Below are 115,343 nucleotides of genomic sequence, written 5' to 3' on the forward strand. Positions count from 1 at the left end.
CATAGCAGCACATTGTGGCGCCGGGCCAATGCAATCGCCAGCGCGGTACCCCAGGCGCCGGCGCCGAGTACGGTGACACTCATGGATGGATGCATGGAAGGGATGGTAGATTCAGAGGACACGGGCGGCTATCAATCGGGTAAAACTAAAATCGGCGAAGCAAAATTCAGTCGCCCCATACCTCGGCCGCCTTCACATAGCCGGTCTGGCCATCGCGATGACGTACCTTGGCCCAGCCGGACGCCACCGGATCAAGCAGTTCCAGCAGCACACCCTTGTCGGCAGTAAATGCGACGGCTGCTGCATCGTCCGGATTAGTCCTGATCTTGGCGTTGGCGACGCTGACCTGCAGATTGCGCTTGGCGACCAGGCCCTTGGACTGCAACCACGACAAATCGCCGCTGGCGTCGCGCACCTTGGTCCATTCGCCGTAAGTCAACACTACTTCGACCGGCATGCCGCGCGGGGCAAGCGCTACCCGCCGGCCTTTTTCAGATGGCGCATCGTAGAGCACCACCGGCGCCGCACCGACCGACTTGAAGTCAAGTGCTTGGGCGGAACCGGCGACACCGAGCAAGCTTGCCAGCAACAAAGCGGTGGATCCCGCTACGCGTGCAAAATTCATCTATTGCTCTCCAGTTGCGGTAAAACTTCCAGGGTGGAGCGCGCCGCTCGTGTCCGCCGCCATCCATGTGGCGCCAGGCAAGGCAAAACACCGCCGATCCACCCTGCTTGCGGTGCGAAATTAATTAATCGCTGTAGTACCGTCAACCGCGATGCTGTCGCCGCTGCCCTTTTGCTGTTGCTCGGCCAGTGCTTGCAGACGTTGTTGGTAGAACACTTCAAAGTTGATTTCGGCCAGGTGGATAGGCGGGAAACCAGCGCGGGTGATAGCGTCCGCCAGATTGGCGCGCAAATAAGGATAAACGATGTTCGGGCAGCCGATGCCGAGCAATGGATCCAGTTGTTCGGTCGGGATGTTGCGCAACTCGAAAATACCGGCTTGCTTGCCTTCAACCAGGAACGCTACCTTGTCTTTCACCTTGGCGGTGACGGTAACCGTAACGGTCGACTCGAAAATGCCTTCGGCCAGCGCTTCAGCGCCGACATCTACCGCTACTTCGATTTGCGGCGCATCTTGCTCGAGGAAAATGGCCGGCGAATTCGGTTGTTCAAGCGACAAATCTTTCAGGTAAACGCGTTGAATCTGGAACACCGGTTGTGGTTGTTCAACTTGTTGATTCTCTTCAGCCATGACACTCTTTCAGTTAATTTAAATTAGCCAGATAACAAACACTGCCATCTGGCCGGTTTTTAGGGTCGCTAGGTCTGCAACAATACCTGAATCGTCGGCGAACTGACGAAAATTAGTTGCTGAAGCCCGGCGGCCGAAAATCAGGCGCTTTGCAGCAGGGGCTCAAGCTTGCCATCGCGATCGAGCGCATGCAAGTCGTCAAAGCCGCCGACATGGGTTTCGCCGATATAAATTTGCGGCACCGTGCGGCGTCCGGTCTTTTGCATCATCGTGTCGCGCTGCGCCGGATCGAGATCAATCCGGATCTTTTCTATATTTGCCACGCCTTTGGCCTTCAGCAATTGCTCGGCGCGAACGCAATACGGGCACACGGCGGTGCTATACATTACTACATGGGCAGTCATGATTGTTCCTTGTACCAGCCGGATCCTGCCATGGATCCCGGCTTTATTATTTGACGGTAGGCAAACCCTGGGTCTGCCAGGCGGCGATACCGCCTTCCAGGTTATAGGCCTGAGTGAAACCGGCCTGCCCCAGTAGCGCAACGGCTTTGGCCGACTGGTTGCCGGTCTGACACACTACCAACACGTTCTTTGCTTTAAACTTGTCCAATTCAGCCATGCGTTGCGGCAAGTCCTTCAAGGGAATATTTTTGGCATCGATCAGGTGAGCGGCGGCAAAAGCGACGCTGTCACGGACATCCAGCACCAGCGTTTTACCCTGGTTCATCAGCTGGGTAGCCTGCAAGGCCGAGACCCGGTTGCCGCGTTTTTGCAACAAAGGCAACAATAGCGCGCCACCCGACAAAATTGCTACTGCAAACAGAAAAATGTTATCAATCAAGAATTTCACAGTGATCCAATGGTATTAGTTAATCCCGCCATTATAAAATAGAAGCTGACGCGCCATTCAATTCGTATCAGGTCCCGCGAAAAAACCTTTGCGCCCTGCGTTTGCTTTACAGTCGCACTTCTGGCCGCGTACTCCTAGTCGCGTAAATGGGGGGCTCTTGGCCGAATTCCAATGGCGGGCAATAGATTCATAGATTTCTCACTCTTAGCAAACTGCAAACTTACCATGTACAAAATCGTACTCATGCGCCACGGCGAATCCACCTGGAACCTGGCGAACCGCTTCACCGGCTGGGTCGATGTCGACCTCACCGAAAAAGGCGTGGCCGAAGCCCGCCAGGCCGGCCAGATCCTGCAACAGGCCGGTTTCACTTTCGACCTGGCTTACACTTCCGTATTGAAGCGCGCCATCCGCACCCTGTGGGGCACGCTCGACGAAATGGACCTGATGTGGCTGCCGATCCGGCATCACTGGCGCCTCAACGAACGTCATTATGGCGCTCTGCAAGGCTTGAACAAGGCGGAAACCGCTGCCAAATACGGCGATGAACAGGTCATGGTGTGGCGCCGCAGCTACGACACGCCGCCGATGCCGCTGGATGCAGACGATCCACGCACTTCCTATAACGATCCGCGCTATGCCGGCTTGAAGCGCGAAGAAATCCCGCTGACTGAATGCCTGAAAGACACGGTAGCGCGTGTATTGCCATTTTGGAACGATGAAATCGCACCGGCCATCCGCAGCGGCAAGCGCATCATCATCTCGGCCCACGGCAATAGCTTGCGCGCCCTGATCAAAATGCTGGACGGCATCAGCGACCAGGATATCGTCGGTCTCAACATCCCCAACGGCCAGCCGCTGGTCTATGAACTGGACGCTGATCTGAAGCCGATCAAGAGCTATTACCTTGGCGACCAGGCAGCGATTGCAGCGGCAATGAACGCCGTCGCCAGCCAGGGGAAAGCGAAATAAATATCTCGCCGGCTAGGCTCCTGAAGCTCCTGACCTGCAGTAAATCCAGTCACGCCATTGGCCGAGCGCCATTAGCGTGGCTGTTGGCGCTGGCGGTGCTTTTTTTGTCGGCGGCGCTGCCGGCGGCAGCCAATGCCGTCCCCAAGACCACGGAGCGCAGCAAGCAAAAGCAAGCGGCAGAAGCACAGCGCGCCGACTTACGCCAAAAACTGGATCAGCTCAAGCACGACATCAGCCAGACTGAAACCGAGAAAGACAGCGCCAGCGACGCCCTGGCGGACTCCGAAGCGGCGGTTTCCAAGGCCACCCGGTCTTTGCGCGATCTCGGCGCAGAACAACAGCAGACCGAAGCCAAACTGGCCAAGCTGGCGAAGCAGCACGATGAGCTGAGCAAAACCGTGGCTATGCAGCAAACGCAGCTAGCCAACTTGCTGCGCCAGCAATACGTTGCCGGCAATGAAGACCGCATCAAACTGCTGTTATCGGGCGACAACCCGAACCGCATCAATCGCGATCTGCAATACATGGGTTATGTATCGCAGGCGCAAGTCAAGCTGCTGGAGGCGCTACGCGCCAATCTTGCCGCAGTGGAAGCCAACCAGACCGAAGCGCAGGATGCCAAGGATGATCTGGACGAAATTGCCCAGGAGCAGCGCGATCAAAAGAATCTGCTGGAAAAAGAAAAGGCCAAGCGCGCTGCCTTGCTGACCCAGCTCTCCAGTAAACTGGCCAGCCAACGCAAGGAAGCCGGCAATATCGAACGCGACGATCAACGCTTGTCAGGCCTGGTCGACAAGCTGGCGCAGCTGATCGAAACGCAAAAGAAAGCCGATGCCGCAGCGGCTGCAGCCCGCGAGAAATTGCGTCAGGAACAGCTGGCGCAAGCTGCCGCCAAGGCCCAGGCAGCGCTTGAACGCCGGCGCCTGCTTGAGCAACAGCGCCAGCTGGCCGACCAGGCCAGGAAGCCGCCCGCCGCCGATAATCAGGCCAAGCCTGGCCCGGCCGGACCTAGCCAGGCCGGACCTATCCCGGCCGGGCCGAAAGTGGCGAATCCGGATGCGATCGACGACGATCAGCCGCCGCCGGCCCGTAACGAACTGACCCCGGAAGCCGGCAGCGCCTACGGCAAGCCGTTCGACTCCCTGCGCGGCCAGCTCAGGCTGCCGGTGCGCGGCGACGTCATGGCGCGCTTTGGCAGCAAGCGAGGCGACGGCCCGAGCTGGAAAGGCTTGTTTATCCGCACTCCGGAAGGCAGCGAAGTGAAAGCGGTTGCCGCCGGCCGGGTAGTCTTTGCCGACTGGCTGCGCGGCTTCGGCAATCTGATCATTGTTGATCATGGCAATCAGTACATGACGATTTACGGTAATAATCAGGCACTATTGAAACGTCCCGGAGATGCGGTCAAAACCGGCGACGTGATTGCCAGCGCCGGCAACAGCGGCGGTAATGAACAATCAGGTTTATACTTTGAAATTCGGCATCAAGGCCGTGCGTTTGACCCACTCGGATGGGTAACTACTAGGTGAAACATGGGCAGTAAACTCAAGAATATCGGTCTGATCAGCTTAGGCGTCATTGCCGGGATAGGCGCCTCCATCCAGTTCGATGCGATTGCGCAGAAAAGCGCTGCAGCGCCGTTGCCGCTGGAGGAGCTGCGGCAACTGGCCGATGTTTTCGGTCTGATCAAGTCCGATTATGTCGAACCGGCCGACGATAAAAAACTGCTGACCGAAGCCATTTCCGGCATGGTGGCCTCGCTCGACCCGCACTCCGCCTATCTGGACAAGAAGGCATACAAAGAGTTGCGCGAGAGCACCCAAGGCAAATTTGTCGGCCTGGGGATCGAGGTCGGCATGGAAGACGGCTACATCAAGGTAGTATCGCCGATCGAGGATTCGCCGGCCTACCGCGCCGGCATCAAGTCGGGTGATCTGATCACCCGCCTCGACGCCACCCCGGTCAAGGGCTTGACGCTGGATCAGGCGGTCAAGCGCATGCGCGGCGAGCCTAACACCAAGATCACCCTGACCATCACCCGCAAGGATGAAGACAAGCCGTTGATCTTCAGCATCATGCGCCAGGAAATCCGTGTCCAGAGTGTGAAGGCGAAAGTCATAGAACCAGGCTACGCCTGGTTGCGTGTGACCCAGTTCCAGGAACCGACGGTCGACGACATGGCGAAGAAAATCACCACCATCTATGCGCAAGAACCGAACCTGAAGGGTCTGGTGCTGGACCTGCGCAATGATCCGGGCGGCGTGTTGCCAGGCGCGATCGGCGTTTCTGCCGCATTCCTGCCCAAGGATTCGGTGGTGGTCACCACCAACGGCCAGTTGCCAAGCTCGAAGGCTTTGTTCTACGCCAAGCGCGAGTACTACGCCAATCCCGGCAATGACCCGCTGGCGCGTCTGCCTGAAGCGCTGAAGAAAGTACCGATGGTGGTATTGGTCAACACCGGCTCCGCCTCGGCCTCGGAAATCGTGGCCGGCGCTTTGCAAGACTATAAACGCGCCACCATCATGGGCACGCAAACCTTCGGCAAGGGCTCGGTGCAATCGGTGATCGCCTTGCCGCCGGACCGTAACACCGCGGTCAAGCTGACCACCGCCCGTTACTACACGCCGAACGGCCGCTCGATCCAGGCCAGAGGCATCGTGCCGGATGTGATGGTGGATGAATATGCCGACGGTGACGGCTTGAACGGCCTGCGCCTGCGCGAAGCCGACCTCACCAAGCATCTGAGCAACGATACCGACAAGAGCCCTGAAGTTACCGCGCCTAAGGTCGACGAACTGGAAGAAGCGCAGCGCGTTGCTGCAGCCGAAAAGAAACGCAAACCATTGGAATTCGGCAGCAAGGACGACTTCCAGCTGGCGCAGGCGCTGAACCAGTTGAAGGGCCTGCCGGTACAAGTGTCCAAGGTGAAGCCGGAAATCCGCTCGGAAACCGACAAGGACGACAAAGCAACGAAAGATGACAAGCCAGCGCCGGCCGAGGACGGCATCATCAAGAAGAACCTGATGAAGAACGAGAAAAAATAATCGTTTTTCACACTAAGGCCGCAGCGATGCGGCCTTTTTTATGCTTCCGCGTTACGCTCTCCCGCGCTTGCCTGACGTCGCGGTGAAATTTCCGGAATATAGTTTTATCTATTTGACAGCATCCTATGAACGACCAGCAATTACTCCGCTATTCGCGCCACATCCTGCTCGACGACATCGACATAGACGGCCAGGAAAAATTTCTGGCGGCGCATGCGTTGATCATCGGCGCCGGCGGCCTCGGCTCGCCGGTGGCGATGTATCTGGCTTCGGCCGGGGTCGGCCGCATCACGCTGGTGGATAACGACAACGTCGACCTCACCAATCTGCAGCGGCAAATCCTGCATACCAGCGAGCGCGTCGGCCAGCCCAAGGTCAGCTCCGGCAAAACCGCCATGACGCAAATCAATCCTGATATCCAGGTCATCGCATTAGCCGAGCGCGCTGACGAAGCACGTCTCGCGCAGCTGATCAGCGACGCCGATGTAGTCATCGACTGCAGCGACAACTTCGCAACGCGGCAGGCCATCAACCGCACCTGTGTTGCGCATCAGGTGCCATTGGTCTCCGGTGCGGCGATCCGGTTCGACGGCCAGATCAGCGTATTCGACGCCCGCGACGCCAGCTCACCCTGCTATGCCTGCCTGTTCCCGCCAGACCGGGAGTTCGAAGAAATAGCCTGCTCGACCATGGGCGTGTTCGCGCCGCTGGTCGGCATCATCGGCAGCATGCAGGCAGCGGAAGCGCTCAAGCTGATTGCGGGCATCGGCACTTCCTTGTCCGGATTCCTGCTGATGCTGGATGCGCGCAGCATGGAATGGACCCGCATCGGCGTCGCCCGCGATACCGCTTGCCTGGTATGTGGAAAACACGATCGCGCTTGAAATGGATCCACCACCTTGGCGCTCCGCCTTGGCGCTCGTGTTCGCGGGGACCGCATGCCAACTACGGTCAAGCGCTATGCAAAGCCCGTGCAGCCGGCTGCACAGCCGTCAGAACCCGCAATTTCTGGATGACGTCGGCGCAAGCGCGGGCAGCTTCCGCCCCTTTCACCAGGAAATGTTCGAAGAAGTATTTCTGGTGTTCTGCACCGGCGTGGAAATGATGCGGCGTCAATACCGCTGACAACACAGGCACCGAGGTTTCAAGTTGTACCTGCATCAGACCGTTGATCACCGCCTGCGCCACGAATTCATGGCGATAGATACCGCCGTCCACCACCAGCCCGGCAGCCACGACAGCAGCGTATCGGCCGCTGTTGGCCAGCAATTTGGCATGCAAGGGGATCTCGAAGGCGCCGGCGACTTCGAAGAAATCGATGTCTTGCTCGGCATAGCCGGCTTTGGCGATTTCGGCAATGAAACCGAGCCGGCACTGATCCACGATGTCGCGATGCCAGCCGGCCTGGATGAAAGCGATGCGCTCGCCGGCTGCGGCGCCTGGCGTTTTTGATCTATCGACTGCTTGATTGTGTTGCTGCTGCATTTGAAGACTCCTGTTTAGAAAATAAAACAGGGCGTGTCGGATCGAAAGGAAGCGAGAACTCATACGGAATCCATCGGCGTCGCCGAACAACGGCAAAGGCGCTGCCGCTGCCATGGCAGAAGACGCTTATCAATTCCTGGCATAAGCACATCGCAACCTGTTCTCTCTTTATCCGGACTATACCGTCGGCCCCGGGATCGCACCGGGTCTGCTGACCTTGCCGCGGATACCGCAACAAGCGCTCGCGGGCTATGCGCATTGCACGCAATTACCGCCGGTGGGGAATCGCACCCCGCCCTGAGAACGTTTCACTCAATTTCCTGCTTGCTTTCTTGAGCGAGCAGAGAATTTATCACAGAAGCGACGGCCCTGCAGCAGCCGCCCAAATCCCGGGAACACAGCATCAGCCGGCTTTCTTCGCCAGTCCGAGATAGGTATCGATCACTTTCGGATCGTGCGCCAACTCCGCAGCCGGCCCCTGCAGCACCATATCGCCGGTTTCCAGCACATAGCCATAGTCGGCAGCCTGCAAGGCGGCGCGCGCGTTTTGTTCGACCAGCAAGATGGCGACGCCGGTCTGTTTCAAGCGCACGATGATGTGGAATATCTCTTTCACGATCAGCGGCGCCAGGCCGAGGCTAGGTTCGTCCAGCATCAGCAATTGCGGCTTCGCCATCAACGCGCGTCCCAGCGCCAGCATTTGCCGTTCGCCGCCGGACAGGCTGCCGGCTTGCTGCTTGCGCCGTTCCTGCAAGCGCGGGAACAAGTCGTACACCACCGCCATCTGGTCGGCATAAGCGCGGTCGCCGGCCTGGTAGCGGCGGTAGCTGCCCAGCAGCAAATTGTCTTGCACCGTCATGCTGGCAAACAGTTCACGCGTTTCCGGCACCAGGCACATGCCGCGCGCAACCCGTGTTTCGATCGCGACGCCGTCGAGATCCTGGCCCAGCAGGCGGACCTTGCCGCGCATGCTGCCGGTGTTGGGCATGGCGCCGGCGATCGCGTTCAGCATGGTCGATTTGCCGGCGCCATTGGGGCCGATCACGGTCACGATCTGGCCGGCGCCAACTTGCAAGCTGGCGCCATGCAAGGCTTCAACCTTGCCGTAAGCAACATGCAGGTCAAGCACATCAAGCACCGGGACGGGATGGGCGGCAGAATTATTCATCGATGCCTCCCAGATAGGCTTCCAGCACTGCCGGGTCTTGTTGGATCGCGGCCGGCAAGCCTTGCGCGATCTTGCTGCCGAACTCCATCACCACCAGATGATCCGTCAGGTTCATGACAAAATCCATATCGTGCTCTACCAGCAAAATGCTCATTCCTTCCGCCTTCAGCTTGCGCAGCAAATCCGCCAGCGCCAGCTTCTCCTGATAACGCAAACCCGCCGCCGGTTCATCCAGCAGCAGCAGGGTCGGGTCGCAGCACAGTGCGCGGGCGATTTCCAGGATCCGCTGCTGCCCAAGCGCCAGGCTGCCGGCCTCTTCATACAGCAAATGCCCGAGGCCGACGCGCTCCAGTTGTTTTTTCGCTTCAAACAGCAAGGTTTGTTCTTCGCTGCGATTGAGCCGCAACAGGCTGCGCGCAATGCCGATCACATCGTTGCGATGACCCCGCAGATGGGCGCCGATGGCGACGTTTTCCAGCACCGTCATACTGCTCATCAGCCGCACATGCTGGAAGGTGCGGGCAATGCCGCGCGCGACGATCTGGCGCGATGGCAATCCGGAGATGCGCTGCAATTCGCTCTGCGCACGGAACTTGATCGCGCCGCTGGTCAAAGGCAAGACTCCCGTCACTAGGTTGAACATGGTCGATTTGCCGGCGCCGTTGGGACCGATCAGGCCGACGATTTCTCCCGCCCTGACGCTAAAGCTCATGTCGTTGACCGCCACCAGGCCGCCGAATTCCTTACGCGCGCGCTCGATCTCCAGCACCACGTCGGCAGCCGCATGCCTTGCTCGGACAGGCAATGCCGCAGCCGTTTGCGGCGCCAGTGCTGGCGGCTTGCTTGGCATCCATCGGCGCAGATACGGCCACAAGCCGTCGCGCGCGCGCTGCAGCAACAGCAGCATCAGGATACCGAAGACAATGGTTTCGAAATTACCGTTGGCGCCCAGCAGTTTCGGCAGCAGCGATTGCAACTGATCCTTCAGCAAGGTCAGCAACGCCGAACCGAGAATCGCGCCCCACACATAACCGGCGCCGCCCACCACCGCCATGAACAGGTATTCGATGCCGGCGTTGAGGCCGAACGGCGTCGGACTTACCGACCGTTGCAGATGCGCATACAACCAGCCGGAGACGCTGGCCAGCAATGCCGCCAGCACAAAGATCAGCACTTTTATCCAGGTCGTGTTGACGCCCATCGCTTCGGCCATCACGGCGCCGCCGTTGAGTGCGCGGATAGCGCGGCCCGAGCGCGAGTTCAACAAGTTCTGCAAGCCGGCCAGCGCCGCCAGCAGGATCGCCCAGATCAGGTAAAACATCTTGCGGCCGCTGTCGAGATCGATGCCAAACAGCTTGAGTGCAGGAATACCGTTCAAGCCATCGTATTTGCCGAGGAACTCCAGGTTGCCGAATAAAAAATACAGCGACAGCGCCCAGGCGATCGTGCCAAGCGGCAGATAGTGGCCGGACAAACGCATCGTAATCGCGCCGATCGCCAGCGCCGCCAGCGTCGTCACGCACAAGCCGGCCAGCAAGCCGAGCCACGGCGACAGTCCGAGCTGGGTGCTCAGATAAGCCGTGGAATAAGCGCCCAGCCCGACAAAAGCAGCCTGGCCGAAAGAAGTCAGCCCACCCACCCCGGTCAGCAGCACCAGGCCCAACGCCACAATCGCGTACAGCCCGATGTAGTTGGCCAGGGTGATCCAGAATTCCGGCGTCGGCAAGACCGGCAGCAAGGCCAGAATCGCCACGCAAGCAATCAATGGCAAATTATGAAAAGAGAATTTCGGCATCACTGATCCTCCTCATCCACTTGCTTGCTGGCCAGTGAACGCCATAACAACACCGGGATGATCAGCGTAAACACGATCACTTCCTTGAATGCGCTGGCCCAGAACGAGGAATACGATTCCAGCAAGCCCACCAGCACAGCGCCGGCGGCGGCAATCGGATAGCTGCCGAGGCCGCCGATGATGGCGCCGACAAAACCTTTCAAGCCGATCAGGAAGCCGCTGTCGTAATACACGGTGGTCAACGGCGCGATCAGGATGCCGCACAAGGCTCCCAAGGCGGCGGCCAGCGTGAACGCCAGGCGCCCTGCTTGCGTGGTGCCGATGCCGACCAGGCGCGCGCCGAGCCGATTGACGGCCGTGGCGCGCAGAGCCTTGCCGGACAAGGTGCGCTCGAAGTAGAGGTAGAGCGCGACAATCAATAGCAGCGAGACGACGATGATCACGCAGCTTTGCCCGGAAACGGTCAAGCCGCCGATCTCGAAACGGGCGTCGGAAAACGGTGTGGTGCGCGAACCTTCGGCGCCGAACATCAGCAGGCCGATACCGGTCAAAGCGTAATGCACCGCCACCGATACAATCAGCAAGACCAGCGTGCTGGCTTCCGCCAGCGGCTGGAACGCCAGCCGGTAAATCATCGGCCCCATCGGCACTACGATCAGCAGGGTCAACAGGACTTGCAATGGCATCGCCAGGGCCGCATGGCCATACCAGCGCGTGACCACATAGATCGCCGCAGGCAACAACACGAACTTCAGCAGCGCCACGCCGATCTGCCGGATTTTGCGGCGTTCGCCGTGATGGCCGAACGCCACAGTCGCAGCTTCCTGGATAAAACTGAGCATGCCGAGCGCCACCAGCAGTGCCGCCGACAAGGGGAATTTATCGGCCTGAATCGCCGCCAGGGTCAAGGCGCCGAAGGCAACGAATTCACCCTGGGGGATAAAGATGACGCGGGTTACCGAAAATACCAGCACCAGCGCCAGTGCCAACAGTGCGTATACGGCGCCGCTGGTGATGCCATCCTGAGCCAGGATGGCGGCGATTGAAAGATCCATAGATATCGTTGTGCTGCGTTTTACTGCGCAGCGCCTATCAGTTTCCACTTGCCGTTAACGATCTCCACCATCACGCGCGAACGCTGGTCGAAACCGACGTGATCGGTCGGGCTCATGTTCACGATGCCTTGCGATACCGGCAGATTCTTGATCGCTTCGATAGCGTCGCGCAGCCCGGCGCGGAATTCCGGGGTTCCCGGATGTCCCTTCTTCAGCGCTTGCGGCGTGGCGGCAGCGAGCAACATGCCTGCATCCCAGGCGTGTCCGCCGAAGGTTGAAATACTGCCGACGCCGTAGGCTTTTTCGTAGGCGCTGCGATAAGCCATGGCCGATTTCTTGACGGGATTGCTGTCCGGCAGCTGCTCGGCTACCAGCAACGGTCCCGCCGGCAGGAAGGTGCCTTCGCAATCTTTGCCGCAGACGCGCAGGAAGTCGTTGTTGGCGACGCCGTGGGTCTGATAAATCTTGCCTTTGTAACCGCGCTCTTTCAATGTCTTTTGCGGCAGGGCGGCTGGGGTGCCGGCGCCGGCGATCAGGATTGCGTCAGGATTGGCGCTGACCATCTTCAGCACTTGCCCGGTGACCGAGGTGTCGTTACGGGCGAAGCGCTCGTTGGCGACAATCTTGATCTTGCGCAGCTCGGCCAGCTTGGAAAATTCACGATACCAACCTTCGCCGTAAGCATCCGAAAAACCGATAAAGGCTACGCTCTTGATACCTGCATCAGCCATGTGGGCGATGATCGCGGTCGCCATGTGCGTATCGTTTTGCGGCGTCTTGAAAATCCAGCGGCGCTTGGCGTCTACCGGCTCGATCAGCGCAGCCGAAGCCGCCATCGAAATCATCGGCGTGCCTGACTCTGCGGCGACATCGCTCATCGCCAGCGAACCTGGCACCGCGGTCGAGCCGATCAGCAGGTCGACCTTTTCTTCACTGATCAGCTTGCGCGCATTCTTGACGGCGGTAGTGCTGTCAGTGGCATCGTCGAGCACGATGTATTGCACCTTCTGGCCAGCGATTTCCTTCGGCAACAGAGCAAAGGTATTTTTTTCCGGGATACCCAGCGAGGCTGCGGGCCCGGTAGCGGAGACGCTAACGCCGACCTTGATCTGGGCGATGGCGCTGCTGTAGGCGGTCGCCAGCGCGACAGTCATTACTGCGGAAAGGGTAGTTCCCAGCCAATTTTTTTTCATTGAATCTGCTCCATTTTTTGTAAAGATATCGATCGCTATCGATTCGGTGCCGGTTATTCCGGCGTCAGCTACGTAGTGAATTCATCAAACCAGCATCAACGCAATTTGCTGCGCGGCGTCGGCGCCCGGCTTGTGCTGGAAACGGCTTTTGGCAAAGCGCTGCCAGCGTCCCAGCACGAAGCTGGTCAGTATATTGGCGCGTAACGCCGCTTCCGCTTCATTCGCGTCCCCTTGCGACGCCGCGATCCGCAGAGCCTGCTTCAACGCCAGCTCGATGCGGTCGACGAATTGATTCATGCGCAATTGCAAACGCTCATCCTCATTCACCAGCGCATCGCCGATCATGACCCGGGTCATGCCCGGATTGCGCTCGGCAAAATTGAGCAGCATCAGTGCGATCGCCTGCGCCTGATGCAAGCCTTTTTCCTGTTGTTCGGTAATCTGGTTGACCAGGCCGAAGACGCTGCTCTCGATAAAATCGATCAGGCCTTCGAACATCTGCGCCTTGCTGGCGAAGTGCCGATACAGCGCCGCCTCCGACACCTCGATCTTGCCCGCCAGCGCGGCGGTGGTAATCTTTTCGCCCTTGGGCTGTTCCAGCATGGTGGCCAAGGTCTGCAGAATCTGGAGTTTGCGCTCGCCGGGTTTGGTAGTTGCCATGATTTTTATTTTATTTTAGTAATGATGGAAAAAAACTGCGCTTGCTCCCTGCGCAAGCGGCTTCAGTTGTTTCGCTTGCTTCAGTCGCGTCATTCAGTTACTGCAACGCGGCTTCCCCGCCGCTTTCTACTCTGCCCTGCTCTACGTGAGCAAATCGCCTCAACGCAAGCGGTGCAGATTCCGGCTTAGCTGCCGCACCGATTTTACTTTGACATCGACGTATTTGGGGCGCTTTATCACATTTGACTGGTCGGCCAGGTATTGCGTGACCCAGGCCGTGCGCATACCGACCCGTTTGGCCGCCTTGAGCGTAGCAATCGTGTCTTCCACCAAAATGCAGCGCCGCGCCGGGATTTTTTCCCTGGCGAGCAGCTGGCGCAGCAGGTGGCGCGACGGTTTCGGCCGCAGCTGCCGGTGGACATGCATGGATTCGATTGAAATATGTTTACCGAAATGGCGCTGCAGGCGCAGGTGGCGCATGACGTCGCCCGAGTAGCGCAGCGGCGCATTGGTCAGCAGTATCTTGCGCCCCGGCAGGCGCTTGAGCAGATTGATCAGGCCGCGCTCGGCCCGTATCATGCTCTGCAGATCGTCAAAGCGGTGCGCTTCGCGCAGGAAATCCTCGGGCCGCACCTGATGATGTCTGACCAGGCCCAGCAAGGTCGCGCCGTAGCGCCGCCAATAGGCCTCGCGAGCGGCATCGACCGTGGCGGCATCGGCATCGACGCCGCCGCTGCCCAGGGTGCGCGCCATGAAGGCGTTCATATTGTCGTGAATCGCGGGGAAAATTGCATGCGACGCGTCGTGCAGGGTATTGTCCAGATCGAACAGCCAGAGCGCTGTAGTATTCGTTACCATTGTGTCGGGATGTGCATTCGCATTCGTTATATCGAGGATTATCAAGGAGAAAATGTGCTTCGTCAGATTATAGTGACATTGTGCTGGTTGCCGCTCAGCCTGCTTGCCCTGAGCAGCCAGGCCGGCGCCGTCGAGCCGGCGGCAACGCCAGCCCAAGTTGCGCCCGCGCGCCAGGGCGGCGCCTTGTTCAAGGTACAGCGCGCCGGTCAAAGCGCCTACGTATTCGGCACCATCCATGTCGGCCGCGCCGACTTTTACCCCTTCGACGACAAAATCTTGCAAGCGCTGCAACACTCCTCGTCCGTAGCATTGGAAATCGATCCCGGCAATACGCAGGGATTGTCCGCTCTGGTGAGCAAATACGGTATCTATGCCGATGGCACGTCACTGCCTCCGGAATTGCCGCAAGCTTTGCAACAGCAGCTCAATCCGCTGCTGGAAAGATACGGCCTGACGCCAGCCGCCGTGGCCAACATGAAACCGTGGCTGCTGGCGACCCTGCTGGGCATCAGCGAATACAGCTATCAAGGTTATCTGCCGCAGTATGGCGTCGACGGCAGCTTGGCCGCTTTTGCGAAAAGCCACGGCAAACCCCTGATTGAGCTGGAAACCGCCGAACAGCAATTGTCCTTGCTGGGCAAGCTGACTGCAGCTGAACAGATCCAGTTCCTGCAAGACAGCATCGATGAAATACAAGATCCGGAAAAAGCGCAACGTTCATTGCAATTGATCACGCTGTGGCGCAACGGCGATGTCGAGGGTTTGACCGCCATGCTGGCGGACATGACCAGCGACGATACTTTCACCGGGAAATTCGTGCAGCGCGCCTTGCTGGATGAGCGCAATCCTGGCCTGGCAGACGGCATCGCCAGACTGGCGGGCACGACGCCGCGCGCTTTCGTCGGCATCGGCATGCTGCACCTGGTGGGTCAGCACAGCGTGCTGGCGCTATTGGAGCAGCGCGGCTATACGGTAACCCGGATTTATTGACGCCTATCTTGATCCCGCATCCAGTTACCTTGCCGACCGATCACGCGCGCCATTGGCGCGAGCGGAACAGCTTCGTGCTGCTAGAGTGCGAATTCGGCAGCGGCGAACATTTTTTCGCGACCTGGCAGGCATGGCGCGACGATCCGCAACGTCCCCGGCAATTGCATTATCTGGCGCTGCTGCCGCAACTTGTAGCACTCCACGATCTGCAACAAGCCTCGGAGAAATTTCCGGAGTGGCAAACCTTGTACGCCGAACTGTGCCTCGCATGGCCACCAGCGGTAGCGGGTTTCCATCGGATTTTCCTGGAACATGAACAACTGGTCCTGACGCTGATGATCGGCGATGGCGCCGCCTGTCTGCGTCAGATCGTCGCCAAAGTGGACGCCTTCCGAGTGCTCGGGCGCGGCTGGCAAACATGGCCTGCCGCTGTGCTAGGCGGCCTCGGAAAATTAGCTGCACAGCATGCCAGCCTGGATATCTGCGGATTGGAAGCGGCGGCGCGCAAGCAGCTGCAGCAAGCCGGATTTGTGTTTGAAGATGACGCCGATAGAGGGCCTGAATCAGACCCTGAATTAAAAATTTCGTGCGCACGTTTTGCACCACGTTTTAGCGCACGGTCGGCAGCGGCAATGATTCATGGCGACCGCCGCGCGATTGTCATCGGCGCCGGCCTGGCCGGCAGCGCCGCTTGCCAGCGCCTGGTGCAGCGCGGCTGGAGCGTCGATCTGATCGAAAGCCATGCAAGGCCGGCGCAACAAGCCTCCGGCAATAGCGCCGGCATTTTCATGCCGTTGCTGTCGCGCGACGACAACCCCGGCTCGCGTCTCAGCCGCAGCGCCTATCTGTTTGCCCTGCAGGCCTGGCGCCGGCTGGGCGGCATCGGCACCGCCTTTACCGGCGCTGCCTGCGGTGTCCTGCAAATCGCCCGCGACGCCGAACATGCAGACGGCCAGCAGCAACTGGCAGATTTTTGGCGCTACCCCGCCGACTATGCACAGTGGCTGGATCAGGCCGCCGCGAGCCGCCTCGCCGGCTGCCCGGTCAGCGGCGGCGGCTGGTACTTCCCCGCCGCCGGCTGGGTACGGCCGCGCAGTCTTTGCCAGGCGCTGCTGGATGACTGCAGCAGTCGTCTGCAAACCCATTTTGGACGGCACGCGGCCCTGCTCGAACGCGGGCAGGATAGCTGGAGCGTCCGCGACCGGCAAGGCGCGGAGATAGCCAACGCACCAGTGGTGATTCTGGCAAATGCCTGCGACGCCCTGCATTTCCGCCAGGCAGAAGATCTGCCCTTGAACGCCATCCGCGGCCAGATCACTTACATCGAAGCCGGGCAAGTTCCCGCCATCGCGCCGGTGATATGCGGCGAAGCCTACCTGACGCCGGCTTACCAAGGGTGGTGCAGCGCCGGGGCTTCGTATGACGAGGATCAGCAGCAGACGCTGCGCCAGGACAGCCAGGACGACAATCTGGCGCGCCTGGCCAACATCTTGCCGGGCTGGCAGGCAGGCGCATTGCCGCTGGCCGGACGTGTCGGTTTTCGCTGCGTCGCCAGCGATCGCCTGCCGTTGGTCGGCGCCTTGCCGGATAAAACCGGCGCATGTGCAGTGCGCGAAGCGAAATTGAAAGATCTGGCCCGTTTTCCGGGCTTGTACAGCCTGCTTGGCTATGCTTCGCGCGGCTTGATATGGGCGCCGCTGGCGGCGGAATTCCTGGCGTCGCAACTGAACGGAGAACCGCTGCCGATTGAAGCCGATCTGGCGGCAGCACTCGATCCGGCACGGTTTTTATTAAAAAAACAACGCCGCAACATGCCCCCGCACCAATAAACAGGGCGCCCCAAAGGCGCCCTGCAGCTGGTTAACGATCCCAGCGGTATGGCCGCATTCGCCAGTCGCCGCGCGGGCCTTGTTCCCAGCCGGGCTGCCATTACGCCATCGCTAAGGTAAAATGGCGGCCTGCCACGCGGCATTGTCGTTTTATAAAAATAATTGCGGGATAGTGCAGCCGCAATGCGACCACACACTGTCCCCACCTGATTTCCCGGAATACCCATGTTGCGATTGAATGAAATACAGCTTCCCCTCGACCATCCTGAAGACGCGCTGCAAGCCGCGATTCTGGCGCGGCTGGGAATCGCCGCCGAAGAAATGCTCGGCTACACAATTTTCCGCCGCAGTTACGACGCCCGCAAAAAGACTGCGGTGATCCTGACTTACAGCGTAGATGTCGATCTCAAGGACGAGAGCGCTATCCTCAAGCGCATGAAGGGCGATCGCAGCGTAGCGCCGACGCCTGATACCAACTACCGTTTTGTAGCGCAAGCGCCCGGCCAGCTGACAACGCGGCCGGTGGTCATCGGCACCGGGCCATGCGGCCTGTTTGCCGGCTTGATCCTGGCGCAGATGGGATTCAATCCGATCATCCTGGAACGCGGCAAGGCGGTGCGTGAACGCACCAAGGATACTTGGGGACTGTGGCGCAAACGCGAGCTGCAGCCGGAGTCCAACGTCCAGTTCGGCGAAGGCGGCGCCGGGACGTTTTCCGACGGCAAGCTGTGGACCCAGATCAAAGACCCGAAGCACTACGGCCGCAAGGTGCTGACCGAATTCGTCAAGGCCGATGCGCCGGACGAGATCATGTACGTCAGCAAGCCGCATATCGGCACTTTCCGGCTGGTCAAGATGGTGGAGCAAATGCGCGCCAGCATCGAAGCGCTGGGCGGCGAGTTCCGCTTCCAGCAAAAAGTCGAGGACATCGACATCAAATGGGAAAACGGCCAGGGCCAGGTGCGCGCCGTAATACTTGCCAGCGGTGCTTCGATCGTTACCGACCATGTCGTATTGGCGATCGGCCACAGCGCCCGCGATACCTTCCAGATGCTGTACGACCGCGGCGTGTATATCGAAGCCAAACCGTTCTCTCTCGGCTTCCGCATCGAGCATCCGCAATCCTTGATCGACCGCTGCCGCTTCGGCCCCAGCGCCGGTAATCCGATACTGGGCGCCGCCGACTATAAATTGGTACATCACTGCGAATCTGGTCAAGCCCGCGGTCGCGCGGTCTACAGCTTCTGCATGTGCCCGGGCGGCACCGTGGTGGCCGCCACCTCGGAACCTGGGCGCGTGGTCACCAACGGCATGAGCCAATATTCGCGTAACGAACGCAATGCCAACAGCGGCATCGTGGTCGGCATTACACCAGACGATTACCCCGGCCATCCGCTGGCCGGGATCGCCTTCCAGCGCCAGTGGGAATCGCGCGCCTTCGAGCTGGGCGGCGGCGCCTACGATGCACCCGGTCAACTGGTTGGCGACTTTCTCGCCGGCCGGCCATCGACCACGCTCGGTTCCGTGATTCCTTCCTACAAACCCGGCGTCCACCTGGGCGATCTGAGCGCCGCCCTGCCGGATTACGCGATTGCCGCCATCCGTGAAGCGTTGCCGGTGTTCGACAAGCAGATCCGCGGTTTCGCCATGAACGACGCGGTGCTGACCGGCGTCGAGACCCGCACTTCATCGCCGGTGCGCATCAAGCGCCACGACGACAACCTGCAAAGCTTGAATACGACCGGCTTGTTTCCGGCCGGGGAAGGCGCCGGGTATGCCGGCGGCATCATGTCGGCGGCGATTGACGGGATCCGGGTAGCGGAGGCGGTCGCATTGAGCATGCTGAACAAAAAGTAAACCTGCTCGATGGGGGACAATGCGGGACTGCAGGCTTAACGTTTTTCTGCTGTCTTGTACACGGCGTTCCGCTCGCGCTTACCCACGGCCACGATCACTACGATCAATTCTTTGTCGCGCACTTCGTAGACTAGCCGATAGCCCGCCTGGCGCAACTTGATTTTATATCGGTTTTTAGAGCCTGACAGCTGTGCTGACGGGACGCGGGGATTCAGCAACCGTTCTGCCAGTTTCTTTTTGAACTGCTCCCGCATGTCCTGATCCAGCTTGCGCCATTCCCCCAATGCTTCCTCAAGGAAGGCTAGTTCAAAGCTCATCCAGCTTGACCTTGACCACAGCCTGACCTTTCCGAGCATCTGCAACTGCATTCAACTCCATGTCTTCCAGCTTGTTCATCAGCACTTCATAGGCTTTTGCTGGAACGCAATAAAAAACCGGCTGGTTCCGGTTTAATATCGCCACAGGAAATCCTTCGCCGGCAGATACGGTTCCCATAGGGTCTTTTTTTAACTCGGAAACGCTTGCTGTCGTTTCGGCAAGAATCAGGTGCGCCATAGGAATACTTTTAAAAGTATTGTTAACAGCACCAATAATAGCATCTTTCATAGTACTTCCATGCATATCGTCCACCTAGCGAAAAAGCCCAGTATGGACTAACTTTTGCAGCCAATTTATAAGCATGCCGTAAGTCTTGGCTGAATTTCCGTCTCGTGTTCGCGAAGTGAATGGTTTAGCCAATTTCGGTGAAGATTCTTTATTTGTTTGCGGATTCAGCCTGCTGCTTGATATACGCGGCGTCAGTCAGCGTTTGCAGAAAAGCCACCAGATCATCCACATCGCTATCGCTTAGTGCAGGCTTGCTGCCTTCACGCCGGTTGTATGGCACCGAATTGATGTTGACGTTTTCCCGATAGGCAGGCGGCACGTCATCGAATTTAACGCCGTTTTTATACCAGTCGCCCGGTTTGGTCGCGCGTGTTGCATAAAACGCGACGGCGTCGCGCAGCTCGCTAAATACGCCGTTATGCATGTAACTTTCGCGTACGGCGACATTGCGCAGGCTAGGGGTTTTGAAATAGCCGCACCATTGGCTGCTGTCGGGCCATTGCAATTGGGCTGCGGTTTTGCATAAGCCGACATCATAGAATTCGGGATTGCGATTTTCTGCAATCCTGCGGTTACGCGGCACCGCTACCGCATCGTAGCCAAAATCGGTGAACATCGAACGCGCCGGATTGCCGGAGCTGTCATTGAATTTATGACAGGATGCGCAGTTGCCTTTATCCGGGTCCTTGAACAAACGCAGGCCGCGCATTTCTGCCGCGCTCAATTTAAGGCACCCGCGGATATAGTCGTCGTATCTGGAGCTGAACGGCGTCATTTCGTCACTGCGTAAAAAGGCTTGCAACGCGCGGCTGGCGGCCTGGGTCGCTGGTGCCGGCCGCTGAAATATGGCAGCGCCGAACTGGGTTCGCATCTCGGGCGCATACGCTTGTTGCAGCTTGCGCGCCAGTTGGCTGGGGTTGCGGTTATTCATTTCCAGAGGATTAAACAAAGGACCCAGAACCTGCTCTGCCAAGGTATTGGCGCGGCCATCCCAAAAGAAGCCGCCGAACGGAATCGGCGCCAGCGCATCGTCATCCCGATAGAAAAAACGCGGCGGCGTATAGCGCAGATACAAAACCGAGGGCGTGTTGCGCGTACCCAGGCTGGTCGGACGGCTACCTAGCGCGACACCGGTCCGTGACCCGTGATTGCCGGAAAAAGCCTGTGCCGGAGCGTGGCAACTGGCGCAACTGGTGCCGCGCGGTTCCGACAGCCGGGTATCGAAAAACAATTGCCGGCCGAGCGCCACAAGTCCCGGAGGATCTGCGGGCGCCGCTGCCGGCGCCGGCATTTCCGGATAGAGCGGCGTGTTCACTGGCGCGGCATGCAGCGTGAACGGCGCCAGGCCGGCCAGCAGCACGTTGGCTAACAGCAGGGCCTGCCGCAGACTACGCATCAGTTTGGCGCCAGATAGCCACTCTTATCGCAACTGATGTTGTTGCCGTTTTGCAGGCAGGTGGTTAGCAGCAGTCCCTTGCGCGTATAGGCTTTGTATGCCCACGCGCCATTGCTTTGGCGATCCATCACCATGAAACCGAAGCTGCTCGTATGCGCAATCTTGTCGACAATGACGCCAGCAGCGGGACTGACGTTGGCTGGAAACGGATCGGCAAAATTCACGTCCAGATTATCGCCGCCGTTGCCGGAGACGAAAGTGGCGGGATGGTTGGATGAAAAATTGATGGCCTGGAAATCATGAACGTGGCCATGAATCGCGGTCTTCACCCCGGCCGGATAGAAGGCGGTCGGATTGACGCTTTGCATCACCGATAGCAGAGCAGCGTTACCCGGCGCCGGCGCGGCGCCGGCCAATGGCGCGAAACCCAGAATCGGATGGTGGTTGGTGAAAATGCTGTTGACGCCGGCCTTCGCCGCCAGGCGGTTGACTGTCTGGAACTGCACCTGATATTTGATGAATTGCGGATCGCTGGTGGGCAACGCTGTCCGGCCCGCTTTCGATGAATCGAACACAATCACTTGCGTATCGAGACCGAGCGCCACCGCGTAAGGCTCGGAGAAATTCCCCAAGCCGTCATTGGCCGGATCGTCGCAAGACCGCCTGGCGTCGAACGGTTGCGTATCCAGGAAACGGAACCAGCCCTGGCCGGCGCGGGCGCATTCCTCGTGATTGCCGCGCACCATGATCCACGGCGCGGCAGCCATCAGCGGCGCAGCGGGCTTGAACAGATCTGCTTGCCATGCATCCCAGCCATAACCCCATGGACTGTCTTTACAACCGGCGATATCTGCAGGACAGGCGTTTTCGCGATAGTGATAATCGCCTATGTGCAATACCAAATCCGGTTGCATGGCGGCGGCGGCGCTGGCGATCTCGGGGAATGGCCAGGCATCGCCATCGGCGCAGGCTTGCCAGGCGTTATCGGCTTTTTTCATGCGGCAACCGGTATCGGCCAGCACCACCACGCGCTGCGGCTCCTTCTTGGGTAAAGGCAAAGAACGAGAGCCCACTGTGACACCGCTGCTGTCGGCAGGCACGCTGTATTCACAAGCGGCGACGGGAAAGACTGAAGGCTTGGAGTCGGCGGCCGCGCTGGCGGTTGGGCGCAGCGCCGCCGTGGCCGGCGCTGCGCGCAAAGTCATCGCAACATAGTCGGCGCCGTCACGGATTTCGGGACAGCTGGCGTCGCTAGTGATGACCCTGACGATAGCCTGGTTGTTACTGCCGACAGTGACCCAGGCCGCCTTTACGCCAGCGTCAACGCTGTTGCTGTCGCTACCGCCGCAACCTGCGGCTGCCAGCCCTATGCTCATGGTTGCAGCCAATGAAAATGTGCTGCGCCACAGTTGCTTGGTCACGTCCATATAGCTCACCAGGGTCAAAGTTCATGCTGTCGAATGATCAAGAATCATAAGAAAAAAATATGACGTAGTCATTACATCGAGTGGACAAAAAAAATACGCAGGGATGCGTATTTTTTATGACGTGGCTCCGAGCTTCGATCTACGGCCGGAACGGCTATTTGCCGACATCCCGCGTTGCCTGCAGCAAGCACTTCGACAATTTATCGAAATGCAGCCACGCCGCCTGGCTCAACTCTACCTGCTTGCGGCGCGTATCGTCGGTATCCGTCAAGACTATCCAGCCCTTTTCCCGCATCGACTTCAGGCGCGCATGCAGCATGGCCGGCGAACCGAGTTCGCTTTGCGCCATCATGTCGCGTACCGACAAGCGCTCCTTGGCTTGTCCTGCGCGTGCGACAAAAGCCAAAATGCGATCTTCCAACGGGTCTAGCGACGGCAGCGACGGCAAGCCGCGCAGCGCATTCGCCAGTTGCAAAAACCGCACATAGATATTTGCAGGTCGATTATTTTTTTCCATAGCACTATTGTAAGCCGTTGCCAGAAATGCTCTGCTAACGTTGTTAGATCGTTGTTGATACGCTGTTAAATCGCTGTTAATTTTATATCGATAATACCCGTCATTTCACCGCAGTCGCAAGTATCTTCCAGCACCCGCGCAGATACTTCGGTAATATACGCGCGTCATGACCACTACCCCGTCCCCTGTCGAGAAATTGCGCCTCAACCTGCTGACCACCACCACCACGGTGATCGTCTACATACTGGTGTACATGACCAACGACTGGCTATTCAAGCACATCGAGTTTACCCAGGGAATTGCCTGGATCTATCTGCCGGCGGGGATACGGCTTATCTGTACTTTGCTATTTGCCGAGGCAGGCGTGCTCGGCATCTTGATCGGCTCGCTGCTGACGTCCAGCCTCTACGCCCTCTTTCCCGGCGATCCGGTCACCACCATCGGTTACAGCGTCATCTCGGCGCTGGCGCCTTATCTTGCCTATAGATTCACATTGCAGGAGATGCGTCTGCAGCCATCGCTGAGCAATCTGACCCCGGCCAGCCTGCTGGCCTGCATCCTGTTGTACGGGCTCGCCAATCCGCTGCTGCAGCTGGTGTGGTTTGTATTGCGCGGTATCTCCTATCATTTCTGGTCGGGCCTGATCGTGATGTCTATCGGCGACCTGAGCGGCTCTCTGATCGTGGTCTATGCGATCAAGCTCCTGCTGTCTTTCGTTCCGTTGCCGCGCCGTTAAGCAAGCAAAGCACGCACAGCGCGCCCATCTCCGCAGCCCTGGCCGATCGCCTGCCTAACTTGCGTAGCGTCATCGCCACATCGCCACATCGCCACCGATTGTAATACTGCCGAAATAATTCCTCGCTATTCTGCCGACAGTTATAGAAATTATAGCGGTTAGCGAATTCACGCTATCACCGCGCATCTTTTATCGGGGTAGTGCAATGCGTAGTTGGGACGAACCAAAGAAGCGGAAAGCCCGCGTCGAAATCATTCCCATGATCGACGTGATGATGTTCCTGCTGGTGTTTTTCGTGCTGATCAGCCTCAACGTAATTCCTGCGCTCGGCATGAAAACGCATTTGCCGACAGCCAGCAGTTCACAGGATCTGAAGCCGCAAAACAAGGCGGTCGTCACGCTCGGTCTCAATGACGCATTGCAGGTCGACGGCGTCGACACCAAAATCGGCGAGCTGCCGACGCGCCTGAATCAGGCCAAGAAGAACGGTGAAAAACTCAACGTCATCGTCAACAGCGATCGCGGAGTCGAGGTGCAGCGGCTGGTGGAAGTGATGGACACGCTGAAACAGAACGGTTTCGAATCGATCTCCATCGCCACCCGCATGCCGTGATGCGAGCAATGACGACCATGCCGTTCTTCTACCGATTTCGCGATGCGCTGGCAACCTTGCCTTCGATACTCATACTCGCCATCCTGCTCTTTGCCGGCATCCAGAAAGCGGTGAAGATTGAAACGCATACCGACGATACGCTGGTGCAGATCGCGTTGATGGAAGCGGAACCTCCGGCGCCGCCCGTCACCATACCCACGCCGCAGCCAAGCCCGACGCCGCCGCAAGTGGTCAAGCCGCTGCCGGTACCGCTGATGCAGCCGGTCCGGCAGCCGCAGCAACAGACAGTGAGCGCCACACCAGTCAGCAACACCCCCAGCGCAGAGATGGCAGCCGCGCCGACGCCTCCGAAAACCGTCGCGGCGCCTGCCGCGCCGCCAGCGCCAGATCCTGCGCCCCCCGTAGCCAAACCGAACAGCGCCAGTGCCGAGGCCGGCTATATCTCCAAGGTGCGAGCACATCTGAACAGCATCAAGCGCTATCCGACAGGCCGCGAGGCCAGCCTGCAACGGCCGCAAGGCAAGGTCAAGGTCTGGTTCGTGCTGAATCGCGACGGCACCCTGGCCGAACAAGGCATCGAAGAATCATCGAATTCCATGCTGCTCGACGAAGCTGCCCGCAAAACCATCAACCGAGCCGCCTTTTCTGCGTTTCCCGAATCCAGCTGGGTTGGAGAAGCGACACATAGATTCAGCGCCGAGCTGGAATTCATCCCGGGCGCGGGGTAGAGCGACAGCCGGCGGCGGTTGGAACACTCAGCTGCTTGAATACTTAGTTTTTACATTTCATAAAAAAACGTACAGGGAGTAATGCCATGCAATTCAAAGTCACCCGGCTGTCACTGCTGATCTCCGGGTTATTCATCGCCGCCAGTCCATTGGTCCACGCTGCGGACACATCTGAAGTCGGCAAGGTCACCGTGCAAGGCGATGCCGGCGGCGGCCAGAGCACCGGCCTGATCCAGCCGGAAGAATCGGCGAAAGCGCGCAGTTCGGTCAATCGCGATTACATGGACAAGCAAAGCACCACCAGCAATCCGTTCCAGATGATCAACCTGCTGCCGGGCGTGAACAGCTACGATACCGACGGCACCGGCCTGTTCGGCGGCAACATCCGGGTGCGCGGTTTCAACAGCGACCAGCTCGGCTTCACCATCAACGGCGCGCCGGTCAACGATTCCGGCAATTTCGCCGTCTATCCGCAGGAGTACACCGATGCGGAAAACCTGTGCGACATCTTCGTCACCCAGGGTTCCACCGACACCGAAGCGCCGCACGTCGGCGCCACCGGCGGCAATATCGGCATGACCATGTGCACCCCCGAGGACCAGCGGCGTTTCCGTACCGAGTACACGTTTGGCTCGAATGACCTGTGGAAAGGCTATGTGCGTCTCGATTCCGGCAAGCTGTTCAACGACCGCTTCAAGTTCTTCGTTTCCTATTCCAAGACACAGGCAGACAAATTCAAGGGCACCGGCCGCGCCGACAAGGAACACGTCGACTTCAACAGCAAGCTCGACCTGGGCGGCGGCAGCTTTGTCGATACCGGCTTCATGTACAACTCGGCCCTGAACAACAACTATCGTTCGCTGACCAAGGCGCAGATCGCCCAGTTCGGACGCAACCTGGATTTCGGCACGGTCGCGCCGATACACCAGCCAGGCGGCCCTGGCGCGCAAAATGATTCAAGCTACGGACCGAACGCCGGCATCAATACCGGCAATAAAAATCTGTATTACGGCTACAACCTGAATCCGTTCAAGAACTGGCTTGCCACCATGAATGCCCACTTCCAGCTGGCGCCGCAATCCAGCGTCGATGTCAGCCCTTACATGTGGTACGGCTTCGGCACCGGCGGCAATCAATTGCAGACCGTCAGCGAAGGCAATTCCGGCACCTTGCTGGGCGGCGGCGTGCGCGACGTCAACGGCGACGGCGATACCAAGGACACTGTGTTCGCTTATGAAGGCAGCCGTACCCGCACCTATCGGCCGGGTGTCACGCTCAAGTACAACCAGCAGATCGACAACCACAAGCTGATGGTCGGCTACTGGTACGAACGCGCGCGTCATCAGCAAACCGGTCCATTTGCGCCGATCGACAACAACGGCAATTCCGCCGACGTCTGGCAAAACAATCCCGATGTCTGGCTGCGCAACCAGGACGGCTCTTTCGCGCAATACCGCGACACGCTCACCATCAGCACCGGGAAATCCGCTTTTGCGCAAGACAGCATCAGTCTGATGCAGGACAAGCTGAACCTGCAACTCGGCGCGCGTTACTCGAGCATAGACCGCAACTTCACCAACAACCCGAGCCAGAGCGCGCCTGGTTTTTACACCTTGCAGAAATCGTATTCCGACCTGCTCCCTAGCGTCGGCATCCGCTATCAGCTTGATCCGGCACAATCGGTATTTTTCAACGCAGCGAAGAACTTCAAGGCGCCGGGCAATTTCTCTTATTTCGGCTTGATCTCGGGCGGCAAATTCGTCAACGGCGTATATACCGGCGGCACCGTGCGGAATGTGCCGGTGGATAAGGAAACCTCTTGGAACTACGATCTCGGTTACCGTTACACGACCGACAAATGGACGTTTTCCGGATCGGTCTTCTATGTCGATTACAAAAATCGCATAGCCACCTCGTTCAACCCGGATACCGGCAATCGTACCGATTACAACGTCGGCGATTCGACCTCCAAAGGCCTGGAGCTGGAATCCGGCTACTCGCTCACCAAGAACCTGAGCGTGTACGGTTCGCTGTCCTATATCAAGAGCAAAATGGAAAAGGACATGCCATGGGCGGTCAACTTCAATCTGCCGACCGGCGGCAAGGAGTTTCCGGACACCCCGAACTGGTTAAGCGGCTTGAGCCTGCAGTACGCGCAAGATAGCTGGTATGTCTTCGGCCAAGCCAAATACACCGGCAAGCGTTACACCACGCTGGTCAACGACGACAGCCTGGGCGGCTATACGGTATTCAACGCTGGCGCCGGTTATACCTTCCCGTCTACCGCCTGGCTGAAAAAGCCGACGCTGCGCTTCAACCTCAACAATATCTTTGACAAGCAATACCTGAACCTGAATGCCGGCAGCGGCAGCCAGTTCACCAGCAATGCGGTCGCGATCGGCAGCAGCGCGCCGGCAACCCCGCCAACCTTCTACGTCAGCGCGCCGCGTACCTTTAGCGTCACCCTGATGGCGGATTTCTAATCCAGCTGCAGCAATCCCTGGCGGCGGACCCTGAGCTGGATCCGCCGCTGCAACAAACGTGCATTCGTGCGCAGAGAGGTCACCATGAACATGCAATTATTCCACGAGCTCGCTTTCTATCTGATGTACGCCTGTGCCGCCCTGGCGATATTCGTGATTGTCGAACGCGGACTGTTTTTCAACTACACGCTACGCCAGGCAATCGGCCTGGAAAGAGCCATGACGCACGCCGTGCAGCACGTGCAAGAACTGCCGGCCGCACTGACATCCCGTGCCAGCTTGCCGCTGACGCTGGTGTCCGACATCCTGGCGGAAAAACATCAGCTGGCCAGTGAAAAGGACCTGGAAGATTTCAGCGAATCGGTGTACATCGCCAACCGCGGCGAGGTGCAGCACCGGTTGTGGATTCTGGACACCATCGTCACCGCCGCGCCCCTGCTCGGCCTGCTCGGTACGATTTTGGGTATCATCGATACTTTCAAGGCACTGGCGGTATCCGGCGTATCCGATCCGGGCCAGGTATCGCAAGGTATAGGCACCGCTTTGTATGCGACAGCGCTGGGTATCGGCATCGCGGTGGTCGGCATGTTTTTCTTTAATATGTTCCAGGAACGGATCGAGCGCATCAACGATCATTTGAAAGTATTGATGCTGCGTGCCTGCGTCGGCCGGGCGGCTGGCAACGATATGCAGCGCGATATAAATGCGGCGGCGGCAGAATCCGGTAAATTGCATCTCGCCTGATGGGAATTGAAATGCATAAGCTGATCACCACGCTGGCGATACTGCTCGGTTGCGCCGGCAGCGCCCAGGCCGAATTCAGCATTCCCGGTTATGAACTGGTGCACACCGCCCCGGTGGAAACCACCTTGGCAACGCCCGATTTGCGTGAACCGCTGCAAGTCTGGAGCGAAATGTTCGACGCCGCCAGGCAGCAAATCGTGCTGGGCCAGTTTTATGCGGCGAGCCAGCCTGGCGCGGCCTTCGAGCAGGTAATAGCACGGCTCGCCGCCGCCGGTGCGCGCGGCGTCAAGATCCGCTTCCTGATGGAAGAAAAAGGAAAATTCGCCTCCGATATGCCTACCATCGAAAGGCTCAGGCAGATTCCCAATCTGGAATTCCGCTATCTCGATTATTCCAAGCTGACCGGCAACGGCATCATCCACGCGAAATATTTGGTGGTCGATGGCAGCGCCGCCTACGTCGGCAGCCAGAATTTCGACTGGCGCTCGTTTGCCCACATCCATGAGACCGGCTTGCGCGTGACTGACGCCGCGGTCGTCAGCCAGCTGCAGAATATCTTCGAACACGACTGGCATGCGCAGGAGCTGATCGCGCAGGGCAAGCAAGTGCCGAAACTTAACCAAAGCGTGGTTGCCGCCAACGACCGGCAAGCGACATTCCTGGTGGCCAGCCCGAACGCGTTTAACCCGCCCGGCGTCGGCGACTCGGAAACGGAATTGCCGAAACTGCTGGCGGCGGCCAAATCCGAGGTCCGGATCCAGCTGCTCGACTATGCGCCGTTAAGCTACGGTCCGAATCGCACACGTCCTTATTACGCGGTGATTGATGATGCGATCCGTGCGGCGCTGGCGCGCGGCGTCAAGGTCAAGATGATGGTGTCGAACTGGAATACCGAAAAGCCGGCGATCGCTTATTTGAAAAGCCTGGCGCTGCTGCCCGGCATGGAAATCAGGATCGTCACGCTGCCGCAGGCCAGCACCGGCTTCATTCCTTTCGCCCGCGTAATCCACAGCAAGACCATGGCGATCGACGGCCAGCTGGCATGGATAGGCACCAGCAACTGGAGCGGCGGCTATCTGGATAATTCGCGCAACCTGGAAATCGTGCTGCGCAATGAACAGATGGCGCAACGGATCGCGGAATTGCACCAGCAAACCTGGGATTCGGCATATGCGCAGCCTATCGATGTGATGAAGGATTATCCCAAGCCGGTGAAAGGCCAGGAATAATCCTGCTTGCGCCTGGCCTCAGCTAACCTCAGACAGCGCCGACCACGGCGGTCAGCATGCTGATGGAACCGATATCGATGCCATCGACTGCAATCGAAATCGTTTCGTCATCCTGCTTGGCGCCGGCGACGTACAGCAAAGGCAGATAGTGCTCTGGCGTCGGCACCGACAATTGCGCATCCTGGCCCTGGTCGGCATAGTCGATCAGCGACTGCATATCGCCGCTCACCAGGCTTGCGCGGATATGGTCATTGAAGCGTTGGGCCCAGTCATATCCCGGCGCAGCCTGGCTGCGGCTCATCAAGCGCAGGTTATGCACCACATCGCCGCTGCCGATGATCAGCACACCCTGTTCGCGCAATACCGCAAGCTTGCGCCCCAGGTCAAAATGAAACTGCGCCGGCTGGGTCGCATCGATACTGAGTTGTATCACCGGTACATCGGCCTTGGGAAAGGCTTTGACCAGCACCGACCAGGTGCCGTGATCGAGTCCCCAGGATTGATCCATGGCGACCGCTACCGGCGCCAACAGATCGCGCACTTGCGCCGCCAGTTGCGGATCTCCCGGCGCCGGATAGCGGACATCGAACAGCGCTTGCGGAAAGCCGCCGAAATCGTGGATGGTCTTCGGCTGCGCCATCGCGGTGACACCGGTGCCGCGCGTGTACCAATGCGCGGATACCGACAGGATCGCCCTCGGCTGCAGCTGCGCCGCGCTGGCGCCCAGCTGCTCCCAGGCCGCGGTGTAGCGATTGTCTTCGAGTGCATTCATCGGGCTGCCGTGACCGAAAAAAAACGCCGGCATGCGGGTGGCAATGGTGCTCATCTTGATCTCTTTCAATCAGCTTATTTGTCAGGTTGCTTGCCGGCCTTGGCCGAGCCCAGCGCAAACGCGCCGTTGCCCAGCAAGGCAACTGCAATGGCGCTGACCACCATGAAGGCAGGATATTCCCAACCGCCGTTAGGGCTGGTGAAAACCCAACCGTTGCCGGCATGTACCGATAATGCCCCTAATAATACCGGCAGCGCAATCACGGCGGCAATCCGCGCCTGCAGGCCAAGCACCATGGCAATCCCGGTCAGCACTTCAACCGCCACCACCGGGTAGACCGACCAGGCCGGAAAACCCTGGCTGGCAAAGAAACCGGCAGCGCCCGGCAAAGTGAAAACGAAAACCTTGAGATAGGCATGCGCCAACAGCGCGATGCCTAAAGTAAGCCTGAGCAAGGTGGCGGCGTAGATGCCAGGATGGTTGCTGTTCATGGTAGGACTTTCGCAAGAAATGGTTAACGGCCAGGAAATTCATGGAGTTTGTGTGACTATATATTCTTGCAATAGAAAGAAAAATGACGTTTTATTGAAATACTATTTCCGAATTCCAGAATAATAAGGCCTTGCGATGAATCTGTTCGAAGCCATGAAGGTGTTTGTCAAGGTGACGGAAACCGGCAGCCTGTCGGGCGCGGCACGCAGCCTGAACCTGTCGAATCCGTCGGTGACGCGGCATATCGCCGACCTGGAGCAATACCTGGGTGCGCGCCTGTTGAACCGCAGCACGCGCCGCCTCAGCCTGACCGATACCGGCAGCGCCTATCTGGAGCGCTGCCAGCAGCTGCTGGCCGATCTGGAACAAGCGACGCTGGCGGCCGGCATGCACGCCGCCAATCCGAGCGGCGTGTTGCGTATCAATGCACCGGTGTCTTTTTCCGTCAATCATCTGGGCTTGCTTTTACCGCTCTATGCGCAACGCTACCCCAATGTCGAACTGGATGTGACTCTATCGGACCGGATTGTCGATCTGGTCGAGGAAGGTTTCGATCTGGCGATACGCATAGGCAGATTGCAAAATTCCAGCCTGGTGATGCGCAAACTGGCTCCCGCCCATGTGCTGACCTGCGCCGCGCCGGCCTATCTTGCGCAGCACGGCATACCGCAGCATCCCGCCGACCTGGCCCGCCATACTTGCCTGACCTATGCCTACACGCTGCCGGACAATGAATGGCGCCTGCAGCGCGGCGGCAAGATCCACACGGTACGCATCAGCGGCGGCTTGCATTGCAATAACGGCGACCTGCTGCTGGCGGCGGCCGTTGCCGGCATGGGCGTCATACGGCAACCGACCTTCATCATCGGCGATGCGATCCGCGACGGCCGCCTGGTGCCGATCCTGACCGACTACCATGGCGATGCGCTGGCGATTCACGCGGTGTATCCGAGCCGTCAGCATTTGTCGGCCAAGGTCCGCACCTTTGTCGATTTCCTGGTGCAGCAATTCGGCGAAGTGCCGGCCTGGGACCGCGCTCTGCCGATATGAATAAAGGCCGCATTTGCGGCCTTTACTTTATCCTGAAGCTGGAAGCGCTACCGGCCTTGCTTCCCGGCCTTACTTCTTGCTCTTGGGCGCGGCAGCCTTGGCCACTTGTTCACTGGCGTTGTTCAGGTTGGCTTCCAAGGTCGCCACGGCCTGCTTGGCGTTCTTGGTCAGCTGTTCATAACCTGCGTTGGCGTTGCTGATCACCGATTTCAAGATCGAGATCGCGTTTTCCGAACCGGCTGGCGCGCTCTTGCTGACCTCTTCTATCAAGGCATTGATGCGGCGGCTGGTTTCCGCAACTTGCGCTTCTGCTGCGCGCGTATACTCAGCCTGGGCGCCGGAAGCGATGCCGGCCAGGTGGCGGCCGTAGGCTACTGCCTTTTCGGCTCGCGGCTTGGCTTGCGCGGCCGAGATGGAGAGGAATTCCTGCGGGTCCTTGGCGCTCAGCAGTTGCTTGGTGGCGTCCCCGGATTCTCCCATTGACGCCTTGGCGGCATTGAGATTGAGTTCGATGACTTTTTCAACGCCCTCGAAGGTTTTTGCGGTCAGGGTATTGAGCAATGCCAACTGGGCTTCAAAATGTGCTTTGGTTGCTTCGGCAAACTTTTCATGAAACGAAAACATGGCCTTCTCCTGTGTGAACAAATCATCTCTCGCTATCAACATGGCAATATTGCACATTCTGTAAGCAAAATGTGCATTTGCCTCCCGCCAAACCTGACAATCCACTAACTGTCTGTTGCGGCGCAAGCCTTCCTGCCTTGCGGCTTGCCGCCATGACCGGTACGGCAAGCGCGGTAGGCGACAACCGTACTTTCGAACACCTGGCGCGCCTGCGGCGCCGGCAGTTTCGCCATCCGCTCAGCCAGCTTGCGGCTGACCTGGAAATGCTGGTAATCGACAGGTTTTTTCCAGTCGCCACCCCAAATCAGAAAGCCATGCTGCGCGAATAGTTCCACGATTTGTTCACTGCTTCCCGGCCGGCTTGCTTGCCGTTTGCCGTACGCCTGGCCAGCCGGCGGACTGTAAGCCAGCCGCCCCTGGGCATCACGCTGCACATACGGATTTTGCAAAGGATTAATATCGATCGCCAAACCGTAGGCATGCAGGGACACTGAGCTGCCGCCGGTAATCGGCCGGTCGTTAAAGGCCGAGCTATTATTTTCCGCCATCGATGCGTCGTCGTTGCCTTGATAATGCTCCATCAGGCGGGCCTGCGCAAGCGGGAAACGGCGCTTGAGAAGTTCGTCAAACAGCGCCTTCACCTGCGGCGCAACTGCAGCCATCACCATGATCTCGCCGTCGTCGTGACGTGCCCGGTCAAAGTCGACATACGAGAAACGCACTATTTGCAGCTGCCGGCAAGCGACCGGCGCGCCAGGCTGCAGCACATGCTGCTTGAGGATCGCGCATTGTTCGGCATCAAGCCCGGAAGTGCCGGATCGTGCATGCGCATGCGGCGCCAGGCCGGCCAGCAGCGGAATCACCAGCAGCATGGACAGACGCAAGCCGGCAACAGGAATGGAGAACAGCGCCATCGGCTTCAGCTCACCGGCGGCATGACCAGTTCATGCACCACCAGGCCGGCGTCGGAATTGCCGAAGGTGTCGGCGTTGGCCCGGATCCGCTCGCCGGCCTGCATGGCGTCGGCATAACCCTGCTCCCAACGCCATTCGATCGAGCCGCGCGAAAAATTGATGTCCTTGGATGGCATGTTCCAGTCGCGGCCGCTGTAACGCAGGCGCACGATATGAATCGTGCTGTCGTCGTTCAAGCCTTGGAACTCCTTGAGGTCGGCCTTGCTGCGCAACGCTGGCGGCAGCTTGTCATACAACGCTTTCGCAGCCCGCCGCAGTTGATACATGCGCAAATAATTTTCGATATGGCGCTCTGAACGTGAAGCAAAGGTCACGTCCTTCTGACGATTGGTGATCTGGTCCAGCGTCACCGGCTCGGGACCGTTGGCGCTCCACAAATCCACCATGACGCATAGCGTGTTGCCATCGACATCGGCCTTGGATTCGTCGTCCAGCACAACTTCCAGCGGCGTATTCGAATACAAGCCGCCATCCCAGTACAGCTCGCCGTCTATCCGTACCGGCGCAAAACCGGGCGGCAAGGCGCCGCTGGCCATGATGTGCTCAACTCCGATCTGCCGCTCGCGGGAATCGAAGTTGACCAGGCTGCCGCACGCCACCTTCATCGCACTCACGGTCAGGCGCATGGCGCCGGGAGCGTTCAGATGCTTGAAATCGACCAGACGTGCCAGCGTTTCGGCCAGCGGGGCAGTATCGTAAAAACTGGCTTGCTCAGGCAGGACCGGCCAGCCCAGCACAAAGGGATTCGGCGAGCGCGGCGAGAAAAATCCCGGCACGCCGCGGGTGGTGACGTCAGCCGTGGTCCACCAGGTATTGAACTGGCGCGCGCCATCGGTGACTTTACTCATATCCATCAGGTCGCCATGGCCGACCTGCTCCCAGAACTCCTTCAGTCGCGATAAGCGCAGATCGCGTTCGTTACCGGCGATGATGGCGGCGTTGATGGCGCCGATCGAGGTTCCCACCACCCAGTCCGGCGTCAGGCCGTTCTCGTGCATCGCATGATAGACCCCGGCCTGATACGCCCCCAGCGCGCCCCCGCCCTGCAGCACCAGCGCCACCCGCGGGGTGAGCGATTCGGCTTTGGTTTCAGTGCGGATGTTTGCTTTGGAGGTGGTTTTATTGCTCATTTGATACCCATCTTGTGTTGGGAAGAGCAACCATATTAACCGATCGCGCCAAGAGACGACGACGGCCGGGCATATGCCATCAATTTGTCATCCGGCCATCATAAACGGTAACGATTCTCATTTGTGTTATAGTAATCCTGCCTTAAATGTAACAATTTGTTACCGGCAATAAATCACCATTCCACCATCAAAAGAGGAGTTCCCATGCTTTTGCGCTCTATCGTCGCCGGCGCCATCCTGGCCGCCAGTTCAGCCGCTGCCTTCGCGCAGGATCAAGTGTTGAACCTGTATTCCGCACGCCACTATCAAACCGACGAAGCGCTGTATGGCAACTTCACGAAAAGCACCGGCATCAAGATCAATCGCGTCGACGGCGACGACGCCGGCACCATCGCACGCCTGAAAAGCGAAGGCGCTGCCAGTCCGGCGGATGTGATTTTGCTGGTGGATGCGGCGCGTCTGTGGCGGGCAGAAAACGACGGCCTGTTCCAGCCGGTGCAATCGGCCATCCTTGATGAACGCATCCCGCGCAACCTGCGCGGCAAGGACGACGGCAAGGGATCGCAGTGGTTTGGCTTTTCGACCCGCGCCCGCGTGATCGTCTACAACCAGCAAAACATCCGGCCGCAAGACGTCGAGACCTACGAAGCGCTGGCCGATCCGAAGAACAAGGGCAAGCTGTGCACCCGTTCCGGTTCGCATCCTTACAATGTGTCGCTGTTCGGCTCCTTGCTGGAGCATCATGGCGAAGCCAAGACCGAAGCGCTGCTGAAGGATTACGTTGCCAACCAGGCGCGCTCGCCGGTCGGTGGCGATACCGATCAGATCAAGGCGGTCGCCTCCGGCGAATGCGGCGTGGCGATTTCGAATTCCTACTACGTTGCGCGACTGATGAAGTCGAGCAAAGCGGAAGATGTCGAAGTAATGAAAAAAGTCGGCGTGGTCTGGCCTAACCAGAACACCACCGGCGCCCATGTCAATATCGCCGGCGCCGGTGTCGCCAAGCATGCGCCGCATCGTGCAGCGGCTATCAAGTTCCTGGAGTACCTGTCCAGCGACGATGCCCAGCGTTATTTCGCCGAAGGCAATAACGAAACGCCGGCAGTCAAAGGTGTCAAGAGCGGCAACCCGGCGCTGGATGCGCTCGGCCCTTATAAAGCCGAGGTGATCGATGTCTCTGCGGTTGGCCGCAACCAGCAGAAAGTGCAGCAATTGCTGGATCGCGCCGGCTACAAATAAGCAACCGGGAAAGCCCGAAAAGGGACGCTTCAAGAAGACTGGCGCGCGCTGCGCCAGCCTTTTTTCCTAGCCGCGAGCTGTCTATTTTTTCCTGATCATGTAGATCGCCAGTCCTACCAGCAGCACCACGCCAAACTCCAAGCCAACCACAATATATTGCGCCATGATGATTACTTATTCAAAAAGTCATGCAATTAATGAAGGAAAGGTCACCACGTGACTCACATCCAGTTTGATGCCGATCCACTCATCGATCGCATGATCGTGATGGGACGGCACTAATGCCAGCAACTCCTGGCCGCTCGCCAGTTGCAGCGTGTATAAGAAATCCGCGCCGCGGAAAGACTTGCGCTTGATCCGCGCCTTGAACGGGGAAGCATCGTCATGCACGATATCATCCGCGCGCAGCAATACGTCAAACGGATCGCGCCCGTGAACCTGGAGCGCCTGCAACACCGATGCGCTGATATCCTGCAAATCGCCCAATACTGTCGATACTGCCAGCCGGCCGCCGCCGTCGACCAGGCGGCCCGGCAGCAACACCCCGTGACCGATGAAATCGGCGACAAAGCGTGTCGCCGGACGATGGTACAAATCGTAAGGCGCCGCCCATTGCTGCAGATGGCCGTGCTGCATCACACCGACCACATCGCCGATAGCGAAGGCTTCCAGCTGATCGTGGGTCACCATCAGCGCCGTCATACCGGCCTGCTTCAGAATCTGCCGCACATCATGCGCCAGACGCTCGCGCAACTCGATGTCCAGGCTGGAAAAAGGCTCATCGAGCAGCAGCAAACGCGGCTCCGGCGCCAAGGCGCGCGCCAACGCCACCCGCTGTTGCTGGCCGCCCGACAATTGATGCGGATATTTTTCCTGCGCGCCTTCCAGGCCCACCAGCGCCAGCATCTCTTCAACCCGCCGCAGGCGTTGCGGGCGCGACATGCCATGCAAACCGAAACCGACGTTGGCCGCAATGTCCAGATGCGGGAACAAGGCGAAATCCTGGAACACCATGCCGATGCGGCGCTGCTCGGCGTCGATCCTGGCTTGCGGCCCATCCAGCAAGACCTGATCCAGGGCGATTTTTCCGCTCTGCGGCTGTTCCAGGCCCGCAATCGAACGCAGCAAGGTGGTCTTGCCGCTGCCCGAGGGGCCGATCAGCACTCCGAGCTGGCCGGCAGCAAGCTGCAGCGACACGGCTTGCACCGCTGGCGCTGGTGCGCCTGGATAACTGACACTGATCTGATCGAGAGTGAGGAACATGGGAAAAGAGTACATGAAGCTGGTTACAATCCGGCTGGCTCGGGATGAACGCTTGCCTGCCGCTTAAGTCGAAGTTGTCCTGCGACACTTGATACGAAGTTTTGTACGAAGTGTCGTACGAAGTTTCGTAGTTTACAGCACTCTCATTTAAATCCAGCATTTCCCTTCTTTCATACACATGTCACTGATCGCCTTAACCGCGCTGCTGATCGCTGTTCCCATACTCGGCATCGGCGCCGCCTGGCTGCAGCTGGATGCCGCGGCGCTTGATCTGCTGTCGCAGCAGATGCAGACGGTGTTGCCGGCTTATCTGGGCACATCCGCCTGGCTGGCATTGGCAGTGACTGCCGGTGTCGTGCTTGTCGGCGCCGCCACCGCGGTCACGGTCAGCCTGTTCGAATTCCGCGGCCGCCGTTTTTTCCAATGGGCGCTGCTGCTGCCCATGGCGATGCCGGCCTACGTGTCGGCCTATGCCTATACCGATTTCCTGCAATACAGCGGCTTGCTGCAGAGCAGTTTGCGCCAGCTCATCCCGGGCTTGCGCCTGCCGGAAATACGCAGCCTGCCCGGTGCGATCTTCCTGTTCATTTTTACGCTCTATCCCTACACCTACCTGCTGGCGCGCAATGCCTTGAACGAGCGCGGAGTGCATCTGCTGGAAGCCGCGCGCTTGCTGGGCACGCCTTTAGCGGCGCGCATCCGCCGCGTGGCGCTGCCGCTGGCGCGGCCGGCGCTGATGGCCGGCGCCGCGCTGGCATTGATGGAAACGCTGGCCGACTACGGCGTTGGCGCCTACTTCGGCCTGAGCACTTTCACCACCGGCATTTATAAGGCCTGGCTGGTCATGGACAGTCATATGGCGGCGGCACAACTGGCATCGGTATTGCTGGTTATGGTCGCACTGTTGTTGTGGGTCGAACGCAAGGGCCAGCAGCGGCTGCGCTTTTCCAGCGTGCGCGGACAACGCAGCGATGCACAGGAAACCCGGCTCACTCCCTTGCGCGATGGCCAGCGCATGCTGGCCTGGCTAATCTGCGGCTTGCCGATCATGCTCGGCTTTATCTTGCCGGTATTGATCCTGCTGCGCCTGATGGGGCGCGAATTCCTGCACCAGGAAAGCGATCCCTACCTGAATAGCGGTGTCGACTTGCTGCGTTATGCCGGCTGGGCCTGGAACAGTTTCCGCTTCGGCGCCATCGCCGCAGTACTGGCGGTAGCGGTAGCGTTAGCGCTTAGCTATGTGCAGCGAGCCCGCAATTTACCGCCGTTCAAACTATGGCTGCTGCGCCTGGTGACACGCATGGCTGGCATGGGTTATGCCGTTCCCGGCTCAGTGATTGCGGTGGGCATCCTGTTGCCGTTGGCATGGCTGCAAACGGCAGCGCCGCAAAACCAGGTCGGAATTCTGGTGACGGCCACCTCAATCGGTATCTTGTACGCCTACCTGGTGCGCTTTAGCGCGGTTGCCGTGCAGTCAATCGAAGCCGGCTACGCCCGCATCCCCACCACTCTGGACGAAGCGGCGCGCACCCTCGGCAGCAGCGGCTGGCGCATCGCCCGCATCTTGCACGCGCCGCTGCTGTGGCGCTCGATGGCGACCGCATTCCTGATGGTGTTCGTGGATGTCGTTAAGGAGTTGCCAGCCACCCTGTTACTGCGGCCGTTCAACACCGATACGCTGGCGGTGATCGCCCACAACCTGGCGCGCGACGAGCGGCTGGGCGAAGCGGCGCTGCCGGCGCTGACCATTGTTGCGGTAGGGCTGATTCCGGTATTGTTGGTCACACAGGCGCTCAGCAAGCGCTGAGGCGTAAAATGACGCATTCCGCAGTTTCTGCCGCCAAACTTTCCGCTAGCCAATTATGACCATCTTGCTGTCCACGCTCAACGCGCGTTATTCCCACGCCTCTCTCGGGTTGCGCTATTTGCAGGCGAACATGGGCGATCTGCGCGAAGCTACGCAATTGCACGAATTTGTGATCGGCGCCAAGACCACCGATATCGTCGAGAAACTGCTGGCGCACAAGGCCGATACCGGCACTACCATCGTCGGCTTCGGCGTGTATATCTGGAATATCGAGGAAACCACCAAGGTTGTGGCGATGCTGAAACGGGTGGCGCCGGACATGGTGATCGTCCTGGGCGGACCGGAAGTGTCCTACGAATCGGCGGAACAACAAATCGTCCAGCTCGCCGATTATCTGGTGACCGGCTGGGGCGACGTAACCTTGCCGCAGTTATGCCGGCAGATCCTGCATGGCCCGAAGCCCTTGATGAAAGTCCATGTCGGGGTGCAGCCGCCGATGGCCGATATCGTCTTGCCATATAGCTTGTACAGCGAGCATGACATCGCCCATCGCACCTTGTATGTGGAAGCCTCGCGCGGCTGTCCGTTCAAATGCGAATTCTGTTTATCGGCGCTGGACAAGACCGCATGGCCTTTCGCCCTCGATAATTTCCTGGCCGAGATGGAATCGCTGCATGCGCGCGGCGCACGGCTGTTCAAATTCGTCGACCGCACGTTTAACCTGAACGTCAAGACCAGCCTCAAGATCCTGCAATTCTTTCTCGACAAGCTGGCGGCCAATCCCGACGACCCGGTATTTGCCCACTTCGAGCTGGTGCCGGATCATTTGCCGGATGCCTTGAAGGAGTCGATCTCGCAATTCCCGCCCGGCGCGCTGCAATTCGAAATCGGCATCCAGAGCTTTAATCCGGAAGTCCAGGCGCTGGTCAGCCGCAAGCAAAACAATGAAAAAGCGGCAGAGAACATTCGCTGGCTGATACAGCAATCGCAGGCGCATCTGCATGTCGACCTGATCGCCGGCCTGCCGGGCGAAGATGTCGCCAGTTTCGCCCGTGGCTTCGATCGCCTGGTGGAGCTGCAACCGCATGAAATCCAGTTCGGCATCCTCAAGCGCTTGCGCGGCACGCCCATCATTCGCCATACCGAACCCTACGGCTTGATCTTCGACCCGCATCCGCCCTATACCATCCTGGCGACCAAGCAGATCGATTTCCCGACCATGCAGCGCCTGCAACGGTTCTCGCGCTACTGGGACCTGGTCGCCAATTCAGGCCGCTTCGCCCACACGTTGCCGATCTTGCTGGGCGCTACGCCGTTTGACAATTTCATGGCGTTTTCCGACTGGCTGTACGGCAAGACCGATGCCACCCACCGGATTGCACTGGATCGGCTGGCGGGCCTGGTCGGCCAGTGGTTGCGTTTGCAGGGAATGAGCGAGAGTGCGGTCAACGCCGTGCTCAGCACGGACTATGCGGGCAAAGCGGCCAAGCAAACGGATTTGCCGCCGCTCGCTGTCAAACCTGAGGGCCTGGTTGCCCCCAAGCGCCAGGCACGGCATCTAGCCCATTGATTGCTTGCTGCTACTGACGTCCTGCATGGTTTGGCGCCAGGCGCCGATCAGCTGCTGCGCAACGCTGCCCATGGAGGCCAGCGCGACGCTGCTGCTGTGATTGATGATCATCAAGGCATAGACGTCGGCGAGCGCGTTGACCTCGGGTGACAACGCGCACTCTTCCCCTACCGCAGGCCGCTGCAGGCGCCAGTAATTAATGGCTTGTTCCAGTTCGGGCATTGAGATATTCATGGCTTTATTGTACCTGCCGAAAGGCGCTTGTCAGCTACTCGGCCAGAGTATTGTCAAAAAACCACGCCGGCCACCAGAATGATGTTGGCGTAAGGCGTGAACTCGCCGCTGCGGATAACGGCTTTGGCGCTCTGCGTCATATGCTTGAAATCGGCATGCGACAAGGTCCGCTTGTCGGCCAGGCCGAGAGCGTCGATCTGTTGCGCCAGCTGCGGGCTGTGCAAGGGCAGTTCGTCGGCCAGCACATGATGTTCAACCTGCATTTCCGTCAATACCGTTTGCAAGGTCACCAGGAAGCCGGGCACGCCGCGCGTCAGCGCCAGATCGATCAGCGGCACGCCGGGCGGCACCGGCAAACCGGCATCGCCAATCACGATACTTTCGCCGTGGCCGAGTGATGCAATCAGTTGCGACAGAGCGATATTCAATAAGGGGCTTTTTTTCATCTCAGGCTTCCAGTTCGCGACGGTAAGGGATCGAGGTTTGCGCACCGATGCGCGCCACGCTCAAGGCTGCCGCGCGTTGGCCGAAGGCGATGGCCTCGGCTTCGCCGCGGCCTTCGGCCAGCGCCGCGACAAAGCCGCCGATGAAGGTATCGCCGGCGGCGGTAGTATCGACCGCCTTGGTCGGCTGCGCGGCAAAATGGACGGAACCGGACGTCAGCGCGGCATAGACGCCCTTCGCGCCCAGCGTGACCAGTATATTGGCGCTGCCGGCGGCGCGCAATGTTGCGACCGCTGCTTCGATTGCAGCATCATTATCCAGACTGGCAGCGCTCAGCCCGGCCAGCATGGCCGCCTCGATTTCGTTCGGGATCAAATATTCCACTTGCGCCAGCAAATCGGCAGGCAAGGCTTGCGCAGGCGCCGGATTCAACACTACCACCTTACCCAGTCCGTGCGCCAGCTTGATCGCATGGCGCACCGTGGCCAGCGGCGTTTCCAGCTGCAACACGACGATACGCGCCTGTCCGATCAAACTGCGTGCAGCGTCGATATGGGCCGGGCTCAGCGCGTCGTTGGCGCCGGCGGCCAGTACGATACTGTTCTGGCCGCTGGCATCGACCAGAATCGAGGCCACGCCGGAAGCTTCGCCTTCCATTGTGCTGACATGGCTGTCGTCGACGCCGTCGTTGCGCAATGCGGCGCGCAGCTCGACGCCGAAGGCATCGTCGCCGAGGCAGGCGATCATCGCCACCTTCACGCTATCGGCGCTGAGGCGCGCGCAAGCGACTGCCTGATTCGCGCCCTTGCCGCCGGCGATGGTCTGGAAGCGGCCGCCGGACAAGGTTTCGCCGGGATGCGGCATGCGCGGCACGCGTAGCACCAGGTCCATGTTGATACTGCCGATGATGACTATCATGTGTGTTCTTAAAAATAAGAGTTACGAGAACTTCCCGTCGTCACGACTTTACGGTCGAGTCGCGGATGTGCAATTCCGGGGCAATCGAAATACGCTGCAAAGGACGGTCGGGCGTGGCAATCCGCTGCAACAGGCATTCGGCGGTAAGTTGCCCAAGCCTGCGCGTATTCTGCGCCACGCTGGTCAAGGTCGGATGGACGAACTGCGCCAGGTCGATATCATCGAAACCCACCACCGCCAGCGCCTCAGGCACCGCGATGCCGCGCTCCGCCGCAGCGCGCAAAGCGCCGATCGCCATCAGATCGTTACAGCAGAAAATCGCATCCGGCGCTTGCGGCAATGCCAGCAGGCTGCGTGCCGCCAGATAACCGCCGGCGCTGGTGAAATCGGCGTAGGCCAGCAAGGTCTCTGGCAATTCGACACCTGCGGCCAGCAACGTCTGGCGCAAACCGCCGATCCGCTCGCGCGAAATGGCGATGTCTTGCGGGCCGCCGATACAAGCGATGCGGCGTCGCCCCAGGCTCAGCAGATGCGCCGCCGCCAGCGCACCGCCGGCGCCATTGTCGACCGCCACCAGATCGATCGCCATGTCTTTCGGCGCCCGGTCCAGCAGCACGGTCGGCACCTTCATCTTGCGCAGCAGTTCGCCATCGGTCTGGGCCAGCGTCGCCACGATCAGGCCGTCGCAGCGCTTGGTCAGCAGCACATTCAGATAGTCGCGCTGCTTGGCTGGATCGTCATCCGAATTGCACAGGATGACGCTGTAGCCGGCGGCATAGCAACTGTCTTCGATGCCGCGCGCCACTTCTGAAAAATACGGATTGGTGTTGTTCGGGATAATCAGGCCGATACTGCCGGTAGTCTTGCTTTTCAAAGAGCGCGCCAGCGCGCTCGGCACATAGGCCAGCGCTGCCGCCGCCGCCAATACCCGCGCCCGGGCATCGTCGCTGACCGGGCGGGTCTGGTTCAGGACGTGCGACACCGTGGTGTATGAGACCCCGGCCGTGCGCGCCACATCCTTGATGGTTGCCATATTATTTACTCAATTGCTGATTGCGGAGCCGTAGCTGAATGTACAGATAATGTAAAGATTAATGGCTTGAACGCTCACCGCGGCGGCGATAAGTATCCAGTACCACCGCGGCAACAATCACCAGTCCGGTGATGATGCGTTTCATCGGTTCGCTGACGCCGACTTGCGCCAAGCCCGCTTCCAGCACCGAAATAATCAAGACGCCGATGAAAGTGCTGATCACCGAGCCGCGCCCGCCCATCAGGCTGGTGCCGCCGATCACCACCGCCGCAATCACCTGCAGTTCCAGGCCGACGCCGCCGTTCGGATCGGCCGCTTCCAGCCGCGATACCTGGAACAGCGCGCCGACGCCGGCCAGCAAACCCATCAAGGCAAACACCAGCACCTTGCTAGGACGCGGATTGATGCCGGACAAGCGCACCGCCTCCTCATTGGTGCCGATGCCGATCCAGTGGCGTCCCAGCACGGTCTTGGTCAATACCAGCTGACCGACGATGACGATCAGGATGGCGGACAGGAAGGCCGGCGACATGCCGAACAAGATCGGCGAACTGATGCCGTCCACCGCGCTGCCGATATATTCAGTGCGCGAATTGGTGACCTGATAAGCCAGGCCGCGCGCCATTTCCAGCACGCCCAGCGAGACGATGAACGAAGGAATGCGCCAGCCGACCGAAATCAGGCCGGTCAGCATGCCGCACAGACTGGCCACGAACACGCCCAGCACGGCGGCCGTAAACAAAGGCCAGCCCCAGCGCACCATCGCCATCGACAGCACCGAGGCCGCCAGCGCCATCACCGAACCGACCGAAAGGTCGATGCCGCCGATGATCAGCACAAAGGTCATGCCGACTGCCATCACCACCAGCGTCGGAATGTCGTTGGATAAAGTAGTGAACGTGGCGGAGGTCAGGAAATTTTCGCTTAAGATAGAAAACAGCACGCACATCGCAAGCAGCGCGCCGATCAGGCCCAGGTAATTCTTCAGGCCGGACATGCTTCGGGTAACAGAGAGAATTGTCATGATTTTCGATTATGTTGTATGCGGCGCGCTTCAGGCGGCTTGCGCGCTTGTTGTGTCTGCAGGAATATTGCCGTTGCCATTCACGTAGCCGCTGAAGGCTGCCGCCAGAATCTTCTCCTGGCTCCATTCGCCGCGCACGAAGGTGTCGACCAGCTTGCCGGCGCTCATCACTGCGATGCGGTCGCAAATCAGCATCAGTTCGCGCAGGTCGCTGGAAACGATCAACAGCCCCTTGCCTTGCCGCGACAGTTCGGCCAGCAGCTTGTAGATATCGAATTTGGCGCCGATATCGATGCCGCGGGTCGGCTCGTCGAACAGCATGATCGGGCAATCGCGATATAGCCAGCGCGCGATAACCACCTTCTGCTGGTTGCCGCCGGAAAGTTCTCCCGCTGCCTGCAGGCCGTTGCGCGAGCGGATCCGCAAGCGCTTGATGTAGTCGCCGGCGACCTCGGCTTCTGCCTGCTTATCCAGCACCCCGAACTGGCTGACAGAAGACAGCTTGGCCAGCGTAGTGTTGAGTCCGATCGATTGCGACAGCAGCAAGCCCTGGCTCTTGCGGTCCTCGGTGATCATGGCGATGCCGGCTGCGATGGCTGCTTTCGGCGATGAAATTTTCGCCGCTTGCGCTTGATCGCCGATGAATATTTCACCCTGATCGGCGCGATCCGCACCGAAAATCAGGCGCAGCAATTCGGTGCGGCCAGAGCCGATCAAGCCGGCGACGCCGAGAATTTCGCCCGCGTGTAAATCGAATGAGGTAGGCGCAACCACCGCGCCGCGGCCAATATCGCGCACGCGCAGCAAAGCTGCGCCGATGCTGCGATGGCCTAGATCGAGTTCAGCTTCCGCAGCGCGGCCGACCATCAGCTGCACCAGCGCGTCCGTGCTGTAGCCGCCGATAGCGTCGTCGCATACCAGCCGGCCATCGCGCAATACGGCGATGCGGTCGGCAACCCGCTTCAACTCTTCCAGCCGATGCGAGATATAGATGATGGCGACGCCTTCCGACTGCAGCCGCGCAATCTGCGTGAACAGTAATTCGACCTCGCGGCTGGTCAGCATGGCGGTAGGTTCGTCCAGCACCAGCAAGCGGCAGCTGCCGATCAGGTTGCGCGCAATCTCCACCATTTGCTGATGGCCCACACCCAGCTCGCCGACCGGCGTCCAGGGATCGATATCGGCCATGCCTACCGCCGCCATCTGGACTCGCGTAGCCTGCGCCAGCGCAACCTTGTCGATCCAGCCGAAGCGGTGCGGCAGCTGGTTGAAGTACAGGTTTTCGGCAATGCTCAGGGTTGGAATCAGATTCAGTTCCTGCATCACCATACGGATGCCGAGATGCTCGGCTTCCTTGCGCGAACCCGGCCGGTAGCTATGGCCGTCGAGCAGCATGCTGCCGGTGGTCGCGTCTACCAGGCCGCAGACGATTTTCGACAGCGTGCTTTTGCCGGCGCCGTTTTCACCGGTCAGGGCAAGTATCTGACCGGGACTGATGCTGATTGAGACCTCGCTCAATACCGGTTCGACGTAGGTTTTGCCAATTCCGCTCAAGCTTAATAAAGGAACTGCGGATGCAGCGGCACGCACCTCAGACTGGTGCGCCGCGTTGAATTCATTGGACATTCTGTCCTCCACCATGACAGCTGTACTTAAGCTGATTGGGAACAGGGTAAGCCGCCGCACGCTTGGCTCGGCGGCTCCTCAACCCTGTCCCGCAATTACGTTGCGCAGTTACGTTAATTACTTGCTGTCTTTGGTCACCAGCGCAACCTTGGTTTCAACCGTGCCGCCGAGCGTGTTCTGGGCTTTTTTGTCGGTAATCGCCTTCAATACCGTCTCGATGCCGAACACCGCTTGTTGCGAAGCAAACTGATCGGCTGTCGCCAGCACGCGGCCATCTTTCAGCATCGGCTTGATGGCGTTGATGTTGTCGTAGCCAACCACCAGCACTTTGCCGGTCTTGCCGGCAGCCTTGACGGCAGCGACCGCGCCCAGGGCCATGTTGTCGTTACCAGCCAGCAATGCCTTGATGTCCGGATGCGCATTCAGCATGGCGGCGGCAATCTGGTTGCCCGGGGCCATTTCCCATTGGCCGGATTGCACCCCAACCACGTTCGCGCCAACCGCGCTCATGGCATCCTGGAAGCCCAGGGTGCGCTGCTGCGCATTGATGGTGGTGGACACGCCTTCGATGATGCCGACCTTGTCGCCGCGCTTGATCTGCTTGGCCAGGTAGTCGCCGACCAGCTTGGCGCCCTTGCGGTTGTCCGGGCCGACGAACGGCACCGTGATGCCTTTTTCCTTGAGCGCTGCGTCGTCCAGCTTGTTGTCGATATTCACCACGATGATGCCGGCGTCGATAGCTTTCTTGATGACGGGCACCAGCGCTTTCGAATCGGCGGGAGCGATTACCAGGCCGTTGACCTTGGAAACGATCATCTGCTCGACGATCTTGATCTGGTTCGAAGTGTCTTGCTCGTCCTTGATGCCGTTGGCAATCAGCTCATATTGGGCGGCGTGGGCTTTCTGATGTTCCTTGGCGCCGTTTTCCATGGTCAGGAAAAATTCATTGGCCAGCGATTTCATCACCAGCGCAACCTTTGGTTTGGCGGCGGTTTGCGCCATGGCAGGCAGAGACGGCAAGGCACAGACCAGAACAGTGGCAGCAATCAGCTTGAGGCGGATACGGGTATTCATCGAAAGTCTCCTGAAAATGTTATTGAATGCGGTTTTTGAGTGCCGCTATTAAATGCTTGCTGAACGGCATATCCGTTCGGATCGGCATGCCATCATTTGGAACGCGCAAACGTTTGCGCGAGTTGATGATAGCACCAGATCCGGGGAAAATTCAAGGTCGCCGTATTGCTTGATAAAACGACAAAAATTGCCCGGGAGGCTGATTTGGAAAGATGCTGATCTTCAAGCCGGGTCCCGATCAGGCCGACAAGTAGCGCTCCAGGCGCTGCGCGCCATCTGCCAGACGTTCCAGCGAACTGGCAAAACACCAGCGCACATAACCTTCGCCTTCGGGGCCGAAGGCATTGCCCGGCGCCAGGCCCAGTCCGGCATCGCGCACCAGCTGCTTGCACAGCGCCAGGCTATCGTCGACGCCGTCGACGCGGAAGAACAGATACATTGCGCCCTTCGGCCGCGGCGCAGTAATCCCCGGCAAGGCGTTCAAGCGCTGATACAGGAAATCACGCGCTGCACGGTAACGGGCCACCGTGTTGCCGATGATTTCGTCGCCGCGCTCGATGGCGACGACGCCGGCGCGTTGTATGAACCCCGGTGCGCAGGAAGTGTTGTACTCGATCAGCTTGCCGATATCCGTCATCAGCGCCGGCGGCGCCACCAGCCAGCCGAGCCGCCAGCCGGTCATCAGCCAGGATTTGGAAAAACTGTTGGATGAAATCAGCCGGTCGTCGGCAGCGGCGATGTCCAGGAAGGACGGCGCACACTGCGGTGCGTCGGCCTGCTCGGTGTACACCAGCCGTTCATAGACGTCGTCGGCTACGATCCAGATGCCGTGCCGGCGGCAGTGCGCCAGCACGATTTCCTGCTGCTCGCGCGGCATGACCCAGCCGGTCGGATTATTCGGCGAATTCAGCAAGACTGCGCGGGTGTCCGGCGTCAAGGCGTCCAACAACTGCTGCAGATCGAGTTCCCAGGTCTGGCCGAACTGCAAGGCCACCCGCACGACTTCGGCGCCGAGGATTTTCGGGATTTCGGCGACGTTCGGCCACAGCGGCGTTACCGCCACCACCCGGTCGCCAGGGTTGATGATCAGTTGCGACAACACCATCAGTGCCGATACGCCGGAGGAAGTGACCGCTATCCGGCCAGCGTCCAGCGGTTGGTGCAGGGCAGATAAATAAGCGGCAATCGCCGCGCGCAAAGGCGGGATGCCGTAGTTGTGGGTGTAAAACGTGTCGCCGTCATCGAGTCCGGCCTTGGCCGCATCGCGAATGAAGCCCGGGGTCACCTGATCCGGCTCGCCGAACCAGAACGGCAATACGTCGCCGCGGCCCATACCGGCGTTGGCGACCTCGCGGATACGCGAGGCTTCAAGTTGGCGCACCACGGCGCGGGCGACAGCAGGATGATCCAAAGGCATGGCAATATCCGGTGAGCGGTAATTGAGCGGAAAACAATGCCGGCGAAAGCTGGCCGGCGACAACCAAGCATGTCAGGAAGTGTAGCTGAAGCATCCCGCGTTGTGGCACGGTGGAATCACCAAGCCAATCGTCGCAGTGGTCGCCGCGGCAATAAAAAAGCCGCTCGATGAGCGGCTTCTTCTAAGCTAGACCAACGCTTATGCAGCTTTACGCTTGGCGACCACTTTTTTGGGCGCCGCTTTTTTAGCCGCCGGTTTCTTGGCTGCGGGCTTCCTGGCTGCCGGCTTCTTCGCTACCGCCGCTGCCTCGCCATCTTCGCCTTCGACCGCAGCAGCTTTTGCCTTGCCCTTGGCTGGCGCCTTGGCTTTGCGCTCTTCAAACTCGAAGCTGACCTTGCCATCCTTGCCCTTGACCAGGAAGGCTTTGAACGGCCGGCGCGTACGTTGCGAGATAAAGCCCGGCAACAAATCGGTCTTGCCATCATTGAGCAGCTTCACCATTTGCTCCGGCAATATCTCTTGCTGGAGAATGATGCGGCCGCTACGGAAATCGCAAGCTTTCGGTTTGGCTACGGATTTTTCGCAGACATAGGCCAAGCCCATTTCGTAGACGCCGCTGCCGCATTTCGGACATGGACCAAGCGCGGTCTGGCCGGTGAAATCCACACCCTCGCCATCTTCGCCTTCGCCGTCGTTCTGGCCGAAATCGAATTCCAGCTTGAAGTTCTTGATCTCTTCGTCGCGGCTGATTTTCAGGATCGCGGCAAACGGCCGGCCCATCTTCGAGCGGAACCCTTGCAGCGGACCGATGGTGCGCTTGGTCAGCAATTCTTCGACTTCAGGAATTTCAAACTGACGGCTGCCTGGTGTCTTGCTCATCGAGAATTCGCATTTGGTACAGGCGAAGCGGCGATAGTTTTCCTTGACCACGCTGCCGCAATTCGGACACGGCGCCAGCAAGGTGGCGTAGTCGCCGGGGATGGTGTCGTTATCGTATTCCTTGGCGCGCTTGACGATGATCTGGGTCAGCTGCGCGATCTCGCGCATGAACTCTTCACGGCTGATGGTGCCGCGCTCGATCTGCGACAGCTTGTGTTCCCATTCGCCGGTCAGCTCCGGTTCCGTCAATTCATCCACGCCGAGACCGTGCAACAAGGTCATCAACTGGAATGCCTTGGCGGTCGGCATCATTTCCCGGCCTTCACGCAGCAGATACTTTTCGTTCAGCAAACCTTCGATGATGGCGGCGCGCGTGGCTGGCGTACCCAAACCTTTACCTGCCATGGCTTCACGCAGATCGCCGTCGTCCAGCAATTTTCCTGCGCCTTCCATCGCCGACAGCAAGGTCGCTTCGGTGTAGCGCGCAGGCGGCTTGGTGACCAGGCCGTTGGCGGTAATCTTGTCGGTCTTGACCTTTTCATCCTTGGCCACGGCAACCAGCGTGCCGCTGTTTTCCGGATCCTTGTCATCCGCGGCTTCCTTGCCGTAGATCGCCAGCCAGCCCGGATTCGTCATGACCTTGCCTTCAGTCTTGAACTGATGGCCGGATACTTCGGTGTAGCGGGTGGTGACCTGGAACTCGGCGGCCGGAAAAAAAACCGCCATGAAACGGCGGGTAACCAGGTCGTACAGCTTCTGCTCCGGTTCCGACAGATTCTTCGGCGCCTGAGTGGTCGGGATGATCGCGAAGTGATCGCTGATCTTGGTGTTGTCGAAGATCCGCTTGTTCGGCTTGACCCAGCCCTTGTTCAGGATCTGCGCAGCGAACTGCTGATAGTTATTATTCTCCGACACCGTTTCCAGCGCTTGCTTGACGGTGCTCAGGTAATCTTCCGGCAGGTGACGCGAATCGGTACGCGGATAGGTCAGCACCTTATGCTTTTCGTACAGCGCCTGCGCCAGGCCAAGCGTGTTCTTGGCGGAGAAGCCGAAGCGCGAGTTGGCTTCGCGCTGCAGGCTGGTCAGGTCGAACAGCGCCGGCGCCATCGAGGTGGTCGGCTTCGACTCCTCGCGCACGTTGCCCAGTTTGCCGCGGCAGGCGGCAACGATGGATTCGGCGGCAGCTTTGCTCCACAGCCGCTCGGCGCGCTTTTCCGGATCGGTTTCATCCTTCTTGTGCGCGGTGTCGAGCCAGCGGCCTTCGTAGATACCGGCAGCGCAGACGAAGTCGGCGCGCACTTCCCAGAAATCGCGTGGCACGAATTTCTTGATCTTCTCTTCGCGCTCGACCACGATCGACAAGGTCGGCGTCTGCACCCGGCCGACGGTGGTCAGGTAGAAACCGCCTTCTTTCGAATTGAAGGCAGTCATTGCGCGGGTACCGTTGATGCCGATCAGCCAGTCAGCTTCGCTGCGGCAGCGGGCGGCGTCGGCCAGCGGCAGCATGTCCTTGTCTTCACGCAAGTGGGTGAAACCGTCGCGTATCGCGCCCGGCGTCATCGATTGCAGCCAGAGCCGCTTGACCGGCTGCTTGGCTTTCGTATATTGCGCGATCAGGCGGAAAATCAGCTCGCCTTCACGCCCAGCGTCGCAGGCGTTGATCAGTGCGGTGACGTCCTTGCGCTTGATCAGCTTGTTGAGCACCTTGAGTCGCGACTCGGTCTTGGCGATCGGGTTCAGCGCGAAGTGCGGCGGAATCATCGGCAGATGGGTGAAAGTCCATTTGCCGCGCTTGACGTCGTATTCTTCAGGAACGGCGATTTCCAGCAGATGGCCGACCGCCGAGGACAGGACGTATTCGTCGGATTCAAAGTACTCATCGTGCTTGGTGAAGCCGCCGAGCGTCTTCGCGATGTCGTTCGCGACAGATGGTTTCTCAGCAATGATGAGGGTCTTGCTCATAGTGTTGTCTCGAAAGTTACGCGCATCATAATAAGGATAGGGAGCGCATGTTTTTGCTTTTGCACGTAGGTGGCAGCCTGGAAATTTAGTTGCTGACGGGAAAGTCCCCGTAATATATCAGTAAACCCAGCAGCAAACTCATTGCAGTAACTCGCAACAAATTTCACAGTCTGCGCCGCATTAATGCGGCCAATGATAAGCGGGTTGTTGGAAAAATCGCAAGCGCCGTGACCCGGTCTGCGGTCTGGCCAGCCTGCGGCAGGTGTAAGCGGCGTTTAGTGCAGCTGGCGCGGTTCGGGATCGTCGTCTTCGTCGATAAACAGTTCGTCGAACATCAAGCCGTCCGGCTCCTTGCCCTGGCTCCAAAGCACCATCAACACGATCACCTTGAGTTTATCGAGCGGGACCGGGGTCTCGCTGACGGACAACGCACGTTCAATGACAATCTCGCGTTGCACCGGGTTGAGCATCTTGGCCGACTCCAGGAACTGGATGAAACCAATCGCGGCAATGCCCAGCACATCGATTTCCTGCTGAGCATAAATGCGGATGCCAAAAGAAAAAGCGGTTTGCTGCGGGTATTTATCGGCGAATTCGTGGTTGGTCTCCGCCAGATCGGTCAGCCAGCCGAGCGCCTTGGCGATTTCGTCTTCTTCAAAGCCGATGGCTGACAGCTTCTTGACCAAAGCCTCCGGTTCAGGGCAGGCGTCGGGCCGATAATAAGTTTCATACAGATAAACAAGGACTTCAAACATGGTTCTACTGTATCGCTAAGGTAAGGATATGACAAGGTAAGACAAGTAAAGTACAACGGTAACCGTGAAAACAACTGCAAACTGGCTGGCTCTGCCTACTTCGTATACGTATACAAGTATCGCAGGATTTATGCAACGCTGCCCGAAATGGCAAAATGCCATCACGCCAGAGACGGTCCGTATCAGCCGATACGGCGATAAATTCCACCCGGCAAAACCTCGATCAGTCCCGCCAGTTCCAGCTCAAGCAACTGGCCGTTCAGGCTGGCCGCATCGTTGCCGCTGCGCTCTGCCAGAACGTCGAAACTGACCGGATCATACCCGAGTACGGCAAGCAACTCCTGATTGGCGCTGCCAGCCACCGCGGCGACCGGCATCGCAGCAGCGCCAGCCTGAACCGCCGCCATCGCGTGCAAAGGGTCCAGCTCTTCCAGAATATCCTGTGCCGACTCCACCAGCTTGGCCCCCTGCTTGATCAGTTGATGGCAGCCTTTGGACAACGGCGAGTGAATCGAACCGGGGATAGCGAATACGTCACGTCCTTGCTCGGCCGCCATCCTGGCCGTGATCAGCGAGCCGGACTGCGCCGCGGCCTCAACCACCAGCACACCGCGCGCCAGGCCCGAAATGATGCGGTTGCGACGCGGAAAATTGGCCGCTATGCCGGGCATCCCCAGCGGGTACTCGCTGACGATGCAACCGGCCTCGGCAATCTGATGCGCCAGCCCGCGATTGCGCGCCGGGTACACAATATCCGCGCCGGTGCCGATGACCGCCACCGTGCTGCCGCCGTCAGGGCTGCCCGCGGCGCCGCGCAAAGCGCCTTGATGCGCAGCGGCGTCGACTCCCAAAGCCATGCCGGAGATGATGGTCAGGCCGCGCTGACTGAGGATTTCGGCGAAACGATCGGCATTGGCGATGCCCTGCGCGGTAGCGTTGCGGCTGCCGACCACGGCCATGGCCGGCCGCGCCAGCAACTCGGCGCGCCCCTTCACATACAGTATGAGCGGCGGGTCGGCGATATCCAGCAAGGCTTGCGGATAAGCGCTGTCGGCCAAGGTGAACAGCTGATTGCCCGGTTGCTGCAGCCATTCCAGCGTGCGCGCTGTCAGTGCCCGGAGCGCATCCGACGGCGCCGCCAGCAAGGCGTAGGCGATCCGTTCCGGCACGACTTTGTGCAAGGCCGAGAAGGACGAGGAAAAGATATTTTCCGGCAGACCGAAGGCCAGCAGCAGCCGGCGCGCGGTTTCGGCGCCGACGCCGGCAGTCTGCTCGAGACGCAACCAGGCTGCCAGTTCGTCGGCCTCAGTTGCTGTGCTTGCAGCAGGGCGGCTCATACCGCCGCCATCGTGATGATGATTATCTTTATTTATCGTTGTCAACAGCGGCAAGGACCTCTATTCTGGCGATCTGGCGATGTCGCCGATATCGACCGGGTGCTGGACTTCCATGATCAAGCCATACGAAATATGGTTGAACACACGGAAAATGAACAGGGTACCGTATTGTTCGTCCGGCAGCTTGACCATGTTGTTATGATCGGCAGGATCCTTAACGGTTTTACCGAAACGGTACAGCTGCAGCACCGTGCCGACATCGATATTGTCGGCCTTGCCGCGGTTGACGGTCAGGATCTGGTTCTGCGCAGCGGTCGCCACGCCGCCATAGACCGAGACCACGCGGGCTTGGACGTCGCTGGCCGGCGCGTGCGGCACATAATTCAGGATCGGCTCGACCGGCCGTGGAATGATGCGATCGCCGACCTGCATTTCTTCCTTGGTGTCGACCACGCTGAATGTCGCCGCCTCGTCAGGAGTTTTACCTCTGCGGTCCAGTTTCAGGGTACCGAGGTACAGCGCTTCATTGGCGATGACCTTGCCGGTATCCGGATCCTTGAGCGAATTGCCGGGACGGAAAACCTGGAACGCAGTAGCGTCCGTCAGGTCGCCGCGCACATAGGCTTTATCGCTCTTCCCCAGGTTCAGATGGCCGTCCTGGACTGCCACGATATGCGGCGCATTCTGCAAATCGTTGTCTTCGATGATCAGCGGTTGCGACAGGAAAGGGCCGATGGCATCGGTCGAAATGGCGGTGATCGCATCGCGTCCGATGCCTTGCACGCGCGTTTGCGGCGACAACTTCACGACGCCGGGTTCGCCGCTGGTTGTATTGCCGAGGCGCAGGCGGCCGTTGGCGCGGTCGAAATAAACGATCTGGCCTGGATAAATCCAATGCGGATTGCGAATCTGGTCCTGGTTCAAGCCCCATACTTGCGGCCAGCACCACGGATGCTGCAGGAATTTCCCGGAAATTCCCCACAGCGTATCGCCGCGCACCACGACATGCTGATCCGGAGCGTTGGCTAAAAATTCACAACGCATGGTCTTGACCGCCTGGGCGTGAGCCATGCCCGAGAGGCCAAATCCGGTGCTTAAAGCAAGAAGGAGTGCAGCTGTGCTAAACTTTTTCATATTGTTTCCGGTGGATACTGCGTTAAATTGGCGCCTACACCCTTATTGGTTCATCGCCACGGCTGATCGAGGCAAAGCAAAAAACTTGCCATAGTGAATCAAATTTTGCCCATAATCGATTGAACTAGCAAGAGAAAACCCCTTCCAAATAGCCTAAATTGTTACGCAATCTTGTATGTCCATATTAAATATCCTGCTTTACCCTGACGCCCGTTTGCACAAAATTGCCAAACCAGTGACAGTTTTTGACACTCGCCTCAAAAAATTGATCGCCGACATGGCCGAAACCATGTACGCAGCGCCGGGCGTCGGCCTGGCTGCCTCGCAAGTCGACGTCCATGAACAACTGGTCGTCATCGACACGTCCGATACCGGCAACGACCTGCACGTTTTCATCAATCCGCAGATTCTCTGGGCCAGCGAAGAAAAACAGATTTACGACGAAGGCTGCCTGTCGGTGCCTGGCGTCTACGACGGCGTCGAACGCCCGGCGCGGGTCAAGGTGCGCGCCCTGGATGCCGACGGCAATCCGTTTGAAGTCGACGCCGACGGCTTGCTGGCGGTGTGTATCCAGCACGAGATGGACCACTTGATGGGCAAGGTATTCGTTGAATACCTGTCGCCTTTGAAGCGCAACCGGATCAAGGCCAAGATGCTCAAGGAAGAACGCGAGCAGAAGCGTGACAAGCAATACGCTAGCAGATAAACATCTTTTCCATGTTGCGGGACAAAGTGCAAGAAGCGCCTAGCGTTTCTTGCACTTTGTCCCGCAATCATTTTTGGCCTCCAGCTGCTGTACTATCGCCCCATGAAAATCATCTTCGCCGGTACCCCCGAATTCGCCGCCGTGGCGCTCAAAGCCTTACACGACGCCGGTCATCAGATCACGCTGGTGCTGACCCAGCCCGACCGGCCGGCCGGCCGCGGCATGCAACTGCATGCATCGCCGGTCAAACAGTTTGCATTGGATCATCAGATGCCGGTAGCGCAACCGGTCTCGCTGCGGCTGGATGGCAAGTATCCTGAGATAGCCAGAGAAGCGCATGCATTGTTGCAGGCAACGCCGCACGATATCATGGTGGTGGCCGCCTACGGCCTGATCCTGCCGCTCAGCGTCTTGAACATCCCGCCGCGCGGCTGCCTGAACATCCACGGCTCGCTGCTGCCGCGCTGGCGTGGCGCCGCCCCTATCCACAGGGCGATTGAAGCCGGCGACAGCGAGACCGGCATCACCATCATGCAGATGGATCAGGGGCTGGATACCGGCGCCATGCTGTTGATCGAGAAAATGGCGATCGGCGCCGACGACACCACCGGCACCCTGCATGACAAAATGGCAAAACTCGGTGGCGACATGATTGTCGAAGCGCTGCGCCGCGTGGAGCAGAACGCCCTGCCGGCGACGCCGCAGCCGGAGCAAGGCGTGAGCTATGCCGCCAAGATCGGCAAGGAAGAAGCCGCTCTCGATTTCACACTGCCAGCCGATGTGCTGGAGCGCAAGATACGCGCATTCAATCCTTTCCCCGCGGCCTCAGCCGCGTTCGCAGGAGTCGCCTTGAAATTGTGGCAGGCAAAAGTTGTTGCCTCGGATGGCAGGCACGCGCCAGGAACGATCGTCAGCGCCGATCCGCACGATGGCGTGATCGTGGCTTGCGGCAGTGACGCATTGCGTATTACAGAATTACAGAAACCGGGCGGCAAGCGCCTGCCGGCGGCTGAGTTTCTGAAGGCGTTCCCGATGCAGGGCGGAAAGTTCGGCTAGGTGATCAACACGCATTCCAGATTTTGAGCCCCGCTCCAGACCGCATGCGGCGCCAATGTAATTGGATGCTCAACCGAGGCAGCCTCGACACATACGAAATGCCGATAAGAATCCAGCTTCAGATCGGCAATTTGCTCGCAGCCGTTTTCCCAGGGATTCCACACTACCGTATCGGCAAATCCGGTCTGGGTTGCGATCACGCTTTGCTTGCGGCCGCCCAGGGTAATCGGTTTATCGACCGCAAAATAAACCCGGTCGACCTCCCTGGCGATATGCAGGACCTCTTCATCCGCAATCTTGATACGGCGCTTGTCGACAGAGTCGCGATAGCGATAGCCGTCGAGTCCGTACACAGCGGCATCGGCAATATCTGCATTCAAATAGGTATGCAAGGCGCAGGTGAATTCGAAAGGCTGATCGCCATTATTCGTCACCTTCAGCTCGGTATGCAAGGCCTCGCCAGAAAATTGCACGCGCAATTCGAGCGCAAACGCGTGGGGAAATACCAGCCTGGTTTTCGCTGAATCGGCCAGGCCGAGGCGAATCGATCCGCTGCCGTCTATCTGGCGCGAAGATTCCAGCAAGGTCCAGGCGCTGGTGCGTGCAAAACCATGCTTGGGCAACGGCCCTTCGCTGGCGAATTGCGGAAAAATCACCGGAATGCCGCCACGGATGGCGCTGTCGCTAAGCCACGAATTCAACGGGCTCATGAACAAACGCTCGACGCCATCCGGCGTGCGCCAGGAACAGACATGGCCGCCATGCAGCGTCACTCCCACCTGCGCGCCGTCGGCGGCGGTTGCAATGATGAAATCGTCGGTCGCTTGCAGATTCTCTGAATTTGGCAAAATCGTGTCTCCTGTGGCTAGGTGCATATTATGCTCCCGCTTGCGGCACCCGCTTGCGGCTCCCGCTAGCGGCGCCCGCTTGTGGTTCCCGCGTGCGCTACGCCGACTTCGGAACCGGAACGGCGAGACTGATCCCGTGCTGCGTAAAACCGAAATTTTCATAGAAGCGATGCGCGTCCATGCGCTTCAGATTGGACGACAGCGCAATCTTGTAGCAACCGGCCTCGCCGGCAATCCGCACGGCATGATCCAGCATCGCGCTGCCGATACCCTGGCCGCGGCATGCGCGGCCGATGACGACGGCATCCATCACTGCCTGTAGCGTGCCTTCGTGGCTCAGGCTGCAGAAAACCAGAAGACTGAAAGTGCCCACCGCAACCTCGTCGGCAACTACCAGGAACACCCGGAAATACGGATAGGCAGCCATCCTGGCCATGATCTGGCGGACACCGGCGGCGTCCAGCCTGGCGGCGCGCGTCGGTTCATCGTCCATCTCGGCCAGCAGCGCTGCCAGGGTCTCGGCGTCGTCGGGGGTAGCCTGGCGCACAGTAACGGTAGCGCGTGGCAAAACATGATCGGAAGCGGTGGCGGTCATCGGTCTTTACTCCGTGTCGGATGCATTCGAGAAGATAAAGACTATACCGAAAATTCCGCCCATGGAAAAATGGCGCGGCCGGCTTGCGATAAATCGCAGGCGGCGCGCCAATCATTGCTGTGCAAGCAGAAACGGATTACCTGGAAGGATTGCTTAGATGAAGAGCTTGCGCAAACGTGACGACATCAGATCAATCACACTTACTGCAACCACGATCATGATCAGTACTGCACAAGTCTGGGCATATTCGAAGCTGCGGATCACTTCCCACAGAATCACGCCGATGCCGCCGGCGCCGACCATGCCGACCACCGTCGCCGAACGGACATTGGCTTCGAAACGATATAGCACATAGGAAATCCACAAAGGCATCACCTGCGGCAGCACGCCGTAGACAATTTCTTCCAGCGCATTGGCGCCGGTAGCGCGTATCCCTTCGACCGGTTGCGGATCGATGGCTTCGACCGCTTCCGAAAACAGCTTGGACAAAGTCCCGGTGGTCGCCACAAACAGCGCCAGCACGCCGGCAAACGGGCCCAGGCCAACCGCCACTACGAACAGCATCGCAAACACCATTTCATTGATCGCGCGTGCCGCATCCATCAAACGGCGCACCGGCTGGTTGACCCAGGCCGGAGCGATATTGGAAGATGCCAGCAAGCCGCACGGCACCGCGCACACTACCGCCAATGCAGTGCCCCAGACCGCGATCTGTATGGTGACCAGCAATTCTTGCAGATAGGTGCGCCAGTCATGGAAATCGGGCGGGAAGAAACTGGCGGCGTAAGTGCCCATGTTGCCGCCGTCGCGCAACAGCTCGAGCGGGCGCATGTCGGCGCCCTTCCACGATGCGATCAGGACTGCCAGCAACACGCCCCAGAACAAGGTCCGGCCAATCGCTTGCTTGGGCGGCAAAGGGAGCGTGTTTTGCATTTTCAAAGTTGCGGGACTTGTCATTGCTCAGGATTTGGCCAGGTCGGACAATTTACGGTTGATGTCGTCCAGCTTGCTTTTCCTGTCTTCGGCGCTCAGGTTGGCATCCGCTTCCAGCTTGCCTTTTTGCTTGAACAGTTCCAGTTGACGGATAGGGTTCAGCTGGGCATCGCTGGAGGCTTCAAAACCGCTGTATGTCAGCTTGGCCAGTTGCGCCTTTTCCTGTGCTGCGTTAGGACCGGTCTTGCCGTAGTTGACGAAGAAATCCTTGATCTTGGCTTTGACGTCTGCCGGCAGGTCTTTACGCCATACCAGCGGATCGGCTGCGATCAACGGCGATTTCCAGACAATCCGGACTTCCTTGGCAACCGCCGGCTGACGCTCTTCGATCCGGGCCATGGTGTCCGAGGCGAACACGGCGGCATCGATCTGCTTGTTGGCGACCGCCAGGATATTGGCTTCGTGATTGGAAGTGCGGATCACTTTAAACGCAGTCTTCGAATCGACGTTGTTTTTGGCGAAAATGTAATAGCTGGGAACCAGGAAACCGGAAGTCGAATTCGGATCGCCAATACCGAAGGTCAGTCCCTTGGCATTTTTCAAGATGTCTTCAATACTCTTGTTCGGGCTGTCTTTTTGCACGCCCACCAGGCTGTAGTAACCGGCGCTGCCATCCGGATTGAGCACGTGCGCGAACACTTCGCCGCTGGCGCGATCCACCGCTTCCATCGCCGACTTGTTGCCGAACCAGCCCATCTGTACTTTACCGAAGCGCATGCCTTCGATAATGCCGGCGTAGTCGGAAGCGAAGAAACCATTCACCTTGATGCCTGTGCGCTTGCTCAGTTCATCCAGCACCGGCTGCCAGTCTTGCTTCAGGTTCTTCGACGATTCGGTCGAAATAATGCCGAAGTTCAGTTCTTTGACGTCGTCGGCAAGGGCCACGGAAGCCGTCGCTGCCAGCAGCGCCACTGTCATTGCAGCGCCGGAAAATAATTTTGCAAGCATGATTTGAAACTCCTGATTGAAAGGGATGACGAGAGGGGCGGCGATAAGGATGAAATTCAATGACGGATTGCGCGTTCAGGCCGCGACTGCCAGCGCCGGTATGCTATCGAACGGCGTTGGCACCGCGGCGGTCGGCCGGGTCAGACTGTTGGAGCCGCCCAGGATGTCCTCTGCCTCGCTGCCGTACAGCTCGCGCAGCATCGCTTCCGTCAAGGCGCTGGACGGGCCGTCGTACACCACACGGCCTTTGTGCAGGGCCACAGTGCGCGCGCAGAAGCGCAAGGCCACATCGACCTGATGCAGCGACACGATGACCGTGCTGCGGTCACGCTGGTTGACGTCGGCCAGCGTTTGCATCACGCGCCGCGCCGATTCCGGATCCAGCGATGCGATCGGCTCGTCGGCCAGCACCACGCGCGCCTTCTGCACGATGGTGCGGGCAATCGCAGCCCGTTGCTGCTGGCCGCCGGAGAGCGCGGAAGCGCGTTTGTAGGCGTGCTCGGAAATGCCGACCCGCGCCAGCGCTTCCAGGCCCAGCGCTTTCTCTTCGGCGGTAAATATTTTGAAGCAGCTGCGCCAGAGCGGCATGCGTGACAGGCCGCCGGTTAACACATTGGTCAAGACCGGCAGGCGGCCCACCAGGTTGAATTGCTGAAAGACAAAACCGACGTTGGCGCGCACCGCGCGGATATTGCGGTCGACGACGCCATCCTTCTGCACCGCATGGCCGTCGATGGAGATTGTGCCGCCGCTGTTATCTGCGGCCATCAATCCGGAAATATGCCGTAAAAGAGTCGATTTTCCAGAGCCGGATGCGCCGATCAGCGCCACCATCTCGCCTTGCGCGAAACGCAGGCTGACGTTGTCTAGGGCGCGGAATCCGCCGCGGAAGGTCTTTGACAAACCGTTGATTTCAACCATGATATTGACCGCCATTGCGCTTTTGAATGGCCGAAGTATTGCGGTCAAATATGTCAGGCGTATGAAGTTTCTATGACCATTCGGTTACAACAAAGCAAGGCGGATATCTTCAGCAAGCGTGTTTAGTCCCGTCTTTTCCAAGCTTTACTGGTTCGGCAAAGGAAGGCGCTGTTGAGCAACGACAGGAGACGGCCGGATCGGCTGTATTGGAAACGCACCGCCATCACTGGCATGTGGTTGGATTGGCAACGCCTATGCGATCTAACGCTGGACGATGATCGGCGTAGCGCCGGAGCGTTGCCGGATCTGTTGCAAGACGCTGTCGGCGTCAATCCGGCTGGTGTACGGACCGGCATACAGACGATACAGGCCATTCACCGCGATGCTGTCGAGCGAAGCGACCAGCCCGGACAACTCCTGCATCAAGCGAGCGCGGGCGCCGTCGGCATTGGCTTGCTGCGAATATGCGCCGAACTGTAGGTAATATCCGGCGGCCAGCGAACTGCTGTTGCCGGTGGCCGCGCTTGCGCTTGGCGCCTGCGCCTGTCCTTGCACCTGAGGCTCTGGATTTATGAGCAACGGTTGCGCGCTCAACACCGGCATGTCGACCGCTTCGGTAGTCACTGCGGCGGCGGCCGTGTTGTCCCTGGCCGGCTCGCTCTTGACCGGCGCCGTCGCTGTCTGCGATGCCGGCGCGTTGCCGCGCTGTTTATTAAGAGCGTCGATATCCGCCGGCAGCAAGCGTTCCACCTCCAGCTGGCTGCTGCCGCTGCCCAGATAACCCAGTTTCAGCGCTGCGGTATAAGACAGGTCGATGATGCGGCTCGAGTGGAACGGCCCCCGGTCATTGATACGCACAATCACCTGTGCGCCGGTTTTCAGATTGGTCACCCGGGCATAGGATGGGATCGGCAAGGTTGGATGGGCGGCTGTCATCTTGTACATATCGTACAGTTCGCCGGATGATGTTTTTTGCTTATGGAATTTCTTGCCGTACCAGCTGCCGATGCCGCGCTGCTTGAACGGCTGGTCGTCTGTCAGCGGGGTGTACGTCTTGCCAAACACGACATACGGCTTGTTGCCTGTGCGCGAGTAGGGTTCAACTACGGGAATCGCATCCGGGGTATCTAACAGCCCTTCCGGCGTGGCGTCGCCCGGACCGTCATCCTTGTAGTAGCCGCCGCGCCCCGAGCCTGCCGGGGGCAGCGCGGGCCCGTTACGGCCGGCGATATTGCCGGAAGAACCGGATTTGACCGGCGCAGACGGCGTGGAAGATGTTGGCGGCGCGCTGCCGCAGCCGGCCAGAATCAGCGACAGCAGCAAGGCACTGGAATATGTAACAACGTTGCAGCGACGGAGTTTGCCGCTTTGCTTACCTATCATGCACTCTCCTGACGGCGTTTGAACACAAATAATTGCATGAATGGACCCGACTTTTGCTACACAAGTTCAACCAAGATCAAGTCTGTATCAATTTGCGGTGGCGCTGGATGCTCATCAATATGCCGGCGCCCAGCCCCAGGGTGACCAGTGCGGTGCCACCATAACTCATGAATGGCAAAGGTACGCCAACTACCGGCAAAATGCCACTGACCATGCCCATATTGACAAATGCATAAGTAAAGAAGATCAATGTGATGGACCCGGCCAGCAGGCGCGTGAACATGGTGGGTGCGTTGACCGCGATCATCATGCCGCGGCCGATCAGCAACATATACAGGAACAACAAGACGCCGTTGCCGATCATGCCGAATTCTTCGGAAAATACCGCAAAAATAAAATCGGTGGTGCGTTCCGGGATAAATTCCAGATGCGCTTGCGTGCCTTTCAGCCAGCCCTTGCCAAAAATCCCGCCGGAGCCGACCGCGATGGTCGACTGGATGATATGGAAGCCTTTGCCGAGCGGATCCGAAGTAGGATCGATCAGCATCATCACGCGTTGCCGCTGATAGTCGTGCAACACCGACCACAGCACCGGCAGGCTGGCGCCGACGGCGACTGCCAGGCCGATCAGGATGCGCCACGACAAGCCGGCCAGGAAGATCACATAGAATCCCGCCGCCAGCACCAGGGTGCCGGTCCCCAGATCCGGTTGCCTGATGATCAAGCCGACCGGCAGCACCAGCAAGATTGCCGCCACTAGGTAATCACGCCAGGTGATCATGCCTTCGCGCTTCTGGAAATACCAGGCCAGCATCAACGGCATCGCGATTTTCATGATTTCCGAAGGCTGGATCACCATGCCGATATTGATCCAGCGGCGCGAACCTTTTTTTACTATCCCGAACAGCGCCACCGCGATCAGCAGCGATACGCCCAGCGCGTAGGCCGGTATCGCAAACCGCATCAGGGTCTGCGGCGGAATATTCGCGGCGATCCACATGATGACGAACGCCACCAGGATATTGCGCAACTGGTCTTCGACTCTTCCTGGAAAATCGATCCCGGCCGAATACAAGGTGACGATGCCGACTGACAATATCAAAAACATGATCAGCGACAGGGCGCCGTCAAACACCGCAATATGCGATTTGATGTTTTGCCAGACGCTATGTTTATCGGTCAGATTCATGGTTCCAATTACTCGCGATTACCCGGGGTTTCTTCGCCCGGCTTATAGGCGTCTTCAGTATTCTCGCCAGCCTTGGCCTGACTTTCCCGCTGTGCCGGCGCGGCATCGTCTTCCGCCGACACCGGCGCCGCTGCCGGCGACGCGGCCTTGTCGCTGTCCCCCGGACGTTTGCCTAGCAAATAGAAATCCAGTGCCTTGCGCACGATCGGTGCCGCAGCAGCGGCGCCGAAGCCGCCGTTTTCGACAATCACCGCAATCGCGATGCGCGGCTTGTCGGCGGGTGCGAACGCGGTATACCAGGCATTATCCGCCAGGCGCGTGCCATTGTGCCTCTTGTCGTATTTTTCACCTTGTTTGATGCTTAAGACCTGGGCGGTTCCGGTTTTGCCGCCCGATTCATAACCGGCGCCGGCAAACGTTGCTCTCCCGGTGCCTTCGTGCGTTACACCCACCATCGCCTTCTTGATGAAATCGATATTTTCCTGCTTCAGCGGAATGCGGTAACTTTCCTTCGGCACGGTTTCCGTTCGCGTGCGCGTCGTGCCGTCTTCGATGATCTTTACCAGATGCGGTTTCATCACTACCCCATCGTTGACCAAGGTCGCTACCGCGTGCGCCATCTGCAGCGGCGTAAAAGCATTGAAGCCCTGGCCGATTCCAAGTGAAATCGTATCGCCTCCGACCCACTTCTGCGCTGCCACCCGTTTGTAGTATTTGCGCTTCCAGTCGGTCGACGGCAATATTCCGCGCTGCTCGTGCTCCAGGTCGATGCCGGTAAGCTGGCCGAAACCGAACGGCTTCATGAAATCGTGGATGGTGTCGGGGCCCAGGTCGTTGGCCAGCATGTAGTAGTAGGTATCGCAAGATTCAACGATGGACCGGTACATGTCCACCCGCCCGTGGCCGCCTACCTTGTCGTCGCGGAACTGGTGCCCGCCCAGCATGAAATAGCCGATATCGTTGATGGCGAAAGAAGTGGTGCGTTTGCCCAGCTCCAGCGCCGCCAGCGCCATGAACGGCTTGTAGGTCGACCCGGGCGCATAAGTGCCGCTCATCGGGCGATTGATCAACGGGTGATCGGGCGAATTATTCAGCTCGTCCCAGCTTTGCTGATCGATGCCTTCGACAAACAGATTGGGGTCGAACGACGGCTGCGAGACATACGCCAGCACGTCGCCGGTGGACGGCTCGATCGCCACCAGCGCGCCGCGGCGATCGCCGAACGCTTCCTCTACCACCTTCTGCAGTTCGATATCGATCGACAGGATCAGGTTGTTGCCCGGTACCGCAGAAACGTGCGACATGCTGCGCACCGCGCGTCCGCTGGCAGCGATTTCGATTTCCTCGTAGCCGGTGGTGCCGTGCAACTGCTGCTCGTAACTCTTTTCCAGGCCATCCTTGCCGATATAGCTGGTGCCCTTATAGTTGGCGGCATCGTCGCTGTCGTCGATGCGGTCGGCATCCTTCTGGTTGATGCGGCCGATGTAACCGATCACGTGCGCCGCCACTTCGCCCAGCGGATATTGACGGAACAAGCGCGCCTGCACATCGATCCCCGGGAAGCGATAACGCTGCGCGGTGAAGCGCGCCACTTCCTCGTCGCTCAGACGGGTGCGGATCGGCAGGCTGGCAAAACTCTTGGAATCTTCCAGCAACTTCTTGAAGCGACGCCGGTCTTTCGGCGTAATGCTGACCACCTGCGCCAGTTCGTCGATCACGCTGTCGAGATCGCCTTTGATTTTGGAACGGGTGACTTCCAGCGTATAGGCAGAATAATTGCGCGCCAGGATGGCGCCGTTGCGGTCCATGATCAGGCCGCGGTTCGGCACTACCGGCACCAGCGAAATCCGATTGTCCTCGGCTTGCGCGGCGTAGGCATCGTGGCGCACCATTTGCAACCAGATAAAACGCGCGCCCAGCAAGCCGAAACAGATCAGCACAAAAATCACGGCCGCCGAGATCCGCAACCGGAAATTTCGTAGTTCGCGCTCGGTGTTTTTAAATTCGGTCATGGATAAGCTAAGGCTAAAGCTGGCATCGGGCAGCAATTGGCATCATCTGCCGCAGGCGGTGAATATCAAATCGGGCGATTGTCATCGCGGTCGACCGCACGGCGTTGCGGCGCCAGCAACAGCCACACCACCAACGGCCACAACGCCACGCAGACAAAGCTTTCGGAAAAATACAGCCAGCCCGGGAACTTGCCGCTGACAGACATGCGGATGATCAGCTGTATCAACTGCGTCAGCAACATCAAGGGCAACACGTGCAAAGCTTGAATCTCCACCGAAAACCACAGTACGCGGCGATGGATCATGATCGCAAAATACGATAGCAGCGTATAAGCCAGCGCATTCTGGCCGAGTAACGTGGCTTCGTGCACATCCATCAGCAAGCCCATGCAAAAGGCAATGCCGATGCCGATCTTGCGCGGTTGGTGAATACTCCAGAACACCAGCACCAGCGCGACGAAATCCGGCACGCCCGGCCACTGCCCCCAGGGCAGCAAATTGAGCAGGAACGCCAGCAGCAATGTCATCGCAATGAACAATGGATTGGCGGGCAGCAGGATGTAATGAGGACGCATCATCGGGTACCGGCTCCCTGCGGATTCTTGCGGGCCCCTTCGGGGCTATTGTCTTTCACTGCTTCTTTCGCAGCCTCTCTGGTTTTGTCGCGCGTGCTTTCGGTCAGCCGGCGCTTGCTGAGTATGTCGGCTTTGCTGTTCGGGACTGCCGCTTCGTCGTCCGGCCGCGCGGTCGGGCTCGGATCGACCAGCAGGATCAGCAACTGGGTGTGCCTGTCGATGCCGGCGATCGGCTCACAAACGATATGGGCAAATGCATCGGCCGACTTGGATTCGACCTGCACTACCTTGGCGACCGACAAGCCGGCCGGATAAACGCCGTCGATACCGGAAGTCACCAGCACGTCGCCCTTTTTGATATCGGCATTGGACGACATGAAGCGCAAATCCAGATACCCGGACTGGCCGCGCCCGTAGGCAACGCTACGCAAGCCGTTGCGCAGCACCTGCACCGGGATCGCCTGATCCTTGTCGGTCAGCAGCGTCACCTCGGAGGTAAACGGGAAGACGCGCGTCACCTGGCCAACGATGCCGGCATCGTCAATCACCGGCTGGCCGGCGGCGACGCCATGCCGCGAACCGCGGTTCATGATCACTTTGCGAGCGAACTGATCGCGCGCGTCGTACAGGATTTCGCTCATCACGGACTTCACCGGCACACGCTGCTCGGCCCCCAGCAAATTGCGCAGTTGTGCATTTTCTGCGGCTAGCTGTTGCGCCTGCTGCAATTGCTGGGCGCGCTCGCCTTGCCGGCTGCGCAGCATCTGATTTTCTTTTTCCACCGTCGACAGCGAAGAAAAATAATCGATCACGCGATTGCTTGCATCGCGCGGCATCAGCGCCGCCATCTGCAATGGATAGAGCGCGGTGCCGACCACCTGGCGCAGCAGCTGCAAAGCATGTATGCGTGAGTCGGCGATCAGCAGCGCCAACGCGAACAGCGTGCATATCACCGCCTTGGCGCGGGCTGAAGCACCTTGCTTGAAGAGGGGTGGTGGACTGTATTCCATCAATAATGGACAGGTTCGGTGTGGTCAGTGGCTGGCGGTACGAACAGATTCATGTCGATACCGCAGATGTAACAACGGGTCGTATGCACAATGCACCGACCCGGTTGCCGCTACCCAACCTCAAGATCAAACTGAAGAAGTTGGGCAAGCGTCGCATCAGCCTGGATTACTCGTAAGAAAAGATCGAGCCCAGCTTGTCCATCCGTTCCAGCGCCATGCCGGAGCCGCGCACCACGCAAGTCAGCGGATCTTCGGCGACGATCACCGGCAAGCCGGTTTCTTCCATCAACAGGCGATCCAGGTCACGCAGCAAGGCGCCGCCGCCGGTCAGCATCATGCCCTTTTCGGCGATGTCGGCGCCCAGTTCCGGCGGCGTCTGTTCCAGCGCGTTCTTGACGGCGGAAACGATGTTGTTGAGCGGGTCGGTCAGGGCTTCCAGGATTTCGTTGCTGGAGATGGTGAACGAGCGCGGAATGCCTTCCGACAGATTGCGTCCCTTGACTTCCATTTCACGCACTTCCGAACCCGGGAAGGCGGAACCGATTTCCTTCTTGATGGCTTCAGCGGTCTGCTCGCCGATCAGCATGCCGTAGTTGCGGCGGATGTAGTTGACGATGGCTTCATCGAATTTATCGCCGCCGACGCGTACCGAACCTTTGTAGACCATGCCGCCCAGCGAGATGATGCCGACTTCGGTAGTGCCGCCGCCGATATCCACCACCATCGAACCGGTTGCATCCGACACCGGCAAACCGGCGCCGATCGCGGCCGCCATCGGTTCTTCGATCAGGAACACCTGGGATGCGCCGGCACCCAGCGCGGATTCGCGGATCGCGCGGCGCTCAACCTGGGTCGAACCGCAAGGCACGCAGATGATGATGCGCGGCGAAGGCTTGAACAGCTTGGTGTCGTGCACCATGCGGATGAATTGCTTGAGCATCTGCTCGGTGACGGTAAAGTCGGCAATCACGCCGTCTTTCATCGGTCGGATCGCTTCGATATTGCCAGGGACTTTACCCAGCATCTGTTTTGCTTCACGGCCGACAGCTTGAATAGTTTTCTTGCCGTTAGGGCCGCCTTGCTGGCGAATCGCAACAACCGACGGTTCATCCAGGACAATACCTTGATCGCGCACATAAATCAGCGTATTCGCGGTACCCAGATCAATCGCCAGGTCATTCGAAAAGTAACTGCGTAAAAATCCAAACATGAATTGTTCCAATGCGCAACAATGGTGCGCTCAAACGTTTTTTAGGGGGGTGTCTAGTATCCGGCGCATGGTAAAGATCTATTACCTGCCGCATGGACGCAACATTCTACCTTATAATTTGACTCAAATTAGGGCGTATAGCGCTCAAAACGCTTGCTTTTTACAAAAATCCGAGAAGTTATCGGCAAGCAAAGTATTTCTTTTTTAACCATAACAGCAGCAGCGCCCTTGAGCGCCATCGAAAATCATGTCACTAGCCCTTTCCGACGTTAAGCGCATTGCCAATTTGGCACGCCTCGAACTCACTGAAGACCAGGCCGCTTCCACGCTCGATAAACTGAACGGCATTTTCTCGCTGGTCGAGCAAATGCGGGCGGTGGATACCGCCGGCATCGAGCCGCTGAGCCACCCGATTGCCGCGCTGCAGCAGGATTTGTCGCTGCGCTTGCGCGACGACGTGGTGACCGAGTCGAATCATCGCGAGGAATATCAAAAGGTAGCGCCGGCAACTGAAGACGGCTTGTATCTGGTGCCGAAAGTAATCGAATAAGTCGACACATGAATGCATGCGCAATCAATTGATGCACAGCATATTGGTCGCCGCAAGACAAAGCTTGATGGCTTTCATGCGCCACCCCGCAAAGTTCATATTTAAAAATTCTCATGCATACCAAAACTCTCAAGCAACTGTCGGTGCTACTGCACGAAAAGAAGATTTCTGCCGAGGAACTGGCGCAACTGTATCTGGCGCGCATCGGGCGCAGCGATCTGAATGCATTTTTGCATGTCGATCAGGAATTGACCCTGCAACAGGCGCGCGCCGCCGACCAGCGCCTGGCGCAAAACGACAGCACGCCGCTGACCGGCGTGCCGATCGCCCACAAGGATATTTTCGTGACGCGCGGATGGCGTGCTACCGCCGGTTCGAAGATGCTGGAAAACTATACCAGTCCATTCGACGCCACCGTGGTGGAACACTTCAATGACGCCGGCATGGTGACCTTGGGTAAATTGAATTGCGATGAATTCGCGATGGGTTCATCGAATGAAAACTCGCATTTCGGCCCGGTCAGAAATCCTTGGGATAAAACCGCAATTCCGGGCGGTTCATCCGGCGGTTCAGCCGCCGCCGTAGCTGCGCGCCTGACGCCAGCCGCGACCGCCACCGATACCGGCGGCTCCATCCGTCAACCGGCTTCCTTGTGCGGCGTCACCGGCATCAAGCCGACTTACGGCAGCGTCTCGCGCTTCGGCATGATCGCTTTCGCTTCGTCGCTGGACCAGGCCGGCCCGATCGCGCAAACCGCGGAAGATTGCGCGCTGCTGCTGAACGCCATGACCGGTTTCGACCCGCGCGATTCGACCAGCCTGGAGCGCAAGAAAGAAGATTTCAGCGCCAGCCTGAACCAGGACCTGAAGGGCCTGCGCATCGGCATTCCGCGCGAATATTTCAGCAGCGGCCTGTCGGCCGATGTCGAGCAAGCCGTGCGCGCAGCGCTGCAGGAGTATGAAAAGCTGGGCGCTACGCTGATCGATATTTCGCTGCCGAAAACCGAGCTGTCGATCCCGGTCTATTACGTGATTGCGCCGGCCGAAGCGTCGTCCAACCTGAGCCGTTTCGACGGCGTCCGTTACGGCCATCGCGCCGCCAATTACAAAGACCTGGCCGACATGTACAAGAAGTCGCGCGCGGAAGGATTCGGCGAAGAAGTGAAGCGCCGGATTCTGGTCGGCGCGTACGTGTTGTCGCACGGTTATTACGATGCCTACTATTTGCAGGCGCAAAAAATCCGGCGCCTGATCGCCCAGGATTTCCAGAATGCGCTGACTGGGCCGAACCGGCTATGCGACGTCATCATGGGGCCGGTATCGCCGACCGTGGCGTGGGATCTGGGCGCCAAGGCAGACGATCCGGTCGCCAACTACCTGGCGGATATCTACACGCTGTCGACCAGCCTGGCCGGTTTGCCGGGCATGTCGATACCCTGCGGTTTCGGCCAGGGCGAGAAGAATGCAAAGCGTCCGGTCGGACTGCAAATCATCGGCAATTATTACGACGAAGCCAAGCTGCTCAACGTCGCGCATCAGTATCAGCGCGTCACCGACTGGCATTTGCGCAGCCCTGATTAAGAACGATCGGTAAATCATGCCATCGATCTTGCGCTTTTTCACTGCTCGCCACTCTAAGCTGACTGTGCCTGTCGTGCTGGCTTTGAGCGCTGCGTTGATGGCGCCGGCTGTCCAGGCCCAGCAATTGCAGACCAAATTCGGCTGTTCGCTGACGCGCGATGAAGATGGTGAAAAGGTGATTTATGGCGACACCGGCGAATTCAAGCTGGATGGCGACAAGATCGAGGCGCTACGCTGGGAATCGGCGCAGTACCGGCCGACCCACGGTTTCGATTGCAGCATCGATACCGGCGACGGCCTGCAAGCGGAATTTCGGCAAGACGGGCTGAAAGAAAACTGGCGCATCACTTTGAAAGATCCGGTCGCGGCACGCCATCAACGCGGCTACGATTCTTTCAATCACGGCATGAATTGCAGCGTCCGCTTGCAACGCGAAGGCGACAAGTTGCATGTGATACCCAGCTGTCCCGCGCTGTGCGGTTCAAGAGTAAACTTTACAGAGTTGTCGGTAGATGTAACAACCGGCGACTGCAGTTACCAAGACAAATAAGGAAATAATTATGCAGTGGGAAGTCGTGATCGGTCTGGAAACGCATACGCAACTCTCGACCAAATCAAAAATTTTCAGCGGCTCGTCGACCCAGTTTGGCGCCGCCCCCAACACCCAGGCCAGCCCGGTCGATCTGGCGCTGCCGGGCGTGCTGCCGGTGCTGAACCGTGGCGCGGTCGAGCGCGCGATCCAGTTCGGCCTGGCGGTGAACGCGACGATTGCGCCGCAATCGATCTTCGCGCGCAAGAATTATTTCTATCCCGACTTGCCGAAAGGCTATCAGATCAGCCAGTTTGAAATCCCGGTGGTACAAGGCGGCAAAGTCTCCTTCGTCCTGGAAAAAGACGGCAAGAGCGAACTCAAGACCGTGCAGCTGACGCGCGCCCATCTGGAAGAAGACGCCGGCAAATCGCTGCACGAAGACTATCAAGGCATGACCGGCATCGACCTCAATCGCGCCGGCACGCCGCTGTTGGAAATCGTCACCGAACCGGATATGCGCAGCGCGGCCGAAGCGGTCGCCTACGCCAAAGCCTTGCACTCGCTGGTGATGTGGCTGGGGATTTGCGACGGCAATATGCAGGAAGGCTCTTTCCGTTGCGACGCCAACGTCTCGGTGCGCCCGGTCGGGCAAGCCGCCTACGGCACCCGCACCGAAATCAAAAACCTCAATTCATTCAATTTCATGGAAGAGGCGATTAACTACGAAATACGCCGCCAGATCGAACTGATCGAAGATGGCGGCACTGTCGTGCAGGAAACCCGCCTGTACGACCCGGACAGGAAAGAAACCCGCTCGATGCGCAGCAAGGAAGATTCGCAAGATTATCGCTACTTCCCGGATCCTGACCTGCCGCCGCTAGTGATCAGTGCGGAATGGGTTGCGCGCGTCAAGGCGACCATGCCGGAATTGCCGGAGGCGATGCGTGAACGTTTCGTGCGCGATTTCAGTTTGTCAGCATATGATGCTGCGGCGATGACGCAATCGAAGGCGATGGCCGGCTATTTTGAAGCGGTCACCGCCGGTGGCGCGCAAGCCAAACCTGCGGTTAACTGGCTAATGGGTGATATGTCCTCTACGCTGAACCGCGAAAACGTCGACATTTCCGAAGCGCCGGTCAGCCCAAAACAATTGGCGGTATTACTGCAACGAATTGAGGATGGCACCATTTCCAACAAGATCGCCAAGGAAGTATTCGGCGCCATGTGGGAAGCCGGGTCCGCGCAGGAAAACCTGGCCGACGAGATTATCGAAAGCAAGGGCTTGAAGCAGATTTCCGATAGCGGCGCACTGGAAAAGATCATCGATGAAGTACTGGCGGCAAACGCCAAGTCGGTCGAAGAATTCCGCGCCGGCAAGGAGAAAGCCTTTAATTCCCTGATCGGGCAGGCCATGAAAGCCACCAAGGGCAAAGCCAATCCGGCGCAATTGACTGAACTGCTGAAGCAGAAACTGAGCGCTTAAAATGCATGCGGCCGGCGCTTACGCCGGCCGCATTATCATTCTCGCCACCTGACAAAATCTTAGCGTGCTTCCTGCGTCTCCGGCATGGCGCTCATCAATTCCCGATAGTGTTTTACCGTTTCATCGAACTTGCCGTTGATGCGCCCCAGCTCGGCTTGATGGTCCAGCATGTTTTTCTGGTTGTAGGCGATGTCGCGGTTGGCTTCGTCTATCTTGTTGCGCAGCGAAGCCGGCAAGGTTTTCCTGTGCTTGTAAAACTCGGCTTCGGTGTAGGCGGCTTTTAATTGATACTTCGCATCGTCGATGCCGACCTGGTCGCGCTTGATCAAATCCTGCGACAGCGACAGATAATAACGGCGTGAAGACTCGATGTCGGCTTCGCTGCGATAACGGGACAGCAACGCGCGATCTTGCTGGCGCTGCTGCTCCTCTGCTGCCGCCTCGGCCCGGCGCTTGTCTTCCAGCGCTTGCTGCTGACGCTTTTGCTCAGCGTTCAGCGGCGCCGGGATTTCCCGTTTGACCATGCCCGCCTTACTCAACTCCAGGATTTTGCGATCAGCGCATTCCGGCATCGGATGATCGGCGGTCACAGTATGCCCGGCAGCATCCTTGCAGGTATAAATCTGGCCGTGCGCAAGCAGCGGCAGCAAGCCTGCCGCGCTCAAAAACAAACCCCGTTTGAGAGTAAGAGCAATACGATTCATTCGGTCATCCAGGTGTCGACACTTTGCTTGTTGCAATCCGGCGTTCTGGCTGTGATGCAGCACTGCCGCGCGTCTGGCGGGTGCAATCACGCTACGCCATAGCGTTCCCGGTAAGCCGCTACTGCGGCTTGATATCGGTTCAGCTCGGCATCGGCGCCAGCGCCGGAAATATATTCCAGCAAGTCGTTCAGATTGCCGATCGAAATCACCGGCATACCGTACGCTTGCGTCACTTCTTCCACTGCCGAATTGGCCGACAGTGCCCCATCCTTGCCGGACCGTTCCATCCGGTCCAGCGCAATCACCACCGCACAAGGCGTGGCGCCGGCGGCGCGAATCATCTCGACCGACTCACGCACCGAGGTTCCGGCTGAAATCACGTCGTCAATGATCAGTACCCGTCCCTGCAATGGGCCGCCGACGATGTTGCCGCCCTCGCCGTGATCCTTGGCTTCCTTGCGGTTGTAGGCAAATTGCACATTGCGTCCTTGCGCCGCCAACGCCACCGCAGTCGCCGATGCCAGCGTGATGCCTTTGTAGGCAGGCCCGAACAACATGTCAAATTGCAAACCGGAATCGATCAAGGTACGTGCATAAAATTGCGCCAGCTGGCCCAGTGCGGCGCCCTCGTTAAACATGCCCGCATTGAAAAAATACGGCGAGGTACGCCCTGCCTTGGTCACAAACTCGCCGAACTTCAGCACTCCGGCCTTCACCGCAAATTCAATAAATTGTTGACGTAAATTGTTCAAAATGCACTCCAGACGGTTGAGGCTGACAAATTTTGTCGCTATTTGCAGTGCATTAGCGACACCAGACCGCCATTTTAAATGGAGTTCACCGCTTCCACAGCAGTAAGTGCAAACACCGTGCCTGCCCGCAGCCGAATTTTTAACGGCCGCCGCCGACGCCTGCCGCACGCGACCGCGGCCCTTCGGTTATCCTTAGTACTTGCCGGGTATCCCCCCATATTACTTTTTTTATCGATCAAACATGCCAAGAATCATTTCCGCCAATCTCAACGGTATCCGCTCAGCTGCCAGAAAAGGCTTCTTTGAATGGATGGGCAAACAGTCTGCCGATTTCGTCTGCGTCCAGGAGCTGAAGGCCCAGGCCGCCGACATGACGCCGGAATTCCTGGCGCCGGAGGGTTACACCGGACACTTCCATTACGCTGAAAAGAAGGGCTATTCCGGCGTCGGTCTATACAGCAAGCGCAAGCCGAACGCAGTAAGGATAGGCTTTGGCAATCCTGAATTCGACGCCGAGGGGCGCTACGTGGAATGCGATTTCGGCGATCTGACGGTGATTTCGCTGTACTGCCCGTCCGGTTCTTCCAGCGAAGAGCGGCAAATTGCCAAATTCCGCTTCATGGAAGCCTTCCTGCCGCACCTGCAACAACTCAAGGAAAGCGGCCGCGAAGTCGTCATTTGCGGCGACTGGAATATCGCGCATCAGGAACGCGACCTGAAAAACTGGAAGGGCAACAAGAAAAATTCAGGCTTCCTGCCGGAAGAACGGGCCTGGCTCACCCACCTGTTTGAACAAGTCGGCCTGGTCGACGCTTTCCGCAAGGTCGACCAGCGCGATGAGCAATACACCTGGTGGAGCAATCGCGGCCAGGCCTGGGCCAAGAACGTTGGTTGGCGCATCGATTATCACATCACCACGCCTGGCATTGCCGCCAATGCGCATGCGGTAGCGATTTACAAGGACGAACGCTTCTCGGACCACGCGCCTCTGACGATCGACTACAGCTGAGTCTGGATAAGGGCGAGCCTTACAGCGACACCGGCTGGCCGTCGACAAAGACGATCAGCTCGCCCTCGTTAAACCTGGTCCACACCTCATTGGTGGTTAGCGGTTCGGTGACAATTACCGCCACCCGGTCCTGCGGTGTCGTCACCTGCGAGAAATCGACGCTGACATCTTCATCCGACAGATGGGCCTCGGCAAACGGAAACTGGCGCACGATGTAATACAGATTGGTGGAGCAATGCGTATACAGGGCTGAGCCATCCGACAACATCATGTTGAAGGTGCCGTGGGTGGCAATCTGCTGTGTCAGTTCGCGCAAGGCGAGCGTCAGCTCAGCCTGCGGCGGCGTGTCGCCGAAGCGCTGCCGCAGCTGCTGCAACAGATAGCAAAACGCCAGTTCGCTGTCGGTATTGCCTACCGGCCGGTACGGCCCGTTCAGGTGCGGCGCAAATTCCTTGAGATCGCCGTTATGGGCGAACACCCAGTAGCGGCCCCATAATTCGCGCACAAACGGATGGCAATTTTGCAAAGCCACCTGCCCCTGCGTGGCTTTGCGGATATGCGCAATGACGTTTTTCGATTTGATCGGACAGCGCCGGATCAGCTCCGCCACCGGCGATGCAATCGCCGCCTGGTAATCGACAAAATGACGCACCCCGCTACCTTCGAAGAAAGCGATGCCCCAACCGTCGCTATGGTGACCGGTCTGGCCGCCGCGCGTGGCAAAGCCGGTAAAACTGAACACAATGTCGGTCGGCACATTGCAGTTCATTCCAAGTAACTGACACATATTCCTGAACCAAGTGAAATAGACGACAACTGCATGCAAATTGCAGCTTGAATTGCAACTTGATAACGGTATCACGCAGCAGCGCTAATCAAAAGTTAAATATGGCGGCTGCGCCGCCGCATATCGTCTCGGCGCTATACCTTCGAAGCTATACCTTATATTGCTCCCATCAAATGGCCCGGAGCCGCTTTGCCAGCAATATGTGTGAACAAATGCGCGCCGACCCCAGATTCGGCGCCTTATAAAAAGGAAGAGACAATGCCGCTGGCCCCCCATACATCCTGTGCGTACGCACGCCCCGCTATCAGCAAACTGGAATGTCAACCACATCACAAGCCGCATACGCGCTGGTGGCTCTGGTTGCTGCCATTGGCGCTGCTGCTGGCAAGCGCGAGCGCGATCACCAGCGCCGCCGACCTGCCCAAGATCATCTACGTGCGTCCGGTACCCAACAACGACGATGTACTGCTGCAACAAGGCACCAGCGGCGTCAATAACGCTGCAAAAATATACCGGATGCAAGCCAGCACCCTGGAAAGCGTGGCGACCCGCGCCGGCCGCCAGCAGCAACTGGACAATGCGGTCAGGCAAGGCGCCAAGATCGTGGTGCTGATCGGCATTGAATTCAAGGAAATCCTGGACAATACGGCGCGCCAGGCGCCGCAAACCCGATTTTTGATTCTGGAGCATTGCCTCGCCAATGCCGCGCCCAATGTCACTTGCATCACTTTCCGCGAAAACGAGGCGAGCTATCTGGCCGGCATGCAGGCTGCGCTAGCTTCGAGCGCCGGCAAGATCGGCATGATCGGCGCCGTCAACACCCCTTTGCGCCTGCAAAACAGCGAGGCGTTCATGGCCGGCGCACGCGCCGCCAAACCCGGCATCTCGATTCATGAAACGATGTGGGTGGAAGGTGCTCAACCTTTCAATGACCCGCAGCGTGCGGAAATGTTGACCAAAACCATGCTCGGCGATGGCGTCGACGTCATCTGGGCCGCCGCTGCCGCCAGCAATTCCGGCGTGTTCAAGGCATTGACGCCGCAGTCGCGCGCCAAGGCGATCGGCAGCGGCGTCAACCAATGCATACAAGCCGCGGGACGCGTGCTCGACAACGTCGAAGTGCATGCCGATACGGCAATCGTGATGGCGGTCGGCCTGCTGGTCAACGGCTCGACCGCGCCACGCTTCGATTTCGGCTTGAAAGAAGGGGCGGTTTCCTTGACCGCGCTGGGCCTGGACGCCGCTTATTCGGAGTGCGAGATCCTGCGCCAGCGGCCGCTGTTGTTAAAACTGCGGGAAGCCAATAAGGCCATCGTCAGCGGCACGCTCAAAATGGATTAAATGCTGCGATTCTGATAGCGTTGTGGTTTTATTCAGGGTGGAGCGGCATGGATCAACTGGCAACGATGCGCGCATTCCGGCGCGTAGTCGAGACCGGCAGCTTCACTGCTGCCGCCGCAGAACTCAACCAGTCGCACACCATCGTCTCGCGCCAGGTGCGCCAGCTGGAACTGCAGTTGGGCGCGCAACTGCTGAATCGCACCACGCGCCGCTTTGCGCTGACCGAAGCCGGCCAGGAATATTACGAACGCAGCCGCCAGATCATCGATCAGATAGATGACGCCGCCCAGGCCGTGTCGGCGCATCAGGCGCGCCCCTCCGGCACGTTGCGGATTAACGCCCCGATGGCGTTCGGCACGCTGGAACTGGCGCAATGGCTGCCGCAATTCATCCTGGCCAATCCGCAACTCAAGGTCGACCTGGTCTGCAACGACCGCTTGGTCGACGTGATAGAGGAAGGCTTCGATGTCGCGCTGCGCCTGACCCGCTCCCTGCCCGACTCGACCCTGGTTGCCAAACGGCTGACACGCTGCGAGATACTGCTGGCGGCCGCACCGGCATATCTGCAACGGCATGGCGTGCCGCAGCAGCCGGGCGACCTGGCGCAACATAATTGCCTGACTTATACGCTGGCGCAAAAATCCAGTGAATTCCAGTTCTACGCCGCCGACGGCAGCGAGCACATGGTGAACGTGCGCGGCAATCTGCAAGCCAACACCGGCATCGCTTTACGCTCGGCGGCATTGGCTGGCCTGGGTATCGCTGCTACCAGCTCGTTCATCGTGCATGAGGATTTACGGCGTGGCGATCTGCTGCATATCTTGTCCGACTACACGCTGAAACCGCGCGATCTATATGCGATCTATCCGCAAAACCGGCACCTGTCGCCGAAAGTCAGGGCGTTTGTCGATTTTGCGGCAGCCTGGTACAGCACTCCGCGCTGGGATTGACGACCCGCGGCTGCTCTATAAATGCAGGTGGAAATGGCCGCCGCCGAACAAGCCGATCAAACCGATCGCGATCAGATAGAAAGCGACGATATAGTTCAAGAGTTTGGGCATGACCAGGATCAAAACACCGGCGATCAGGGAAACCACCGGTACTAGCGAAAGATGAATATTCATAGGCAATCTTTTTATGATGGAAAATGGCAAACGCAACCCGCCTCGAGCCGGCAGTCGCGGCCGCGGTCAGGCGAGATTTTACAAGATCGCAGCCATCATACGATGATTTATCAGTCGCAATTTAGAGGATTACAGAATGTCACTTGCGCCGGACGAATTCACCGTTCGCATTGAGCCGAAGGGATCGACGTTTGTTACGTCCGGCGCCGTCCCTTTGCTGGAGGCTGCGCGGCACGCAGCCGTCAATTTGCCGAGCTCGTGCAGAAACGGCACATGCCGTACCTGCATGTGCCGCCTGCTGAGTGGACAGATACGTTACCGGATTGAGTGGCCAGGCCTGAGCAGCGATGAAAAGAAGGACGGCTACATTCTGCCCTGCATCGCCTATCCGCAATCAGACCTGGTGATCGAAGAACCTCGGGCCGGCGTAATCCTCGTCTCAGGCTAGCGCGCGGCTTGCAGGCGTGCGGCCACCGCCCGCTGCGTTTGCGTCAATCCGCCGTAACCATATGCTGCGCCGCGCACGTCGTGGACATGGACATAACTTTCATGATGCAGCTCCCCCAGCAATGCGCCGATTTCCTTGAACACGGCATCGATATAAGCGGCCTTTTCGTCGGCGGTATTGGTTTCATCGGTGATTCGTATCTCAAGGAAGAAACTGGTTTTTCCCTGCGCCGTCAAAGAAGGGCCGCCGACAAACCAGTGCGCCGGATCGACATGCGAAATCGCAATCGACGTCAGTTCCGGCTTCTTGTGCAAGATCGCCGCGGTCAGGCGCGACAGGGTGCTGGCGACCTTGGCGGAAACCGTAGTGTCAGGTGTGGTGGATAGCAGTACGGTAAGGATGGGCATGATGCGGACTCCATATTTAGTTAATTAAAGATACAGGCCTCAGTTGAACAGTTCGAGAATCGCGCTGGTAGTACGGATTTCTGCGACCGCATCGGATATGCCGGTCAATACCGCCCGATGCAGATCCTTGTGACTGATCACGCTGCCGTCCCAGCTTTCAATATCGCGGGTGGCGCTGGCATCGCTGGCGACGATGACTTTATGGCCGTTGGCAACGCCGTCGAAAGCCGAAGCAGCGACGCAATTGTTGGTCATCAAGCCGCTGACGATCAGTGTCTTGATACCCTTTGCCAGTAATTGCTGCTGCAAACCGGTGCCGGCAAAAGAGCTCGCGAAAAGCTTGCGGACGGTCGAATGATGCGCAGCGCGTTGCACTTCGGGATGGATTTCAGCCATCACGGTGTCTTGCGTGAACAATGGCCGCGCAGCCGGACTCCATTGTTGGATATGAAACACCGGCATGCCATGCCGGTCGGCCAGCGAAATCAGGCGATTGGCGTTGCGCAGCACCAGCATGCCGTCGGGAATCGGTAATTGGCCGTCAAAATATTCATTTTGGATATCAATCACCAGCAAGGCGGTCGACTTTGGATCGAGACTGGTGCTGGGGGCGGCGCCGACGATGGTGCGGATGGTTGGATTGCCGTGCAGTTTGCTAGCCGAGGTGGTCATGTGAGGCTCCTTGTTGTGATCTGGAGTAGACAGCTTAAGCCCGCAGCCGGGCAGGGAACAGCAGGCTGGCGACACATGATTTGTGCTGGATTAGCACAAATGCCGGAATGGTATACATCGCGTAAATTGACTCGGCAAATAGGGGGAAGACTAAATTCAGACTATAATTAGTCCACCCGGTTATAGCAAAGACACACGATCCGCCCGGCAACTGCGTAAGGAGCCCAGCAATGAAATTCTCGACTCAAGTCAAACCGATCAGCTATCTCAAGAGCCATGCAGCCGAGATCGTCAAAGAGATCACGGAGACCCGCGAGCCCATGCTTATCACTCAATACGGCGAAGCAAAACTTGTCGTGATGGATGTACGTTCATATGAGGAACATGAGGAGACCCTGTCGCTGCTGAAGATTCTGGCACTCGGCAACCGTGAGATTGAACAAGGACAAATCCGTACAGCGGCAGACGTATTTGCGGAACTGGACAAAGAAGATGCTCAATGAGCTTTCAAGTCGTTTTTCTGCGCTCGGCGGAGCTGGATTTGAAGGAATTGAAAACCTACATCACCAATAATTTTGGCCAGGAAGCGTGGCGGGTCAGTTATGGCAAACTCAAGGAATCCGTGAATAGCCTTGGAGCTTTCCCCCTCAAGGGAAACGTGCCGGAAGAAATTCAGAGCTTGAACCTCACCCAATATCGGCAAGTTATATCTGGCATGAACCGAATCATTTATGAAATCCGCCAAGAAACCATCTTTATCCACATTATTTGCGATACCCGTAAGGACATGAGATCACTGCTGACAAAGAGACTGCTGAGAGTCTAACCTCAGCTTCTCTTCCTCGTCCCTCAATCCGCCAATGGCAACGGACTGGACGGCTTGATCTCTTCCAGGCACACCATCGACCGCACGCCGGCCACTCCCGGCACCTGCATCAAACGATCGGTCAGGAACGCCGACAGCGACTTCAGGTCGCTGGCCGCCACCTTCAGCAAATAATCGAAATCCCCTGAAATCGTATAGCACTCCAGGATTTCCGGAAACAGGCGGATCGCCTTTTCCAGCTTGCGCACCTGCTTGAACTGTTCGCGCGCAATGTTCAGGTTAACAAAGGCAACCACGCCAAGGCCGATGGCAGCCGGTTCCACTTGCGCCGCATAGCCGCGGATGATGCCCTCTTTCTCCAGCCGCTGCACCCGCCGATAGCACTGCGGCGGCGACAAATTGACTTGCTCGGACAGCTCCACATTCGAAGCGCGCCCGTTAGCCTGCAAAGTCCGCAGCAAAATACGGTCATAACGATCCAGTTTTTCCATCCCACTCTCCTTCCATGCACGATTCGTGCAGATTACATCCAATTGATGATCAATTATGCAAAAATATTTCCAGTGCTTGTGATTATCATGTAGCCAGATGCAACAGCATCGCATTAAACCTTGCATTAAGCCTATAAATACAGCATTTTGCAGCCACCTCTAAGCGTCTCAGCCAGCATCCGGCAGCGGACAAGATGTCATCGGAATCTCGGCCTATCGACCGATCGTCCATTGCCTCGGCCAGGTTCTTAGAAGTGGCCTCACCAGGAGCAGACCATGAAGAATCATGCAATAACTCTCGAAGACCGCTATTGCGCGCACAACTATGAACCGTTGCCGGTAGTACTCAGCAGCGGCAAAGGGATCTGGTTGTGGGATCAGGACGGCAAACGTTACATGGACATGATGTCGGCCTATTCCGCCGTGAGTTTCGGCCATGGCCACCCTGCTCTGGTGGCGGCGTTGAGCAAACAGGCCAGCCAGCTGGCGGTCGTCTCCAGGGCGTTTTATAGCGACCAGCTGGGGCCCTTCCTGCAGCTGCTCTGCGAAATGACCGGCATGCCGAAAGCGCTGCCGATGAACAGCGGCGCGGAGGCCGTGGAAACGGCCATCAAGGCGGCCCGCAAATGGGGATACAAAGTAAAAGGCATTGCCGACCAGACTGCCGAAATCATCGTTTGCCGCGGCAATTTCGCCGGCCGCACCACCACTATCGTCGGCTTCTCGTCGGAAGCCCAGTATCGCGACGGTTTCGGACCGTTTTCCGGCGGCTTCGTCAGCGTGCCGTTCGGCGACGCCGCTGCGCTGGAAGCGGCCATTACCCCGCGCACCGCAGCCTTCCTGGTGGAGCCGATCCAGGGCGAAGCCGGCATCATCGTGCCGCCCGAAGGCTATCTAGCAAAGTGCCGCGAAATCTGCGACCGCCACAATGTGTTGCTGATTTGCGACGAAGTGCAAACCGGCCTCGGCCGCACCGGCCGCCTGCTGGCCAGCGATCACGACGGCATCAAGCCGGACGGTTTGATTCTGGGCAAAGCACTCGGCGGCGGCCTGCTGCCGGTATCGGCATTTTTGGCCAGGGAAGATCTGATGGCGGTATTCACGCCTGGCGACCACGGCAGCACCTTCGGCGGCAACCCGCTGTCGGCCGCTGTCGGCCATGCCGCATTGCGCTTGTTGCGTGACGAAAAGCTGGCAGACAACGCACAGTACATGGGTGAGCGCTTACTGACCGGGTTGCGCGCAATACAGCATCCGGCTATCCGGCAGGTTCGCGGCAAAGGCCTGTTGATCGGCATGGATCTCGATCCGAGCTTCATTTCTGCACGCGAATTTTGCGAGCGCCTGATGCTGCAAGGGATCTTGTCGAAGGATACACACGACACGGTTGTGCGCTTTGCGCCGCCGCTGATCATTACCGCCAGTGATATCGACGCAGCATTGGAAGCGATCAGACATACATTTTCAACTTTATCTTCACCACCCGCCCACCTGACCGAAAGGAGCTACGCATGACCGAGCACTTGCTGGACCATACCGCGGAGGACACATTCCTGATGTGCGCTCCAGACCATTTTGAAGTTTCCTACGTCATTAATCCGTGGATGGCAGGCAATATTGCGCATGGCAACCGTAATGTCGCCATGCATCAGTGGCTGGCGCTGGTGGAAGCTATCGGACAAGTAGCGAAAATCAAGATGATGCCGGCCATGCCTGGCGTTCCTGATCTGGTGTTTACCGCCAATGCCGGTGTGGTGCTGGGCAATAAAGTGGTGCTCTCGCGCTTCCGCCATGTCGAACGGCAAGCCGAGGAAGTCTATTTCGACGCCGCGTTCACCGCCCATGGTTTCGAGGTGCTGACCTTGCCGCCGGAACTGCCTTTCGAAGGCGCCGGCGACGCCTTGATGGATCGCAGCGAAAACCTGCTGTGGTTCGGTCACGGCCATCGTTCGGATATCGCCTGCGCCACTCGCTTGTCGGAATTGCTGGACATCGAAGTGCAGCCGTTGAAGCTGGTCGATGCGCGCTTTTATCACCTGGATACCTGCTTCTGTCCTCTCGCCGGCGGCTACGTGATGTATTTCCCGGAAGCGTTCGATGCAGCTTCGCAAGCCGAGATCACGGCCCGTGTTCCCGCTGACAAGCGGATCATCGTCAGCAGCGAAGATGCCCTGCATTTTGCTTGCAATACCGTCAACTCCGGTCGCCATATCTTCCTGAACCAGGCATCCGATGCCCTGGTCGCGCAACTGCAAGCGCACGGCTTTGTTGTGCATCAGACAGCATTGACCGAATTCCTCAAGGCTGGCGGCGCAGCAAAATGCCTCACCTTGAAGCTCAATGAACCACATCGTAGCGCTGTGCAGGCAGCTCATCAGGAAGCTGCGTAATCAGCTAAGGACCATACGCAAGCCCTTGATTTAACGTATAATTTCTGGCATTGCCCGTGCAAACAACCCGGCGCTATCGGCGACCGGGTTTTTTGCGTTCTTACCGACCAGAGTACGCCAATGACGCCTTCCGCATCCGCACCAACTTCGACCGCCGCTTCGACTACTGCCTTGAGCACCGAAGCCCGCCTGCGCCAGCTGCTGGCGCAACGCATCCTGATCCTGGACGGCGCGATGGGCACCATGATCCAGCAATACAAGCTGACGGAAGAAGGCTATCGCGGCGGCCCCAACGGCCGTTTCATCGACTTTACCGGCCCCGGCCGCGAGTTGTTCGTCAAGGGCAATAACGAGCTGCTGTCGCTGACCCAGCCGCATATCATCAGCGCCATCCACGAGGAATATCTGGCGGCCGGCGCCGATCTGATCGAAAGCAATACCTTCGGCGCCACCACCGTGGCCCAGGACGATTACCATATGGCGCATCTGGCCTATGAGATGAACGTCGCCTCGGCGCGGCTGGCGCGTGCCGCCTGCAACAAATATTCGACGCCGGACAAGCCGCGCTTCGTCGCCGGCGCACTCGGACCGACACCGAAAACCGCGTCGATCTCACCGGACGTAAATGATCCGGCGGCGCGCAATGTCACCTTCGACCAGCTGGTTGCGTCGTATCTGGAACAGACCCGCGGCCTGGTGGAAGGCGGCGCCGATGTGCTGCTGGTCGAAACCATTTTCGACACCTTGAATTGCAAGGCAGCGCTGTTCGCCATCGATACCTTCTTTGAAGAGTCTGGCCTGCGTCTGCCGATCATGATTTCCGGCACCGTGACCGACGCCTCCGGACGCATCCTGTCGGGACAGACCGTACCGGCATTCTGGAATTCGATCCGCCACGCCAAGCCGCTGACGGTCGGCCTCAACTGCGCACTCGGTGCGGCATTGATGCGGCCTTACGCCGAAGAGTTGTCGAAAATTGCCGATACCTTCGTCTGTATTTATCCCAACGCCGGCCTGCCCAATCCGATGAGCGACACCGGTTTCGATGAAACCCCGGACGTGACTTCGTCGCTGCTCAAGGATTTCGCCGAGAGCGGCTTCGTCAACATCGCCGGCGGCTGCTGCGGCACCACGCCGCCGCATATCAAGGCGATTGCCGACACCGTCGCCAACATTGCGCCGCGCATCGTTCCGGAAAGCACGCACGAGATGCGCCTGTCGGGGTTGGAGCCATTCACCATCGACGACAACTCGCTGTTCGTCAACGTCGGTGAACGCACCAACGTCACCGGTTCCAAGGCTTTCGCAAGGCTGATCCTCAACGAGCAATACGACGAAGCATTGGCGGTAGCGCGCCAGCAAGTTGAAAACGGCGCGCAAGTCATCGATATCAACATGGATGAAGCGATGCTGGATTCGGTGGCGGCGATGCAGCGCTTCCTCAACCTGATCGCCTCCGAACCGGATATCGCGCGGGTGCCGATCATGATCGACTCGTCCAAATGGTCGGTGATCGAAGCGGGCCTGAAATGCGTGCAAGGCAAGGCCGTCGTCAACTCGATTTCGATGAAAGAAGGCGAACCGGAATTCCTGCGCCAGGCCAAATTGTGCCGCCGCTACGGCGCGGCCGTGATCGTCATGGCCTTCGATGAAAAAGGCCAGGCCGACACCTACGAACGCAAGATCGAAATTTGCGAGCGCGCCTACCGCTTGCTGGTCGATCAGATCGGCTTCCCGCCGGAAGACATCATCTTCGATCCGAACATTTTCGCGATTGCGACCGGCATCGAAGAGCACAACAATTACGCAGTCGATTTCATCAACGCCACCCGCTGGATTCGCGAGAATCTCCCTTACGCCAAGATCAGCGGCGGCGTCTCCAACGTCAGTTTCAGCTTCCGCGGCAACGATCCGGCGCGTGAAGCAATCCACACGGTGTTCCTGTATCACGCGATCAAAGCCGGCATGACCATGGGCATCGTCAACGCCGGCATGATGGGTGTATACGACAATCTGTCGGCCGAGTTGCGCGAACGGGTCGAAGACGTGGTGTTGAACCGGCGTGAAGACGCGACCGAACGCATGATCGAAATCGCCTCGACCTTGAAGGCCGGCGACAAGAAGGAAGAAGCAACGCTGGAATGGCGCAGCGGCACCGTGCAGCAGCGCTTGGCGCACGCACTGGTGCAAGGCATCACGCAATGGATCGTGGAAGATACCGAGGAAGCCCGCCAGGAATTGCTGGGCAACGGCGGAAGGCCGATCCATGTGATCGAAGGGCCGCTGATGGATGGCATGAACATCGTCGGCGACCTGTTCGGCCAGGGCAAGATGTTCTTGCCGCAGGTGGTCAAATCGGCGCGCGTGATGAAGCAGGCGGTGGCCCACCTGATTCCCTATATCGAAGAAGAAAAGCGCCTGCACGAAGAGCTGACCGGCATCGCCGCCAAACCCAAAGGCAAAATCGTGATCGCCACGGTCAAGGGCGATGTGCATGACATCGGCAAGAACATCGTGTCGGTGGTCTTGCAGTGTAATAATTTCGAAGTGGTCAACATGGGCGTGATGGTGCCATGCTCGGAAATCCTGGCCATGGCGAAAGCGGAGAATGCCGACATCATCGGCTTGAGCGGCTTGATTACGCCATCGCTGGAAGAAATGGCGCACGTCGCCAAGGAAATGCAGCGCGATCCGTATTTCCGCAGCGTCAAGATGCCTCTGCTGATCGGCGGCGCGACGACCAGCCGCGCCCACACCGCAGTCAAGATTGCACCGAATTACGATGGCCCGGTGGTCTACGTACCCGATGCGTCGCGTTCGGTATCCGTGGCGCAGTCCTTGCTGACGCCCGAGCAACGCGATCAGTACATAGACGACATCGCGCTCGATTACGAACGGATACGCGAACAGCACGCTAACAAGAAGGCGGTGCCGCTGCTGACATTGGCGGCCGCCCGCGAGAATCGCGCGCGGCTGCAGTTTGCGCCGGTCAAACCTAAATTCATCGGTCGCCGCGTGTTCAAGAACGTCGACCTGGGCACACTGGCGCGTTACATCGACTGGGGTCCTTTCTTCCAGACCTGGGATCTGGCCGGTCCGTATCCCGCCATTCTCAAAGATGAAGTGGTGGGTGAAGCTGCCAGCAAGGTATTCGAAGAAGGCCAGGCGCTGCTGAAGAAACTGATCGACGGCCGCTGGCTGACTGCCAATGGCGTCATCGCGCTGATGCCGGCCAATACGGTGAATGACGACGATATCGAAATCTATACCGACGAAACCCGCAGCAAAGTCGCGTTTACTTACTACGGCATGCGCCAGCAAACCGTGAAGCCGGTGATCGACGGCGTTGCGCGTCCGAATCAATGCCTGTCCGATTTCATCGCGCCGAAATCTTCCGGCATCGCCGACTATATCGGTTTGTTCGCCGTCACCAGCGGCATCGGTATCGAGAAATACGAAAAACGCTTCGAAGACGCGCACGACGATTATTCGTCGATCATGCTGAAGTCGCTGGCGGATCGCCTGGCGGAAGCTTTCGCCGAATACCTGCACGAGCGGGTGCGCAAGGATCTGTGGGGTTACGTTCCGGACGAAAACTTGTCCAACGAAGCCTTGATCAAGGAAAGCTACAGCGGCATCCGCCCTGCTCCCGGTTATCCGGCCTGCCCGGAACACACGGTCAAGGCTGACATGTTCAAGCTCTTGCAGTGCGACGAAATCGGCATGCTGCTCACCGATTCCTTCGCCATGTTCCCGGGTGCTGCCGTGTCGGGCTTTTATTTTGCCCATCCTGAATCGAAGTATTTCGTGGTCGGCAAGGTGGGCGACGACCAGGTCAGCGATATGGCGGCCCGGCGCGATGTCAGCAAGGACGATGTCGAGCGCTGGCTGGCGCCGAATTTGTAAATCGAACTTATAAAAAAGGGAGCGTTTCGAAACGCTCCCTTTTCTTCATCTACGCATTTTCAACTATTCAATTTCAGCTTTTAAGCAAGCCGGTCTTCAGTCGCCACCCAGGTGGATGAACTTGAACAGGAAGACCGCAGCAATAATCCAGACCATCGCAGGCACTTGCTTCGCCCGGCCGGTGAACAATTTCAACGCTGCGTATGAAATGAAGCCGAAGGCAATCCCGTTGGCAATCGAATAGGTGAACGGGATCATCAGCACGGTGATTACGGCCGGCACGCTTTCGGTGCTGTCTTCCCAGTTCAGGTGCACCAGCTCGCGCAGCATCAGGCCGGCGACATAGAACAATGCCGGCGCGGTGGCGTAAGCCGGCACGGCGCCGGCCAGCGGCGAGATGAACAGGCAAGCCAGGAACAGGATGCCGACCGCCAGCGAGGTCAGGCCGGTGCGGCCGCCAGCCTGTACGCCGGCGGCGCTTTCTACATAAGCCGTGGTGCTGGATGTGCCCAGCAGGGTGCCGGCGACAATCGCCGTGCTGTCCGCCAGCAAAGCCTTGTTAAGACGCGCCATCTTGCCGTTGACCAGCAAGCCGGCACGGTTCGCCACGCCCATCATGGTGCCGGTCGCATCGAACATCTCGACCAGGAAAAACACCAGCACGATGTTCAGTATCCCCATGGACAAGGCGCCCATGATGTCGAGCTTGAACAGGGTCGGCGCTATCGATGGCGGCATCGCCACCACGCCGGTGAAGGTATTGCCGCCGACCAGAAAGCTGAGTACGGTAACGGTAAGGATGCCGATCAGGATCGCGCCCTTGACCTTGAGGTGATCCAGCACCACGATCAGCAGGAAACCGACAATCGACAGTATCACCGGGATTTGGTGGAGATCGCCGATTTGCACGAAAGTGGCCGGATTGGCGACCACCAGGCCCGAGCTCTTGAGCGCGATGAAACCGAGGAACAGGCCGATGCCGGAAGTAATCGCCATCCGTATCGTGGGCGGAATGCCGTTGACGATCATGCCGCGGATGCCGACCAGGCTGACGATGATGAACAGGCAGCCGGAAATGAAGACGGCGCCCAGCGCCACTTCCCAGGAAACCCCCATGCCCTTCACCACCGCGTAGGCAAAGTAGGCGTTGAGGCCCATGCCGGGCGCCAGGGCGATCGGATAATTGGCGTACATGGCCATGATCAGGGTACCGATGGCCGCTGCCAGGCAGGTAGCGACGAACACGGCGCCCTTCGGCATGCCGGCATCGCCCAGGATGGCCGGGTTGACGAAGATGATGTAAGCCATCGTCAGGAAAGTGGTGAGTCCGGCGATCAGTTCGGTGCGGACGTCACTGCCGTTTTCTTTAAGCTTGAAAAAATTCTCGAGCAGCTGCATTGTGTGTATCTCCTTGATTATTGTTGTTTTTGGTTTTCTGGCTGCCGCGTTGCGCCGCCTGATGCGCAGTTCCGGCAAAGTAATGTGCTACGGGATGGGGTCACAATTATGCTCCATGGGAAATATCAATTATTCAGGCGTGATGATAACCGCTCCCGCCGCCGCATTGATAGCCCTGCAATTGCCGTCGCTAAAGATTTCACGCGCCTGAAATACATCTGGAATACTTCGAAATTATCAAATGCATCATTGATCAATCATGTCGCTCCGGCAATACTTATATTTGTCGAATGGAATTACTTATGCGTTCTCTATTCCATTTTCAAGATACCTGACATTAACCGTATCGCTATATGGAGCCGCGGCGCAAATGCTAATCTGGGGTCATAATTAATAGACCGTTGCAAAGTCAGTCTGGCCATATGTAACGAGCGGTAGCGCCCACAGGCAATACCGGCGATACGGCCCCGAAGACACAGTTTTTGCAACAGTCCAACCCGATTGGAGATTGTCTTGTCTACGCCCGCACCGCATTCCACGGCCGAGAATGTCATCCGTTTCTACTACCGTGGCGAAATCCACACGGTAGATCAGGCAGCGCCTACCCGCACCGTCTTGCAGCACCTGCGGGAAGACCTGCACTGCACCGGCAGCAAGGAAGGCTGCGCCGAAGGCGATTGCGGCGCCTGCACTGTCGTCATCGGCGAACAGACTGCGGATGGCGTCACGCTCAAATCAGTCAACTCCTGCATCCAGTTTCTGCCGACACTGGATGGCAAAGCCTTGTATACAGTTGAAGACTTGAAACAAGACAACGGCGCCTTGCATCCGGTCCAGCAAGCCATGGTCGAATGCCATGGCTCGCAATGCGGTTTCTGCACGCCGGGTTTTGTGATGTCGCTGTGGGACCTGTATCTGAAAAACGATGGCGGCCAGGCTCCTGCCTGCAAGTCCGCCGGCACTGCAGCGAGCGCATGCCAGCCGTTGCAACGCAAAGATATCGACATCGCGCTATCCGGCAATCTGTGCCGCTGCACCGGCTACCGCCCGATCATCGACGCCGCACACCGGATGGGCGAATTGCCGGCAGTCGGCTTCGATCGTGAAGCCTTGCAACACGCGCTGCAACCCTTGCAGCGTGACGACATATTCGTCTACCAGCACGATGGTCAGACTTTCTACGCACCGCGCACGCTGGCGCAACTGGTGGAAGTACGCGCCGCCAAACCGGATGCACGCATCCTGGCCGGCTCGACCGATGTCGGCCTGTGGGTAACCAAGCAGATGCGCGATCTGGGCGACATCATCTATCTCGGCCAGGTGAGCGAACTGAACGCGATGGTCACACGCGGCGGACAACTTGAAATCGGCGCCGGCGTAACGCTGAATGACGCCTACGCCGAGATCTGCAAGCACTACCCTGAATTGTCGGAAATGTGGCAACGCTTTGCCTCGCTGCCGATCCGCAATGCCGGCACCCTGGGCGGCAATGTCGCCAACGGTTCGCCTATCGGCGACTCGCCGCCATGGCTGATTGCACTCGGCGCGCAAGTCGTGCTGCGCGGTCCGGCCGGGCAACGCGTGATGCCGCTGGAGGCGCTGTACCTGGACTATATGAAAAAAGACATGCAGGCCGATGAATTTGTCGAAAGCGTACGCATTCCATTGCCGCATGCAGGACAACGCTTCCGTACTTACAAACTGGCCAAGCGTTTCGACCAGGATATTTCAGCCGTCTGCGCGGCGTTTTCCGTGACCCTCGACGGCGACCAGATCCGCGATATCCGGATCGCCTTCGGCGGCATGGCGGCAACGCCAAAGCGCGCTGCGCTGACTGAAGCTGCATTGCGCGGCCAGGTCTGGAACGAAAGCGTGCTGGAAACCGCGGTAGCGCTGTTGAGCGACGATTACCAACCGCTCTCCGACATGCGCGCTTCCGCCGAATACCGGATGAAGACGTCGCAGAACCTGCTGCGCCGGTTCTGGCTGGAAACCCGTATCGATGCGCCATTGCGCGGCGATCAGGTAAACCCTTTTGTGTGTGCTTGAGTTCACAGCCGGCGAAGACAAAGAGTAGAGATCATGAACAAGCAAACTGAAGTTTTTATGAAAACCGCGCCACAAGACAGCAGCACTGCCTGGGCGGAAGTCGGTCAATCGCATCCGCATGAATCGGCGATATTGCATGTGCTGGGCGAAGCCACCTACACTGACGACATCCCGGAAGCCCAAGGCACATTGCACGCCGCGCTTGGCATGTCGCAAAAAGCCCATGCGCGGATTCGCTCGATCAACCTCGATGCCGTGCGCAGCGCACCTGGTGTGGTGGCGGTATTTACTGAAGCCGACATCCCCGGCACCAACGATTGCGGCCCCATCCTTCACGACGATCCGATTCTGGTCAAGGGCCTGGTCGAATACGTGGGACAGCCGATCTTCGCAGTAGTCGCTGACAGCCATGACAATGCGCGTCGCGCGGTGCGCAAGGTCGTCATCGATTATGAAGAGTTGCCAGCCATCCTGACGCCGCAAGCGGCACATGCCGCAAAGTCCTATGTATTGCCGCCGATGCACCTGGCACGCGGCAATCCGCAGCAAGCGTTCGACACTGCGCCGCATCGCGTCAGCGGCCAGTTGTATGTCGGCGGCCAGGAACAGTTTTACCTGGAAGGCCAGATTTCCTACGCCATCCCGAAAGAACAGAACGGCATGCTGGTGCTGTGCTCAACCCAGCATCCGACCGAAATGCAGCACGTGGTAGCGCATGCGCTGGGCGTGCATTCGCATAACATCGTGGTGGAATGCCGGCGCATGGGCGGCGGCTTCGGCGGCAAGGAGTCGCAATCGGCCTTGTGGGCGGCGGCGGCGGCGATTGCCGCGGCCAAACTGAAACGCCCGGTCAAGCTGCGCGCCGACCGCGACGACGACATGATGGTCACCGGCAAGCGTCATTGCTTCTATTACGATTACGAAGTCGGGTACGACGATGCCGGCCGGATTGTCGCCGCAAAAGTCGACATGGTGAGCCGCGCCGGTTTCTCGGCCGACTTGTCGGCGCCGGTGGCAACCCGTGCAGTCTGCCATTTCGACAATACCTACTACCTGTCCGATGTCGACATCAAGGCGAGTTGCGGCAAGACCAATACCCAATCTAACACCGCCTTCCGCGGTTTCGGCGGACCGCAGGGGGCGATTGCAATCGAATACATCGTCGACGAAATCGCCCGCAACCTGGGCCGCGATGCGCTCGATATCCGCAAGCTGAATTTCTACGGCCGCAACGATGAGGAAGGCCGCAACGTCACGCAATACGGCCAGAAGATCGTCGATAACGTGATTCATGAGCTGGTGGCTGAACTGGAGGACAGCAGCGAGTATCGCCAGCGCCGCGCCGCCATCGAAGCCTTCAATGCCACCAGCCCGGTATTGAAAAAGGGCCTGGCGCTGACGCCGGTCAAGTTCGGCATCGCCTTCAACGTCACCCACTTCAACCAGGCCGGCGCGCTGGTCCACGTGTACACCGACGGCTCGGTACTGGTCAATCACGGCGGCACCGAAATGGGCCAGGGCATCAACACCAAGGTGGCGCAGGTAGTGGCGCATGAACTCGGGATTCCGCTGGAGCTGGTACGCGTCAGCGCGACCGACACCAGCAAGGTCGCCAATACTTCGGCTACCGCGGCCTCCACCGGCGCCGATCTGAACGGCAAGGCCGCGCAGGACGCCGCGCATACCATTCGCCAGCGCCTGGCGGAATTCTTCGCCAAATTGCAAGGCGGCGACGCCAAGGCGGTGACTTTCGCCGCCGGCGCCATCCATCTCGGCGAGCACAGCATGGCGTTTGGCGAGCTGGCGCAAAAGGCGTATCTGTCGCGGGTCCAATTATGGTCTGACGGTTTCTACGCCACCCCCGGCCTGCACTGGGATCCCAAAACCATGACCGGCCGGCCGTTCTCCTACTTTGCCTACGGCGCTTCGGTATCGGAAGTGGTGGTCGACACTTTCACCGGCGAATGGAAATTGCTGCGCGCCGACGCCCTGTACGATGCCGGCCAGTCGCTCAATCCGGCGATAGATATCGGTCAGGTTGAGGGTGCGTTCATTCAAGGCATGGGCTGGCTCACCACCGAAGAACTGTGGTGGAACAAGGATGGCCGGCTGATGACCCACGCGCCCTCGACTTACAAGATCCCCGCCATTTCAGATTGCCCTCAGGATTTCCGCGTCAAGCTGTTCAAGAACCGCAACGTCGAAGACAGCATCCATCGCTCCAAAGCTGTCGGCGAGCCGCCTTTGCTGCTGCCGTTCTCGGTATTTTTCGCGATCCGCGATGCGATCGCCAGTGTCGGCGGCAAGCGCTTCAATCCGCCGCTGAATGCACCGGCGACCAGCGAAGCGATTCTCAAGTCGGTCGATGCCGTGCGCGCCATGGCGCGTGCGGCCTGATCCAGCGCATTTACCCATCATCGGGAGACTCACCATGAGCAACTGGCTGGATGCGCTCACCACGCTGATCACGCAACCCTCGCAAACCACCACGGCGATCCTGGTCACCGTGGCGCAGGTCGAAGGTTCCGGTCCGCGCGAGCCTGGCGCCAAAATGGTGGTGACAGCGGTCGGCCAGTTCGACACCATCGGCGGCGGCCATCTCGAATTGCAGGCGATCAGGATCGCCCGCGAAATGCTGGAAGAAGGCCTGTCGCTGAGCCGTGAGCGTCGCTTGCAACGGTTTTCTCTCGGACCGTCGCTGGGCCAATGCTGCGGCGGCGTGGTGCACCTGGCGTTTGAACGCGTAACGCCCGCCGCCGCCGATTATTTCAGTTTCCTGCAACGCCGCTTGCGCGAAGCCGAAGACAGCTGGCGCCTGGTCGCCCTGGATGATGCCGCACCGCCCGCACTATGCGATGGCGAGGGCGAACGCCTGCACGGGCCGGGACGGCTGCCGACCCTGCCGTCTTTGGCGACGCCGTCAGTCAACGACCTCGGCGCCTGCCTGGTCTTGCGCGACGATAACGGTAAGCGCTGGCTGCTCGATGCCTGCCTGGCGACGCGGCCGCAATTGTTCCTGTTTGGCGCCGGCCACGTCGGCGCTGCAATCGTCAAGGCTCTCGGCGATTTGCCATGCCGGGTGGTCTGGATCGATGAGCGGGAAGAAATGTTTCCCGACGAATTACCCGCCAATGTCTGCGTGGAAGCAACCGATACGCCGGAAGCCCTGGTGGACAGTGCCCCGGCCGGCTCCAGCTTCCTGGTCATGACGCACAATCACGCGCTCGACCAGCGTCTGTCGGCGCAGATTCTGCAGCGCGATGGCGTGGCCTGGTTCGGCCTGATCGGTTCGAAGAGCAAGCGTATGCAGTTCGAGCATCGCTTGCACGAACGCGGTATTCCTCTTGAACGCCTGGCCGACATGGTCTGCCCTATCGGCATTCCCGGCATTGTCGGCAAGGAACCGGCCGTCATCGCTGCCTCGGTCACCGCACAGTTGCTGCAGGTCTGGGAACAGATCGCCCAACAAGAATTGACAGCAGCGCCGCAATTGGGGCCGCAGCTCGTCAACGAAATATAAGTCCGACTTTAGTCGGGTTTAGTTACTCATAGCGCTTTCGTAAGCGTTTTCATTCAAGGATAGTTTCATGGCAGCCATCAGTTTCAGCAATATCGATCAGTCCACATTGCAGGCATACCGCGCTAGCGTTCTCCATTTCACCGCCGATCCGGCCCATCAGGCAGACGCTCATGCGTGGCACGAAGATGGCCTGCTGCTGATCGCCGACGGCAAGGTGGTGGCAGCCGGCGACTATCAGCAATTGTCGGCGCAGTTGCGGGCTGAGCTGAAAACCGAACTGAACATCCAGGATTACCGCGGCAAGATCATCATGCCGGGTTTTATCGACACCCACCTGCATTACCCGCAAACCGACATGATCGCCTCGCCGGCGCCGGGTTTGCTGCCTTGGCTGGAAAAATATACCTTCCCGACCGAGCGCAAGTTTGACGATCCGGCCCACGCCAGCGATGTCGCCACATTCTTCATCGATGAGCTGCTGCGCTGCGGCACCACCACGGCGATGGTGTATTGCACAGTCAATCCGACTTCGGTCGATGCCTTCTTCCATGCCAGCGAAGCGCGCAATCTGCGGATGGTGACCGGCAAGGTGCTGATGGATAGGAACTGCCCTGATTTCTTGCAAGACAGCGCTGAAGGCGGCATCCGCGACACTGAAGAACTGCTGAAGAAATGGCACAAGCGCGGTCGTCAGCTGTATGCGATCACGCCGCGTTTCGCGCCTACCTCCAGCAACGCCCAGCTGCAACTGGCGGGCGAGCTGGCGCAGGCTTATCCGGATGTGTATTTGCAAACCCACGCGGCGGAAAATATCGATGAGATTGCCTGGGTCAAATCGCTGTTCCCGGATTCGCGCAGCTACATGGATGTGTACGACAAATACGGCATGTTGCGGCCGCGCTCCATGTACGGCCATTGCGTCTGGCTCGACAACCATGACCGGCAACGCATGGCGGAGACGCAATCGGCCATCGCGATTTGCCCGACTTCGAATCTGTTTCTCGGCAGCGGCTTGTTCGACTTCAAAGGCGCCGATGCGGCAGGAATGCCGCTGTCGCTAGCTACCGATGTCGGCGGCGGCACCAGTTTCTCCATGCTGCAAACCATGAACGAAGCCTACAAGGTGGCGCGTATGGCAACCACCTATCTGCCGGCGCTGCGCATGTTTTACCTGGCCACGCTGGGCGGTGCGCGCAGCATGCAACTGGAAGGAACGATCGGCAATTTCGTCGCCGGCGCCGAAGCCGACTTCATCGTGCTCGATCCGCAGGCCACGCCGCTGCTGGCGCGCCGCAGCGAACGTACGGAAAACCTGGAAGAACTGTTGTTTGCCTTGGCGTTGCTGGGGGATGACCGGACTATCGCGGCTACCTATGCGGCCGGAAAACTGGTGCATAGCCGGGCGGCGGCTACGGCGTAAGACGTAAGGCGGGCACCTGCGTCCACCCTACGGCCTACGGTCGCAACGCATACTTGTTTTCGCTGACGCATTCATAGCGTTGCAAAACGTTGCCGCTGTCGTCGACGCTCTCCAGATACACGTCGAACTGCCACAGGCGCGCCATATGCCGCAGCACTTCATCGGTGCCATCCGCCAGCGGCCGGCCGTCACTGCGGAAATGGCGCAATGTCAGGCTGCGGTCGCCGCGCGTGTTGACTGACCATACCTGGATGTTCGGCTCGCGGTGATTGATATCGTACTGACGCGACAGGGCTTGCCGTACGTACTGATAGCCGGCCTCGTTATGGATGGCGGAGACTTCCAGTTCGCTGCGATTTTCATCGTCCAGCACGGCAAACAGACGCATGTCGCGTATCAGTTTCGGCGACAGGTACTGGGCGACAAAACTTTCATCCTTGAAATTACGCATGGCGTAGTGCAAGGTATCCAGCCAAGGCGTTCCGGCCAATTCGGGAAACCATTGCCGGTCCTCATCGGTAGGCTTTTCACAGATGCGGCGGATATCGCTCATCATCCCGAAGCCAAGGGCATAGGGATTGATGCCGCTGTAATACGATTTGCTGACCGGCGGCTGATACACCACATTGCTATGCGAGTGCAAAAACTCCATCATGAAGCCGTCAGTCAATTTACCCTCGTCGTACAGCGTGTTGAGAATCGTGTAATGCCAGAACGTGGCCCAGCCTTCATTCATCACCTGAGTCTGGCGCTGCGGGTAAAAATACTGTGCAATCTTGCGTACGATACGAATCACTTCACGCTCCCATGACTCCAGCAGCGGTGAATTTTTCTCGGCAAAGTACAAAAGGTTTTCTTGTGTCTCAGGCGGGAAACGCCCTTCGACCTGCTCGGCTATTCCCGCCTTTTTCTCAGGCAAGGTACGCCACAATTCATTGACTTGCGACTGCATATAATTTGCGCGTTCGCGCCGCTGCGCCCGCTCTTTTTCCAGCGACAGCTTCTGTGGCCGCTTATAGCGGTCGACACCGTAATGCATCAAGGCATGGCAGGAATCGAGCAGTTCCTCAACCTTGGAGTAACCGTATCGTTCTTCGCATTCGGCGATGTAGCTCTTGGCGTAGACCAGGTAATCGACGATCGCGTGGGCATCGGTCCATAGCTGGAACAGGTAGTTGCCTTTGAAAAAAGAATTGTGCCCGTACGCCGCATGCGCCACCACCAGCGCCTGCATCGTCATGGTGTTTTCTTCCATCAGATAGGCGATGCAGGGATTCGAATTGATGACGATTTCGTAGGCCAGCCCCATCTGCCCGCGCTTGTAGTCGCGCTCGGTCATCAGGAAATGCTTGCCGAACGACCAGTGCCGGTAATTCACCGGCATGCCGGACGAGGCGTAAGCATCCATCATCTGTTCAGCGGTGATGATTTCCAGCTGGATCGGATAGATATCCAGCTTGTAATTGGCGGCAACGCGGGCAATCTCGTCGTTGTACAGCTCGATCAGGTCGAAAGTCCAGTCGGATGGGCAGGGCAGCACTTGATTTTGCAAGCGGTCATTCATGAGTGCACCTGCTTTTCAAACAGTTCACGGAACACCGGATAGATCTCGCTGGCAGATTGCACTTTTTTCATGGCGAACTGTGGATTGACGGCGGCGATCTGCTGATATTCAGTCCACAGATTCTGCTCTTCGACCGTTACCTGGATGTAGGCAAAATAACGCGAGCGCGGCAGTATCTCCAGTTCCAGCAGCTCCCGGCATTTCGGCGAATCGTCATTCCAGTTGTCGCCATCGGAGGCTTGGGCGCCATAGATATTCCAGTCCCCCGGCGGGTAACGCTCGTCAATAATCTTCTTCATCAGTTCCAGCGCACTCGACACCACCGTGCCGCCGCTTTCCTGGGAATGAAAGAAGGTATCTTCATCGACCTCGTCGGCGCGCGTGTGATGACGGATGAAGACCACTTCGATATGTTCGTAGTTACGGGTCAGGAACAGATACAGCAGAATGAAGAAACGCTTCGACAAGTCTTTGCGTTGCTCATCCATCGAACCTGACACATCCATCACGCAGAACATCACCGCCCGGCTGGACGGTTGCGGCACCTTGACCCGATTCACGTAGCGCAGATCGAAAGGGTCGATGAACGGGATCCGCCAGATGCGGCCTTTCAGGTGATGGATATCGTCTTCCAGGCGCTTGATTTCATCGCGCCTGTCTTCGGGATCCGCCTTGAGCGCCTCCATCAGCAGTTCCAGCTCGCGCAGCTTGACCACCAGCGGCGAACCGAGCGCAATCCGGCGTCCGAGCGAGCTGCGCAAGGAACGGACAATATCGATATTGTTGGGCGTGCCGGCGGTGGAATAGCCGGCGCGCATGTTTTTCCAGCTCGGCACCGCCAGCAGATTAGTCTTGATCAGGCGCGGCAATTCCAGGTCTTCGAAGAAATACTGCATGAATTCTTCGCGCGACAACTGGAACACGAATTCATCTTCGCCTTCCCCTTGATTGCTGGCCGAGCTGCCGCCACCGCCACCGCCGCCGTCCGGGCGCGCAATGCGATCGCCTTGCAGATAATCCTGGTTGCCGGGATGGACCATCTCGCGCTTGCCGCCCGGACCGTGGCCGAATATCGGCTCGTTGATCCCCTTGCGCGGAATGCTGATGCTTTTGGCGTTCTCGATTTCCTTGATGCCGCGATCGCGTACGGCCTCCGTCACGGAGCGATGAATAGCCGCCCGGAAGCGTCGCAAAAAGCGCTCCCGGTTGGCAATGCTCTTGTTCTTGCCAGACAGTCTACGGTCGATTATCTGATGCAACACGTCGGCTCTCCTAGTCGAATGCATCCGGTGAGTCGCTGGTACTTATCCAATGCGTACCCAATGCGCACCTTACGACGATTTGCGCACGCGCAGATACCATTCGCACAGCAAGCGAACCTGTTTCGGCGTGTAGCCTTTGCTGACCATGCGATTGACGAAATCTTCATGCTTGCGCAACTCTTCGTTCGAACCTTTGGCGTTGAATGAAATAACCGGTAACAAATCTTCGGTATTCGAGAACATTTTTTTCTCGATCACCACACGCAATTTTTCGTAACTGGTCCAGAGCGGATTCTTGCCGGCGTTCGAGACCCGTGCGCGCAACACGAAATTGACGATTTCGTTACGAAAATCCTTGGGATTGCTGATGCCGGCCGGTTTTTCTATCTTTTCCAGTTCGGCGTTCAAAGCGGCGCGGTCGAAGCTTTCTCCCGTGTCATGATCGCGGAACTCCTGATCCTGAATCCAGAAGTCGGCATAGGTGACGTAGCGGTCGAAGACATTTTGACCATACTCCGAATACGATTCCAGATAGGCGGTCTGAATTTCCTTGCCGATGAATTCGGCATAGCGCGTCGCCAGCGTATCCTTGACGTAGGACAGGTATTTCTGTTCCAGCTCCTGCGGGAACTGCTCGCGTTCGATCTGCTGTTCCAGCACATACATCAGGTGCACCGGATTGGCCGCCACTTCGGTCGAATCGAAGTTGAACACGCGTGACAATATCTTGAAGGCAAACCGGGTCGAGACCCCGGTCATACCTTCATCGACGCCGGCATAATCGCGATACTCCTGGAACGATTTGGCTTTCGGATCGCTGTCTTTCAGGTTCTCGCCGTCATACACCTGCATTTTCGAGAAAATGCTGGAATTTTCCGGCTCGCCCAGACGCGTCAAGATCGAGAATTGCGCCATCATTTTCAAGGTTCCCGGCGCACAAACCGCCTTGCCCAAGGAAGACGTGCGTATCAGCTTTTCGTAAATCTTGATTTCTTCCGACACCCGCAGGCAATACGGCACCTTGACGATGTAAATACGATCCAGCAGCGCTTCATTATTCTTGTTGTTGCGGAACGCCTTCCATTCCGATTCATTCGAGTGCGCCAGGATAATGCCGTCAAACGGAATCGCGCCAAAACCTTCCGTTCCCTTGAAGTTGCCTTCCTGCGTTGCAGTCAGCAGCGGATGCAGCACCTTGATCGGCGCCTTGAACATTTCGACGAATTCCAGCAAACCCTGATTGGACAGGCACAAGCCGCCTGAATAGCTGTAGGCGTCGGCGTCGTCCTGCGAATATTGCTCCAGCTTGCGGATATCGACCTTGCCGACCAGGCTTGAAATATCCTGGTTGTTTTCGTCGCCCGGCTCGGTCTTGGAAATGGCGATTTGCCGCAAGATCGACGGATAGCGTTTTACCACGCGGAATTTGCGGATGTCGCCATTGAATTCATGCAGGCGCTTGACAGCCCACGGGCTCAGTATCGATTTCAGATAACGGCGCGGAATGCCGTATTGCTCTTCCAGGATGGCGCCATCTTCTTCGTAATCGAACAAGCCCAGCGGCGATTCGTTGACCGGCGATCCCTTAAGGGAATAGAACGGCACATGTTCCATCAATTGTTTGAGGCGCTCGGCGATCGACGACTTGCCACCGCCGACCGGACCAAGCAGATAGAGAATCTGTTTGCGCTCTTCCAGGCCTTGCGCCGCGTGCCGGAAATAGGCGACCACTTGTTCGATCACCTCTTCGGCGCCGTAGAATTCCTTGAACGCCGGATAGACCTTGAGCACCTTGTTGGCAAAGATGCGCGATAAGGAAGGGTCGTGGCGAGTATCTACTTGTTGCGGTTCGCCTATCGCCATCAGCATGCGTTCGCCGGCTGTTGCATAACAGCCGGGTTCAGTCTTACAAAGCGCAAGATATTCTTCTAAGGAAAACTCTTCTTCTCTGGTTTTGTCGAACCGACTCGCAAAGCTGCTGTAGATATCCATATCACCCCCGCATCAACGATGTTGCGAAAACAAATTGAAGATTATTTCTAGCGATTTCGACCTCTTCAGATACGCACAGTTCCTTGATCGGCCAGCTTCATTTTTCGATGCGGCCCAGAAGAGGATTACACGATTTGATTCTAATCCTTTTTCTAAGATGCAACAGGGATTTCTGTTTTTCCGTTCCAGGGCGCGACCTTGAATAAAATCAACATCCCTGGCAGCGCCAGCACGAAACATAAAATGAAAAAATGAAACCAGCCGGTTTCTGCAACAATGTAACCGACCGAGGAATTGATGAAGGTACGCGGCACCGCAGCAAGGCTGGTGAACAAGGCATATTGCGTCGCGGTGTAGCGCGGATCGGTGGTGCGCGCGATATACGCGACAAAAGCCGCGGTGCCGAGACCGACACCGAACGCCTCGCCGCCGATCACGATCGCCAGCACCAGAGGATCCGGCCCGGCCTGCGCCAGCCAGGCGAATCCGAGGATGGTCACCGCTTGCACCACGCCAAAAATCCACAAGGCGCGATTGATTCCGATTTGCACCATCCAGATGCCGCCGACCAGGCCGCCAACCAGACTGGCCCACAAACTGGTGGTCTTGGAAATCACACCGATCTGCGTCAGCGAAAAACCGAGATCGATATAAAACCGGGTAGCAAGCGCGGTTGCCATGCTGTCGCCGAGCTTGTACAGAAAAATAAAACCCAGTATCCACAATGCGCTACGCCAGCCATCCCGCGCAATAAATTCTTGAAACGGCAACAAGACGGCTTCCCGCAGGCTCTTTGGCGGCACGCCGTACACCGTCGGCTCCTTGATCAGCAAGGTGCAGATCAAACCTGGCAGCATGAACCCGGCCGTGATCCAGAATACCGCCTGCCAGCTCATGTGATCGGCCAGGAACAGCGACAAGGCGCCCGGCACCATGCCGGCCACCTTATAGGCATTGACGTTGATGGCAGCGCCCAGGCCCTGTTCGCTATCCGGCAGGATTTCGCGCCGATAGGCGTCGATCACGATATCCTGGCTGGCCGATAAAAACGCCACCAGCGCAGCGATGCAGGCAATCCCCGCCACCTGCGTATGCGGATTGAGCATGCCCATGCCGCCGATGGCGACGAACAGGCTGGCCTGGGTCAACATCATCCAGCTGCGCCTGCGTCCGAGTTTGCCGAAATGAAAACGATCCATCAACGGCGACCACACGAATTTCCAGGTGTAAGGAAACATCACCAGCGCGAATAAGCCGAGCGCCTTCACATCGAGGCCGGATTTACTGAGCCATGCTTGCAATAAACTGAGCAGAATGAACAGCGGCAGGCCGGAACTGAAGCCGAGGAAGGCGCAAATCAGCATGCGCCGGTTGAGATAGTGATGCCAGGGATTTGAATCTGATGTCATGGATGCGCCCGCGGCGGCGGGGAGTTTAGGGTATGCCGCCGGCCTGCAGTTGCAGACCGCGGCCTGAAATCGCCGTCATTCCCGCGAACGCGGAAAGGACGTGGCTAGCGTTTTACCAAAATAGTTATGCGGCCTTATTTATTTCTTGCGCAAGCGGAATACCGCAAGACTACCACGCCAGTTCGGCAACACCGATATCGGCCGGCCATCATGCAGGGCGACGCATTCCAGCACTTCCAGGCCGACTTCATTCGCCAGTTCCTCAAAATCCTTGATGGTGGCGCAACGCAGGTTGGGTGTGTCATACCATTCGTACGGCAAACTCTTGGAAACCGGCATGCGGCCACGCATTAACGCTACCCGGTGCGGCCAGTAGGCGAAATTGGGGAAGGATACGATCGCTTCGCGCCCGACCCTGGCGATATCGCGCAATACGCCCTCGACATTTTTCATCATTTGCAAAGCCGACAGGCACAGCACGGTATCAAAGGCATCGTCGGCAAACAGGTTCAGCCCGGCCTCCATATCCTGCTGAATCACCGAAACGCCGCGCGCTACGCAAGCCGGGATCTTGCTGTCATCGATTTCCACGCCGTAGCCGGCGCATTGCTTGTCGGATTGCAGATAATCAAGCATGACGCCGTCGCCGCAACCGAGGTCGAGCACCTGAGATTCGCCGCGCACCCAATGTGCAATAAAAGCCAGGTCCGGGCGCAAACTGCTTAGTTGATCAAAATTCATTTACCGCTCCTGCCACTTCAGTAACTGCATTCGATACGGCTGGCTGCTCCAGCTCCTGCCAGATGCGGTTGTAGTATTCGCCCACCACCGCCATATAACGCGGGTCATCCAGCAAAAAGGCGTCGTGGCCGTGCGGTGCGTCAATCTCGGCATAGCTGACGCGACGCTTATTGTTTACCAGGGCCTGTACGATTTCGCGGCTGCGTTCCGGCGAAAAACGCCAGTCGGTCATGAACGATACAAGCAGGAATTGCGCCTGAGTCTTGCTCAGGGCGAGGGTCAGGTCGCCGCCGAATTCCTTGGCCGGGTCGAAATAATCGAGGGCCTTGGTGATCAGCAGATAGGTGTTGGCGTCGAAATATTCAGAAAATTTATCGCCCTGATAGCGTAAATACGACTCGATTTCAAAATCGATGCCAAAGCCGAACTGGTAAGCGCCGGAACGCAGGTCGCGGCCGAATTTTTCCGCCATGTCGTCATCCGACAGATAGGTGATGTGGCCCACCATGCGCGCCACGCGCAAGCCGTTCTTGGGCACCACGCCATAGGCGTAATAATTGCCGCCATGAAAACCCGGATCAGTCAGGATCGCCTGGCGCGCGACGTCGTTGAAAGCGATGTTTTGCGCCGACAGTTTGGGGGTCGAAGCGATCACCACGCAGTGGCGCAGACGGGTCGGATACAACAAACTCCAGGCCAGCGCCTGCATGCCGCCCAGCGAACCGCCCATGACGGCGGCAAATTGCGTGATGCCCAGCACATCGGCCAGACGCGCCTGCGCTTGCACCCAGTCCTCCACGGTCACTACCGGGAATTCCGCGCCATACGGCTTGCCGGTGGCGGCATTGATATGCATCGGCCCGGTGGAGCCGAAACAGGAACCCAGGTTGTTGACGCCGATGACAAAGAATTTATTGGTGTCGAGCGCCTTGCCTGGCCCCACCATGTTGTCCCACCAGCCGACACTCTTTGCGTCGTCCTGATATACGCCGGCGACGTGATGCGAGGCGTTCAAGGCATGGCAGACCAGCACCGCATTCGATTTGTCGGCGTTGAGGCTGCCATAGGTTTCGTACACCAGCGTGTAATCCGCCAGCAGCGCGCCGCTTTGCAACTGCAGCGGCGTCGCGAAATGCATGGATTGCGGGGAAACTATTCCTTGGGACATGGTTCGTACGCTTGTGTTGTTTGGAAATAAAAAAAGCCCGAGAGCTTTCGCATATCGGGCTAAATTCAGGGCTTGTACTTCAAGCTCGCTTTAGCCGTATTTATTTAGCATCATCCGGTCCGCAAACCAGGTGATGCCGCGCGCCCGCAAGCTGAGGTGGTAAGACCATTCAAATCGGCGCGATAGCTCAAGAATAACCAAGTCGGGGCCTGGCGTCAAACTGGAACTCCAGGACAGGCTGATGGCGGCAGCTATGCCGGCATGCGCATCTGGCTGACAGCCGCAGCAATCGCGCTCGGCTCGGTATTGCGCAGGATTTTTTTGGTTTGCGGCATCAGGTCGTCCAGATCGCTGTTCAGCACTTCCTGTTTCACCGCCAGCAACTGTGCCGGATGCATGGAAAACTCCAGCAAACCCATGCCCAGCAACAAACGCGTGAATTTGACATCGCCCGCCATCTCGCCGCATACCGACACCGGGATCCCGGCTTTGCGGCCTAATGCAATCACGGTTGACAACAAAAACAAGACTGCCGGGTGCAACGGGTTATACAAATGCGCCACTTCATGGTCGACACGGTCGATCGCCAGCGTGTACTGGATCAGGTCGTTGGTGCCGATCGACAGGAAATCCATGCGTTTGATAAACATCGGCAAAGCCAGGGCCGCCGCCGGGATTTCAATCATGGCGCCGATCTGGATGGCTTCGTCGAAGGCGATGCCTTCATCGCGCAATTGTTGCTTGGCCTGCTCGATGATTGCCAGGGTTTGATCGATTTCAAAGGCATGCGCCAGCATCGGAATCAGCAATTTGACCTTGCCCAAGGCGGAGGCGCGCAAGATCGCCCGCAGTTGTGTCAGGAACAGTTGCGGCTCTGCCAGGCAATAACGAATCGCACGCAAACCCAGCGCCGGGTTCAGCGCCGTCTGCTCCTCGGTATTGATCGGCTTGTCGGCGCCGACATCCAATGTACGGATGGTGACCGGCCGCCCCTTCATTGCCGCTACCGCCTGCCGATACGATTCAAACTGCTCATCCTCGGTCGGCAGCTCATGTTGAGGGCCGATGCGGCCCATGAACAGGAATTCCGACCGGAACAGGCCGACGCCGCTGGCGCCGGCATCCATCGCCGCCGCACAATCGCTAGGCAGCTCGATGTTGGCCAACAAGGTGATTTCGGTGCCGTCCAGGGTAACCGCACGGGTTTTCTTGATCTTGCCCAGCTTCCGGCGCGAACGCAGCAGCTGTGCCTGCCGTTCCCGATATTGCTTGAGTATCACCGTTGCCGGATCGACAATCACAACGCCGGCGTCGCCATCGATGATGATCCAGTCATCCTGCTTGATCAACCGGGAGGCGTTATTCATGCCGACCGCTGCCGGAATGTCCAGGCTGCGCGCCACAATCGCGGTATGCGAGTTCTGGCCGCCGAGATCGGTGACGAAACCGGCGAAAGCGCGGTCGCGGAATTGCAGCATGTCGGCCGGTGAAATGTCATACGCGACCACCACGATATTGGCGAAAGAAGCGCCGTCGCTATCGACCTCCGGCAATCGGGTGGAGGTGCCGGTCAGCACTTTCAGCAGACGCTCGCCGACTTGCAGCACGTCCATTTTGCGCTCGCGCAGATAGGGATCTTCGATTTCGTCGAACTGCGCCGACAATTCGTCGATCTGGGTCACCAGCGCCCACTCGGCGTTATATTGGCGGTTACGGATGATATCGAGCGACATCTCGGCCAGCATCGGATCCGCCAGGATCAGCAGATGGACATCGACAAAAGCACCCAGCTCGGGCGGGGATTCCTTGGGCAAATCGCTGCGGATGGTCTGCAGTTCGGTGCGCACTTTGGCCACCGCGTTTTGCAAACGCTGGACTTCCGCTTCGACCTCGGCTTCGCCTATCAAGTAGTGTTTGACGTCCATTGCCGCCGGCGCCAGCAAATGGGCGCGGCCGATCGCGATGCCGCGCGAAACCGGAATGCCGTGTAAGGTAAAGGATGCCATCTGGTCAGCCCGCTGAAAAGAATATGTTTTATCAATTGCGAGACAGAGTCCAAGCGCTGCCATGCATGGCTAGCGGCAATGCTCCATCTCCAAGGCAACCGGGCTCAAAACTGTCGAAGGGCGCTCAATTGCAGGCCGTCTTACTCACCTTCGCCGAATTTATCTTGAATCAGCTGATATAAGGCATCAAAGCAGTTTTTCTCATCCTCGCCGTCGGCCTCCAGCAATATCGTGCTGCCCTTGCCGGCTGCCAGCATCATCACGCCCATGATCGACTTGGCGTTGACGCGACGCTTGTTGCGGGTCATCCAGACTTCACATTTGAATTTACTTGCCAGTTGTGTAAATTTAGCTGACGCGCGAGCGTGCAAGCCGAGTTTGTTGATGATTTCGATTTCTTGTTGAATCATTTGTCTTTTATCTAATATTTGATTTATTGAAAGACCCAGCCTTTGGCGTACCGCCTTAGTGCCTTAGTGCGCCACCCGCACCCGATTATCGACCCGCACCGCGCCGCCTTGACCGCCGGCCAACGCCATTTCGGTCACCACGTCAAGGGTATCGTTACGATAGGTCAAGGCGCGCAACAGCATCGGCAAACTGATGCCGGCAATCACCTGAGTCTGGCTGCCGGTGCAAAACGGCAGCGTGCAATTGGACGGCGTGCCGCCCATGACATCAGTGATCACCAACACGCCGGAACCATCGTCCAGCCGCGCCGCAGCCTCTTTTGCCAGTGTTTGCACTTCAATCGGATTCTGGTCGGCGACCACGTCGATCGCTTCGAGCCGCTCCGGCGTCTGGCGAAATACATGAGAGGCAGCTGCGATGAATGCCTGGCCCAGTGGGGCGTGGGTTAAAAGAAGAATGCCAATCATAGTGTCAATCTCAAATCCTGCTTGCGGATTTGTCCGGGTTTACAGCGGTTTTACAACAACGACCATCCTGTTTCGCGACTTTTACCGTGACGATCAGGACAAGATAAATCGCGGTAATCGATTACTGCGCGATTACTGCAGCGCTGCTTCCAGCGCATTGATGAACATCTCGGCAACATCAAAACCGGTTTGCTGTTTAATTTCCTGAAAGCAAGTCGGGCTAGTGACATTCACTTCCGTCAGATAATCGCCAATTACATCTAATCCTACCAGTAACAGACCGCGCTGTAGCAACACCGGTCCAAGTGCTTCGCCGATTTCACGATCGCGCGCCGTCAGCGGCTGCGCCACACCGATGCCGCCGGCTGCCAGGTTGCCGCGCACTTCGCTGCCTTGCGGAATCCGCGCCAGCGAAAAGGGCACCACTTTACCGCCAATCACCAGCACCCGCTTGTCGCCGGCGACGATCTCAGGAATGAAACGCTGGATCATGACGGTGCGATGACCGTTGTCGGTCAGGGTTTCAATGATCGATCCAAGATTCAGGCCATCTTGCCGGACCCGGAAAATGCCGGTGCCGCCCATGCCGTCGAGCGGTTTCAGGATCACGTCCTGATGTTCTTCATGGAAGGCGCGCAAACGCGCCGCATCGCGCGTCACCAGGGTGGGCGAAGTGTATTTCGAGAATTGTGCGATCGCCAGCTTTTCATTGTGATCGCGGATCGCCTGCGGCTTGTTGAATACCCGGGCGCCCTGTGTTTCCGCCAGCTCCAGCAAATACGTGGTGTAGATGTACTCCATGTCGAAAGGCGGGTCTTTGCGCAACAGGATCGCATCGAATTCCGACAAGAACATGGACGCCGGCGCGCTGGCGCGGTACCAGTCCTTGTCGTCGCCGGTCAGGCTGACGCGGATCACGTTGGCGGTGACAATCCCGCTTTCCAGCGCCATGTCTTTTTGCTCGAACGCATAGATGGTATGGCCGCGCTTGACGGCTTCGACCATCATTGCGTAGGTTGAGTCCTTATACGTCTTGAAGGTAGCGAGCGGATCGGCGAGGAAAGCAATTTTCATTTTTTTGGGCCCAATGACTGTCAGGACAGAGTGCTAATCAATATTAATATTCTTCCGGATTCGGATCGGTCTTTTCCATCTCCAGCGAAGCCGCCAGCAAGGCCAAACGCGCGACCACGCCGTACATGTAAAACCGGTTCGGCGCAGTGGTGCCTGGTTTGGCCAGCATATCCGGCAACGCATGCTGCTGGGCAAAGGCCAACGGTACGAAATGGGCACCCGGCGCATTCAGGTTTTCATTGATGCCGCGTTCGGCATGCACGCGATAAAACCCCCCGATCACATAGCGGTCGATCATGTACACCACCGGCTCCGCCACCGCATCATTGATATGCTCGAAAGTATGCACGCCTTCCTGGATGATCAGGTCATGGATCTCGCCGCCGGCTTTGCCCAGCGACAGTTTCTCGCGCTGCTTGCGGCTCAACTCCTTGATCTGGCTGACATCGGTCACGCTCATCACGCCCATGCCGTCGGTGCCGGCATCGGCCTTGACGATCACGAACGGTTTTTCCGTGATGCCGTATTCCTTGTATTTCTTGCGTATCTTTGCCAGCAGCGAACTGACGCTGGCGGCTAATTTGTCATCGCCGTCGACGGCCTGGAAATCGACCTGGTCGACCTTGGCGAAAAACGGATTCAGCATCCACGGATCGACATCGACCAGTTTGGAAAATTTCTTGACCACTTCATCGTAGGCCGCGAAATGGTTGCTCTTGCGGCGCACGGTCCAGCCGGCGTGCAGCGGCGGTAACAGGTTTTGCTCGTTAAGATTTTCCAGAATCGACGGCGTGCCGGAAGACAAATCGTTATTCAGCAAAATGGTGCAGGGATCGAAATTCTTCAGACCCAGGCGACGCCCGTTGGCGGAACGTTCCAGCGGCTCCAGCGTGATCGTGCTGCCGTCCGGCAATTCAATGGTTTGCGGCTCCTTCAAATCTTCCGAGAGCGAACCAAGCCGGACATGCAAGCCGGTCTGACGGAAAATCTGCATCAGCCGCGCTACATTTTGCAAATAGAAAGTATTCCGTGTGTTCAGTTCCGGCAACAGCAACAGATTCTTAGCATCCGGACAATATTTTTCGATGGCTGCCATCGCAGCCTGTATTGCCAGCGGCAACATTTCCGGCGAGAGGTTACTAAATCCGCCTGGAAACAGGTTGGTATCAACCGGCGCCAGCTTGAAACCGGAGTTGCGCAAGTCGACCGAGCAATAGAATGGCGGCGTGTGCTCTTGCCATTCCATCCGGAACCAGCGCTCGATGGCAGGCGTGGCCGCGAGGATTTTCTTTTCCAGTTCGAGCAAAGGGCCGTTCAGGGCGGTGACAAGGTGGGGAACCATATAAAGCTTTCTTTTTGGGAACTATGTAGCGTCTGCAACTTGCGCAACCGCCTGCTATGGAAATATCCTTTCAGGACTTCCTCGGCAGGCAAGAGACGCAGATTCTAACGGGAAATGCATTGTTTCGCCGGTTACCCGGTGTGACGCCACTTAACATGATGATCCAACGACCGGCTCATTGGCCTGGTATACGAGCCAAGTTTACATCGGGTCAATCGGGAATTTTTAAAGCCCCGGAAAAACAAAAAAGCGCCATCAGGCGCCTTTTCAAGAATGCCATATTGACATCGAATCAAACGTGATAATCAGCAATCATCAAATCCGCTTGTACATGAAACTGGTGTCGGTCAATTTACCGGCCGTCGAACGGGCATAGGCGGGAATGATGCCGGCCAATTCGAAGCCGAGCGAACCGTACAAGGATTCTGCGGCATCGCCGGTGCGCGTATCCAGAACCAGCAAGGAGCGGCCGTCGGCGCGCGCGATTGCCTCAGCCCGTTGCATCAATATCCGCGCGACGCCTTTGCGCCGTACGTCGGGGTGCACCAGCAGTTTCGAAATTTCGGCGCGATGACGGCCATTGGCCGGCGCCGCCAGCACCAGCTGCACGGTGCCGACAATCTGTCCGGCAAAGCGCGCCACCAGCAGGCGACGGCCGCCGCTCACCAGCGAGCCGCTGACACCGTACCAGAAAGAAAATGCATCTTCCGCATCCGGCTTGCCCAGAAAACCGACGCTGGCGCCCTGTCCTACGCAAGCCATCAGAATCTCGGCCAGCGGGCCGACTACCTGATCGAACTGATCCGCCCTGACGTCTTCAACCGTGCATGTGGTCAAGCGTTGCGGAGTAATGGACGGGTCCAAGCTGAAATCCCCTGAAACAAGTATGGCAGAAAACAAAAATCCCGGGCCATCGCTAACGACCCGGGATTACACGGAACATCGCACCGGATAGCTTTGTTGCAGCTATCCGGCGCCTTTCGGTAAAACTTAATCGTGATAAGCAGATTCGCCATGGCTGGAGATGTCCAGGCCTTCGCGCTCTTCTTCTTCCGTTACACGCAAGCCCATGACGATGTCGACCAGCTTGAATGCGATCAGCGAAACCACGCCGGACCAGATCAGGGTCGTCAGCACGCCTTCAAACTGAATCCACAGTTGGCCGGGAATCGAATAGTCCGGCGTCACGGCATTGGCGACATAGTCATAGATGCCGGTTCCGCCCAGGCTAGGCGCAGCAAACACGCCTGTCAGCAATGCGCCCATGATACCGCCGACGCCATGCACGCCGAACACGTCCAGCGCATCGTCCGCACCCAGCAATTTCTTCAGGCCGGTAACACCCCACAGGCAGACGAAGCCAGCCAGCAAGCCCATGACCAAGGCGCCCATCGGGCCGACAAAACCGGCGGCAGGCGTAATCGCCACCAGGCCGGCAACAGCACCGGAAGCGCCGCCCAGCATCGATGGCTTGCCTTTGCCGATCCATTCGCCGGCGCTCCAGCTCAGTACTGCAGCGGCAGTCGCCAACAAGGTGTTGATAAAGGCCAGCGCGGCGCTGCCGTTGGCTTCCAGGGCGGAACCGGCGTTGAAACCAAACCAGCCGAACCACAGCAGCGATGCGCCGACCATGGTCAGGGTCAGGCTATGCGGCTTGAACGCTTCCTTGCCGAAGCCGACGCGCTTGCCGATCACATACGAACCAACCAGACCAGCGATAGCGGCATTGATATGCACCACGGTGCCGCCGGCGAAATCCAGCGCGCCCTTCTGGAACAGCCAGCCGCTGGCAGCGGTCACTTTTTCGGCAGCGGCAGCGTCGGTAAAGCCATCCGGACCAGGCCAGAACCAGACCATGTGCGCCATCGGCAGGTAAGCGAAAGTGAACCACAACACGGTGAAGACCAGGATCGCGGAGAACTTGGCGCGCTCGGCAAAAGCGCCGATGATCAGGGCACAGGTAATCGCAGCGAATGCGCCTTGGAACACCACGTAGGCAAACTCAGGCACTACCACGCCCTTGCTGAAAGTGGCGGCGACAGAATCCGGTGTCATGCCATGCAAGAACAGACGGCTGAAGCCACCGAAGAAAGCATTGCCCTCCGTGAATGCGATGCTGTAACCGTAAAGTATCCACAGCACGATGATCAGCGAGAACACAGTGAAACACTGCATCAGCACCGACAGCATGTTTTTGCTGCGTACCAGGCCGCCGTAGAACAAACCCAGGCCGGGCAAAGTCATCAAGATCACGAACGCGGTACACACCAACAACCAGGCGGTGTCGCCCTTGTTCGGTACCGGCGCGGCAGGCGCCGCTGCGGCTGGAGCGCTGGCGGCAGCGGCGGCCGCTGCAGGTGCAGCCGGTGCTGCCGCTGCAGGCGCAGCAGCTGAAGCAGCTGAAGCATCTGCGCTGGCCGACGTTGCTACGCTGGCGCTGGCGGATGCCTCGTCGGCGGCCGATGCCGGCAACATCGAAGTTGCCGCGATCAGCGCACAAGCCGCTAAAATCGTAGTAAGCATTCTGTTCATTTTTTTTATCCCCTTAGATTGCGTCTTTGCCGGTTTCACCGGTACGAATACGAATAACTTCCTGCAGATCAAACACAAAGATCTTGCCGTCGCCGATCTTGCCGGTGCGGGCGGCATTTTCAATCGCCTCTACGGCCTGCTCCAGAATGCTGTCATCTACCGCTGCTTCGATTTTCGTTTTCGGCAAAAAGTCGACCACATACTCGGCGCCGCGGTATAGCTCGGTATGGCCTTTTTGACGGCCAAAACCCTTGACCTCGGTCACGGTTATGCCTTGTACGCCAATCGCCGAAAGTGCTTCACGCACTTCGTCGAGCTTAAATGGTTTGATGATTGCTGTAATCAGTTTCATGTCGGCCTCGCTTATTTTGGGGGCGGCTTGCGTGGAGTGCATGGATAGCTTTACGCCTGCCGCCGTGGATACTGCTGTTTTGCGTCGATCAGAAGGTCTTCGCTACAGAAAACACAGCGCCGTTGCGGCCCAGGTTCTTGCCGCTCGGGCTGACATAAGCGCCATCCTTGGCATCGGTGCCGACATAGGCCAGCCCCAACGTGATGCCGGCGAGCTGATCGAAGGTCTTGGTGACGCCGACTTTCCAGTCGGTATAGCTGGCAAAGCTGGTGTGCTCCACCGTTTGATGGCCCAGGTGCAGCCCCAGCGTGACGCCCGCACCGACATCGAAATTGGCGCCGGCATCGTAGTAAGCGCTGTTCTTGCTATTAACGGTGCCGAACAGGTTGGTCATCGCATGCGAATATTTGAAATAGGCCGGGCCATAGCCGATCTGGCCATACAGCTCGAAGGTATTGGCGTTTCTGCCGATTTGGGAGTAGTTATTGGTTGGGTAGTAGTAGTACAAACCGCCCACGTCATACGTGAAACCGCCAGGCAGATCGCCGCGTTTGCCGCCGTAGATATCCCACTCCACCGGTCCCTTGCCGCCGGTGCCCGTATTGGCGCTGTCGACCGCATCCTTGATCCATTTAATGTTGGACAACCAGGTTCCTGCATACAGGCCGGTCGGATTATTGGTGTAGTCAGCGCCACCTTGTACAGCAGGGTCGAAACGCGTTTGCGAGATACCGCGGAAGCGATAGTCGTTGACGGCGCCGATGTTGTAACTGATTTCGTTATCCGGCTTGGCTTCCTCCGGCTTGGCATCTTCGGCATAGGCCAGGCTTGCTGTAAAACATGAGGCTATTGCTAAGGCTAAAATCAGCTTTTTCATGGTTGTCCCTGTGGTATGTTGAATGAAAAACTGCTAAATCAGTACTCTTCAAGCTTTCCATAGCAGAACCCATGCCAACTGGTCAGATCGCTCCTTTTGGCCCGTAGCAACCTATTGTGGAGACATTTACCCACTGCTTTTTATTAACTATTAACAAATAAATAATAAAAAACGTTCCTCCGTAGGAAATTTTGGCAAACAAATGCACCACAATAGAGCGGACATTTAAATAAGATCAATTTTGGTGCGAAAAATCCAGAAAAGAACTACATGACAGCCCGTAGTCAACTACAGTTCAACGCCAGGCTTGTTGCAGAGATGATAATGCGCGCCGAATCGACGTTTCGTCGACGCCGGCAAAACCCAATACCAGGCCGGCCCGATGTTGCTGGTTGACGTTTTGGCCAGGCAACAGAAACCGGCTAAGCGGATTGATTTCAACGGCGGCGGCGATGGCCCGGGCCACCAGTTGGATCTCCTGCTCTGCACTGCTCAGGGGCAGGCTCAAGTGCAGACCTGCGGCGACCTTGGGCAAAGGGTGTTGCTGCCCAAACAGAGGCGTCCAGGCTCCCATCAGGGCATCGCGCCGGGCCATCGGACATCCGGCGCCGCTCGCCATAGCTGCTCAAATGGTGCTGCATGGATGACTGCTGTACGGTTGGGCTTGCCGCCGCTTGCGTGTCAGACCTGGCTACGGTGGCGGCAGTTGCCAGGATCCGCTGGCGCAACGCCAGGCAGAGTTGCTTGGCCGAGCCTTTGCCGGGATCGAGTGCAATGCCGGCGGGATCCAGATTCATCGAAAGGGGCGGCACAGGCTTCACATTGGACCTATAAATATAAGCAATCTTGGATCTTTGATGATGCCAACTTATGGCGTTACGATCACTACGATAGACGCTGCTTTCGTTTCTTCATCGTCCATCGTCACCGTATTCTCATAGGAGGTTATCTTGGCTTCAGAATCAACATCAAGCGTACAAACGTATATCAAACCGCTCGGCGAACAGGATTTTGTTATCTGGCAGCAGCAATGGCAGGGCTACCAGGATTTTTATGAAGTTGACATTCCGCAGGCCACGCGCCTGCTAACCTGGCAGCGTTTGCTGGATCCCAAGGAGCCGATATTTGGCGCACTGGCGATGGTGGGCAGTGAGGCGGTCGGCCTGGTCCACTGGATTTTCCAGCGGTCTTGCTGGACCGTGGAAGACTCCTGCTATTTGCAAGACTTGTACGTTTCTCCACAGCAACGCGGCACCGGCGCCGGCCGGCAACTGATCGAACACGTGTATCAAGAAGCCAAAGCCGCCGGCAGCACGCGCGTGCATTGGCTGACGCATGAGACCAACAAGACCGCCATGCAACTGTACGACCGCATCGCGGTGCGTTCAGGTTTCGTGCAATATCGCAAGCAGCTCGATTAAGAATATGCTGAATCTTCTTGGACGGCAGGATGATTCCCACAAAGCAGTAATGGCTTAAATCGCCGCGCCGAATCGCGATTTCAATGCCGGGTTTGCGCGTATCGGTTATCATTTTTTTATTTACTGCCAAAGGGCGACCGATCATGAACAAACCCAACTTTTTTGACGACATCCAGGCCAAAATCAATCAAGCCATCGAAAATTCACCTGCTAAAGATATCGAAAAGAACGTCAAGGCAATGCTGGGCCAGGGTTTCGCCAAACTGGATCTGGTCACACGCGAAGAATTTGACGTGCAAGCGCAGGTATTGGCCAACACGCGTGAAAAACTTGAAGCTCTCGAAGCCCGCGTGACCGAGCTTGAAGCGCAACTGAAGCGCCCATGATGGGTGCCTCGAAAAACCGTAGCGAGCGGCGCAAGGTCGGCACGAGAAGCGCAGCCGTACGAAAGTACGGTGAGCATCGCAGTGTCGAGATTGCGCCGCGCAGTAGGTTTTTGAGGCACCCATGATGTCGCGCCAGTGACGCTGGCCGTACTCAAGAGCCGAGCGCTGGCAGGAATGCAAGCGCCCGCAGTCACAGTTGAAGTCCACCTGGCCAACGGCCTGCCATCTTTTACTATCGTCGGCCTGCCCGAAACCGAGGTCAAGGAATCCAAAGACCGGGTCCGCGCGGCGCTGCAAAATGCCCGTTTTGAATTTCCCTCGCGCCGTATCACGGTTAATCTGGCGCCGGCCGATTTGCCGAAAGAGTCAGGCCGCTTCGATTTGCCGATTGCGCTCGGCATCCTGGCAGCCTCCGGACAAATACCGGCGGATGAACTGGATGACTATGAATTTGCCGGCGAACTGTCGCTATCCGGCGAGCTGAGGCCGATACGCGGCGCGCTGGCGATGACGTTTGCCATGACTGCCCAGAACGCTAATCCGCTTGCCACCAAGAGCCGCGCCTTCATCCTGCCGCGCGCCAGCGCCGATGAAGCGGCGCTGGTTACCGATGCCCGCATTTTACCGGCCGACAGCCTATTACAAGTGTGTAGCCACTTCAGTTCTCGGCAAGCAGAAACAAGGTTGTCGCGCCATGTTGCAAAACAACAACGAAAACCGCCTCACTATCTGGATTTCAGCGATGTAAAAGGTCAGTTGCAAGCCAAGCGCGCACTGGAGGTAGCCGCAGCCGGCGGCCATAGCGTATTGCTGATGGGGCCGCCCGGCACTGGAAAGTCGATGCTGGCGGCGCGCTTGCCTGGCATTTTGCCGCCAATGAGCGATCGCGACGCGCTGGAATCGGCGGCAGTGCAGTCGCTCGCCAGCGGCTTTTCCAATGCAGCCTGGAAAGTAAGGCCTTATCGCTCCCCGCATCACACGGCATCGGCCGTAGCACTGGTGGGCGGTGGCAGCCCGCCCCGTCCCGGTGAAATTTCACTGGCGCATCGCGGCGTATTGTTTCTTGACGAGCTGCCGCAATTCGACCGGCGCGTGCTGGAAGTATTACGCGAACCGCTGGAATCCGGCCACATCACGATTTCGCGGGCGGCCCGGCAAGCCGATTTCCCCGCGCAATTCCAGCTGATCACGGCCATGAACCCCTGCCCCTGCGGCTATTTTGGAGATGCCGTAAAACAGTGCCGCTGCACGCCCGAT

Annotated in this window: 110 protein-coding genes and 1 riboswitch (2 of these 111 cut by a window edge); of the genes, 40 read left to right on the forward strand and 70 right to left on the reverse strand. The window is 58.3% G+C overall.

Features of this window, described 5'->3' with window-relative positions:
* From BLV81_RS15480 to BLV81_RS15500, 5 genes are all read right to left on the reverse strand, one after another.
* On the reverse strand, positions 1-83 hold the start of the coding sequence (locus tag BLV81_RS15480; RefSeq protein ID WP_092357836.1) for an NAD(P)H-dependent glycerol-3-phosphate dehydrogenase. Its footprint begins 934 nt before the window's first position; the window shows 83 of its 1,017 coding nt (coding positions 1-83); the start codon lies at positions 81-83; its stop codon lies off the left edge, out of view.
* Positions 84-166: 83 nt separating this feature from the next.
* Positions 167-625, reverse strand: coding sequence for an SH3 domain-containing protein (locus BLV81_RS15485; protein ID WP_092357838.1), 459 nt, complete (start codon positions 623-625; stop codon positions 167-169).
* 120 nt (positions 626-745) lie between these two features.
* A complete protein-coding gene (secB, locus tag BLV81_RS15490; RefSeq protein WP_092357840.1) occupies positions 746-1,255 on the reverse strand; it encodes a protein-export chaperone SecB in 510 nt (169 codons plus the stop codon).
* Positions 1,256-1,395: 140 nt separating this feature from the next.
* Positions 1,396-1,659 (reverse strand): glutaredoxin 3, encoded by a 264-nt coding sequence (gene grxC, locus BLV81_RS15495; protein ID WP_092357842.1) that lies wholly within the window; start codon positions 1,657-1,659, stop codon positions 1,396-1,398.
* A 46-nt stretch (positions 1,660-1,705) separates the two neighbouring features.
* Complete coding sequence (locus BLV81_RS15500) at positions 1,706-2,107, reverse strand: rhodanese-like domain-containing protein (protein ID WP_092357844.1); 402 nt, start codon at positions 2,105-2,107, stop codon at positions 1,706-1,708.
* Positions 2,108-2,332: 225 nt separating this feature from the next.
* On the opposite strand from BLV81_RS15500, the gene gpmA reads away from it, so the two are divergent.
* From gpmA to BLV81_RS15520, 4 genes are all read left to right on the forward strand, one after another.
* Positions 2,333-3,079: a 2,3-diphosphoglycerate-dependent phosphoglycerate mutase gene (gene gpmA / locus BLV81_RS15505; RefSeq protein WP_092357846.1), complete on the forward strand. Its 747-nt coding sequence runs from the start codon at positions 2,333-2,335 to the stop codon at positions 3,077-3,079.
* A gap of 95 nt (positions 3,080-3,174) precedes the next feature.
* The gene (locus tag BLV81_RS15510; RefSeq protein ID WP_369823887.1) at positions 3,175-4,605 is read left to right on the forward strand and encodes a murein hydrolase activator EnvC family protein; all 1,431 of its coding nucleotides are present in this window, start codon (positions 3,175-3,177) and stop codon (positions 4,603-4,605) included.
* Between the two features lie 3 nt (positions 4,606-4,608).
* Positions 4,609-6,120, forward strand: coding sequence for a S41 family peptidase (locus BLV81_RS15515; RefSeq protein WP_092357850.1), 1,512 nt, complete (start codon positions 4,609-4,611; stop codon positions 6,118-6,120).
* Positions 6,121-6,245: 125 nt separating this feature from the next.
* Complete coding sequence (locus BLV81_RS15520; protein WP_092357852.1) at positions 6,246-7,004, forward strand: HesA/MoeB/ThiF family protein; 759 nt, start codon at positions 6,246-6,248, stop codon at positions 7,002-7,004.
* A gap of 67 nt (positions 7,005-7,071) precedes the next feature.
* Here BLV81_RS15520 and BLV81_RS15525 read toward each other — a convergent pair whose 3' ends face one another.
* The 7 genes from BLV81_RS15525 to BLV81_RS15555 form a co-directional block, all read right to left on the reverse strand.
* Positions 7,072-7,605, reverse strand: coding sequence for a 6,7-dimethyl-8-ribityllumazine synthase (locus tag BLV81_RS15525; protein WP_092357854.1), 534 nt, complete (start codon positions 7,603-7,605; stop codon positions 7,072-7,074).
* 155 nt (positions 7,606-7,760) lie between these two features.
* Positions 7,761-7,914: riboswitch (FMN riboswitch) on the reverse strand.
* Positions 7,915-8,008: 94 nt separating this feature from the next.
* The gene (locus BLV81_RS15530) at positions 8,009-8,773 is read right to left on the reverse strand and encodes an ABC transporter ATP-binding protein (protein WP_092357856.1); all 765 of its coding nucleotides are present in this window, start codon (positions 8,771-8,773) and stop codon (positions 8,009-8,011) included.
* Entirely contained in the window at positions 8,766-10,568 is a 1,803-nt protein-coding gene (locus BLV81_RS15535) for a branched-chain amino acid ABC transporter ATP-binding protein/permease (protein ID WP_176992850.1), read from the reverse strand. Before BLV81_RS15535 ends, BLV81_RS15530 begins: the two co-directional genes overlap by 8 nt.
* Positions 10,568-11,623, reverse strand: a complete 1,056-nt coding sequence (locus BLV81_RS15540) for a branched-chain amino acid ABC transporter permease (protein WP_092357860.1) — start codon at positions 11,621-11,623, stop codon at positions 10,568-10,570. Before BLV81_RS15540 ends, BLV81_RS15535 begins: the two co-directional genes overlap by 1 nt.
* 20 nt (positions 11,624-11,643) lie before the next feature.
* The gene (locus tag BLV81_RS15545; protein WP_092357862.1) at positions 11,644-12,777 is read right to left on the reverse strand and encodes an ABC transporter substrate-binding protein; all 1,134 of its coding nucleotides are present in this window, start codon (positions 12,775-12,777) and stop codon (positions 11,644-11,646) included.
* Positions 12,778-12,900: 123 nt separating this feature from the next.
* The gene (gene slmA, locus BLV81_RS15550; protein WP_092357864.1) at positions 12,901-13,476 is read right to left on the reverse strand and encodes a nucleoid occlusion factor SlmA; all 576 of its coding nucleotides are present in this window, start codon (positions 13,474-13,476) and stop codon (positions 12,901-12,903) included.
* A gap of 159 nt (positions 13,477-13,635) precedes the next feature.
* A complete protein-coding gene (locus tag BLV81_RS15555) occupies positions 13,636-14,334 on the reverse strand; it encodes an HAD-IA family hydrolase (RefSeq protein WP_092357866.1) in 699 nt (232 codons plus the stop codon).
* Positions 14,335-14,388: 54 nt separating this feature from the next.
* Here BLV81_RS15555 and BLV81_RS15560 point away from each other — a divergent pair, with 54 nt between their 5' ends.
* The 3 genes from BLV81_RS15560 (at position 14,389) to BLV81_RS15570 (ending at position 19,010) form a co-directional block, all read left to right on the forward strand.
* Entirely contained in the window at positions 14,389-15,324 is a 936-nt protein-coding gene (locus BLV81_RS15560) for a TraB/GumN family protein (protein WP_176992851.1), read from the forward strand.
* Positions 15,325-15,332: 8 nt separating this feature from the next.
* A complete protein-coding gene (gene mnmC / locus BLV81_RS15565; protein ID WP_255365255.1) occupies positions 15,333-17,153 on the forward strand; it encodes an FAD-dependent 5-carboxymethylaminomethyl-2-thiouridine(34) oxidoreductase MnmC1 in 1,821 nt (606 codons plus the stop codon).
* Between the two features lie 225 nt (positions 17,154-17,378).
* The gene (locus tag BLV81_RS15570; RefSeq protein WP_092357870.1) at positions 17,379-19,010 is read left to right on the forward strand and encodes an NAD(P)/FAD-dependent oxidoreductase; all 1,632 of its coding nucleotides are present in this window, start codon (positions 17,379-17,381) and stop codon (positions 19,008-19,010) included.
* 35 nt (positions 19,011-19,045) lie between these two features.
* On the opposite strand, the gene BLV81_RS15575 is transcribed toward BLV81_RS15570, so the two are convergent.
* The 5 genes from BLV81_RS15575 to BLV81_RS15595 all read right to left on the reverse strand — a co-directional run bounded on the left by BLV81_RS15575 (position 19,046) and on the right by BLV81_RS15595 (position 22,956).
* Complete coding sequence (locus BLV81_RS15575) at positions 19,046-19,327, reverse strand: type II toxin-antitoxin system RelE family toxin (RefSeq protein ID WP_092357872.1); 282 nt, start codon at positions 19,325-19,327, stop codon at positions 19,046-19,048.
* The gene (locus BLV81_RS15580; RefSeq protein WP_092358044.1) at positions 19,317-19,565 is read right to left on the reverse strand and encodes a type II toxin-antitoxin system Phd/YefM family antitoxin; all 249 of its coding nucleotides are present in this window, start codon (positions 19,563-19,565) and stop codon (positions 19,317-19,319) included. Before BLV81_RS15580 ends, BLV81_RS15575 begins: the two co-directional genes overlap by 11 nt.
* Before the next feature lie 199 nt (positions 19,566-19,764).
* Positions 19,765-21,012, reverse strand: coding sequence for a cytochrome-c peroxidase (locus BLV81_RS15585; RefSeq protein WP_092357874.1), 1,248 nt, complete (start codon positions 21,010-21,012; stop codon positions 19,765-19,767).
* Entirely contained in the window at positions 21,012-22,439 is a 1,428-nt protein-coding gene (locus tag BLV81_RS15590) for a metallophosphoesterase (protein WP_092357876.1), read from the reverse strand. The genes BLV81_RS15585 and BLV81_RS15590 overlap by 1 nt, the downstream gene beginning before the upstream one ends.
* A 154-nt stretch (positions 22,440-22,593) precedes the next feature.
* The gene (locus BLV81_RS15595) at positions 22,594-22,956 is read right to left on the reverse strand and encodes a MarR family transcriptional regulator (protein ID WP_092357878.1); all 363 of its coding nucleotides are present in this window, start codon (positions 22,954-22,956) and stop codon (positions 22,594-22,596) included.
* 166 nt (positions 22,957-23,122) lie between these two features.
* On the opposite strand from BLV81_RS15595, the gene BLV81_RS15600 reads away from it, so the two are divergent.
* The 6 genes from BLV81_RS15600 to BLV81_RS15625 all read left to right on the forward strand — a co-directional run bounded on the left by BLV81_RS15600 (position 23,123) and on the right by BLV81_RS15625 (position 29,489).
* Positions 23,123-23,692 carry a hypothetical protein gene (locus BLV81_RS15600; protein ID WP_092357880.1) on the forward strand — a complete coding sequence of 190 codons (570 nt, stop codon included), beginning with the start codon at positions 23,123-23,125 and terminating at the stop codon, positions 23,690-23,692.
* A gap of 205 nt (positions 23,693-23,897) precedes the next feature.
* Positions 23,898-24,305, forward strand: a complete 408-nt coding sequence (locus BLV81_RS15605; RefSeq protein ID WP_092357882.1) for an ExbD/TolR family protein — start codon at positions 23,898-23,900, stop codon at positions 24,303-24,305.
* Positions 24,305-25,033, forward strand: a complete 729-nt coding sequence (locus BLV81_RS15610; protein WP_369823888.1) for a TonB family protein — start codon at positions 24,305-24,307, stop codon at positions 25,031-25,033. Before BLV81_RS15605 ends, BLV81_RS15610 begins: the two co-directional genes overlap by 1 nt.
* An 86-nt stretch (positions 25,034-25,119) precedes the next feature.
* On the forward strand, positions 25,120-27,516 hold the full coding sequence (locus BLV81_RS15615; RefSeq protein ID WP_092357886.1) for a TonB-dependent receptor: 2,397 nt from the start codon (positions 25,120-25,122) through the stop codon (positions 27,514-27,516).
* Positions 27,517-27,600: 84 nt separating this feature from the next.
* Positions 27,601-28,260, forward strand: coding sequence for a MotA/TolQ/ExbB proton channel family protein (locus BLV81_RS15620; RefSeq protein ID WP_092357888.1), 660 nt, complete (start codon positions 27,601-27,603; stop codon positions 28,258-28,260).
* Positions 28,261-28,271: 11 nt separating this feature from the next.
* The gene (locus BLV81_RS15625) at positions 28,272-29,489 is read left to right on the forward strand and encodes a phospholipase D-like domain-containing protein (protein ID WP_092358046.1); all 1,218 of its coding nucleotides are present in this window, start codon (positions 28,272-28,274) and stop codon (positions 29,487-29,489) included.
* 28 nt (positions 29,490-29,517) lie between these two features.
* On the opposite strand, the gene ygiD is transcribed toward BLV81_RS15625, so the two are convergent.
* Positions 29,518-30,315 carry a 4,5-DOPA-extradiol-dioxygenase gene (gene ygiD / locus BLV81_RS15630; RefSeq protein WP_176992852.1) on the reverse strand — a complete coding sequence of 266 codons (798 nt, stop codon included), beginning with the start codon at positions 30,313-30,315 and terminating at the stop codon, positions 29,518-29,520.
* Positions 30,316-30,335: 20 nt separating this feature from the next.
* Positions 30,336-30,752, reverse strand: a complete 417-nt coding sequence (locus BLV81_RS15635) for a DoxX family protein (RefSeq protein WP_092357890.1) — start codon at positions 30,750-30,752, stop codon at positions 30,336-30,338.
* A 136-nt stretch (positions 30,753-30,888) separates the two neighbouring features.
* On the opposite strand from BLV81_RS15635, the gene BLV81_RS15640 reads away from it, so the two are divergent.
* Positions 30,889-31,803, forward strand: a complete 915-nt coding sequence (locus BLV81_RS15640; protein WP_092357891.1) for a LysR family transcriptional regulator — start codon at positions 30,889-30,891, stop codon at positions 31,801-31,803.
* A 69-nt stretch (positions 31,804-31,872) separates the two neighbouring features.
* Here the strand turns inward: BLV81_RS15640 and BLV81_RS15645 are convergent, their stop codons facing one another.
* The 3 genes from BLV81_RS15645 to BLV81_RS15655 all read right to left on the reverse strand — a co-directional run bounded on the left by BLV81_RS15645 (position 31,873) and on the right by BLV81_RS15655 (position 34,531).
* Positions 31,873-32,427 (reverse strand): phasin family protein, encoded by a 555-nt coding sequence (locus tag BLV81_RS15645; RefSeq protein WP_092358050.1) that lies wholly within the window; start codon positions 32,425-32,427, stop codon positions 31,873-31,875.
* Between the two features lie 104 nt (positions 32,428-32,531).
* Positions 32,532-33,341, reverse strand: a complete 810-nt coding sequence (locus BLV81_RS15650; protein ID WP_255365257.1) for a M15 family metallopeptidase — start codon at positions 33,339-33,341, stop codon at positions 32,532-32,534.
* Between the two features lie 5 nt (positions 33,342-33,346).
* Positions 33,347-34,531 (reverse strand): patatin-like phospholipase family protein, encoded by a 1,185-nt coding sequence (locus BLV81_RS15655; RefSeq protein ID WP_092357892.1) that lies wholly within the window; start codon positions 34,529-34,531, stop codon positions 33,347-33,349.
* A 204-nt stretch (positions 34,532-34,735) separates the two neighbouring features.
* Here BLV81_RS15655 and BLV81_RS15660 point away from each other — a divergent pair, with 204 nt between their 5' ends.
* A complete protein-coding gene (locus tag BLV81_RS15660) occupies positions 34,736-35,770 on the forward strand; it encodes a Fe(3+) ABC transporter substrate-binding protein (RefSeq protein WP_092357894.1) in 1,035 nt (344 codons plus the stop codon).
* Positions 35,771-35,956: 186 nt separating this feature from the next.
* On the opposite strand, the gene BLV81_RS15665 is transcribed toward BLV81_RS15660, so the two are convergent.
* Positions 35,957-37,033, reverse strand: coding sequence for an ABC transporter ATP-binding protein (locus BLV81_RS15665; RefSeq protein WP_092357896.1), 1,077 nt, complete (start codon positions 37,031-37,033; stop codon positions 35,957-35,959).
* A gap of 178 nt (positions 37,034-37,211) precedes the next feature.
* On the opposite strand from BLV81_RS15665, the gene BLV81_RS15670 reads away from it, so the two are divergent.
* A complete protein-coding gene (locus BLV81_RS15670; protein WP_092357897.1) occupies positions 37,212-38,840 on the forward strand; it encodes an ABC transporter permease in 1,629 nt (542 codons plus the stop codon).
* Between the two features lie 55 nt (positions 38,841-38,895).
* Positions 38,896-40,410, forward strand: a complete 1,515-nt coding sequence (locus BLV81_RS15675) for a B12-binding domain-containing radical SAM protein (RefSeq protein WP_092357899.1) — start codon at positions 38,896-38,898, stop codon at positions 40,408-40,410.
* On the opposite strand, the gene BLV81_RS15680 is transcribed toward BLV81_RS15675, so the two are convergent.
* The 12 genes from BLV81_RS15680 to BLV81_RS15735 form a co-directional block, all read right to left on the reverse strand.
* Complete coding sequence (locus tag BLV81_RS15680) at positions 40,399-40,644, reverse strand: DUF3717 domain-containing protein (RefSeq protein WP_092357901.1); 246 nt, start codon at positions 40,642-40,644, stop codon at positions 40,399-40,401. The two genes, BLV81_RS15675 and BLV81_RS15680, sit on opposite strands and share 12 nt — an antisense overlap.
* 53 nt (positions 40,645-40,697) lie before the next feature.
* Entirely contained in the window at positions 40,698-41,090 is a 393-nt protein-coding gene (rbsD, locus tag BLV81_RS15685; protein WP_092357903.1) for a D-ribose pyranase, read from the reverse strand.
* A gap of 1 nt (position 41,091) precedes the next feature.
* Positions 41,092-42,006: a ribokinase gene (gene rbsK / locus BLV81_RS15690; RefSeq protein ID WP_092357905.1), complete on the reverse strand. Its 915-nt coding sequence runs from the start codon at positions 42,004-42,006 to the stop codon at positions 41,092-41,094.
* 40 nt (positions 42,007-42,046) lie between these two features.
* Entirely contained in the window at positions 42,047-43,039 is a 993-nt protein-coding gene (locus BLV81_RS15695) for a LacI family DNA-binding transcriptional regulator (RefSeq protein ID WP_092357907.1), read from the reverse strand.
* Between the two features lie 58 nt (positions 43,040-43,097).
* A complete protein-coding gene (locus tag BLV81_RS15700) occupies positions 43,098-44,063 on the reverse strand; it encodes an ABC transporter permease (RefSeq protein ID WP_092357909.1) in 966 nt (321 codons plus the stop codon).
* Positions 44,064-44,093: 30 nt separating this feature from the next.
* Positions 44,094-45,689 (reverse strand): sugar ABC transporter ATP-binding protein, encoded by a 1,596-nt coding sequence (locus BLV81_RS15705; protein WP_092357911.1) that lies wholly within the window; start codon positions 45,687-45,689, stop codon positions 44,094-44,096.
* A 117-nt stretch (positions 45,690-45,806) separates the two neighbouring features.
* A complete protein-coding gene (locus tag BLV81_RS15710; protein ID WP_092357913.1) occupies positions 45,807-46,763 on the reverse strand; it encodes a sugar ABC transporter substrate-binding protein in 957 nt (318 codons plus the stop codon).
* Between the two features lie 238 nt (positions 46,764-47,001).
* The gene (locus tag BLV81_RS15715; protein ID WP_092357915.1) at positions 47,002-48,180 is read right to left on the reverse strand and encodes a pyridoxal phosphate-dependent aminotransferase; all 1,179 of its coding nucleotides are present in this window, start codon (positions 48,178-48,180) and stop codon (positions 47,002-47,004) included.
* A gap of 198 nt (positions 48,181-48,378) precedes the next feature.
* Positions 48,379-51,021: a DNA topoisomerase III gene (locus tag BLV81_RS15720; RefSeq protein WP_092357917.1), complete on the reverse strand. Its 2,643-nt coding sequence runs from the start codon at positions 51,019-51,021 to the stop codon at positions 48,379-48,381.
* A gap of 275 nt (positions 51,022-51,296) precedes the next feature.
* Entirely contained in the window at positions 51,297-51,776 is a 480-nt protein-coding gene (locus BLV81_RS15725) for a Smg family protein (RefSeq protein WP_092357919.1), read from the reverse strand.
* Between the two features lie 182 nt (positions 51,777-51,958).
* Positions 51,959-53,113: a DNA-processing protein DprA gene (gene dprA, locus BLV81_RS15730; RefSeq protein ID WP_092358054.1), complete on the reverse strand. Its 1,155-nt coding sequence runs from the start codon at positions 53,111-53,113 to the stop codon at positions 51,959-51,961.
* A gap of 60 nt (positions 53,114-53,173) precedes the next feature.
* On the reverse strand, positions 53,174-54,247 hold the full coding sequence (locus tag BLV81_RS15735) for a LysM peptidoglycan-binding domain-containing protein (RefSeq protein WP_092357921.1): 1,074 nt from the start codon (positions 54,245-54,247) through the stop codon (positions 53,174-53,176).
* A 175-nt stretch (positions 54,248-54,422) separates the two neighbouring features.
* On the opposite strand from BLV81_RS15735, the gene def reads away from it, so the two are divergent.
* Positions 54,423-54,953, forward strand: a complete 531-nt coding sequence (gene def / locus BLV81_RS15740; protein ID WP_092357923.1) for a peptide deformylase — start codon at positions 54,423-54,425, stop codon at positions 54,951-54,953.
* 102 nt (positions 54,954-55,055) lie between these two features.
* A complete protein-coding gene (fmt, locus tag BLV81_RS15745; RefSeq protein WP_092357925.1) occupies positions 55,056-56,009 on the forward strand; it encodes a methionyl-tRNA formyltransferase in 954 nt (317 codons plus the stop codon).
* Here fmt and BLV81_RS15750 read toward each other — a convergent pair.
* The 11 genes from BLV81_RS15750 to BLV81_RS15800 all read right to left on the reverse strand — a co-directional run bounded on the left by BLV81_RS15750 (position 56,006) and on the right by BLV81_RS15800 (position 67,693).
* Complete coding sequence (locus tag BLV81_RS15750; protein WP_176992853.1) at positions 56,006-56,857, reverse strand: D-hexose-6-phosphate mutarotase; 852 nt, start codon at positions 56,855-56,857, stop codon at positions 56,006-56,008. The genes fmt and BLV81_RS15750 overlap by 4 nt on opposite strands.
* Before the next feature lie 97 nt (positions 56,858-56,954).
* A complete protein-coding gene (locus tag BLV81_RS15755) occupies positions 56,955-57,452 on the reverse strand; it encodes a GNAT family N-acetyltransferase (RefSeq protein ID WP_092357929.1) in 498 nt (165 codons plus the stop codon).
* A gap of 153 nt (positions 57,453-57,605) precedes the next feature.
* Entirely contained in the window at positions 57,606-58,385 is a 780-nt protein-coding gene (phnE, locus tag BLV81_RS15760) for a phosphonate ABC transporter, permease protein PhnE (RefSeq protein ID WP_369823889.1), read from the reverse strand.
* 27 nt (positions 58,386-58,412) lie between these two features.
* Positions 58,413-59,393, reverse strand: coding sequence for a phosphonate ABC transporter substrate-binding protein (phnD, locus tag BLV81_RS15765; protein ID WP_092358056.1), 981 nt, complete (start codon positions 59,391-59,393; stop codon positions 58,413-58,415).
* Positions 59,394-59,468: 75 nt separating this feature from the next.
* A complete protein-coding gene (phnC, locus tag BLV81_RS15770; RefSeq protein WP_255365260.1) occupies positions 59,469-60,314 on the reverse strand; it encodes a phosphonate ABC transporter ATP-binding protein in 846 nt (281 codons plus the stop codon).
* A 261-nt stretch (positions 60,315-60,575) separates the two neighbouring features.
* On the reverse strand, positions 60,576-61,697 hold the full coding sequence (locus tag BLV81_RS15775) for a septal ring lytic transglycosylase RlpA family protein (RefSeq protein ID WP_092357935.1): 1,122 nt from the start codon (positions 61,695-61,697) through the stop codon (positions 60,576-60,578).
* Positions 61,698-61,773: 76 nt separating this feature from the next.
* Complete coding sequence (rodA, locus tag BLV81_RS15780) at positions 61,774-62,886, reverse strand: rod shape-determining protein RodA (protein ID WP_092357937.1); 1,113 nt, start codon at positions 62,884-62,886, stop codon at positions 61,774-61,776.
* A gap of 8 nt (positions 62,887-62,894) precedes the next feature.
* Positions 62,895-64,898 (reverse strand): penicillin-binding protein 2, encoded by a 2,004-nt coding sequence (gene mrdA, locus BLV81_RS15785; protein ID WP_092358058.1) that lies wholly within the window; start codon positions 64,896-64,898, stop codon positions 62,895-62,897.
* 65 nt (positions 64,899-64,963) lie between these two features.
* A complete protein-coding gene (mreD, locus tag BLV81_RS15790) occupies positions 64,964-65,476 on the reverse strand; it encodes a rod shape-determining protein MreD (protein ID WP_092357939.1) in 513 nt (170 codons plus the stop codon).
* Positions 65,473-66,483 carry a rod shape-determining protein MreC gene (gene mreC, locus BLV81_RS15795; protein ID WP_092357941.1) on the reverse strand — a complete coding sequence of 337 codons (1,011 nt, stop codon included), beginning with the start codon at positions 66,481-66,483 and terminating at the stop codon, positions 65,473-65,475. Before mreC ends, mreD begins: the two co-directional genes overlap by 4 nt.
* Positions 66,484-66,649: 166 nt before the next feature.
* Complete coding sequence (locus BLV81_RS15800) at positions 66,650-67,693, reverse strand: rod shape-determining protein (protein ID WP_041742639.1); 1,044 nt, start codon at positions 67,691-67,693, stop codon at positions 66,650-66,652.
* A gap of 247 nt (positions 67,694-67,940) precedes the next feature.
* Between BLV81_RS15800 and gatC the strand changes: the two genes are divergently transcribed.
* The 4 genes from gatC to gatB all read left to right on the forward strand — a co-directional run bounded on the left by gatC (position 67,941) and on the right by gatB (position 71,838).
* Positions 67,941-68,243, forward strand: a complete 303-nt coding sequence (gene gatC, locus BLV81_RS15805; RefSeq protein ID WP_092357943.1) for an Asp-tRNA(Asn)/Glu-tRNA(Gln) amidotransferase subunit GatC — start codon at positions 67,941-67,943, stop codon at positions 68,241-68,243.
* A gap of 113 nt (positions 68,244-68,356) precedes the next feature.
* The gene (gene gatA, locus BLV81_RS15810) at positions 68,357-69,823 is read left to right on the forward strand and encodes an Asp-tRNA(Asn)/Glu-tRNA(Gln) amidotransferase subunit GatA (RefSeq protein WP_092357944.1); all 1,467 of its coding nucleotides are present in this window, start codon (positions 68,357-68,359) and stop codon (positions 69,821-69,823) included.
* Between the two features lie 16 nt (positions 69,824-69,839).
* Positions 69,840-70,373: a hypothetical protein gene (locus BLV81_RS15815; RefSeq protein ID WP_092357946.1), complete on the forward strand. Its 534-nt coding sequence runs from the start codon at positions 69,840-69,842 to the stop codon at positions 70,371-70,373.
* Between the two features lie 10 nt (positions 70,374-70,383).
* Entirely contained in the window at positions 70,384-71,838 is a 1,455-nt protein-coding gene (gatB, locus tag BLV81_RS15820) for an Asp-tRNA(Asn)/Glu-tRNA(Gln) amidotransferase subunit GatB (protein WP_092357948.1), read from the forward strand.
* Between the two features lie 59 nt (positions 71,839-71,897).
* On the opposite strand, the gene BLV81_RS15825 is transcribed toward gatB, so the two are convergent.
* Together BLV81_RS15825 and pyrE are read right to left on the reverse strand one after the other, a co-directional pair.
* Entirely contained in the window at positions 71,898-72,542 is a 645-nt protein-coding gene (locus tag BLV81_RS15825; RefSeq protein WP_092357950.1) for a DUF4124 domain-containing protein, read from the reverse strand.
* 86 nt (positions 72,543-72,628) lie between these two features.
* Positions 72,629-73,294 carry an orotate phosphoribosyltransferase gene (gene pyrE, locus BLV81_RS15830; protein WP_092357952.1) on the reverse strand — a complete coding sequence of 222 codons (666 nt, stop codon included), beginning with the start codon at positions 73,292-73,294 and terminating at the stop codon, positions 72,629-72,631.
* Positions 73,295-73,535: 241 nt separating this feature from the next.
* On the opposite strand from pyrE, the gene BLV81_RS15835 reads away from it, so the two are divergent.
* Entirely contained in the window at positions 73,536-74,303 is a 768-nt protein-coding gene (locus BLV81_RS15835) for an exodeoxyribonuclease III (protein WP_092357954.1), read from the forward strand.
* Between the two features lie 19 nt (positions 74,304-74,322).
* On the opposite strand, the gene BLV81_RS15840 is transcribed toward BLV81_RS15835, so the two are convergent.
* Positions 74,323-75,090 (reverse strand): class II glutamine amidotransferase, encoded by a 768-nt coding sequence (locus BLV81_RS15840; protein ID WP_092357956.1) that lies wholly within the window; start codon positions 75,088-75,090, stop codon positions 74,323-74,325.
* Between the two features lie 258 nt (positions 75,091-75,348).
* On the opposite strand from BLV81_RS15840, the gene BLV81_RS15845 reads away from it, so the two are divergent.
* Together BLV81_RS15845 and BLV81_RS15850 are read left to right on the forward strand one after the other, a co-directional pair.
* Positions 75,349-76,431, forward strand: coding sequence for a BMP family ABC transporter substrate-binding protein (locus BLV81_RS15845; protein WP_092357957.1), 1,083 nt, complete (start codon positions 75,349-75,351; stop codon positions 76,429-76,431).
* Positions 76,432-76,478: 47 nt separating this feature from the next.
* Complete coding sequence (locus BLV81_RS15850; protein WP_176992854.1) at positions 76,479-77,381, forward strand: LysR family transcriptional regulator; 903 nt, start codon at positions 76,479-76,481, stop codon at positions 77,379-77,381.
* Between the two features lie 15 nt (positions 77,382-77,396).
* Here the strand turns inward: BLV81_RS15850 and BLV81_RS15855 are convergent, their stop codons facing one another.
* Positions 77,397-77,555: a DUF3096 domain-containing protein gene (locus tag BLV81_RS15855; protein ID WP_092357961.1), complete on the reverse strand. Its 159-nt coding sequence runs from the start codon at positions 77,553-77,555 to the stop codon at positions 77,397-77,399.
* Positions 77,556-77,691: 136 nt separating this feature from the next.
* Here BLV81_RS15855 and BLV81_RS15860 point away from each other — a divergent pair, with 136 nt between their 5' ends.
* Positions 77,692-78,003, forward strand: a complete 312-nt coding sequence (locus BLV81_RS15860; protein ID WP_092357963.1) for a 2Fe-2S iron-sulfur cluster-binding protein — start codon at positions 77,692-77,694, stop codon at positions 78,001-78,003.
* On the opposite strand, the gene BLV81_RS15865 is transcribed toward BLV81_RS15860, so the two are convergent.
* Together BLV81_RS15865 and BLV81_RS15870 are read right to left on the reverse strand one after the other, a co-directional pair.
* On the reverse strand, positions 78,000-78,410 hold the full coding sequence (locus BLV81_RS15865) for a tautomerase family protein (RefSeq protein WP_092357965.1): 411 nt from the start codon (positions 78,408-78,410) through the stop codon (positions 78,000-78,002). The genes BLV81_RS15860 and BLV81_RS15865 overlap by 4 nt on opposite strands.
* A gap of 39 nt (positions 78,411-78,449) precedes the next feature.
* Complete coding sequence (locus BLV81_RS15870; protein ID WP_092357967.1) at positions 78,450-79,082, reverse strand: cysteine hydrolase family protein; 633 nt, start codon at positions 79,080-79,082, stop codon at positions 78,450-78,452.
* 230 nt (positions 79,083-79,312) lie between these two features.
* Between BLV81_RS15870 and BLV81_RS15875 the strand changes: the two genes are divergently transcribed.
* Together BLV81_RS15875 and BLV81_RS15880 are read left to right on the forward strand one after the other, a co-directional pair.
* On the forward strand, positions 79,313-79,585 hold the full coding sequence (locus tag BLV81_RS15875; RefSeq protein ID WP_092357969.1) for a type II toxin-antitoxin system Phd/YefM family antitoxin: 273 nt from the start codon (positions 79,313-79,315) through the stop codon (positions 79,583-79,585).
* Positions 79,582-79,908, forward strand: coding sequence for a type II toxin-antitoxin system RelE/ParE family toxin (locus tag BLV81_RS15880; protein WP_092357971.1), 327 nt, complete (start codon positions 79,582-79,584; stop codon positions 79,906-79,908). The genes BLV81_RS15875 and BLV81_RS15880 overlap by 4 nt, the downstream gene beginning before the upstream one ends.
* A gap of 23 nt (positions 79,909-79,931) precedes the next feature.
* Here the strand turns inward: BLV81_RS15880 and BLV81_RS15885 are convergent, their stop codons facing one another.
* Entirely contained in the window at positions 79,932-80,399 is a 468-nt protein-coding gene (locus BLV81_RS15885; protein ID WP_092357973.1) for an Lrp/AsnC family transcriptional regulator, read from the reverse strand.
* Positions 80,400-80,675: 276 nt separating this feature from the next.
* Here BLV81_RS15885 and rocD point away from each other — a divergent pair, with 276 nt between their 5' ends.
* The 3 genes from rocD to metH all read left to right on the forward strand — a co-directional run bounded on the left by rocD (position 80,676) and on the right by metH (position 86,695).
* Positions 80,676-81,914 (forward strand): ornithine--oxo-acid transaminase, encoded by a 1,239-nt coding sequence (gene rocD / locus BLV81_RS15890; RefSeq protein WP_092357975.1) that lies wholly within the window; start codon positions 80,676-80,678, stop codon positions 81,912-81,914.
* A complete protein-coding gene (locus BLV81_RS15895; protein ID WP_092357977.1) occupies positions 81,911-82,789 on the forward strand; it encodes a dimethylarginine dimethylaminohydrolase family protein in 879 nt (292 codons plus the stop codon). The genes rocD and BLV81_RS15895 overlap by 4 nt, the downstream gene beginning before the upstream one ends.
* Positions 82,790-82,909: 120 nt before the next feature.
* Positions 82,910-86,695 carry a methionine synthase gene (gene metH, locus BLV81_RS15900; RefSeq protein WP_092357979.1) on the forward strand — a complete coding sequence of 1,262 codons (3,786 nt, stop codon included), beginning with the start codon at positions 82,910-82,912 and terminating at the stop codon, positions 86,693-86,695.
* Between the two features lie 96 nt (positions 86,696-86,791).
* Here metH and BLV81_RS15905 read toward each other — a convergent pair whose 3' ends face one another.
* A complete protein-coding gene (locus BLV81_RS15905; RefSeq protein ID WP_092357981.1) occupies positions 86,792-88,093 on the reverse strand; it encodes an NCS2 family permease in 1,302 nt (433 codons plus the stop codon).
* Positions 88,094-88,096: 3 nt separating this feature from the next.
* Here BLV81_RS15905 and BLV81_RS23690 point away from each other — a divergent pair, with 3 nt between their 5' ends.
* The 5 genes from BLV81_RS23690 (at position 88,097) to guaD (ending at position 95,082) form a co-directional block, all read left to right on the forward strand.
* On the forward strand, positions 88,097-88,483 hold the full coding sequence (locus BLV81_RS23690; RefSeq protein ID WP_143036350.1) for a hypothetical protein: 387 nt from the start codon (positions 88,097-88,099) through the stop codon (positions 88,481-88,483).
* Positions 88,484-88,606: 123 nt separating this feature from the next.
* On the forward strand, positions 88,607-90,142 hold the full coding sequence (gene xdhA, locus BLV81_RS15910) for a xanthine dehydrogenase small subunit (protein WP_255365261.1): 1,536 nt from the start codon (positions 88,607-88,609) through the stop codon (positions 90,140-90,142).
* Between the two features lie 33 nt (positions 90,143-90,175).
* The gene (xdhB, locus tag BLV81_RS15915; RefSeq protein WP_092357985.1) at positions 90,176-92,539 is read left to right on the forward strand and encodes a xanthine dehydrogenase molybdopterin binding subunit; all 2,364 of its coding nucleotides are present in this window, start codon (positions 90,176-90,178) and stop codon (positions 92,537-92,539) included.
* A 34-nt stretch (positions 92,540-92,573) separates the two neighbouring features.
* Positions 92,574-93,662, forward strand: coding sequence for a xanthine dehydrogenase accessory protein XdhC (xdhC, locus tag BLV81_RS15920; protein ID WP_092357987.1), 1,089 nt, complete (start codon positions 92,574-92,576; stop codon positions 93,660-93,662).
* A gap of 67 nt (positions 93,663-93,729) precedes the next feature.
* The gene (gene guaD / locus BLV81_RS15925) at positions 93,730-95,082 is read left to right on the forward strand and encodes a guanine deaminase (RefSeq protein WP_092357988.1); all 1,353 of its coding nucleotides are present in this window, start codon (positions 93,730-93,732) and stop codon (positions 95,080-95,082) included.
* 34 nt (positions 95,083-95,116) lie between these two features.
* On the opposite strand, the gene BLV81_RS15930 is transcribed toward guaD, so the two are convergent.
* The 16 genes from BLV81_RS15930 to BLV81_RS16010 all read right to left on the reverse strand — a co-directional run bounded on the left by BLV81_RS15930 (position 95,117) and on the right by BLV81_RS16010 (position 112,898).
* The gene (locus tag BLV81_RS15930) at positions 95,117-96,646 is read right to left on the reverse strand and encodes a SpoVR family protein (protein ID WP_092357990.1); all 1,530 of its coding nucleotides are present in this window, start codon (positions 96,644-96,646) and stop codon (positions 95,117-95,119) included.
* Entirely contained in the window at positions 96,643-97,908 is a 1,266-nt protein-coding gene (locus tag BLV81_RS15935) for a YeaH/YhbH family protein (RefSeq protein WP_092357992.1), read from the reverse strand. Before BLV81_RS15935 ends, BLV81_RS15930 begins: the two co-directional genes overlap by 4 nt.
* A gap of 69 nt (positions 97,909-97,977) precedes the next feature.
* On the reverse strand, positions 97,978-99,900 hold the full coding sequence (locus tag BLV81_RS15940; protein WP_092357994.1) for a PrkA family serine protein kinase: 1,923 nt from the start codon (positions 99,898-99,900) through the stop codon (positions 97,978-97,980).
* Positions 99,901-100,052: 152 nt separating this feature from the next.
* On the reverse strand, positions 100,053-101,309 hold the full coding sequence (locus BLV81_RS15945; protein WP_092357996.1) for an AmpG family muropeptide MFS transporter: 1,257 nt from the start codon (positions 101,307-101,309) through the stop codon (positions 100,053-100,055).
* A gap of 138 nt (positions 101,310-101,447) precedes the next feature.
* Positions 101,448-102,050 (reverse strand): methionine biosynthesis protein MetW, encoded by a 603-nt coding sequence (gene metW / locus BLV81_RS15950; protein WP_092357998.1) that lies wholly within the window; start codon positions 102,048-102,050, stop codon positions 101,448-101,450.
* Positions 102,040-103,218 carry a homoserine O-succinyltransferase MetX gene (locus BLV81_RS15955; protein WP_092358000.1) on the reverse strand — a complete coding sequence of 393 codons (1,179 nt, stop codon included), beginning with the start codon at positions 103,216-103,218 and terminating at the stop codon, positions 102,040-102,042. Before BLV81_RS15955 ends, metW begins: the two co-directional genes overlap by 11 nt.
* A gap of 251 nt (positions 103,219-103,469) precedes the next feature.
* Positions 103,470-105,224, reverse strand: coding sequence for a phosphoenolpyruvate--protein phosphotransferase (gene ptsP / locus BLV81_RS15960; RefSeq protein ID WP_092358002.1), 1,755 nt, complete (start codon positions 105,222-105,224; stop codon positions 103,470-103,472).
* A 140-nt stretch (positions 105,225-105,364) separates the two neighbouring features.
* Positions 105,365-105,634, reverse strand: a complete 270-nt coding sequence (locus BLV81_RS15965; protein ID WP_092358004.1) for an HPr family phosphocarrier protein — start codon at positions 105,632-105,634, stop codon at positions 105,365-105,367.
* A 63-nt stretch (positions 105,635-105,697) separates the two neighbouring features.
* Positions 105,698-106,102: a PTS sugar transporter subunit IIA gene (locus BLV81_RS15970; protein ID WP_092358006.1), complete on the reverse strand. Its 405-nt coding sequence runs from the start codon at positions 106,100-106,102 to the stop codon at positions 105,698-105,700.
* 132 nt (positions 106,103-106,234) lie between these two features.
* Positions 106,235-107,176, reverse strand: a complete 942-nt coding sequence (gshB, locus tag BLV81_RS15975; protein WP_092358008.1) for a glutathione synthase — start codon at positions 107,174-107,176, stop codon at positions 106,235-106,237.
* Positions 107,177-107,219: 43 nt separating this feature from the next.
* Positions 107,220-108,518 (reverse strand): glutamate--cysteine ligase, encoded by a 1,299-nt coding sequence (gene gshA / locus BLV81_RS15980; RefSeq protein WP_092358010.1) that lies wholly within the window; start codon positions 108,516-108,518, stop codon positions 107,220-107,222.
* A 315-nt stretch (positions 108,519-108,833) separates the two neighbouring features.
* Positions 108,834-109,382 (reverse strand): GNAT family N-acetyltransferase, encoded by a 549-nt coding sequence (locus BLV81_RS15990; RefSeq protein ID WP_255365264.1) that lies wholly within the window; start codon positions 109,380-109,382, stop codon positions 108,834-108,836.
* Between the two features lie 126 nt (positions 109,383-109,508).
* Positions 109,509-111,050, reverse strand: coding sequence for an ammonium transporter (locus BLV81_RS15995; protein WP_092358014.1), 1,542 nt, complete (start codon positions 111,048-111,050; stop codon positions 109,509-109,511).
* 13 nt (positions 111,051-111,063) lie between these two features.
* Positions 111,064-111,402 (reverse strand): P-II family nitrogen regulator, encoded by a 339-nt coding sequence (locus tag BLV81_RS16000; RefSeq protein ID WP_014008135.1) that lies wholly within the window; start codon positions 111,400-111,402, stop codon positions 111,064-111,066.
* Positions 111,403-111,490: 88 nt separating this feature from the next.
* Positions 111,491-112,279 (reverse strand): TorF family putative porin, encoded by a 789-nt coding sequence (locus tag BLV81_RS16005; RefSeq protein WP_092358016.1) that lies wholly within the window; start codon positions 112,277-112,279, stop codon positions 111,491-111,493.
* A 295-nt stretch (positions 112,280-112,574) separates the two neighbouring features.
* Positions 112,575-112,898, reverse strand: a complete 324-nt coding sequence (locus BLV81_RS16010; RefSeq protein WP_092358018.1) for a hypothetical protein — start codon at positions 112,896-112,898, stop codon at positions 112,575-112,577.
* Between the two features lie 331 nt (positions 112,899-113,229).
* Here BLV81_RS16010 and BLV81_RS16015 point away from each other — a divergent pair, with 331 nt between their 5' ends.
* The 3 genes from BLV81_RS16015 to BLV81_RS16025 all read left to right on the forward strand — a co-directional run.
* On the forward strand, positions 113,230-113,700 hold the full coding sequence (locus tag BLV81_RS16015; RefSeq protein ID WP_369823890.1) for a GNAT family N-acetyltransferase: 471 nt from the start codon (positions 113,230-113,232) through the stop codon (positions 113,698-113,700).
* 143 nt (positions 113,701-113,843) lie between these two features.
* Entirely contained in the window at positions 113,844-114,086 is a 243-nt protein-coding gene (locus BLV81_RS16020; RefSeq protein WP_092358064.1) for an accessory factor UbiK family protein, read from the forward strand.
* A 135-nt stretch (positions 114,087-114,221) separates the two neighbouring features.
* A protein-coding gene (locus BLV81_RS16025; RefSeq protein WP_092358020.1) for a YifB family Mg chelatase-like AAA ATPase crosses the window boundary here: on the forward strand, positions 114,222-115,343 show its 5' portion. Its footprint extends 408 nt past the window's final position; the window shows 1,122 of its 1,530 coding nt (coding positions 1-1,122); its start codon is at positions 114,222-114,224; its stop codon lies beyond the right edge, outside the window.

Origin of the sequence: Collimonas sp. OK242 (genome assembly GCF_900107095.1) — a bacterium.
In the GTDB taxonomy this organism is placed as follows: Bacteria; Pseudomonadota; Gammaproteobacteria; order Burkholderiales; family Burkholderiaceae_D; genus Collimonas.

Bases quoted from the DNA above. Each gene is read 5' to 3' on its own strand.
- BLV81_RS15655 (WP_092357892.1), bottom strand. From the start codon at position 34,531: ATGAGCAATAAAACCACCTCCAAAGCAAACATCCGCACTGAAACCAAA.
- BLV81_RS15965 (WP_092358004.1), bottom strand. From the start codon at position 105,634: ATGATTCAACAAGAAATCGAAATCATCAACAAACTCGGCTTGCACGCT.
- BLV81_RS15640 (WP_092357891.1), top strand. From the start codon at position 30,889: ATGAATCTGTTCGAAGCCATGAAGGTGTTTGTCAAGGTGACGGAAACC.
- BLV81_RS15970 (WP_092358006.1), bottom strand. From the start codon at position 106,102: ATGATTGGCATTCTTCTTTTAACCCACGCCCCACTGGGCCAGGCATTC.
- BLV81_RS15540 (WP_092357860.1), bottom strand. From the start codon at position 11,623: ATGGATCTTTCAATCGCCGCCATCCTGGCTCAGGATGGCATCACCAGC.
- metH (WP_092357979.1), top strand. From the start codon at position 82,910: ATGACGCCTTCCGCATCCGCACCAACTTCGACCGCCGCTTCGACTACT.
- BLV81_RS15945 (WP_092357996.1), bottom strand. From the start codon at position 101,309: ATGACATCAGATTCAAATCCCTGGCATCACTATCTCAACCGGCGCATG.
- BLV81_RS15855 (WP_092357961.1), bottom strand. From the start codon at position 77,555: ATGAATATTCATCTTTCGCTAGTACCGGTGGTTTCCCTGATCGCCGGT.
- mreD (WP_092357939.1), bottom strand. From the start codon at position 65,476: ATGATGCGTCCTCATTACATCCTGCTGCCCGCCAATCCATTGTTCATT.
- BLV81_RS16005 (WP_092358016.1), bottom strand. From the start codon at position 112,279: ATGAAAAAGCTGATTTTAGCCTTAGCAATAGCCTCATGTTTTACAGCA.
- BLV81_RS15585 (WP_092357874.1), bottom strand. From the start codon at position 21,012: ATGCGTAGTCTGCGGCAGGCCCTGCTGTTAGCCAACGTGCTGCTGGCC.
- slmA (WP_092357864.1), bottom strand. From the start codon at position 13,476: ATGGCAACTACCAAACCCGGCGAGCGCAAACTCCAGATTCTGCAGACC.
- BLV81_RS15800 (WP_041742639.1), bottom strand. From the start codon at position 67,693: ATGTTTGGATTTTTACGCAGTTACTTTTCGAATGACCTGGCGATTGAT.
- guaD (WP_092357988.1), top strand. From the start codon at position 93,730: ATGGCAGCCATCAGTTTCAGCAATATCGATCAGTCCACATTGCAGGCA.
- xdhC (WP_092357987.1), top strand. From the start codon at position 92,574: ATGAGCAACTGGCTGGATGCGCTCACCACGCTGATCACGCAACCCTCG.
- secB (WP_092357840.1), bottom strand. From the start codon at position 1,255: ATGGCTGAAGAGAATCAACAAGTTGAACAACCACAACCGGTGTTCCAG.
- BLV81_RS15755 (WP_092357929.1), bottom strand. From the start codon at position 57,452: ATGACCGCCACCGCTTCCGATCATGTTTTGCCACGCGCTACCGTTACT.
- BLV81_RS15570 (WP_092357870.1), top strand. From the start codon at position 17,379: ATGTTGCGATTGAATGAAATACAGCTTCCCCTCGACCATCCTGAAGAC.
- BLV81_RS15555 (WP_092357866.1), bottom strand. From the start codon at position 14,334: ATGGTAACGAATACTACAGCGCTCTGGCTGTTCGATCTGGACAATACC.
- BLV81_RS15605 (WP_092357882.1), top strand. From the start codon at position 23,898: ATGCGTAGTTGGGACGAACCAAAGAAGCGGAAAGCCCGCGTCGAAATC.
- gatA (WP_092357944.1), top strand. From the start codon at position 68,357: ATGCATACCAAAACTCTCAAGCAACTGTCGGTGCTACTGCACGAAAAG.
- BLV81_RS15580 (WP_092358044.1), bottom strand. From the start codon at position 19,565: ATGGCGCACCTGATTCTTGCCGAAACGACAGCAAGCGTTTCCGAGTTA.
- phnE (WP_369823889.1), bottom strand. From the start codon at position 58,385: ATGCAAAACACGCTCCCTTTGCCGCCCAAGCAAGCGATTGGCCGGACC.
- BLV81_RS15645 (WP_092358050.1), bottom strand. From the start codon at position 32,427: ATGTTTTCGTTTCATGAAAAGTTTGCCGAAGCAACCAAAGCACATTTT.
- BLV81_RS15955 (WP_092358000.1), bottom strand. From the start codon at position 103,218: ATGTCCCAAGGAATAGTTTCCCCGCAATCCATGCATTTCGCGACGCCG.
- phnD (WP_092358056.1), bottom strand. From the start codon at position 59,393: ATGCTTGCAAAATTATTTTCCGGCGCTGCAATGACAGTGGCGCTGCTG.
- BLV81_RS15535 (WP_176992850.1), bottom strand. From the start codon at position 10,568: ATGCCGAAATTCTCTTTTCATAATTTGCCATTGATTGCTTGCGTGGCG.
- metW (WP_092357998.1), bottom strand. From the start codon at position 102,050: ATGAATTTTGATCAACTAAGCAGTTTGCGCCCGGACCTGGCTTTTATT.
- BLV81_RS15620 (WP_092357888.1), top strand. From the start codon at position 27,601: ATGAACATGCAATTATTCCACGAGCTCGCTTTCTATCTGATGTACGCC.
- BLV81_RS15885 (WP_092357973.1), bottom strand. From the start codon at position 80,399: ATGGAAAAACTGGATCGTTATGACCGTATTTTGCTGCGGACTTTGCAG.
- BLV81_RS15850 (WP_176992854.1), top strand. From the start codon at position 76,479: ATGGATCAACTGGCAACGATGCGCGCATTCCGGCGCGTAGTCGAGACC.
- BLV81_RS15610 (WP_369823888.1), top strand. From the start codon at position 24,305: ATGCGAGCAATGACGACCATGCCGTTCTTCTACCGATTTCGCGATGCG.
- BLV81_RS16010 (WP_092358018.1), bottom strand. From the start codon at position 112,898: ATGGCGAGCGGCGCCGGATGTCCGATGGCCCGGCGCGATGCCCTGATG.
- BLV81_RS15905 (WP_092357981.1), bottom strand. From the start codon at position 88,093: ATGCAGCTGCTCGAGAATTTTTTCAAGCTTAAAGAAAACGGCAGTGAC.
- BLV81_RS16000 (WP_014008135.1), bottom strand. From the start codon at position 111,402: ATGAAACTGATTACAGCAATCATCAAACCATTTAAGCTCGACGAAGTG.
- BLV81_RS15575 (WP_092357872.1), bottom strand. From the start codon at position 19,327: ATGAGCTTTGAACTAGCCTTCCTTGAGGAAGCATTGGGGGAATGGCGC.
- BLV81_RS15840 (WP_092357956.1), bottom strand. From the start codon at position 75,090: ATGTGTCAGTTACTTGGAATGAACTGCAATGTGCCGACCGACATTGTG.
- BLV81_RS15875 (WP_092357969.1), top strand. From the start codon at position 79,313: ATGAAATTCTCGACTCAAGTCAAACCGATCAGCTATCTCAAGAGCCAT.
- BLV81_RS15675 (WP_092357899.1), top strand. From the start codon at position 38,896: ATGACCATCTTGCTGTCCACGCTCAACGCGCGTTATTCCCACGCCTCT.
- gshA (WP_092358010.1), bottom strand. From the start codon at position 108,518: ATGGTTCCCCACCTTGTCACCGCCCTGAACGGCCCTTTGCTCGAACTG.
- BLV81_RS15595 (WP_092357878.1), bottom strand. From the start codon at position 22,956: ATGGAAAAAAATAATCGACCTGCAAATATCTATGTGCGGTTTTTGCAA.
- BLV81_RS15545 (WP_092357862.1), bottom strand. From the start codon at position 12,777: ATGACTGTCGCGCTGGCGACCGCCTACAGCAGCGCCATCGCCCAGATC.
- BLV81_RS15775 (WP_092357935.1), bottom strand. From the start codon at position 61,697: ATGATAGGTAAGCAAAGCGGCAAACTCCGTCGCTGCAACGTTGTTACA.
- BLV81_RS15680 (WP_092357901.1), bottom strand. From the start codon at position 40,644: ATGAATATCTCAATGCCCGAACTGGAACAAGCCATTAATTACTGGCGC.
- ptsP (WP_092358002.1), bottom strand. From the start codon at position 105,224: ATGGCATCCTTTACCTTACACGGCATTCCGGTTTCGCGCGGCATCGCG.
- BLV81_RS16020 (WP_092358064.1), top strand. From the start codon at position 113,844: ATGAACAAACCCAACTTTTTTGACGACATCCAGGCCAAAATCAATCAA.
- BLV81_RS15825 (WP_092357950.1), bottom strand. From the start codon at position 72,542: ATGAATCGTATTGCTCTTACTCTCAAACGGGGTTTGTTTTTGAGCGCG.
- BLV81_RS15895 (WP_092357977.1), top strand. From the start codon at position 81,911: ATGACCGAGCACTTGCTGGACCATACCGCGGAGGACACATTCCTGATG.
- mrdA (WP_092358058.1), bottom strand. From the start codon at position 64,898: ATGACCGAATTTAAAAACACCGAGCGCGAACTACGAAATTTCCGGTTG.
- BLV81_RS15815 (WP_092357946.1), top strand. From the start codon at position 69,840: ATGCCATCGATCTTGCGCTTTTTCACTGCTCGCCACTCTAAGCTGACT.
- BLV81_RS15860 (WP_092357963.1), top strand. From the start codon at position 77,692: ATGTCACTTGCGCCGGACGAATTCACCGTTCGCATTGAGCCGAAGGGA.
- BLV81_RS15485 (WP_092357838.1), bottom strand. From the start codon at position 625: ATGAATTTTGCACGCGTAGCGGGATCCACCGCTTTGTTGCTGGCAAGC.
- BLV81_RS15660 (WP_092357894.1), top strand. From the start codon at position 34,736: ATGCTTTTGCGCTCTATCGTCGCCGGCGCCATCCTGGCCGCCAGTTCA.
- BLV81_RS15870 (WP_092357967.1), bottom strand. From the start codon at position 79,082: ATGACCACCTCGGCTAGCAAACTGCACGGCAATCCAACCATCCGCACC.
- BLV81_RS15940 (WP_092357994.1), bottom strand. From the start codon at position 99,900: ATGGATATCTACAGCAGCTTTGCGAGTCGGTTCGACAAAACCAGAGAA.
- gpmA (WP_092357846.1), top strand. From the start codon at position 2,333: ATGTACAAAATCGTACTCATGCGCCACGGCGAATCCACCTGGAACCTG.
- dprA (WP_092358054.1), bottom strand. From the start codon at position 53,113: ATGAGCCGCCCTGCTGCAAGCACAGCAACTGAGGCCGACGAACTGGCA.
- BLV81_RS15650 (WP_255365257.1), bottom strand. From the start codon at position 33,341: ATGGCGCTGTTCTCCATTCCTGTTGCCGGCTTGCGTCTGTCCATGCTG.
- BLV81_RS15715 (WP_092357915.1), bottom strand. From the start codon at position 48,180: ATGCCTTTGGATCATCCTGCTGTCGCCCGCGCCGTGGTGCGCCAACTT.
- BLV81_RS15615 (WP_092357886.1), top strand. From the start codon at position 25,120: ATGCAATTCAAAGTCACCCGGCTGTCACTGCTGATCTCCGGGTTATTC.
- BLV81_RS15845 (WP_092357957.1), top strand. From the start codon at position 75,349: ATGCCGCTGGCCCCCCATACATCCTGTGCGTACGCACGCCCCGCTATC.
- grxC (WP_092357842.1), bottom strand. From the start codon at position 1,659: ATGACTGCCCATGTAGTAATGTATAGCACCGCCGTGTGCCCGTATTGC.
- fmt (WP_092357925.1), top strand. From the start codon at position 55,056: ATGAAAATCATCTTCGCCGGTACCCCCGAATTCGCCGCCGTGGCGCTC.
- BLV81_RS15525 (WP_092357854.1), bottom strand. From the start codon at position 7,605: ATGCAGCAGCAACACAATCAAGCAGTCGATAGATCAAAAACGCCAGGC.
- BLV81_RS15625 (WP_092358046.1), top strand. From the start codon at position 28,272: ATGCATAAGCTGATCACCACGCTGGCGATACTGCTCGGTTGCGCCGGC.
- BLV81_RS15995 (WP_092358014.1), bottom strand. From the start codon at position 111,050: ATGAACAGAATGCTTACTACGATTTTAGCGGCTTGTGCGCTGATCGCG.
- BLV81_RS15695 (WP_092357907.1), bottom strand. From the start codon at position 43,039: ATGGCAACCATCAAGGATGTGGCGCGCACGGCCGGGGTCTCATACACC.
- BLV81_RS15600 (WP_092357880.1), top strand. From the start codon at position 23,123: ATGACCACTACCCCGTCCCCTGTCGAGAAATTGCGCCTCAACCTGCTG.
- BLV81_RS15865 (WP_092357965.1), bottom strand. From the start codon at position 78,410: ATGCCCATCCTTACCGTACTGCTATCCACCACACCTGACACTACGGTT.
- gatB (WP_092357948.1), top strand. From the start codon at position 70,384: ATGCAGTGGGAAGTCGTGATCGGTCTGGAAACGCATACGCAACTCTCG.
- def (WP_092357923.1), top strand. From the start codon at position 54,423: ATGTCCATATTAAATATCCTGCTTTACCCTGACGCCCGTTTGCACAAA.
- BLV81_RS15735 (WP_092357921.1), bottom strand. From the start codon at position 54,247: ATGAAAAAGTTTAGCACAGCTGCACTCCTTCTTGCTTTAAGCACCGGA.
- ygiD (WP_176992852.1), bottom strand. From the start codon at position 30,315: ATGAGCACCATTGCCACCCGCATGCCGGCGTTTTTTTTCGGTCACGGC.
- BLV81_RS15835 (WP_092357954.1), top strand. From the start codon at position 73,536: ATGCCAAGAATCATTTCCGCCAATCTCAACGGTATCCGCTCAGCTGCC.
- rocD (WP_092357975.1), top strand. From the start codon at position 80,676: ATGAAGAATCATGCAATAACTCTCGAAGACCGCTATTGCGCGCACAAC.
- phnC (WP_255365260.1), bottom strand. From the start codon at position 60,314: ATGGTTGAAATCAACGGTTTGTCAAAGACCTTCCGCGGCGGATTCCGC.
- BLV81_RS15520 (WP_092357852.1), top strand. From the start codon at position 6,246: ATGAACGACCAGCAATTACTCCGCTATTCGCGCCACATCCTGCTCGAC.
- xdhB (WP_092357985.1), top strand. From the start codon at position 90,176: ATGAACAAGCAAACTGAAGTTTTTATGAAAACCGCGCCACAAGACAGC.
- BLV81_RS15880 (WP_092357971.1), top strand. From the start codon at position 79,582: ATGAGCTTTCAAGTCGTTTTTCTGCGCTCGGCGGAGCTGGATTTGAAG.
- BLV81_RS15590 (WP_092357876.1), bottom strand. From the start codon at position 22,439: ATGGACGTGACCAAGCAACTGTGGCGCAGCACATTTTCATTGGCTGCA.
- rbsD (WP_092357903.1), bottom strand. From the start codon at position 41,090: ATGAAAAAAAGCCCCTTATTGAATATCGCTCTGTCGCAACTGATTGCA.
- gatC (WP_092357943.1), top strand. From the start codon at position 67,941: ATGTCACTAGCCCTTTCCGACGTTAAGCGCATTGCCAATTTGGCACGC.
- BLV81_RS15515 (WP_092357850.1), top strand. From the start codon at position 4,609: ATGGGCAGTAAACTCAAGAATATCGGTCTGATCAGCTTAGGCGTCATT.
- rodA (WP_092357937.1), bottom strand. From the start codon at position 62,886: ATGAATCTGACCGATAAACATAGCGTCTGGCAAAACATCAAATCGCAT.
- BLV81_RS15700 (WP_092357909.1), bottom strand. From the start codon at position 44,063: ATGACAATTCTCTCTGTTACCCGAAGCATGTCCGGCCTGAAGAATTAC.
- BLV81_RS15710 (WP_092357913.1), bottom strand. From the start codon at position 46,763: ATGAATACCCGTATCCGCCTCAAGCTGATTGCTGCCACTGTTCTGGTC.
- BLV81_RS15705 (WP_092357911.1), bottom strand. From the start codon at position 45,689: ATGTCCAATGAATTCAACGCGGCGCACCAGTCTGAGGTGCGTGCCGCT.
- mreC (WP_092357941.1), bottom strand. From the start codon at position 66,483: ATGGAATACAGTCCACCACCCCTCTTCAAGCAAGGTGCTTCAGCCCGC.
- BLV81_RS15930 (WP_092357990.1), bottom strand. From the start codon at position 96,646: ATGAATGACCGCTTGCAAAATCAAGTGCTGCCCTGCCCATCCGACTGG.
- BLV81_RS15530 (WP_092357856.1), bottom strand. From the start codon at position 8,773: ATGAATAATTCTGCCGCCCATCCCGTCCCGGTGCTTGATGTGCTTGAC.
- BLV81_RS15720 (WP_092357917.1), bottom strand. From the start codon at position 51,021: ATGAGCAAGACCCTCATCATTGCTGAGAAACCATCTGTCGCGAACGAC.
- BLV81_RS15725 (WP_092357919.1), bottom strand. From the start codon at position 51,776: ATGTTTGAAGTCCTTGTTTATCTGTATGAAACTTATTATCGGCCCGAC.
- rbsK (WP_092357905.1), bottom strand. From the start codon at position 42,006: ATGATAGTCATCATCGGCAGTATCAACATGGACCTGGTGCTACGCGTG.
- BLV81_RS15665 (WP_092357896.1), bottom strand. From the start codon at position 37,033: ATGTTCCTCACTCTCGATCAGATCAGTGTCAGTTATCCAGGCGCACCA.
- BLV81_RS15635 (WP_092357890.1), bottom strand. From the start codon at position 30,752: ATGAACAGCAACCATCCTGGCATCTACGCCGCCACCTTGCTCAGGCTT.
- gshB (WP_092358008.1), bottom strand. From the start codon at position 107,176: ATGAAAATTGCTTTCCTCGCCGATCCGCTCGCTACCTTCAAGACGTAT.
- BLV81_RS15670 (WP_092357897.1), top strand. From the start codon at position 37,212: ATGTCACTGATCGCCTTAACCGCGCTGCTGATCGCTGTTCCCATACTC.